This is a genomic window from Gordonia phthalatica (genome assembly GCF_001305675.1).
Classification (GTDB): Bacteria; Actinomycetota; Actinomycetes; order Mycobacteriales; family Mycobacteriaceae; genus Gordonia; species Gordonia phthalatica.
On record NZ_CP011853.1, the window covers coordinates 1,599,286 to 1,713,317 of the forward strand.

Sequence of the window (114,032 nt, forward strand, 5' to 3'; positions counted from 1 at the left end):
ACCCGCACCGCCGCGATCAGCGGCTCGTACGTCGCGCTGGCCGACGCCGTCACCTACCTCGCGGCCCGCGGCAAGCTCGCCGACCCGCAGCCGCTGTCGTGCATCATCGCCGCGATCAGCGTCGGCGTGGTCGACGGCCGCGTCCGCGTCGACCTCCCGTACGAGGAGGACTCGCGCGCCGAGGTCGACATGAACGTCGTCGCCACCGACGCGGGCACCCTCGTCGAGATCCAGGGCACCGGCGAAGGCGCCACCTTCCCGCGCGCGACCCTCGACAAGATGCTCGACGTCGCCACCGCCAGCATCGAGAAGATCGTCGAGGCGCAGCGCGAGGTCCTCGCGCAGCCGTACCCGGGCGAGCTTCCCGGCGCCGACAAGTGACCGCGAAGATTCTTCTGGCGTCCAACAACGCCAAGAAGCTCGGCGAACTGCGACGCGTCGTCGAAGCGGCCGGGATCACCGGGCTCGAGGTGCTCGGCCTCGCCGACGTGGAGCCGTACCCGGAGCCCGTCGAAGACGGCGCGACCTTCGAGGACAACGCGCTCATCAAAGCGCGGGTCGCGGCTGCGAAGTCGGGCCTGCCGTCGCTGGCCGACGACTCCGGCCTGGCGGTCGACGCGCTCAACGGCATGCCGGGCGTCCTGTCCGCGCGGTGGAGCGGCGGCAAGGGCGACGCGGCGAACAACGGACTGCTGCTCGCGCAGCTCGGCGACGTCCCCGACGAACGACGCGGAGCGGCCTTCGTCTCGGTGTGCGCCCTGGTGCTTCCGGACGGCACCGAGACCGTGGTGCGCGGCGAGTGGCGCGGCACCGTCGTCCGCGAGGAACGCGGCGCGAACGGCTTCGGCTACGACCCGCTGTTCATCCCGGACGACGAGGTGGCCGCCGGTCGCAGCTCGGCGGAACTGACCGCGGAGGAGAAGGATTCACTCAGCCATCGCGGCAAGGCGCTCGCGCAGTTGGTTCCCGCGCTGCGGGAGCTCGCTGCGGGGTAGGGGCAGCGGAGTCGGCGGGGTTTCGACTCGCTTCGCTCGCTCAACCAGCGGAAAGAGAACGTCCCCCTCGAGGAATCGAGGGGGACGTTCTCCTTTTGCAGGTGCGCCTACTTGTCCAGGGCGAACTCCGCCTTCACCTCGCGGGTGCGGATGTGCTCGAACCAGAACGAGAGGAACGGGATGGTGCCGGCGAGTGCCGTCAGCACCAGTTTGCCGAGCGGCCAGCGGACCTTGATCGAGAGGTCGACGGTGCAGATCAGGTAGACGAAGTAGATCCAGCCGTGAGCGATGCCGACCCAGCCGAAACCCTCGACGTCGAAGCCGTACTTCGCGACCATCTCCGCCACCAGGAGCAGCAGCCACACACCGGTGATCCACGCGAGCAGGCGGTAGCGGAACAGGGCGCTGCGGATCTGGGGGAGGGTCGCCGTGACGGTGCCGTCCTTCTTGGCGTCGTCGGTCGGCTTGGCGGTCTCGGTCACGTCGGAGTCCTTCATCAGTCGTGCGTGGGGTGCTTGTGGAGGTCGGCCAGATACCTGTTGTACGCGGCGGCCTCGTCGTCGGGGGCGGCGTCGACGATCGCCGACACCGACGGGTCCGCAGCGGTCGGCCGCGGCGGCAGAACGCCTTCGGGGATCTCGGTCGGCTCAGCCGATCGCTCGGCGTCGGGATCGGCCTCCATCACCACGAAGCGGCGGTAGGCGTAGATCACGGCGACGGCGAACGCCGGCCACTGCAGCGCATATCCGAGGTTCTGTCCGGTGCCGGATGAGGATTCGAAACGATCCCACTGCCACCAGGCCAGCAGCAGGCAGGTCACCGCAGCCACGACCACCAGCGCGATCAGCGCGGGGCGGTGGCGACGAGCCGAGGTCGAAGGGGTGTGGTCCACGTAATCGACGGTACCCGGTCTTTCAGCGTTCCCCGAGTCCACGACGGTGCCGGAGATGTGCGCTTGGCCACGAGTCTGCTACAAATAAGCTAAGCCTAAACTTAGATCAGGGCGCGAGACCGACGATGGGACAGAGATGGGCAAGGGATTCCAGGGAGCGATGCTCCGCGCGCTGGGCGCCAAGAACCACCCGGCAACCGTGACGAGCATCCGATGGATCACCGACCACATGGTGCGCATCGACTTCCAGTGCGACGGCATCCTGCACCAAGCGGGCGAGAAGCCGTCCGCCTGGATCCGCGCGTGGTTCCCCGATCTGACGCACCCGTCGAAGATGCATCAGCGCGGCTACACGCTGCTCGACGCGGATCCGGCCGCCGGGACGTTCGGCCTCGCCTTCCTCGTTCACGACCCGGCCGGCCCGGCCTCGACCTGGGCGCGCTCGGCGGAGGTGGGCGACGAGCTGCTGATGACGAGGCTCGGCGGCGACGGGCACGACGTCGCCACGGCCGAGGACAGCCCCCGCGGCTACCTGCTGATGGGCGACGTCGCCTCGTGGCCGGCATTCACGACGCTCATCGACGCGATCCCGGTCGGTGTCCCGGTGCGCGTGGTGATCGAGCACAGCAACGACGACGACCGCGTCCTTCCGCTGCCGACCCGTGACGGACTCGTCGTCGACTGGGTGCGGTCCACGCCGGACCGCCGTGCACTGGTCGACGCGATCGACGCAGCCGACGACTACCGCGGATGGCACACCTGGGTGACCGCGGAGAGCAAGGCGACCAGGCTCGCCAAGAAGCGGCTGGCCCAGGAGCACGCGCAGAGCAAGTCGACCATGCACACCCAGGCCTACTGGATGGCCGGCCGAGCGATGGGGCGGACCGCAGAGCCGGAGTCGCAGCGCGTCTAAGCGGTGTCGGTCGCAAACGTCGCCACGAAACGGGTGACCTCGCCGTCTCGCACGTAGACGACGTCGCCGCCGAGCAGACGAGCATTCTCCCGAGCGATCGCCAGTCCGATTCCCGCACCTCCCGTCCGAGTGCGTGCGTCCGACGCCTTGTACATGCGCTCGAAGATGTGCGGGAGATGGTCGGGCGTGACGCCGTCTCCGTGGTCGGTCACGGTCACCGAGAGCGCATCGGATGAGCGGGCGACGTCCACGCTCACCGGTTCGCCGCCGTGCCGCAGCGCGTTGCCGACGAGGTTCGTCACGACGGCGACCAGCCGTCGTCGGTCGGTAGGGAACGTCGTGACGTCGCCCATGGTGAGCGGAACTCGCTCCCAGCCGCGCTGACGGAGCGCGGCCGCCAGCACCTCCGCGACGTCGATCTCCTCGACGTGGATCTCCGCGGTCCCCGCATCGCGGCGCGCCATCTCGAGCAGATCGTCGACCAGCGCGGACAAGGACGTGACCTCCGTGCCGACCAATCTGGCGGCCCGGCCGCGGACCCCGGCGTCGTCGGCCAACTCCTCTTCGAGGACTTCGGCGGCGGGCACCAGCGCGGCCAGCGGGGAACGGAGTTCGTGAGAGACGTCGGACGCGAAGCGCTGCGCCCGCTGCTCCTGTTCGCGCAGCACTGCGAGGGAGCGGTCGTGCTTGTCCAGCATGTCGTTGAAGGTGACGGTGAGGTCGTGCAGTTCGCGGATGTCGGTGTCGGGCATGCGGACCGCGCGGTCGCCGCCGGCGACCGCGCCCGCCGTCCGCGTCACGCGGCGCAACGGCTGCAGAACCGATCGCATGACGAGCAGACCCGCGAGAAGACCGATGGCGGCGGCGATCGCCACCGCAACGACGACCAGCCGGGTGAGGTGCGCGATGCGCGCGGAGACCTCGCCGAGGGATCGGACGACGAACACCGACTCGCCGTCGCCCTGCTGCGGTTGATAACCGATGGCGACGCGACCGTCCGAGATCCGGGAGAAGCGGTACAGGGCGGTGGTGCGTTCGACGGCGTCGCGGATGTCGGTCGGGATGGCGGAGGCCGCACCGACCGGATCGCGGACCACGCGGCCGTCGACGACGATGATCGCGTCGACCGGATACTGCGCGTACCGTGTCGTGGCATCGGGCGTCGTGCCGCCGGACGGGGCTCCCATCCCGCGCGCCGCAGCCATCTCCTGCTCGAAGGTGTCGAGCGCCTGGTCCTGCGCGTCCTGGTACGCCCACGACCGCGCGGTGATCGCCAACGCTGCACCGACACCGCCCGCAGTCATCGCGACGACGAGGACGATGCCGAGCAGGACTCGCAGCTTCAGGCTGGAGCGGACGCGGGTGATCACGGCACGAACCGATAGCCGAAGCCGCGAACCGTCTCGATGTGGCTGGGACCGTCGGTCGAGTCGACTTTGGACCGCAGCCGTTGGATCGCGTTGTCGACCAGGCGGGAGTCGCCGAGGAAGTCCTGATCCCAGGCGAGGCGCAGGAGTTGATCGCGGCTCAGAACCTGACCGCGGTGATCGGCGAAGGCGAAGACCAGCCGCTTCTCGGTGGGGCTCAGCCCGAGCGAGACACCGTCGCGGAGGACGTCGGCGGCGTCGCGGTCGAGGACCAGATCGCCGAGAGTCTCCGTCGACGATGCGGCGGGTTCGACGGTCGTCTCGACCCTGCGCACGTTCGCTTTGATCCGCGCGTCCAGAACTCGGGGGCTGACGGGCTTCAACACGTAATCGTCGGCACCGGACTCCAGACCGGCGACCATGTCGATGTCGTCGCCCCGCGCGGTCAGCATCAGGATCGGCACCGCACTGAACGTCCGGATGCGGCGGCACAGTCCGAAGCCGTCCTCACCGGGCAGGCCGATGTCCAGGACCACGGCGTCCGCGGCGTGAACCAGCGTCGGCAGATCGGCCCCGGGATCGCGGTCGGCGGTCGTCACGGCGTAGCCGAGTCGGGTGAGCGACAGCTCGAGCGCGGCGACGATGCTCGGATCGTCTTCGATCAGAAGGAGGTTCACCCGCGCTGCATCCCTTCACCCTCGCAGTGGCTGCCGCCAGTCTGGCACACCGGCCGGCCCGACCCGGCGATGCGCGCGGGTCCAGACCGGCACCGCGTATTCGGCGAGCGCGGCGACGGCGACGGCCAGCAGGACTCCGCCGATGACGTCGGACGGCCGATGCCAGAGCAGGCTCACGACACCCGCCGACACCGCGGCGACGACGGTCAGGACGATCGGAGCGACGGCGGGGAGCACCCGACGCGGCACCACCGCGCAGATCGCGATGGCCACGGCGGTGAACGCGGCGACCGTCTTCGACGGGAACGAGTTGAGCTGCCCGATGCCGAGGGTCGGGCGGTCGAGGCCGGCCTGCAGGATCACAGCGGCGACGGTGGTGCCGAGCACGACCAGGCAGGCGTTGGCGAACAGTCGGACGGATCGTCGACCGAGGCAGACGGCCGCGATCACCGCCGCCGCGGCGAACAGGATCGGTATCTGCAGGCGGCCGAGGGTGCCGAACGTCGGCACGTCGTGCCCGGTCAGCGCGCCGAGGGTGAGCATCGCGTCGTGGTCCACCACCTGTCCCGAATACGAGACGACGAGCACTTGATAGACGACGGCCATCGCGGCGAGCGCGGCAGCGCCGACGATGAGGGGAGCGATTCGTGTGGTCATGCCGACCATGCTGGCGTTCGGATTCGGCGGCTCCGCGTCTGCGGCGTCGCAGCTCTGTCGCAATCGTGTCGCAAGAAATATTCTGGCGATGATGTCGAGAACTCGCCGTCCGCGCCGTCCCAGGTGTGAACGCGACCAACCGGGTCGCGCCAACGCAGGAGAATCGTCATGGCCAAGTACCTGATGCTGAAGCACTACCGCGGCGCGCCGGCCGCCCGCAACGACGTCCCGATGTCGGAGTGGACGCCGGACGAGGTGACCGCGCACATGCAGTACATGAACGACTTCGCGCATCGCCTCGTCGAGACCGGAGAGTTCGTCGCCTCGCAGGCACTCGCCCCGGAAGGTGCGTGGGTGCAATACGGCGGGGAGGGGAAGCCGCCGGTCACCGACGGTCCGTTCGCCGAGACCAAGGATCTGATCGCCGGGTGGATGATCATCGACGTCGACACCTACGACCGCGCCGTGGAGCTGGCCGGGGAACTCTCCGCGGCACCCGGTGCCGGCGGTCGTCCGCTGCACGAGTGGCTCGAGCTGCGTCGTTTCTACGACGACGTCCCCGGCTCCGACGCCTGATCCGGTCGCGTCCGTGGACTCCGACCTCATCCGCACGCTGGGACCGCAGGTCCTGACGATCCTCCTCGGTCGCGGTGCCGACTTCGCCGCGGCCGAGGACGCCGTCCAGGAGGCCCTGGTCGAGGCGTTCGTCGGCTGGCCGGATCGTCCGCCGCGCGACCCGAAGGCCTGGTTGGTCACGGTCGCGTGGCGGAAGTTTCTGGATGCGACGCGGTCGGAGGCGGCGCGCCGTCGTCGTGAGGAGACCACGGCGGCCGAGCCCGTGGCGGGCGACGTCGTCGACGCCGACGAGTCGCTGACGCTGTACTTCCTGTGCGCACATCCGTCGCTGAGCCCGTCGTCGGCCGTCGCCTTGACCCTGCGCGCCGTCGGCGGTCTCACCACCCGGCAGATCGCGGACGCCTACCTGGTGCCGGAGGCGACCATGGCGCAGCGGATCAGCCGCGCCAAGAAGACGGTGTCGGGGGAGCGGCTCACCGTTCCCGGCGATGTCGCGACCGTCCTGCGGACCCTGTACCTCGTGTTCAACGAGGGCTACTCCGGCGACGTCGACCTCGCGGCGGAGGCCATCCGGTTGACGCGCGGACTGTCGGAGGCGGTCGATCATCCGGAGGTCGCGGGCCTGCTGGCGTTGATGCTGCTGCACCACGCGCGTCGCCCGGCGCGCACCGGTCCGGACGGCGATCTGGTCCCCCTCGCCGAGCAGGACCGCGCCCGATGGGACACCGCGTTGATCGCCGAGGGTGTCCGCGTGTTGCAGAACGCGTTGGCTCGCGATCGGCTCGGCGAGTACCAGGCGCAGGCGGCGATCGCGGCGCTGCACGCGGACGCGCAGACCGTCGAGGAGACCGACTGGGTGCAGATCGTCGAGTGGTACGACGAACTCGTCGCGCTGGCCGACACCCCGGTCGTCCGGCTGAACCGGGCGGTCGCGGTCGGGGAGGCCGATGGTCCGCGGGCGGGTCTCGCGGCGCTGTCGGACCTCGATCCGTCGCTGCCGCGGTACGCCGCGGTCGAGGCGCATCTCCGAGAACGCGACGATGATCTGGCGGCGGCCGCGCGGCTGTATGTCGAGGCCGCCGACCGTGCACGCGACGTCGCCGAGCGGAACCACCTGATCAAGCAGGCGGCGCGGATTCGCGAACGGATACAGTCGCGGGCATGGCCTCCCCGCGACTGACCCGCAAACCGAAGATCGACTCCCTCGCGCTGAGCGGCCTCGACGACCTCGACGCCGAGGTGATGGCCGCCTACGAGACGGTCGAGTTCGGTCGCTTCGACGATGTGGAACTGGTGTCGCGCGACCTGTCCGGCATCACGCTGACCGACTGCGAACTGACCGGCGTCACCGTCGAGGACGTCGAATGGAACGGCAGCCGCATCTTCGACACGGTGCTCACGTCGGTCACCGCTCCGCGGATGTCATTGCCGCGCAGTTCGGTTCGGAACGTCCGCATCAACGGCAGCCGCATCGGCGCCTTCGACCTCTTCGAGGGCAAGGTGCGGTCACTGGTGATCGAGGGCTCCAAGCTCGGACTGGTGAACCTGCGCGGCAGCGATGTGCGCGACATCCTGTTCCGCGACTGCGTCATCGACGAGTTGGATCTCAGTGAGGCCACTGTCGCCCGCATGGCGTTCGAGAACTGCACCCTCACGAGCCTGGAGGTGCATCAGGCCAAGCTCAGCGACGTCGATCTCCGTGGCCTCTCCGTCGAGACCATGCGCCACCTCGACGGGCTGCGCGGCGTCACCATCGACAACGAGCAGTCGCTCCGGTTCGCCGCTCACTTCGCGGCGCATCTGGGCGTGCGGATCGAGTAGCGGTCAGCCCTTCACCGCGAACAGTTCCAGCGCGATGTTGTCGGGGTCGCGGAACTCCAGGATCCAGGCCTCGCCGATGTCCTTGACCGGCTCGTGCGCGATGCCCTGAGCGTCGAGGGCTGCGGCCGCATCGTCGATCGCGGCCTTGTCCGCGACGGACAGGGAGATGTGGTCGAGGCCGACGCGGTTCTCGTCGAACCTGTCGGTGCCGGGTGCGACCGGTCGCAGTCCGAGCAGGTTGTTCCCCACGTGGTAGAGCACTCCGCCGAAGAGGAAGGCCAGCTTCTCCCTGGTCGCCTCGTCGGCGTCGGCGGGGACCTCGGCGAAGACCGGCAGGCCGAACACGGCGTCGTAGAAGGCGCGCGACCGTTCGATGTCGGTGACGGTGAGACGAACGTGGGAGATACCAAGTGGGACAATGGACATACTTCGAGTATGCGCCTCGTCCAGCGCGACGTGTAGAGCGAATTCTCGACTGACCACAACCGACCCGGGAGGCCTCACGATGGCTGAGAAACAGACCCCGTTCTTCATTTCGAAGATCGCGAAGTATCTGCTCAAACCGATGTCGCAGTCGAACTCGTGGCTCTATCGCCGCACCGGCGGGCGGGTGATGGGCAGCCTCGGCGGTCGCGATCTCTGCCTTCTGACGACCATCGGCCGGAAGTCCGGGCAGGAGCGCACGCAGGCGCTGCTCTACGTCGCCGACGGTGACGACGTCCTGCTCGTCGCCGCGCAGGGCGGGCTCCCGAAGAACCCGATGTGGCTGCTGAATCTGCGCGCCGATCCGCACGTTCGGATCCAGCGCGGCCCCACCACGATGCCGATGATCGCGCACGAGGTCGACGATGCGGAGCGCGCCGAGCTGTGGCCGCGGCTGGTGAAGCACTACTCCGGGTGGGGGCAGTACCAGTCGTGGACCGACCGGGTGATTCCCGTGGTGCGGTGCACTCCTGCCTGACCGCGCGAGGTTCCACCGTTGATCGGAGCCCCGTCGCGGGGCCCGAACAACGATGAGAGATGGTGCGCGAGAAGGGACTTGAACCCTCACACTCTTCGAGTACTGGAACCTAAATCCAGCGCGTCTGCCAATTCCGCCACTCGCGCGCGCACGACTGTGCCGTGATGCAGTGTCACTGTACCGGTAGGCTCAGGCGGTGATTCGCTACCCTCTGGACGCTCCGGAAATCGTCGATGCGCTGGGCCGAGGTCTTCGCGCGGCGGGCTATTCGTCGGAAGGCATCGACGGACTGCTCGGCCCCGAGGCCGGACAGGCGCTGGTCGGGGGAGTGTGGTGGCCCGCGCTGCGGCAGACGCGGCGCGCGGACGACGACGAGGCCGCGCTCGCGACCCTCATCCGACTGTTCCTGCTCGGCTCCACCGAACCGGCCGCCGACGTCGACGCAGCGCTCCCGGACGTGGGCGTCGCCGCACTGCTCGACCAGCAGGTGATCGAGGAGGCCGACGGCGGTGTGCGCGCAATCCTCGACATCCGACCGCACGGCAGCGATGCGGCCGACTACCTGGTCGTCGCCGACCAGGACGCGTCGATGCGGCCGGGACCGGTCCGGCACGACCACGTGCTGGGCATCGGCGGCGCGTCGATGTCGCTGGCCCAGGCCGTGATCCGCACGCCGTTCGCGCGGGCACTGGATCTCGGAACCGGCTGCGGCGTGCAGGCGTTGCACATGTCGTCGCACTGCGACCAGATCGTCGCGACCGACACCAACGCCAGGGCGCTCGCGCTCGCCGCGGCCACCGCGCGACTCAACGGCCTCGACTGGGATCTCCGCGACGGCAGTCTCTTCGACCCGGTGGGCGACGAGACGTTCGACCTGATCGTCTCCAACCCGCCGTTCGTCGTCGGCACCGGCGCACAGGATTACATCTACCGGGACTCCGGCATGGTCGGCGACGGCATCAGCCGCGCGCTCATCGAGCAGATCGGCGACCATCTGAATCCCGGCGGCGTCGCGCAGATCCTCGCCAACTGGGTGGTCCGCGACGTGGACGCGTGGGACGAGCGGGTCCGCGAGTGGGTCGAGGCGACGGGGCTCGACGCGTGGGTGGTGCAGCGCGAGCTCGCCGACCCGATCAGCTACGTCTCGCTCTGGGTCTCGGATGCGGGGGAGTCGGTGGTCGACGCCGCCGAGCGCGGCGCCCGCTGGCTCGACTGGTTCGAAGAGGAAGACATCGTCGCCATCGGCATGGGGTCGATCACCTTCCGGAAGCCCGCCGAGCCGCGCCAGCCCGACGTCGTGATCGAGGAGATCACCGCGGCCGGCCAGGAGGTGACCGGCTTCGAGGCACAGGCGTTCTGGGCGCGACGCGACTTCCTCCGCGACAACTCCGACGCCGACCTCCTCGCCTCACGGCTCTCCACGTCCCCGGTGTTCCTGGAGACGCAGTCGCTGCCCGGTGACGACGGATGGCAGCAGGTGAGCGCGTCGGTCACCCGGCCGGGCGGCCCGGGCGCGGTGCTCGCCGTCGACGAGGTGCTGACCGCACTGTTCGCGGGCTGCCGCGGCGAGGTTCCGCTCGCCGCGCTGATCTCGCTCATCGCCGACTTCCACGGCGTCGAGGCGGATGCACTCGCGCAGGTGGCGATGCCGGCGATCCGCGAGGCGATCGGCCGCGGGATCCTGTATCGGGCTGATTAGGAGCGCGGTCTACTCCGTCGCCAAGCGGATCCCGAAGCCGACGAGCGCGAAGCCTGCGACCAGGTCGATGCCTCGGCGGATCCGCGGAGTCTGCATCCACTTCCCGATCTTCTCCGCGGCCAGCACCAGCGCGGCGAAGTACACGAAGGTCAACGCGAGGTAGATGAGGCCGAAGCCCAGCGTGGTCCAGGCCGCGGAGTAGCCGGCTGGCACGAAGCCGGGGAGCAGCGTGATGAACATGATCCCGATCTTCGGGTTCAGGATGTCGGTGAGGAACCCGGTGAAGAATCCCGCACGACGACCGCCGGGAGCGGACATCGCGACGGTCCCGCCGGTCGGCGAGGCGGAGCGCATCCGCCACATCGACCACAGCGTCTGGGCGCCGAGGATCACCAGGTAGCAGCCGCCGACGATCTTCAGGATCTCGTAGCCGATCTCGCTCATCTGCAGAATCGCCGAGAGGCCGAGCACCGCGGCGATGATCCAGACGGTCAGACCGGCCAGGACGCCGAGCGAGGTGCGGATGCCGCCGGAGCGACCGTCGCGTGCCAACCCGCGCATCACGACGAGGGAGTCGGGCCCGGGCAGCAGCACCAGGAGGAGCGACGCGAAGGTGAAGGAAGCGATGGCCGTCAGCACTGGTCAATGGTAGGGCCGGTAGCGGACGCGAATAAAATTCACGGTGAGATAATTTCTCGACTTGCGGTGACGTGACCGGGAGAGTGATTGCTCACAGGGGAAACTCAACCGTCAGGAAGCACATGACCACCGAACAGCTGGATCACCTCGTCACCACCTCGCGGTGGGATCGCTTGAACCCGGGCGTGCGCGTGGCCATGATCATCGCGTTGATCGCGCCGATCGTCACCGTCGTCGTCGCCGACACCGACTGGGTCCGCTACCTCGCTGCGGCAGCAGTCCTCGTGGTGGCACTGGCCTTCGGCTGGGTGCGCGAGACCGACGGACTCAGGGTGCCGTTGAACTGACCGCCAAGGCATCGAAACCCCCGTACCGACTCGGTGCGGGGGTTTCTGCTGCGGTAGGGCGGTGCTCAGCTCACGGAGCAGGCGGTGTCCAGGGCAGCGGCCAGATCGGCCTTCAGATCGTCGACGTCCTCGAGTCCGACCGAGAAGCGGAGATGGCCGTACTTCTTGAAGCCCTCCGGGTATGCGGCGACGCGGGGACCGGTGGTGCCGACGTGGACGATCAGTGACTCGTCGTGTCCGACGGAGACCGCCGAGGTGATGATCTTCAAGTCGTTGACGAACCGGCTCTGCGTGGCCGGATCGCCCTTGAGTGCGAACGCCATGATGGCGCCGTACCCGCCGATGCCGCGGCCGGGATCGCCGAACTGCCGCTTGGCGACCTCGTGCTGCGGGTGGCTCTCGAGGCCCGGGTAGGCCACATAGGCGACGCGGTCGTCCGCCTCCAGGAAGCGGGCCAGCTCCAGTGCGGTCTCCTGGTGCTGACGCAGACGCAGGGGCAGCGTCACCGAGCCGCGCATGATGAGCCAGGCGTTGAACGGGGAGATCACGCCGCCGACGTCGACCATGGCCTCCGAACGGATCGGGTCGACGAGATCGGCGCGACCGATCACGGCGCCGCCCATCGCGTCGCCGTGGCCGTTGATGTACTTGGTCAGCGAATGCACGACGAGGCCGGCGCCGTCGTCCAGCGGACGGTACAGCGGCGGCGGGGTGAAGGTGGAGTCGACCATGAGGACGATGCCGCGGGCGTCGGCGATCGCGGCCAGCGCGGCGATGTCGGCGACCTTGGTCGTCGGGTTCGCGACCACCTCGGTCGCGATCAGCTTGGTGTTGGGACGGATCGCGGCGACGACGGCGTCGAGGTCGGTGATGTCGACGAAGGTCGCCTCGATGCCGTACTTGCGGGGGAGCAGCGACGTCCACAGCTTGTAGGTGGCCTCGTAGGTGGTGTCCGAGACGAGCACGTGGTCGCCGACGCTCACGTGACCGAAGAAGACCGCGTGCAGCGCCGCGACGCCGGTGGCGAGGGCGACCGCGTCCTCTCCGTGCTCCAGGGCGCACAGCTTGTCCTGCAGAGCGATCTGATTGATGCCGGTGTTGCGGGTGTACGTCAGGTGCTCGGGATTCGACCAGTCCATGGTCGACGGATCCTTGGGCAGGTGATACGAGTTCGCCATGATGATCGGGACGCGAATGGCCTCGCCTTCACCGTCGGCGTGATTGCCGCCGTGGACGCTCAGCGTCCGCTCACCGATGGATCCGGGAACCTTCTTGTCCGGCCTGTTCGTCGGGTTGTCGCTGCCGCTCACTTGATCGCTCTCCGTTCCGGGCCTGCCTCGCCGCCCACGCCTTCCTGACGGACGTCGCCAGCAGCATCGGCGCGCGATGCAGTTTGTCGACGCCCCACCGGGCGCGGCACTCGGCCCACACCCAGCACGCCGCGAACACTGCCAGCGCGATGAGGACGGCCGGCGCCGGCTTCCACGGTCGGTCCACGATGAGGATCGGGATCGCGAGCAGACACACGGCCTGCAGCACGTAGGAGTCGAGACTGCGGGCACCGGTGGCCACCAGCGGACGCAGCAGATCGCGACGCATCCAGCGTAAGGCGGAGCGGAAGACGCCGTACACGCAGGTCACCACGAGGAACGACAGGACGGCTCGCACCGGCCCCAGATCCACCTTGTCGACCAACAGCACCAGGTGCGGGCGGAGGTCCTCGCTCATCACGGCGTCTTCGACGGTCAGGCCGACGATCATGGTGACGACCAGCAGGGGCACGAGCCATCGGTCGATCAGTTCGGGTAGTCGCCAGGCGTCCCACCGCCAGCCGATGACGATCGCAGGGACGAACAGGATCTGCCACGCCGCCCAGTTCTGGATCGGCGGACCGCCCGGGAACGACGTGATCGTCAGGACGCTGGTTCCGGTGGTTCCCGTCGGCCAGATCATCGTCGCCGCGTAGACCACCAGCGATCCGCCCAGGACGACGGGCCACAGGCGGTTCGCGAGCAACGGCACCACGACCAGCGCCGACGCCATCAACAGCAGATACAGCACCAGGATGTTCCCGCCGCTGGGCAGGTAGCGCATGGTCGCCGCCCACTCGAGCAGGGTGCCGAGGCTCGGGTGGGGCGGAAGCTGCGTCAGTGCACGGAACTCCCGCGGCGCCACCGCCTGTGCCGCGGCGACCGCGATCAACGAGATGGCGAGCTGGCACACGTACAGCGTCACCAAACGTTTCGCGAGCCGCCGCAACGCGTACCCCAGGCCGAACTTCACGACCCATCGCTGGTAGACGATGCCGAGTACCAGGCCCGACAGCAGGACGAAGGCGCTCATGCCGTCGACGTAGGGGTAGGCGTGGGTGGGAACCGCGGCGACCGTTCCGTCGGCGAAGTGGAGGCTGATCATGCTCCAGATCGCGAGACCGCGTGTCGCATCGATCGCCAGATCGCGGCCGGAAGGCCGACGACGGCGCACCGGACGTGATGTCGGTGCGCCGTCGTCGGTCGGTGAGACGGAGGGTGACTGCGAAGTGGTCGTCACATCCCGTCCCTCCTTCGGCTACGAGTACAGGTCGGCGATCGCCTGCTTGTAGGTGTCGTGGATCACGTTGCGCTTCAGCTTCATGGTCGGCGTCAGCTCGCCGGTCTCGATGGTGAAGTCGGTGTCGAGGATTTCATACTTCTTGATCGCCTCGGCGTGCGACACGGTCTTGTTGGCCGCGGCGACGGCGGAATCGATCTCCGCACGCAGATCCGCGTTGGCGATCAGTTCCTTCATCGGAGTCGACGCAGGCAGGCCCTTGCGCTCGAGCCAGCCGGGGACGGCCTCGGGGTCGATCGTGATCAGTGCGGCGATGAACGGCTGCTTGTCGCCGACGACCAGGCACTGGCTCACCAGCGGGTGCGCGCGGATGGTGTCCTCGAGCTGTGCCGGCGAGACGTTCTTGCCGCCTGCGGTGACGATCAGTTCCTTCTTGCGGCCGGTGATGAACAGGTAGCCGTCCTCGAGGCGGCCGATGTCGCCGGTCAGGAACCAGCCGTCGACGATCGAGTCGGCGGTCGCCTTCTCGTTCTGCCAGTAGCCGGAGAAGACCATGCCGCCCTTGAGCAGCACCTCGCCGTCGTCCGCGATCTTCACGGTGACGCTGGGGACCGGGCGGCCGACCGAACCGATGCGGCGGTGCTCGTGGTTGTTCGCGGTGACCGCGGCGGTGGTCTCGGTGAGGCCGTAGCCCTCGAAGATCGGGACGCCCGCGCCCGCGAAGAAGTGGCCGAGGCGCTCGCCCAGCGGACCGCCGCCGGAGATGGCGCCCTCGCAGTTGCCGCCCAGCGCCGCACGGAGCTTGCCGTAGACGAGCTTGTCGAACACGGTGTGCTTGACCTTCAGCAGCAGACTCGGGCCGCCGTTCTCGACGGCGCGGCTGTACTCGATGGCGGTGTCGGCCGCGAGAGCGAAGATCTTGCCCTTGCCGCCGTCGATCGCCTTCTGCTCGGCGGTGTTGTACACCTTCTCGAAGACGCGGGGGACGGACAGGACGTAGTTCGGCTTGAACACGTCGAAGTCCGCGATCAGGTTCGGGATGTCACTGGTGTGTCCCAGGATCACCCCGCTCTCCAGGGCGGCGACCGCCACGACGCGGGCGAAGACGTGCGCGAGCGGCAGGAAGAGGAGCGTCGACTTGCCCTCCTCCAGGCCGGTGCCGACGGCCTTGGCGGTGGCCGCGGTCTCCTCGAGGAAGTTCGCGTGGGTCAGGACGACGCCCTTGGGGCGGCCGGTGGTGCCCGAGGTGTAGATCAGGGTGGCCGCGTCGGAGGACTTCGCGTTCGCCTCGCGCTCGTCGAGCACGCTGTCGGGGAGGTCGGCGCCGCGCTTGCGCAGGACGTTGATGGCGTCCTCGTCGATGACGAGGGTCTCCTTGAGCGCCGAGGCGCCCGAGATGACGTCCTGGTGGATGGCCCGATGCTTCGGGGTCTCGACGATCAGGAGCGAGGCGCCCGAGTCGGTGAGGATCCAGTCCAACTGATCGGGGGAGGAGGTCTCGTAGATGGCGATGGTGGTGCCGGCCGCACGCCAGATGGCGTAGTCCAGGACGCTCCACTCGTATCGGGTGGCAGCGAGCAGACCCACGCGGTCGCCCGGGTTCACGCCGGACGCGATCAGGCCCTTGGCGACGGCGTCGACCTCGTCGGCAAAAGCGCTGGCGGTCACGGTGACCCACTGTCCGGCGCCCGAGCGCTTGCGGAACAGGGGCAGCGTGGGCCGCTCCTTGCGGTAGCGCTGAAGGGTGGTGATGGTGGTGGCGTTCTCATCAACCGTCGTGATGGAGGGAGTTGTGAACTCCTGCATGATGATGTCCCCTTATGATACGAAAATCTCGATCTGTCTCTACAGACCTGAGTGCATCGAACGGTACCGCACGTGGTCAGTGAGGGGTGTCACAGGGTGTGGACGGGGTACTATCTACAGCCGATGACTATGAATGTTCGCCAATGAGCGAATCAGAAAACAGCAGTACTTCCGCGCAACCGGTCGAGGGGCCCGGCGCATTCGCCGACCTCGGCATCACCTCTCGGGTGCTCAAGGCGCTCGACGACATCGGCTACGAGAGCCCGTCGCCGATTCAGGCCGCCACCATCCCGCCTCTGATGGAGGGCCGCGACGTCGTCGGCCTGGCGCAGACCGGTACCGGCAAGACCGCAGCTTTCGCGCTGCCGATCCTGACCCGGCTCGACACGTCGGCGCGCAAGCCCCAGGCCCTGGTGCTGGCGCCCACCCGCGAGTTGGCGCTTCAGGTCGCCGAGGCCTTCGGCAGCTACTCCACGTACCTGCCCGAGGTGAAGATCCTGCCGATCTACGGCGGGCAGAGCTACGGCATCCAGCTCTCCGGCCTCCGCCGCGGCGCGCAGGTGATCGTGGGAACGCCCGGTCGTGTGATCGACCATCTCGACAAGGGCACCCTGGACCTCTCGCACCTCAAGTACCTGGTGCTCGACGAGGCCGACGAGATGCTCACGATGGGCTTCGCCGAGGACGTCGAGCGGATTCTCGCCGACACCCCGGACGAGAAGCAGGTGGCGTTGTTCTCGGCGACCATGCCGTCCGCGATCGGACGCCTGGCGCGCAAGTACCTGAACAACCCCAAGGAAGTCACCGTCAAGAACAAGACGGCGACCGCCCAGAACATCACGCAGAAATATCTGCAGGTCTCGCACCAGCGGAAGCTCGACGCCCTCACTCGCGTCCTCGAGGTCGAGGACTTCGACGGCATGATCGTGTTCGTCCGCACCAAGTCGGCGACCGAGGAGCTCTCCGAGAAGCTGCGCGCCCGCGGCCTGTCCGCCATGGCGATCAACGGCGACATGGTGCAGGCGCAGCGCGAGCGGACCATCAACCAGCTCAAGGACGGCTCGCTCGACATCCTCGTCGCGACCGACGTCGCCGCTCGCGGCCTGGACGTGGACCGCATCTCGCACGTCGTGAACTACGACATCCCGCACGACGTCGAGTCGTACGTGCACCGCATCGGCCGCACGGGTCGTGCCGGCCGCTCGGGCACCGCGCTGCTGTTCGTCTCACCGCGTGAGCGGCACCTGCTGCGCTCCATCGAGCGTCACACCCGCCAGGATCTGGAAGAGATCGATCTGCCGAGCGCCGACGACGTCAACGCTCAGCGCGTTGCGAAGTTCGCCGACTCGATCACCGCGAACCTCGCCTCGGACAATCTCGATCTGTTCCGCGGGCTGGTGGAGAACTACGCGCGCGACCACGACGTCACGATGGCCGACATCGCGGCCGCGCTGGCGTTGGAGACCCGCGACGGCGGCTTCCTGATGTCGCCGGATCCGCCCGCGGGCCAGCGTCGTGAGCGCTCCGAGCACCGCGATCGCGCTCCGCGCGGCGGCGGTCACTTCGCCACCTACCGCATCGCGGTGGGGCGCAAGCACAAGGTGTCGCCGGGAGCGATCGTCGGCGCCATCGCCAACGAGGGTGGCCTGACGCGCGGAGACTTCGGCAACATCAGCATCCGCGACGACTTCAGCCTCGTGGAGCTGCCGAACGACCTCGACGCCGAGACCCTGGGCATGCTGAAGCACACCCGGATCGGCAAGAACCCGATCGACCTGCGTCCGGACATGGGGCCGCCGCGCGGTCGCGGTGGTTCGCGGGGCAGCTCGCGCGGCTACGAGGATCGTCGCAAGGGCGGCGGCGGTTACCGCAAGGGCGGCGACAAGTACGGCAAGCGCCCCGCGCGCGTCGCCGGTCGCGGCCGCGATCACCACTGATCTCCGCACCGTTTCGACACGGCTCCCGATGCCTCGGCATCGGGAGCCGTGTTGTTTCAGTGCACTTGGTCGTTTCAGCGTCCTTGGTCGACGATCGCCTGGATCTTGGGGCCGAACTGATCGACGAGCTCGTCGACGGTGAGCGACGTGAAGCTCTCGGCGCGGATCAGGTAGCGCATCAGGGCCAGCCCGAACACGCAGCTGCCGATGGCGCGCACGGTCTCCTGCGACAGTCCGGCCGTCTTCGCGAGGGCGGGCATCATCTCGCCCGACGCGAAGTCGCCGAAGGCCTTGGCGGCGCCGTCGTCGTTGACCGCGGATCGGAGCATCGCCTGGAGCGCGACGCCCATGTCGTCGTTCTCCCAGATGGAGGTGAACGTGGTGATGAGTCGGCGGCCGAGGTCGGAGCGCGGACCGGAGGCGGCCGCGGTGACCCGGGAGATGGGATCGCCCGGCACCTCCATCACCGCGGTGAACAGGCCCCGCTTGCTGCCGAAGTGGTAGGAGACCAGAGCGACGTCGACGCCGGCCTCGGTGGCGATCGAGCGCATCGACGTCTTGGTGAAGCCGTTCTCACCGAACAGGTGCCGGGCGGCGGTCAGGATGTCGGTGCGGGTGGTGCTCTCGCCGCCGCGGCGGCCGCTGCGTGTCCGGTTCTTCGTGCGCTCAGGGCTGTCGACGGGCTTCACGTCATAGATCGTAGGTCGTCGATGTCGGAAGTTCGATCAGCGTTCACGGTGCCGGCGGCGGAAACGCTCGCCATTCGCTGAGACCCGATGATTCGGCAGGATGAGGTTCCATCGTTGAGCGCACGTAGTCGCGGAGGTAAGGCAGAGAGAACTCGACGTACCCGTGACTGGTGCTCTCCACGTACCCGCTGTCGAGGAGGCGCTGCTTATAGACCTGGACGTATTGGTCCGACTTCTCCATGCGCGAGACGATGCTCGAGATCTTGGTTCGTCCATCGTCGGGAGCCATCGCGCGGAGGAACTCCTGATCCATCTCGGAAAGGTCGTCGTAGACCTTCTTGATCACGCGGCTTTCGATGGCCTTCTTGGCCTTACCCTGGGCAACCTTGGCGTCGACGAGCGAGATCGTGTCCGACGTCGGATTGTTGCGCCACGCATAATCTCCAGCGAGCTGCACAAGGTAGGGGTATCCCTGGGAGATCTTCACCAGATGGGTCTCGGCGTCCGGGGCGAGCGTTCTGCCTCCCACTTGAGTGGTTTCGCGTAGTACTCGTCGGGTTTCGCCGATCGACAGTCGGCGGAAATCGACCTCGCGTGACCGGCGGAGGAATGTCATGTGAGGTTGCTCCATGAGCTGGTCGAGGTCCACTTTCACACCTGCGAACGCGACCATGATGTTGGCACCGGTGGACATGGCATGGGATATCTCCAGCGCAAAACGTGACAGTTCGCGGAGACGGACCTTGCTCGAGTGGACCTCGTCGATCAGTATCAGTATCCCGCGATTGTCCGTGGCTTGCGAGATCGCAACCAGGTCGCTCCGGAGCGATGGTGCCACTGTGCGTGAGCGGTCGGCGATTTCGAGTTCGATTCCGACGTTCAAAATGCTGAGGCTCTTCAACCTTGTCTGCTCGCTGTCGCTGAGCGAGTTGACGATGGTCGGGATCGTGCTGCCGACGACGCGGTCCATCAGTCCCTTGCTTGCATCGTCGCGAATGGTCAGCCAGCCGTGAGTTTCCGCGATGTCTTGCAAGCGGCTCAGCATCGATGTCTTTCCTGCTCCACGGAGGCCGGAGATCAGCACCGACTGATTCTCGCCGAAGTCGTAGTGTTGGAAGACTTCAGTGAACTCCTCGATCTCATCCTGGTGACCGCCGAAGATGAGTGGTGGCCTGCTGTAGCCGGGACGGAACGGGCTGTTCGTGTGCTCGGTCGACTCCGGCCGCATCGTTCTATCCAATCCGTATTTATTTTATTTAAATCACCGACGACTCATCGTAGCAGTGGGATGTCGTTCGGTGCGCAGTGTCCATTCGCACCTCGGCGTGGATGCGTGGACACGCATGCTCCGGTTCCGGTGGTGTGGCCATATTTCAACGGATGTTGACATATGAGGGTCTCGCCTCGCACCGTGCCGTTCAACAGTTGCCGAATTAGTTCGGAGGTCTCCATGTCGTCGACGACGAAGAAGCTGACCGGGATGGTGGTCGGGCTCGCGCTCGTGATCCCGCTGGTCCTGCTGATGTTCATCTCACCCGCCTCGCGCGCCACGCCCCACGACGTCCCGATCGGTGTCGCCGGGCCGCAGCAGGCGGTCGCCCAGATCTCAGCGATGCTGGAGCAGAAGCAGCCGGGAGCCTTCGAAGTCACCGGCTTCGCCACGGGGGAGGAACTGCAGGACGCGGCGCGCGACCGCCAGGTGTACGGCGGATTCGTCGTCGGCCCGGCGGCGGAGACGGTGATCGCCACCGGGGCAAGCCCGGTGGTCGCAGGAATGCTCACCGAGATCGGCGAGGCGATGCCCGGTGATGCGCGCGTGGTCGACGTCGCCGCGCCCACCGCCGACGACCCGCGCGGTGCGGGCTTCGGCTCCATGATCCTGCCGGTCTTCATGACGGCGATGGCGCTCGGCATGGCCGCCGCTCTGGTCGGCCGACGGCGCCGCGTGATGGCTGCGCTGCTCCCCATCGGTGCCGCAGCAGTCGGCGCCACCGCGGTGGGTGTCGCTATGTGGGCGGGAGTCCTCACCGGAGGCTTCGCGGGTCAGTGGCTGGCGATGACGATGGGCATCTGGGCGACGAGCGCCCTCGTCGCCGGAATCGTCTCGGCGATCGGGCCGGCGGGCGCGGGCGTGGCAGCTCTCGTCGTCATGCTCGTCGGCATGCCCCTGGCCGGCGTGTCGGCGCCGCGGGAGTTCCTGCCGTCGTTCTTCGGCACGCTGGGGCAGTCGTTGCCGCTCGGCGCCACCGGCACGGCCCTGCGCGGTGCCGCGTTCTTCAATCCGTCCGGCCTGATCGGCGCCGGTGCCGGGACCGCGTTCCTGGTGCTGATCGCCTGGGTCGCGGTCGGCTACGGATTGATGCAGATCCGGAGGTCGCCCGCCGATCCGGAGGCCGCCGTGTCGGTCGAGGGTGTGTCCGAACAGCCCGAGGACCGCGTCCCCGCCTTCAGCTGATCGCCGGCAGCGCGGCGGCGGCGGTGGACTCCAGGTGCACCGTCGCGAGTGGCGTCAATGCCGACGGTTCCGGATTCACCTCGATGATCGGGGTTCCAGCCTCCGCTGCGAGCAGTGGCAGGTTCGCGGCGGGCCGGATGACGCCGCTGGTGCCGATGATGATCAGCAGGTCGCACTGACCGACGGCGGCGGAGGCGTTGAGCCATGCGAGCTTCGGGAGGATCTCGCCGAACCAGACGACGTCGGGTCGGAGGCTCGCGCCGCACCGTGGGCAGCGCGGTCGCTCCCGAGCCAACGACAGGTCCGCGTCGCCGCGGTACGGGCACGTCTCGCACCGCGGTCCGATCAGGCTGCCGTGCAGATGGGCGTCGACCGTCGAACCGGCCCGTTCGTGGAGGTCGTCGACGTTCTGGGTGACGATGCTGACGCGCCCGCCCGCGAGCTTCTTCCGGCGGCCGAGATCGGCGATCGCACGATGGCCGTCGTTCGGTTCGACGGTCCGGAGCGTCTCCGCGCGATCGCGATACCAGCCCCACACCAGATCCGGGTCGCGGCGCCAACCGGACGGCGTCGCGAGATCCGCCGGTTCGTAGTTCGCCCAGAGTCCGGTCAGGGCGTCGCGGAAGGTCGGGATCCCGCTCTCGGCGGACATGCCCGCGCCGGAGAAGACGCAGACGTTCGCGGCGTCATCGATCAACCGCCGCGCCGCCGCCAGGTCGTCGGCGGACAAGGGGCTGGTCACGGGAGGACGTCCAGCGCCTCACGGACCATCGCGGCCACCGCGTCGAGATCGCGGGCGCGGCGGGTCAGGAAGCCCTTCGCGAAGCTGAACTTGTCGCCGGAATGACGGGGCACCACGTGCAGGTGCGAGTGGAAGACGGTCTGGAACGCGGCGCGGCCGTCGTTCATCGCCAGGTTGACCCCGTCGGCGGAGATGGCGCCGGCGCGCATCGCGGCAGCGAGTCGCTGGCCCGTGGCGAAGATCTTGCCGCCGACCATCGGATCCAGGTCGGCGAGCCCCGACGAGTGCTGTCGGGGGACCACGAGGGTGTGGCCCGCCGTGATCGGGGAGATGTCGAGGAAGGCGACGACGTCGTCGTCGGAGTACACGATGTGGGCGGGTGAGGTACCCGCGACGATCTCGCAGAAGACACAGTCGGACATGGTTCTCGAGCCTAATCTCCTCGCGGTCGGTCCGCCCGACGGGCGACAGCAGAACGCCGGGGCATCCGAATCGGATGCCCCGGCGTTCTGTCGGTGAGCGGGTGGGCCTACTGGTGGCCCGAGGTGCACGCCCAGTCGTGCACGTAGCCGCCGCCCGAGTTGTACAGGGCGTTGGACTGCGCGGTGTACAGGTCGGCCGCCCAGCCGAAGCCCCAGTAGCCGGAGCTCTTGGCGATGGCGCCGCAGGCGTTTCGCATCCGGACGACCACCTGGCAGTCGGTGTACCCGCACCAGGACAGGGCGGCGTTGGACGCGCTGGACCAATCCGGGTAGTCCAGGGCACGACCGGTGGCGCCGGTGCTCGGCGACAGTGCGATCGCGCCGTAGTAGTTCGCCGCAGCGGCCGGAGCCGGGTTCACGATGGTGGGGACGGTGAGTGCTGCGCCGACCCCGGCCGCGACAAGGGCGGCGTTGGCGAGACGTTTACGAATCTTCATGATGATCTCTTCTCTGCAGTCTGTCTCGGCTCGGAGTCCGCGATCAGCCGACCGGCTGACGGGTCGGCTCGCCGGACTTGGGCGCGGTGGTGGGCTTGGCGCTCGGCGACTTCACATCGGCGGGCTTCTTGGCGTCGACGGTCTTGCCCCACTCGCTGAGGTTGATGGTCATCGACGCGCCCTCGGCGGGCTCGGCCAGAACGCGGGCGACGTTGTTCTTGCCGTCCTTCGTGACCCACACGGTCACCGGGATGTCCGACTCCAGGCCCTTGGCCTCCGGCGATGCGCCGGTCAGGCCCGACAGGTCCTTGGCGGCGACGGTGCCGGTGATCTTGGTGGTCTCCACGCCGTCGATCGTCTCGGAGCCGTCCTCCTTGGCGCCGGTGATGTTCCGCAGAATGAACGGGACACCCTTCTCGGCGTCGAGGATCTTGCTGACGTCGTAGATCGAACGGCCGTCGCCGTAGTCGATGTAGCCCTTGTCATCGATGTTGGCGTACATGTGGTCGTCGACGTAGACGAACGGTGCGGACGACGACTTGTCGCCCATCTTCAGGGTCGCGGTGCCTTCGGCGGCGACCTTCGGCTTCGTCGCGACGTCGGCTTCGACCTTCGACGCGTTGACGCCCTGGAGCGAACCCTGGATGTCGAGGACCACTTTGGCGCCGGTGAGTGCGGCGGCGGCGTCGGCGGCGGAGTTCAAGGTCGCAGTCGCATTGGCGTCGGAGGCGGGCGCGTCTTTGCTGCCGTCATCGCTGGAGCATCCCGTCAGGGCGACGGCTGCGGCGACGGCGGCGACCGCTGCGACGATCGCGAATCGCTTGGAACGTTTCATAGAACTGGGATCCTCCTGTATCTCCCCACGATGCTGTCCGGAGGATCCGGATCGCTCATCGCGTATAAACCCTGCCTGGGAACTTACCGTGAGGGCGCCTTTTGCGAGAGAGAAGGTCGATCAGAGGAATGACGGGTCGCCCGACGTCGACGTGGTGTGACCACGTTCACGTTTTTTCTCTCCACCGCTGGCCGGGGCTGTTACCCGTGGGTCTACCAGCGGGTATACCTCCGGGTCACCCCAAAACATGAGGGATGCCTCATGTTCCTGTGTCACCATTGTGTCGTTCAAGCGACGGCTATGCCCGACGTGACGCACCGACAGGAGAGCTTGTGACCCTCGACCAGCACCGCACCGGCCAGCACAACGACCGCCTCGATTCCTCGGGATTGCTCGACCGACTGTCGGCAGGGGAGAGTTACGCGATCTGCTTCGGCGGACAGGGCGGCGCGTGGCTGCCGACGCTCACCGAGCTGGTCGCCGACGCCGACCTCGGTGAGACGATCGCCTCCATCGTCGAGCACAGCCGCGATGCGCTCGCGCCGATCGCCGACGAGCTCGCCGCCGCGGGCAGCGATCGCTTCGAGCCGCTCGAGTGGATCCGCGCGCACGAGGAGGAGCTTCCCGTGCCGAGCGAGACCCAGCTCGCCGACGCGCTCGTCTCGCTGCCCGGCATCCTGCTGAGCCAGCTGGCCGCCGTCGCCAACCTCGCCAAGCAGGGTCTGGACACCACCGTCCTGCCGCCGAGCGCCGTCATCGGCCACTCGCAGGGCATCCTCGCCACCGAAGCCGTCGCCACCGACGGCCAGGCTCCGACCGTCGCCGACGGCGACCTCCTCGCCATCGCACAGCTCATCGGCGCCGCCTCGACCGTCGTCGCCCGCCGGTCCGGTCTGCTCGGGTCGCGCGACGCCGCGCCGATGATCTCCATCGCCGGCGCCGACCCCGTCGTCATCGACGAACTCATCGCCGAGTACGCCGCCGGTCAGCCCGCCGACGCCGTCGGCCTGCCGACCGTCGCCATCATCAACTCGCGCCGCACCATCGTCGTCTCCGGCTCGCCGCGCCACCTCGCCGGGTTCAGTGCGCTCGCCGAGCTGCGCGCCGCCGCCGAGGCCGACGCCCGCAAGCGCAAGGTCACCGGCGGCACCCCGTTCGCACCGGTCATCGAAGACCTCAACGTCACCGTCCCGTTCCACCACCCGGACCTGGCGCCCGCCGTCACGCTGGCGACCTCGTGGGCGCAGCGCTGCGGCCTCGACGCCGACGTCGTCGAGCGCTACGCCGTCTCGCTGCTCGTCGCCCCGGTCAACTGGGTCGAGATGGTCGGCGACGTGGTCGGCTCCGGCGCCCGCTGGGTCATCGACTTCGGCCCGTCCGACCTCGCGTCGCGGCTGTCGTCGCCGTCGCTGCGCGGCCAGGGCGTCGGCGTGGTCGCCGCTGCCACCCGCGGCGGCCAGCGGAACCTGTTCGTGCCCGGTTCCGCCCCCGAGGTCTCGCGCCCCTGGTCGGTCTTCGCGCCCCGGCTGATCAGCCTGCCCGACGGCCGCACCGTCGTCGACACCGCATTCACCCGCCTCACCGGGCGGTCGCCGATCCTGCTCGCGGGCATGACCCCGACCACCGTCGACCCGGCCATCGTCGCCGCGGCCGCCAACGCCGGCCACTGGGCCGAGCTCGCGGGCGGCGGTCAGGTGACCGAGGAGATCTTCGAGGGCAACGTCGCACGTCTCGAGGAGCTCCTCGACGCCGGACGCCAGGTCCAGTTCAACTCGCTCTTCCTGGATCCGTACCTGTGGAAGCTGCAGCTCGGCAGCAAGAAGATCGTCCAGAAGGCGCGCGCCAAGGGCGCCCCGTTCGACGGCGTCATCATCACCGCGGGCATCCCCGAGCTCGAGGAGGCCGTCGACCTGGTCCACGAGTTCACCGAGGCCGGTCTGCACTACGTCGCGTTCAAGCCCGGCACCGTCGACCAGATCCGCCAGGTGATCCGCATCGCGCTGCAGGTCCCGCACTTCCCGGTCATCGTGCAGATCGAAGGCGGCCGCGCAGGCGGTCACCACTCGTGGGAGGACCTCGACGATCTCCTGCTCGCCACTTACGCCGAGCTCCGCGACCGCCCGAACGTCGTCCTCTGCGTCGGCGGCGGCATCGGCACGCCCGAGCGCGCCAGCGACTACATCACCGGCAAGTGGGCCTCCGCCCACGGCTACCCCGTGATGCCGCTCGACGGCATCCTCGTCGGCACCGCCGCGATGGCCACCCTCGAGGCCACCACCGCCCCCGAGGTGAAGCAGCTCCTCGTCGACACCGAGGGCTGCGACACCTGGATCGGTGCCGGCCACGCCGAGGCGGGCATGGCCTCGGGCCGCAGCCAGCTGGGCGCCGACATCCACGAGATCGACAACGCCGCATCCCGTACCGGCCGTCTCCTCGACGACGTCGCCGGTGACGCCGAGGCCGTCGCCGAGCGTCGCGACGAGATCATCGCCGCCCTCGACGCCACCGCCAAGCCCTACTTCGGCGACGTCGCCACCATGACCTACGGCGCGTGGCTGAGCCGCTACGCCGAGCTCGCCACCGGCGCGGAAGGTCAGTACGGCTGGGCCGACATCACCTGGGAGCAGCGCTTCGTCGAGATGCTGCACCGCACCGAGGCCCGCATGAACAGCCTCGACTCCGGCGAGTTCGTCTCCGCGTTCGGCGACACCGTCGCCGACCCGCATGCCGCGATCGCCGAGCTGACCCGCCTGTACCCGGCTGTCGACACCGACATCCTGCACCCGGCCGACGTCTACTTCTTCCTGGAGCAGTGCCGCACCCCCGGCAAGCCGGTCAACTTCGTCCCCGTCATCGACAAGGACGTCCGCCGCTGGTACCGCAGCGACTCGCTGTGGCAGGCGCACGACGCCCGGTACACCGCCGATCAGGTCTGCATCATCCCCGGCACCGTCGCCGTCTCCGGCATCACCCGCGTTGACGAGCCCGTCGGCGATCTGCTGGACCGCTTCGAGGCCCAGGTCGCCGCCGACCTGCGCACCGCGGGCGAACAGGCGCAGGTCGTCGCCGCCCGCCGTCACCGCGACGTCGTCCCCGCCTCCGGTCCGCTGACCGTCCTCATCGAGGCCGAGGACGTCCTGTGGGCCGGTCGCCAGGTCCGCAACCCGATCGCGCTCCTCGGCGACCGTGACGCGTGGGCGATCTACGATGGCGAGTACGCCGAGCACCCCAGCGGCGCGATGATCGCCTTCGTCCCCGACGCCGAGACCGCCGACGACGAGATCCGCCTGGACCTGGTGGTCCCGGTCTCCGGCAACATCCTCCGCATCCCGTTCACCGGCGACCTCCGCGTCATCGACGGCGGCAGCCCCCGCATCACCGTCGACGGCGCCGCCGGCGCCATGCGCGACCTCCTGACCGTCGCCGCGGGCGGCGAGCTCATCGAGTCGGTCGCCGGCGTCGTCACCTCCACCGTGGCGTGGAAGGCCGACTCCGTCGCCGACCACAGCGGTGCCACCGGCTCCGCGCTTCCGAGCGCGCTGATCCCGACCACCCCGGCGTCCGCGAACGGCTTCGCCGTCCCGGACACCCTCGTCGTCGCGTGCTGGCCCAGCGTCTTCAGCGTCATCGGTGCCGCCCGCACCGCCGACGGTCTGCCCGTCGTGGAAGGCCTCCTGGACCTGGTCCACCTGGACCACGCAGTCGAGGTGACCGGTGAGATCCCGGCCGTCGACACTGAGCTGACCGTCATCGCCCGACTCATCGGCGTCACCGACACCTCCGCCGGCCGCGTCGTCGAGGTTCACGTCGACGTCCGCTCGGGCGACCAGGTGATCGCCGTGCTCCGCGAGCGCTTCGCGATCCGCGGTCGCCTCGGCGACGCCGAGCTCGTCGACCCGGTGCGTGCCGGCGGTGCCGCCGCCGACGAGCACGCGGGCACCCGCAAGTTCCTCCGCAGCGCCACCGTCACCGCGCCCACCCGCATGAACGGTTTCGCCGTCGTCTCCGGCGACCGCAACCCGATCCACGTCGACCCGCTGGCCGCGCGCCTGGCCGGTCTGGGCGATCCGATCGTTCACGGCATGTGGCTCTCGGCCGCCGCCCAGCAGGTCCTGGCCGCCGCCGACCGCGACAACCCGACGCCCGCGCCGCGCGCCATCCTCGGCTGGACCGCCCGCTACCTCGGCATGGTCCGCCTCGGCGACACCGTCGACATCCGCATCGACCGGGTCGGCATGGACGCCGGTCGCGAGACCGTCGAGCTGACCGCCAAGGTCGACGGCGAACTCGTCATGGCCGCCACCGCGCTGCTCGCTGCCCCGCGCACCGTCTACGCCTTCCCGGGCCAGGGCATCCAGCACAAGGGCATGGGCCTCGACGCCCGCACCCGCTCGGCCGCCGCCCGCGAGATCTGGGACCGCGCCGACAAGCACACCCGCGAGGCCCTCGGCTTCTCGATCCTCGCCGTGGTCCGCGACAACCCGACCACCCTCGTGGCCAACGGAACCACCTACCACCACCCGGACGGCGTCCTGTTCTTGACGCAGTTCACCCAGGTCGCCATGGCGGTCCTCGGCGTCGCCCAGGTCGCTGAGCTGCGCGAATCGGGCTCGTTCGTCGACGGCTCCATCACCTGCGGGCACTCGGTCGGCGAGTACAACGCCCTCGCCGCGTGTGCGGGCGTTCTGCCCCTGGAAGCCGTCCTCGAGGTGGTCTTCCAGCGCGGCAGCGCCATGCACCACCTGGTGCCCCGCGATGAGAAGGGCCGCTCCAACTACCGGATGGCCGCCATCCGCCCGAGCCAGTTCGGCCTCGAGGACGCCGACGTCGAGGACTTCGTCTCCGGCCTCGGCCGCGAGGCGGGGGAGTTCCTCGAGGTCGTGAACCTCAACCTCCTCGGCTCGCAGTACGCGATCGCCGGCACCGTGCGCGGCCTGGAGCTCCTCGAGAAGGAGATCGAGCGACTCGTCGCCGAGCACGGCGGTCGTCGTGCCTTCATCCTGGTGCCCGGCATCGACGTGCCGTTCCACTCCACAGTCCTGCGCGCCGGAGTGCCGGAGTTCCGCGGCAAGCTCGAGGAACTGCTGCCCGCCGACATCGACCCGGAGATCCTGGTCGGCAACTACATCCCGAACCTGGTTCCGCGCCTGTTCAACCTGAGCCGCGAGTTCGTCACCGAGATCGCAGGCCTCGTGCCGTCCGATCCGCTGGACGCGGTTCTGGCCGAGTGGGACTCGTGGGCCGCGCGCCCGTCCGAGCTGACCCGAGTCATCCTGATCGAGCTCCTGGCCTGGCAGTTCGCCAGCCCGGTCCGCTGGATCGAGACACAGGACCTGCTCTTCACTCCGGCCTCCGAGGGCGGTCTCGGCATCGACCGGTTCGTCGAGGTGGGCGTCAAGAACGCGCCGACCCTCTGCGGACTGGCGCGCAACACCCTGAAACTGCCCGACTACGGCGCCGCGAACGCCGAGGTGCTCAATGTGGAGTCCGACGCAGCGGTGCTGCGCGCGGAGGACTCCGCGCCGGAGCCGGTCGAGGACGACGTCGTCGAGGAGGCGCCCGCTGAGACTGCTGCGGCGGCCGCTCCCGCCGCCGCGGCCCCCGCACCGGTTCCGGCCGCCGCCGCGGGCCCCCGCCCCGACGACATCGCCTTCGGTCCCGCCGAGGCGGTCCGCGCCGTGATCGCGCTGTGGACCAAGATGACCCCGGCGCAGATCGGCCCCGCCGACACCATCGAGTCGCTGTGCGACGGCGTGTCCTCGCGCCGCAACCAGCTGCTGCTCGACATCGGCACCGAACTCGGCCTCGGCGCCATCGACGGTGCCGCGGAAGCCGACATGGGCGCCCTGGCGTCCACCGTCAGCACCCTGGCACGCGGCTACAAGCCGCTCGGCGACGTCCTGAGCGACGCCGTCGGCGACCAGGTCCGCAAGATCGCAGGCCCCATCGGCAAGCGCGCGTCGTACATCACCGACCGCGTCACCACCGCGTGGCAGCTCGGCGACGGCTGGGGACGCCACACCCTCGTGGCCGTGGCCCTCGGCTCCCGTGAGGGCGCCAGCGTCCGCGGCGGCGACCTCGGCGACCTGCTCGACGGCGGCGTGGCCTCGGCAGCCGACTTCGACGCCCTGATCGACCGCGCCGTCCGCAGCGTGGGTGCGGCCCGCGGCATCGCCGTGGAACTGCCCGCCGCGGCCTCCGCCGCCGGCGGCACCGTCGACGCCGCTGCCCTCGGCGAGTTCACCGAGCAGATCACCGGCCCGGACGGCGTCCTCGCGACCGCCGCCCACACCATCCTCGATCAGCTGGGGCTGGCCGACGTCGTCGACGCCTCCACCGTCGAGGAGGACCCGAACGCGGCCCTCGCCGACCTGGTCAGCGCCGAGCTCGGCTCCGACTGGCAGCGCGCCGTCGCACCCGCCTTCGACGAGCAGCGCGCCGTGCTGCTCGACGACCGCTGGGCCAGCGCCCGCGAAGACCTGGCACGCGTCTGGCTGCTCTCGGAGGACGAGGTCCACGAGCGCCACCAGGACCTCGCCGAGTCGCTGACCGGCGCGGGCGCCGAGGTCGCCGAGCACGCCACCTGGTGGCAGGGCAAGGCCCTCGCACTCGGCTACCAGGAGCACGCCACCGCGTACGCCGCCATGGCGCACGCCGCGCAGAAGCCGGAAGCCGGCGAGTTCGTCGACGACATCGCCGTCGTCACCGGAGCCTCGCAGGGTTCGATCGCCGCGGCGGTCGTGGGTCGGCTCCTCGCAGGCGGTGCCACCGTCGTCGCGACCACCTCGCGCCTGAACAGCGAGCGTCTCGGGTTCTACAAGGACCTCTACCGCACCCACGCCCGGCACGACGCCGCGCTCTGGGTGATCCCCGCCAACCTCGCGTCGTACGCCGACGTGGACGCGGTGGTCGAGTGGCTCGGCTCCGAGCAGACCGAGAACCTCGGTGCCAGCACCGCGGTCATCAAGCCCGCGATGCGGCCGACGCTGCTGTTCCCGTTCGCGGCACCGCGCGTCGCCGGTGACCTCACCGACGCCGGCGCCCGCGCCGAGATGGAGATGAAGGTCCTGCTGTGGTCGGTGGAGCGGCTCATCGCCGGTCTGTCCGCCATCGGCGCCGATCACGACATCAGCGCCCGCCTGCACGTGGTCCTGCCCGGTTCGCCGAACCGCGGCATGTTCGGCGGCGACGGCGCCTACGGCGAGGCCAAGGCCGCGCTCGACGCGCTGGTCACCCGCTGGGGTGCCGAGGACTCCTGGAGCAAGCAAACGACCCTCGCCCACGCCCTCATCGGCTGGGTCCGGGGCACCGGCCTCATGGGTCACAACGACGGTCTGGTCGACGCGGTCGAGGCCGCGGGCGTCAAGACCTGGAGCACCCCGGAGATGGCCGACGCCCTCGTCGAGCTGTGCTCGCCGGAGGCGCGGGAGAGCGCTCGCACCGAGCCGGTGATCGCCGACCTGACCGCCGGTCTGGACCCGGAGAAGATCGACCTCAAGGCGCTCGCCACCGCTGCCGCGGAGGCACCCGCCGCAGAAGCGGCCGAGAGCGCGGACGAGGTCGACGGCGTCACCGTCGCCGCACTGCCCGCTCCGGCACGCGCCGATCTGCCCGCGCAGCACGCCTGGCCGCAGCTCGACTCGCGTCCCGAGGACCTCGTGGTCATCGTCGGCGCAGGCGAGGTGGGCCCGTACGGTTCGGCCCGCACCCGCTTCGAGATGGAGGTCGACGAGCAGCTCTCGGCCGCAGGCGTTCTGGAACTGGCCTGGACCACCGGACTGGTGGTCTGGGAGGAGACCCCGAAGGCCGGCTGGTACGACGTCGAGTCCGGCTACCCGGTCGCCGAGTCCGACATCGCCGAGCGCTACCACGACGCCGTCGTCGAGCGCGTCGGCATCCGCCGGTACGCGGACGAGGGCGCCATGGTCGAGAACACCTCGCCGCTGCTGGAATCGGTGTTCCTCGACAAGGACCTGACCTTCTCGGTGCCGAATGAGGCGGCGGCCCGCGAGTTCGCGTCCGCCGACCCCGAGCGCACCCGGATCGCGCCCAACGCCGAGACCGGCGACTGGACCGTCACCCGCCTGGCGGGCACCGAGATCCGCGTCCCGCGTCGCGCCAAGCTGTCGCGCACCGTCGGCGGTCAGATCCCGACCGGCTTCGACCCGGTCCGCTGGGGCGTCTCGCCCGACATGGTCGAGTCCGTCGACCGCGTCGCGCTGTGGAACCTGGTCGCCACCGTCGACGCCTTCATCACCGCGGGCTTCTCGCCCTCGGAGCTGATGCGCTGGGTGCACCCCGGCCTGGTCGCCAACACGCAGGGCACCGGCATGGGCGGCATGACCTCCATGAGGTCGCTGTACGTCGACACGCTGCTCGGTGAGTCGAAGGCCAACGACATCCTGCAGGAGGCCCTGCCGAACGTCGTCGCCGCGCATGTGGTGCAGTCGTACATCGGCAGCTACGGCGCCATGATCCACCCGGTCGCCGCATGCGCCACCGCCGCCGTCTCGGTGGAGGAGGGCGTCGACAAGATCCGCGTCGGAAAGGCGCTGTTCGCAGTGGCGGGCGGCTTCGACGACCTCGGCATCGAAGGCATCGTCGGCTTCGGCGACATGTCGGCCACCGCCGACTCCGCCAAGATGTCGGCCCGCGGCATCGACGACAACCGCTTCTCCCGCGCCAACGACCGTCGCCGCGGAGGCTTCGTCGAGTCGGCCGGCGGCGGCACCGTCCTGCTGGCTCGCGGCGACGTCGCCGCGCAGCTGGGCCTGCCGGTCCTCGGCGTGGTGGCCTGGGCGCAGAGCTTCGGCGACGGCGTCCACACCTCGATCCCGGCACCGGGCATCGGCGCGCTGGGTGCGGCTCGCGGCCAGAAGTCGTCGCCGCTGGCGAACGCGCTGTCGAGCCTGGGCGTCAGCCCCGACGACGTCGCGGTGGTCTCCAAGCACGACACCTCCACCCGCGCCAACGACCCGAACGAGGCCGAGCTGCACGAGCGGCTCGCCGGGGCCATCGGCCGCGGCGACGGTGCCCCGCTGTTCGTCGTCTCGCAGAAGGCGCTGACCGGTCACGCCAAGGGCGGTGCCGCAGCCTTCCAGCTGATCGGCCTGTGCCAGGTGCTCCGCGACGGCGTCATCCCGCCGAACCGCAGCCTGGACTGCGTCGACGACAAGATGCGCGACTACCCGCACCTGGTGTGGCCGCGTGAGACGCTCCGCATGGGCGAGCGCTTCCCGCTGAAGGCCGGTCTGCTGACCTCGCTGGGCTTCGGTCACGTGTCGGGCCTGATCGCCGTCGTCCACCCGGAGGCGTTCATCGCGACCCTGGACGAGTCGGAGCGCGCGGCGTACCGCGAGCAGAGTGCCACGCGTCTGCGTGACGGCAAGCAGCGTCTGCTGCAGGCCATGTGCGGCGGCGAGGCCGCCTACCAGCGTCCCGCGGATCGTCGCATGGGCGAGGGTGACGAGCACACCGTCGAGGCCGGCATGCTGCTGGATCCCGAGAGCCGTCTCGACGGCGACGCCTACCCGCAGATCGGCTGCCACCGGTGAGCGTCGTGGGGGTCGGAATCGACCTGGTGTCGGTGACCGAGTTCGCCGAGCAGCTCCGCAAACCCGGCTCGACGTTCGGCGCCCGGTTCACGGTCGGCGAACGGCGGGACGTGGCGGAGAAGACCGGTGACGAAGCACGCCACCTCGCGGCCCGGTGGGCCGCGAGGGAGGCGGTCGTGAAGGCGTGGTCGTCGAGCCGCTTCGGTGCGACGCCGCTGCTGCCCGAGACCGCGGTCAACGACGTCGAGGTCCAGACCGACGCGCACGGTCGTCCGCGGATCCGGCTGCACGGAGACATCGCGCAGGCACTCGCCGGACAGAAGATCCACGTGTCGCTGACGCACGACGGCGACATGGCCGCCGCCGTCGCGATCATTGAGGACGTGGACGGCTAGCAGGCGAAACGCTTAAGGCGTCGATGTTCGCCCAGGGTTTGACCCTGGGCGAACATCGACGCCCAACGCGTTTGTGGCCTCGTGCGCGCCCAGGGGGCGTCAGGCGTGTCCCGACACCTCTTCGAGCATCAGGTAGCCGCCGAGCATCCGCTTGAGCTCGTAGACGGTCAGCTCGTGGTCGTGGCCGTCCTGCACCGAGAAACTCAGCAGCGAGTACGCGGTGTGGACCAGGACTTCGGCCATCATGGCGCGACGGTCGCGCTGGTCCGGCGTCAGGGGAGCGAGGATCCGCGCCACCTGGTCGGCCAGGATGCGTTCGTTGATCACCGCCGTCGCGCGGGTCGCCGGCGTCGACTGGACGGCCAGCCACACGGCACGACGTGACGGGTCGGTGCGCCACAGATCGGCGAGATGGTCCAGGAACTTCTCCAGCAGCTGCGGCCACTCGAGCGACGGGATCTCCGAGGCGAACTCGTTGAGTTCGTCGCGCACCGTGCTCGAGTCCTGCCGGTCCAGCTCGCACACCACCACGTACTTGTTGGCGAAGTACTGGTAGATGGTGCCGATCGGCAGTTCGGCGCGGGTCGCGATCTGCTCGCAGGTGAGCGATTCGAAACCGACGTCGATCAGGACCTCGCGGGCGGAGTTCAGAATCGATTCGAACGTGCGCCTGCTGCGTTCCTGGGTCGGCCGCTTGCGAGGGACCAGCGGGGCCGGAGAAGTCGTGTCGGACATGGGATCGGGTCGGAGCCGATCAGAGGGACAGGTCGCGTCGCAGCTTGGCGACGTGCCCGGTGGCGCGCACGTTGTACTGTGCTGCGCCGATGGTGCCGTCCTCGTTCACCAGGAAGGTGGAGCGGATGACGCCGTTGACGATCTTCCCGTACAGCTTCTTCTCGCCGAACGCGCCCCACTCGGTGAGGACCTCCTTCTCCGGGTCCGACAGGAGCGGGAAGGTCAGCTCGTCGCGCTCGACGAACTTGGCGAGCTTCGCGGGCTTGTCGGGGGAGATGCCGATGACGTCGACGCCCTGGCCGTTCAACTCGGCGAGGCTGTCGCGGAAGTCGCAGGCCTGCTTGGTGCAGCCGGGGGTCATCGCCGCGGGGTAGAAGTACACGATCACCTTGCGGCCCGCGTAGTCCGCGAGGGACACGCTTTCGCCCGTGGAATCGGGGAGCGTGAATGCAGGAGCCTTGTCACCGACCGAGAGTCGTCCATTCGCAGACATGAGGCAAGGCTATCGGATTCGACGGAGGGGTCGTCTGAAGTAGGCTCGAACCGTTGCATGTACGCGCGCGGTGTATAGGCCTCTATGCACCGCCAGATCACGGAGGACCGTAGTGGCCGACGAAACCAAACGCATCGAGGACGAGATCGCCAAGGCGAGGGAGGAACTCGCCGGCACCCTCGACCAGTTGGTCGTCCGGGCCAACCCGCAGCGACTGGCCGACGACGCCAAGGTCCGCGTGGTCGCCGTCGTCAACCAGCCCGCCGTCAAGTTCGGGCTCATCGGCGTCGGTGCACTCGTCGTCGCTGTGGTTGTTCGCAAGATCTTGCGCTGATCGTCGCCCGGCCGTTGCGAGGATGACACGTGACCACCGCTGACCAGGCGATTTTTCATCTGGGCGATCATGGTGTTAATGTTTTCCCCGCAAGGCCGCAGCGGCCCGGCCAACGCCGGTTGCCTGCAGCGATCAAGCGCCATTAGCTCAATTGGCAGAGCAGCTGACTCTTAATCAGCGGGTTCGGGGTTCGAGTCCCTGATGGCGCACAGCGAAATCCCCGTCAGACCTTCTGGTCCGGCGGGGATTTCCTCGTTCTCCACGTCGGTGGCGGATTGTGCCGTTGATTCGAGTCGGTGAGTGCCCCGTATCAACGGTGGAGGCCCGCAATGGTTCTTCCTACGTCTCCTATCAGCTTCGCTGCCCGTATCGCTCAGTTTCGGTCGGTACCGTCGGCGGCGGTCTGCTGTTCGGCGGATCGTCGACGGGGACAGACCGAAGGAGCGGAACCGATGACGCTGGTGCAGCCACCGAGGCATGCGGCTGTGGAGGACGACGAGTTCGAGGACTCCGGCATCACCGAGAACGGCATCACCGAGAACGCCGAGGCCGAGGTCGTGGACGAGCCGATCGACACCGCGGAGACCTTGTCGCGGAGAGGTGTCGGCCGCTGGATCCTCGCCGGTGTCGCGTTCCTCGCGACCCTGCTGATCGGTGTGCTCGCCGGCGGTGTGGCCTTCATGAACACTTCGCCGACCCTACGACCGCCCGCCGTGGACCTGAGCCCCGACCAGGTCGCGTCGGCCAAGGACTCCGTCTCGTCTGCGAAGATGATGATCGACCTGATGTCCACGGCGGTCGACAGCAGCACCGCGGGCATCGACAAGGTGATCTCCAGCATCGAACCGACTTTCAAGGCGATCGACACCGCGGCCGCCGCGGCTGATCAGATGGCGACCGGTCTCGCGGCCGCACCCACGCTGCAGACGGCGGCGACGCAGATCCAGCAGCTCGGCACCAGCGTCACCAAGGGACTCGACGAGGCAGGCAAGCTCGCGCAGTCGGCGAAGGACATCGACGAACTGATCACCCCGGTCATCGACAGCCTGTCGCGGAACAAGGTTCCCGGCGCCGACAAGACCATTGCCCAGCTCAAGTCCATGCAGACCGCGAGCCGCGACATCGCCGCTCAGCTCGGTGACCTCGGTCCGCTGCGCAACGAACTCAAGGCGGCGACCGACGCGACGGGACCGGCAGCCAAGGAGATCGACGGTGCGGTCGCGGGTGCGCGCACCGCGGCGAATCAACTGAAGGAAGGGCTGGCGAACCTGTCGTCGGCCAAAGCCGACACGGAGAAGGCCGCGGACGCGATGACCGGCGGCATCAAGCAGCTCAAGATCGCGCTCGGCACCGTCTCGAACAACCTCTCGTCGGCCGACGACTCACTGATGTCCGACGACGCAGCCCCCGCGTACGTCTACGACCACGCGAACCGCATCGGCAGCGGCATCGTCACCGGTGCGGCGACCGCGCTGGGACTGCTCGTCCTGGCGGCCGCCGCGTGGGGCGTCGTGCGGTGGCGTCGACGCGTGGCTGCCTAGCCCGCAGCCTTCGCCGCCTTCGACAACTGCGGGACGAAGCGGTCGAGCATCCACTGGAGATTCAGGACGTTCGGTGAACTGACCGCGAAGACCAGCGGGGGATCGACGACGGGGACATAGGCGCCTCGCTGGACGGCGCGGAGGTTGCGGAACGTCGGATTGCTCTCGGTGTCCGACTGCATCCCCTTCTCGAGGAACCACGCGGTCAGCACGTCGGCCGAGTACTTCGAGACGTTCTCCCAACTGACCTGCGCGGCGAACTTCCCCGCCGGTGCGGATTCACGAAGCGCGGTGAGTGCGAGCAGGGGAGTGAAGCCCATGGCCGCGAGCATCTGCACGCGCGGATCGGTGTCGAAGTAGTAGCCGAGGCTGCCCGGTGCGGTCGCACTGAACGAGGCGACGGTCTTGCCGGTGAACTCGGGATGCGATGCCTTCACGTCCGCGAGACGCTTCTCGCCCTGCTCGACGAGCTTCGCCGCGGCGTCGGACTTGCCGAGCGCCTTGCCGACGATGGTCGTTTGATCCTGCCAGCTGGTCTGCCAGTTCTTGCCCGGCTGCGCCACGGTCGGCGCGATCTGCGTCAGCTTCTCGTACTGGCCCGGGGTCAGGCCCGACTGCACGGACAGGATGAGGTCGGGGCGGAGTGCGGCGATGCGCTCGTAGGGGATTGCGTCGCTCTTCTCAGTGAGGAGCTCCGGCTTCTGGTCGCCGAGCGCGTCCTGCACCCAGGGGAGGATGCCATCGCCGGTTCCGGTGTTGGAACTCATGTCGCGCATGCCGACGGGGATCACGCCGAGAGCGATGGCCGCCTCGGTGCTGCCCCATCCGAGAGTCACGACGCGTTCGGGTGCGGCGGAGATCGTCGTGGTGCCGAGGGCCGAGGCGATGGAGACCGGGAAGCCGGGGCCTCCCGAGTTCACGGGTGCGTCTGTGGCCTCACCTCCGCAGGCGGTGAGGGTCACCACGAGGACGACGAGTGCAGCGGCGGCGGTCGTGAATCTCACGAGGCGTGGTCCTTTCTTCGGAATCTTGAAAGAAAGGCTAACCTATCCTAATTAACGTCGGTGTCCGCCTGACAGCTCGGTCAACAGATCGGCGACGAGGGGATTCGGTGCGGCGTCGACCCGCAGGGCCGCGGATGCGGTGAGGGTGAACGCCGGATTCCGGCGACAGATGATGCCGGGCTGCTTCAAGTCCTCGTAGAGGATGGTCCACGAATCGGGGTGATTGATCAGCTCGAAGGACACCGGGTGGCCCTCGCGGATCTCGGGGCCCAGGATCGCGGTGGCGCCGACCTTGGTGAAGACGCGATCGACGAGGTTGTGCAGCAGGCGCTGCTTCTCGACTGGCGGCAGGAGCAGCGGATACTCGGCGAGCTCCTCGGGCTTCGGCGGCCGCCCGAGCCTGGTCAGCGGGTGGCGCGGACTGAACGCCACGACCGGCTGCTCAATCCACAGGGGATCCAGGTACAGCCCGTCGAACTCGAGGCGGCCGCGGATCAGGGCGAGGTCGGCCTCACCGGAGGCGACGGCCTCGATGCGCTGAGTGAAGGGCTTGATCAGGAAGTCGATCTCGGCGTCGGGATGACGGTCGCGCAGGGTCGACACCGCGGCGAGCGCGGCGTTGGCGAACGACATGTTGGCGGCGATGCGCACCCGGTTCGGCTGCGGTCGAACCGCGGCGATCGCGTCGTCGCGCAGGCGCAGGAGTTCCCGGGCCCGGGGGAGGAGTGTCTCGCCGGCCTGGGTCAGCTCGACCCGCCGCGTGGAGCGGTCGAACAACGCCACCTCGAGCTCGCGCTCGAGCGCCGCGATCTGGTGACTGATGGCCGACTGCGAGACGAAGCAGTGCTCCGCGGCCTTCGAGAAGCCGCCGGTCTCGGCGACGGCGGTCAGGTACTCCAGCTGACGGAACTCCACATTCCCAATATATATGAATGAAACAGATCAATCTCATCACTAAACCGGTGGTCAGTTCGTTTGAAGGCGCTTCAATCATTTGGCACCGTGATTGATGAAAGCACTGCGAATCAGCATCGAAGGGGATGATCGACATGCGCAGCACCGACACCGTGGTGATCGGCTCGGGATTCGGCGGTTTGGCCGCGGCCAAGCAACTCGCGAAGTCGGACGTGGAGACCGTGCTGATCTCCGCGACGCCGGAACACCTGTTCCAGCCGCTGCTGTACCAGGTGGCGACGGGGGTCCTCGCCGCCGAGGAGATCGCACCGCCCGTCGCCGAGGTGCTGTCGGACAAGGAGACGGTCAGCGTCGTCGAGGGGCGTGTCACCGCGCTCGACGCCGACGCGAAGGTCGTGACGTATCAAGGCGCGACAGGGGTCGAACAGATCGCGTACCAGTCGTTGATCGTGGCGGCCGGGGCCAGCCAGGGATACTTCGGTCACGACGAGTGGGCCGACCGCACCTTCTCGCTGAAGACGCTCGACGACGCCGTTACGCTGCGCGCCCACCTGCTCGACTGCTTCACCGCGCCCGCGGACGACGAGACCGCCCACACCTTCGTAGTGGTCGGCGGCGGCGCCACGGGTGTCGAGGTGGCGGGCCAGATCCGCGAGCTCGGCGCGCGCTACTTCACCGACGCGCCGGCGAAGGTGTACCTCGTCGAAGGTGCGGGCGACGTGCTGCCGGTCTACGGCGGGCGCCTGTCGAAGTTCACGCGGAAGACCCTCGGGAAGGCCGGCGTCGACATCCTCACCGACACCTTCGTGACGGACATCGACGGGGACGCGGTCACCGTCCGCTCGGCGGACGGGACCGAGCGCGTGCTGAAGGCGCAGACCGTGGTGTGGTCTGCAGGAGTGAAGGCGACACCGCTCGCCGCCGTCGTCGCCGAGGCCACCGGATGCGACACCGATCGAGCCGGTCGGCTCCTCATCAATCCGGATCTGACCGTCGGCGGTCGTGCGGACGTCTTCGCCATCGGCGACATGACGAGCCTGAACAACTACCCCGGGCAGAGTCCCGTCGCGATGCAGCAGGGGCGGCACGCGGCCGACACGATCCGCGGCGCCGTCTCGCGCGGCACGCGCTTCAAGTACCTCGACAAGGGGAGCATGGCGGTGGTGAATCGGCACAACGCCGTCGTCGACGCCCCGTTCGGCTTGAAGCTCACCGGCTTCCTGGGCTGGCTCGCCTGGCTGGGAGTGCACCTGTTCTATCTGGTCGGTTTCCGCAATCGCGTCGGCGCCGTCGTGTCGTGGTTCCGGTCGTTCGCGGGCAAGGCTCGTCCCGGGTTCGCTGATGTCCTCGCGACGATCGACGACGGGTCCGGCGTCACCCGGGGACCGGCTCCTACGGAGACGGACGAACTGCAGGAGTCGGTCGCCTGACGGCGAAGGCCCCGATCGGACCGCACTGACCCTGAACTGCATGTTCAGGGTCAGTGTGCGTCTGTTCAGGTGAATTTCCTCCGTTTGACGTCCTCGGGGTCGTTCGCGTGAATGATGTGTGTCGCTCCACACGCGTCGATGTGGAGCGGCGGGGGTGGGTTCCGTACAATAAAACGGGAACTGGGTCCGCTTCGAGGCGGGCCCGATCAGTGAATTCTTGGGAGAACAATGCGTTTTCGTTGGATGCGCGATCATCGTGTGGGGGCGAAGGCCACGACGGTTTTCGTGTTCCTCGCAGCAATCGCGCTGCTTTCGTCGTGCAGCAGCTACGGCGATACGGTTCACGCGAACGGTGAGTTCGGCGACATGATCAAGCCGGCCATCGCCGTCACCGACGAGGCGGGTAAGCCGCTGGCGCAGGGTGAGGTCGGCGTGCAGCCCGGCCGGCCGATCGTCGTGACCGCCACCGAGGGGGCCATCGCCAAGGTCACCATTCCGAAGGCTGACGGCACCCCGATCAAGGGCACCATCAGCGAGGACGGCACCAAGTGGACCAGTGCCGAGCCCTTCGGCTACGGCAAGCGCTACTCGGTCACCGCTGACGCCATCGGCGTCGGCGGCAAGACCACCAGCACCACCAGCTTCCGGACGCGCGCACCCGACAACGTGACGATGGCGTACATCAGCCCGCCCGACGGCGCGACCGTCGGCGTCGCTCAGCCGGTCGGCGTCCGCTTCGACGAGAGTATTCCGGACCGCAAGGCGGCGCAGGACGCGATCACCGTGACCACCAGCCCCAACGTGAAGGGCGCGTTCTACTGGATCAGCGACCGCGAGGTCCGCTGGCGTCCCGAGCACTTCTGGAAGACCGGCACCAAGGTCAGTATCAAGGTCAACACCTTCGGCATCGACCTGGGCGACGGCCTCTTCGGTCAGGAGAACGTCTCGTCGTCGTTCACCGTCGGCCGACACATGGAGCTGGTGGCCGACGACAACACCAAGATGGTGAACGTCATCAAGGACGGCAAGGTGATCCGCTCGATGCCGACCTCGATGGGTAAGGCGAGTGCGCCGACCGACAACGGCATCTACATCATCGGCGACCGCCTGGACAACATCATCATGGACTCCTCGACGTACGGCGTCCCGACGGACTCGGCAGACGGCTACCGCACCCCGGTCGACTATGCGACGCAGATGTCCTACAGCGGCATCTACCTGCACTCCGCGCCGTGGTCGGTGTGGGCGCAGGGCAATACGAACACGAGCCACGGCTGCCTGAACCTGAGTCCGGAGAACGCGCTCTGGGTCCTGCAGAACACGCTGCGCGGCGACCCCGTCACCGTGAAGAACACGATCGGCCCGGAGCTCCCTGGCACCGACGGCCTCGGCGACTGGAACATCCCGTGGTCGACGTGGTCGAAGGGCAACGCCTGATCTGATCGACGTCCTGCGAGGAGGCCCGGAACCGCATGGTTCCGGGCCTTTCTCGTGTCGTCGACCCGGTCTACCGGTGTGCGACGGTCCCTGCGCGACGATGTCATTGAACGATGTTAAGATCACTGAGCACGCAATTCCGATACGGCTGTATAGTCGCGGGTGATGTGGGCCGCGGGCCCATCAGTCACTGACACTCGAGATAGGTAGCTCAACACATGGCACGACGTCCTTCGTGGGAGACCGAAGACCTCACCGCGCTGCGCGAGATGGCGCGCGCATTCTGTGAGAAAGAGGTCGCCCCGAACACCGAACGCTACATCGAACAGCATCACGTCGACCGTGAGCTGTGGAGCAAGGCCGGCGAGGTCGGCCTGCTGTGCATGTCGATCCCGGAGGAGTACGGCGGCGGTGGCGGCACCTTCGCCCACGAGGCCGTTCTGATCGAGGAGCAGGCGCGCGTCGTCGACTCGGCGTGGGGCCAGAGCCTGCACAACGGCATCGTCGCGCACTACATCCTGGCGTACGGCTCGGAGGAGCAGAAGAAGCACTGGCTGCCGAAGATGGCCTCCGGTGAGGTGGTCGGCGCCATCGCGATGACTGAGCCCGGCACCGGCTCGGACCTGCAGAACGTCAAGACCAAGGCGATCAAGGACGGCGACGACTACGTCATCGACGGTTCCAAGACGTTCATCACCAACGGCGGCCAGGCCGACCTGGTGGTCGTCGTCGCCAAGACCGACACGTCCGAGGGCGCCAAGGGCATCTCCCTGATCCTCGTCGAGACCGACCGCGAGGGCTTCAGCCGCGGCCGCATCCTCGACAAGGTCGGCATGCGCGGCCAGGACACCGCCGAGCTGAACTTCACCGGCGTCCGCGTCCCGCAGTCCAACCTGCTCGGCACCGAAGAGGGCCAGGGCTTCGTCCAGCTGATGATGCAGCTGCCGCAGGAGCGTCTGATCATCGGTGTCGCGTCGGTCGCCGGCATGGAGGTCGCACTCGCGAAGACGCTCGAGTACACCAAGGAACGCACCGCGTTCGGGCGTCCGATCTTCGGTTTCCAGAACACCAAGTTCAAGCTCGCCGAGGTCGCGACCGAGGCCCACGTGGCTCGCGTGTTCATCGACGACTGCATCGAGCAGCACCTGCGCGGTGAGCTCGACATCCCGACGGTCGCGATGTCGAAGTGGTGGACCACCGAGCGTGCGATGCAGGTTGCCGACACCTGCCTGCAGCTGTTCGGCGGCTACGGCTACATGAACGAGTACCCGATCGCCCGCATGTGGGCGGACAACCGCGTCCAGATGATCTACGGCGGCACCAACGAGATCATGAAGGAGATCATCTCGCGCGCTCTGTGATGCGAGCGGGCTGAGAATCCCGATCCAGACCGCCCGACCGGGTATCCCGGTCGGGCGGTCGTCTGTCTCGGGGCGCTCTCAGGGATTGGTGAAGGCGGCCAGGAACTCGGCCAGCATCTTCGCGGTCACCGGTCGGGGCAGGACGTCGATCGCAGCGATCACCGCACCGATGTCCAGGGCGTCCGACGCCGCCGACGGATCGGTGTGCGGGTCGATCCCGGCTCCGACCAGGACAGACTCGGTGGTCGCCGAGTCCAGAGCGAGAGCGTCGGCGACCGACACAGCACCGGAGCCGAAGGCATCGGCGAGGTCGCGCAAAGCGGTCGGAGCGGGGGTGGCCCGCTGGCCGCGAGCGGCGTCGGCGGCGTCGACGAGCGCGGCGACCAGCTCCGGCTGAACCCGTCGCGTCACCGGCGTCACCGTCACGTGGGTGCTGGCGGCGAGGTCGACGCCGTCGGGCTGGGTGTAGCGGGGCTGGGCCTGCAGGGTGAAGCCGCGCGCAGCCGCCTCGTCGGCCCAGCGATGCGGATCGATGGGCGTCGGCGCATCCGGATCGGCGGCGACGGCGAAGACCGGACCGCGCGGACGCCCGATGATCCGCAGGCCGTCGATCCCGTCGACCGTGTCGACCAGCGCGTCTCGCGCTGCCGCGATGTCGGCGACGAGTCCGGCGAACCCGTCGGCGCCGAGGTACCGCGCGATGGCCCAGGCGGACGCCGTACCCGCCGCCGATCGCGAGCCGAGCAGCGTCGGGTTGACGATCGGGTACCCGGGCCAGTCGGCGGTCGCGAAGAATCCGGCCCGGTGTCGGTCGCGGTCGGCGTGCAGCAGGATCGACGCGCCCTTGGGGGAGTACCCGTACTTGTGGAAGTCGGCCGACAGGCTGGTGACGCCCGGCGTCGACAGATCCCACGCCAGGAGGTCATCGGGCCACCATGCGAGGGCGAAACCGCCGAGGCAGGCGTCGACATGCAGCGGGACACCGCGTTCCAGCGCGACGGCTCCGATCTCCGCGATCGGATCCACCGCGCCGGTCGGGTAGTTGGGCGCCGACGCCACCAGCAGCACGGTCCCGTCGTCGATGCGGTCGGCCATCGCCGCGGCCGAGACCTCGGTGGTCATCGCATCGACCGGGACGCGTCGCACCTCGATGCCGAAGATGTCGCCGGCCTTGAGGAATGCGGCGTGCACCGTCGCCGGAGCCACGATGTTCGCCCGTGACCGGGCGACGCCGCTCGCCCGCCACGCAGCCAGCACCGCGAGGAGACAGCTCTCGGTGCCGCCCGACGTGACCGTGCCGACCGCGTCCGCAGACCCGAACGCCTCGCGCGCGAAACCGACCAGATCGCGTTCCATGGCGGCGACCGAGCCGAACACCGTCGGATCGAGGCCGTTCACCGGCCGCACCAGATCGGCCGCCGCGGCAGCCAGCTCGTCGAGGCGCTGCCGTCCGCTGTCGTACACGTACGAGAGGACGTGTCCGCCGTGCGTGGGTGCGTCCGCCGCGCGGAGGCGTCGAAGCTCTGCGAGGACCGTGTCGGGGTCCTGGCCGGGCCGCTGATCGGAAACGGGACTCACGAGGTCTTCTTTCGGTCGTATCGGAGGAGCAGAAGCATGCTGGCGGCGACCAGGACCGCGGGCAGGAGGGAGAAGCCCGCGGTGATCCCGACGACGGCACAGCGCGGCTGGTCGACGACGGTGTCGGCCGACGACGACACGAATCCGGTCGCGGCCAGCACCAACAGATAGAGCCCGGGGCCGACGGCCATGCCGAGGGTCTCGCCGGCGGTCCACAACCCGGACAGCGCTCCGCCCTGATCGCGGCCGGTGGCGCGGGTGTGCTCGTCGATCACATCGGGCAGCATCGCCAGCGGAAAGGTCTGCATCCCCGCATAGCCGATGCCAGTCAGGATCACCACCGCGAACACCCACGGGCCCGGCGCGCCGATCGCGATCGCCAGGAGGAGGTCGGCGGCCAGGAACACCGCGGATGCCGTGAACAGGCCGCGCAGCTTCCCGAATCGTCGGCCGACGCGGACCCACAGCGGCATCACCAGCAGGGCGGGCGCCACCAGCGCCAGGAACAGCGGCGTCAGTGCACCGGCGTCGTCGAGCACGTAGGTGGCCAGATACTGCGCGCCGGCCAGCATCACCGCGCTCGCCAGTGCTTGGATCACGAAGACGGCGAGCAGGATCCGATAGTGATGGTGGTCGCGGGCGGCCCGGAAGGCGGCACGACCGTCCGTGCGCGACACGGGGACGGAGGCCGGTGCCCGTCGCGCGGCAGAGCCCGCGATCGCGGTCGAGACCGCCATGCCTGCCGAGATCAGGGCGACGGACACCGCCGCCATCACGAGGTAGCCGGCGGCACCGCCGCCGAGGGCGTCGCGGATTGCGGGGGCGCCGGCGCCGATCACCAGGATCGCGAGCGCCAGCACGGCGATCCGGGCCGAGATCAGTCGTGTCCGCGCGTGATAGTCGGGCGTCAGATCGGTCGGCAACGCGATGTACGGCACCTGGAAGAAGGCGTAGGCGATGGCGGCCGCGGTGAAGAAGACCAGGACCCACAGCGCGCCGAGGACGGGCGGCAGGGACGTCGGCGCGGCGAAGGTGAGGACGAACAGTGGGACGATCGCCGCCGTACCGATCCACATCAGCCGGGTCCGCGTGCCGGTGGCGGCGAACGCCGCGTCGTTGCGGGCGCCGATGATCGGGTTGACCAGGACGTCGACGATCTTCGGGATCACCACGACCACCGACGCCAGCAGTGCGCTGACCGCGAGGGTGTCGGTGAGGTAGTACGCGAGCACGAGGCCGGGGAGCACGCCGAAGCCGCCGGTGCCGACGCTGCCCGCCGCGAATCCCGCCGTGACCCGGCGGGGAACCGCGACGTGCTGCGGGGCGGTCATCGGCGGTAGGCCTCGACGCGACCCCACAGTCGGGCATACGCCTCGGCACCTCGGTAGAGGTCTCCGACCACCGCGTCGCCGTCCTTTCCGGCGGCCACCCGCAGGCTCTCGATCCAGTCCGGGATCATTCCGTAGTGCGCGGTGCCGTCGACGTTGACGTCGAAGACGCGCGTTCCGGTGCGCTGTCTGCCCACGCGGGTGCCGTCGGGCATCACGAACGGGTACGTCACCGGCCGTGACGACGTCGTCGACAACGGCGGCGCCTGCTTCCCGAGCCCGTTCATGTCGGGACCGTATCCGATGCCGAGGAAGCTGCCGGGGCGTGCCGCAGCGCGGACCGTGCGCCAGTTGGCGAGAAACGAACTGCGGTGATTGTCGCCGCGTGCGGGGAGCGGTCCCTGCGCGTACAGGCCGACGGCGCCGCCCGCCGCGAGGATCCGGCGGTAGTTCTTCGCGTCGGTCCAGTCGTGCGATGACACGACACCCGGATAGTGGCGAGCCGCCAGCAGGTCGAGCACCCGCGTCGACGACTTCGCCGACAGATGGTCCACGTCGATCACCATGCGACGGTCCACCGCGGCGTTCACCGCGTACTCGCCGAGTCCCGTCAGGCCGCGGACGTTGCACTGGCCGGGAGCGCCGAGCGGAGGGGTGTTGTCGGAGAGTCCGTTGCGGCACGCCTGCGTCCGCCACAGGCCGCCTCCCGCGTAGACCTGCCCGATCTCGACGCCGATGCCGGTGAGGTCGGAGTCCATGCGGGCGCCGCCGAGGGCGTTGTCGAACTTGTGCGTCAGGATCACCTGTCGCACGCCGAGGCGACGCAGCTCATCCATCCCGCGGTCGATGTCACCGGTGGTGCATAGTGCGCGACCGTTGGCTTGTCCGCACCCGAACGGCTCGGAGATCTCGATGCCCATGGTCACCGCGAGCTTCCCCGATTCGACGATCCGCCGCAGCTGCGCCTCGTCGGTCGCGAGCCGGAGGAAGCCGCGTCCGGGCCCGCCGGCCTGCGCATCGATGTAGTCGCGCAGGTCCAGCAGCATCCGGTGCTGAATGCGGACCGACTCCATCTCGTTGCACGGCTGATCGTTGAGCGGATAGATCTCGCACAGCACGCGGTTCTGCACGAAGTAGTTGTTGAGCACGCGGAGCCCCGATCGCCAGGCGCGCTCGAGCCATCGATAGTAGGTCTGCTCGTGCGTCAGGGAGTTCCACCGCGGCCAGCCGCCGAAGGTCGGCCACCCCCGCGTGTCGTGCGGGCCGGGTTCGGACAGGATCTGCTCGCCGACCGCGGGCCACCCGTCGGGTCGGTGATCGGGACAGTCCTGCAGGGCGTCGGTGACACCGAGTGGGCTGAAGGGCTTCCCGCAGTGGATGCGGCCGCCGAGGAACTGATAGGCCATCAGGTGTGCGTGCGAGTCGGCGAAGCCCGCCAGATTCCCGTTCGCGTCGGTCCCGGAATGCGGGGCGCCGGTGACGTTGAGCTCGGCCTCGGGAAAGGTACGGCACCCCGTCGCCGGGGAGAGGCGCACGCTTCTGGTCCTCCCACCCGGCGTCGCCATGCGATACGACTGCCCGATACGCGTCACCGTCCACACCGCGGCCGGGGTCGGTCGCCGAGTCCTCGTGATCGTGCCGTCGCGCTCGGTGAGCACGGTGCCCGCGGTGTCGTAGAACAGGAACTCGCCCAGTCCTGCGGCCTTCACGCTCGACGGGCCGCGGCCGACCAGCGGTCGGCCGGCGACATCGGTCAGGTGCACGCAGGCGCCGGCGAGGTCGTAGGCGGGACTGCCCGGCACGGTGTCGGCGGAGGACGCTGCGGTCGGTGCCGTGAGGAGGGCGACGACCGTCGTCGCCGCCACGAGGAGGTTTCGCGCGGAACGGAGGACTGCGACGGTCATCACACCCCGAGTAGATCAGACGATCAACTCCATTGGCTGGGATTCCGCATAAACCAGTTCGGCCGATGTCACAGGGTTTCGCCTCGATTCGGATCCGGTGAGGGCGGGCATCGGCGACAATGGCACCGGTGACCCGGCCGTATGCTTCGGGTGAGTTCAGTCGTCAAGGGGTGCAATTTTGGGTGAGATCGTTCTGGCCGACACTCGGACCGGAGTCGAGCAGGAGATGGTCGTCGAATGGGCCACGCGTGAGCATCCCGGTGTCGAGGTCCGCACGCTCGACGAGATCGACATCGCCGGACTGGACCCCGCGACGGTCCTGATTCCGGCCCGCGTGGTGTGGCTGCCGCCTGTCCGCCGCGGTCAGCGCAAGGTGGCGCTCGCCGACGCGATCGTCCTGTCCAATCCGCGGCGACCTCCGGCCTTCCGCCAGCAGGCCATCCGGCGGATGGGACCCGATCGCGCCCGCGTGGTGCAGGGCGTCGCGGCCTCGGTCGCCGAGCTCGGCGACCGCTACGAGGAGCAGCAGGCAGAAGGGGAGTCGTTCGCGGCCTTCGTCGGCATGCGCGCCGCACTGTCGGCCGAACGCGCCGAACTGGAAGTGGTCGGCACGCGCTACAAGGTGCCGCGGCTCGTGGCCGAACAGATCAGCTCGTCGGCGCGATTCCAGGCCGCGGCCGCCGAACTCGCCACTGCGCTCGGCCGCACCGCGTCGTCGGTCACCCAGGAGGCCACCGACAAGCTGGGGACCTTCGTCGCCACGCAGAGCCGCCTGGTCCAGGACCTGTTCACCTCCACCTTCCGCGGTCTCTACGAGCGGGCCTGGTCGGTGTCCGCTGACCTGGACACCCTCAGCGAACTGCGCGCCCTCAACAAGCAGAGCTCCCTCGTCTTCCTCCCGTCGCACCGGTCGTACGTCGACTCCCTCATCCTCGCCAGCGTCCTCGACCAGCACGACTTCCCGCCCAACCTCGTCCTCGGCGGCGAGAACCTCGCGTTCTGGCCGATGGGCCCGATCGCGCGTCGTGCCGGCACCATCTTCATCCGTCGCAAGTTCGGCTCGGACCCGGTGTACAAGCTCGCCATGCGCTCGTACCTCTCGTTCATCGTCGAGAAGCGCTTCAATCTGGAGTGGTACATCGAGGGCGGCCGCAGCCGCACCGGCAAGCTCCGTCCGCCGATGCTCGGACTGCTTGCGTACGTGGCCGACGCCGTCGAGGCGCTCGACGACCACGACGCCATGATCGTCCCCACCTCGATCGTCTACGACCAGCTGCCCGAGATCGCCGCCATGGCGCGTGAGTCCGCGGGCGGCACCAAGACGCCCGAGGACCTGAAATGGCTGCTCAAGTACGCGCGCGGCCAGCGCACCTATCGCGGTGAGGCGCGCGTCCGCTTCGGTGAACCGTTCTCGCTGCGCCAGGCACTGGCCGAGGCGGGCACCGGCCGGGTCCGCCTCGAGAAGGTCTCGTTCAAGGTGATGGACGAGATCAACGCCGCGACGCCGATCTCGGCGACGTCATTGGCCGGCTTCGCCCTGCTCGGCGCCGAAGATCGTGCGTACACGGCCCACGAGATCGAAGTGATCCTGGCGCCGCTCCTCGACTACATCAGTGCACGGTCGCTGCCCGGGCCCGACCCGGCGCTCTGCCGCGGACTCGGCCTCCTCGACACCCTCCGCGAACTGACCGACGCCGAGGTCCTGCAGACCTTCGACGGCGGCAGCGAGCAGATCTGGTCCATCGCGCCCGGCAACCACGCGGTCGCCGCGTACTACCGCAACGGCGCACTGCACCACTTCGTGCTCCGCTCCATCGTCGAGCTCGGCATGCTCGCGGTCTCCGACGGTGACGTCGTCGAAGGTAGCCCGGCGCCCGACGCGCAGGCCGATCCGTCCGAAGGGCTGCTCGCACCCGCCCAGCAGGAGGCGCTCCGGATCCGCGACCTCCTCAAGTTCGAGTTCTTCTTCCCGGCCAAGCAGGAGTTCCTCCACCGGCTCGGCGCGGAGATGGACCTGGTGGCACCGGGATGGCGCGCCGGAACCCTGGACAAGGACGGCGTCCACTCCGTTCTCCTCGCCAAAGCCGGTCAGCTCTTCGCCCGCCGCACCCTGCAGACCTTCTTCGACGCGCAACTCGTCGTCGCGCAGCGGCTCGTCGCCTTGGGAGCCGAGGAGAAGGACAAGGAGACCGTCCTGGCAGACTGCTTGGGGCTGGGACGGCAGTTGTCGCTGCAGGGCGTGGTTCCGAGCAAGGACTCGGTGTCGCGCGAACTGTACGACGCCGCCTACCAGCTGGCGGACAACCGCGGCGCCGTCGGCGGACCGTCGTTCGACGATGTGATGACGGCGCGTCGGACGTGGCTGGCCGAGGTGGAGACGATGCGTGCCCGTCTGGAGCGGCTGGCGGCGATCGAAGCCCAGCAGGCGGCTGAGACCGAGGAGAAGGAGACCGAGCAGTGAGTCCATTGGCCGATCGGCTGCGCCAGATCGCGGCGGCACCCGAGGGAAAGCAGGTGTGCGCGTTCTTCGACTACGACGGCACCCTGCTCGAGGGCTTCTCGGCCACCGCCATCCTGCGGGCCAGGCTGCGGAGCATGGAGTTCACCGGCGGTGAACTGCTCGACGGCCTGATGATCGGACTGCGCGGCTGTTCATCGGAGCAGGACTACGCCGAAGTCCTCGAAGCCACCAAGCCCGCGTTCACCGGTAAGACCTACGCGGAACTGCTCGCGATGGGCGAGCAGCTGTTCAAGCAGGACACCGCGGCCAAGCTGCGACCGCAGATGTGGCAGGTGATCCGCGCGCACCGGGCCAAGGGACACCGGATCGTGATCGCGTCGTCGGCCACCCGGTTCCAGATCGAGCCGATCGCCAAGCAGATCGACGCCGACCATGCGCTGGCGACGGACGTCGAGGTGGTCGACGGGATCGTCACCGGCCGGATCCTCGGCCGACCGCTGTGGGGACCGGGCAAAGCGGCCGCGGTCCGTCGCCTGGCGAAGGAGTACGACCTCGATCTGGAGTCGTCGTTCGCCTACAGCGACGGCAACGAGGACGTCCCCTATCTGGAGTCGGTCGGCAACCCGGCGGCCGTCTCGCCGCAGCGTGAGCTGCGTGCCGTCGCCGAGAGTCGCGGCTGGCCGATCCTGGACCTGCACAATCCGACGTACAACAAGCTCGGCATGATGGCCCGGACCAGCGCCTTCTACGGGTCGTTCCTGGGCGGTGCCGCCGTCGGCTTCGCCAAGGGACTCCTCAGCGACGACGGCACTGACGCGATGCAGGGCGCCGTCTCCGCAGGCATCGACACCGGCTTCGCCCTCGCCGGCGTCCGCGTCGAGGTGCTCGACGGCCACGAGTACCTGACGTCCGCACGCCCGTGCGTCTTCCTGTTCAACCACCAGTCCAAGCTCGATCTGCCGGTGATGATCCACCTGATCCGCCAGCAGGCGACCGGCGTCGCGAAGAAGGAGATCCGCGACCTGCCGCTGTTCGGCAAGATCCTCCAGGTGGGCGGCGTGGCCTTCATCGACCGCGCCAACGCCGGCAAGGCCATCGAACAGTTGGAGCCGGTGGTCCGCAAGATCCAGGACGAGCAGTTCTCGCTGGTCGTCGCGCCGGAGGGCACCAGGTCGGCGACCCCGCGGATCGGCACGTTCAAGAAGGGGCCGTTCCACATCGCGATGACCGCCGGTGTTCCGATCGTCCCCGTCGTCCTGCGCAACGCGGGTGAACTGATGTGGCGCGGCGCGCAGTTGATCAAGCCGGGCACCGTCGAAGTGCGGGTGCTGCCGCCGATCGACACGACCGGCTGGGTTCCGGAGAAGGCGGGGGAGTACGCGGAGGACGCGCGTCAGCGGTATCTCGACGCGCTGGCCGACTGGCCGGTCACGGCCTTCGACGACGGCCGCATGACCAGAACCATGGGAATCTTCGAATGGCAGGAGCGTAAGCGTGACTGAGCCGGGTGCAGGCAACGAGGCTGATCAGCCGCTGGACTGGGGCACCGAACCGGAGATGAGCGCCGTCGACACCGTGATGTGGCGCGGCGACGCCGACCGGCGGCTGCGGTCGACGATCTCGGTGGTCGAGGTCTACGACACCGAGCCCGACTGGGATCGTTTCCTCGCGGCGCACGACTGGGGCACCCGGATGGCTCCGCGCTTCCGGCAGCGGGTGATCGATTCTCCGTTCAACACCGGCACCCCGAGCTGGGAGGTGGACCCGGACTTCGACCTCCACTATCACCTGCGGCGGGTCCGGCTGGCCGGTGACGGCTCGATGCGCGAGCTGTTCACGCTGTGCGAGCAGCTCGCGATGACGCCTCTCGACTCGGCGCGACCGCCGTGGGAGGGCTACCTCATCGACGGTCTCGCGGACGGTAAGACCGCATACCTGCTGAAGGCGCATCACGCGCTCACCGACGGACTCGGAGCGATCCGCGTCATCGCGCAATTGCATTCGACCACCCGCGATCCGATCCCGGGCAAACCGCAGCCCGCGGCGCCCATCCCGCGCGATCTGTCGCCGCTCGACGTCCTCACCAGGCAGATCGGGGAGGAGATCACCCGACTGCCGAAGGTGGCGGGGCTGGCCGTCGACGGAATCAAGTCGCTGGCCGACCCGAAGAAGGCCCTCAGCCGCGTCCTCCGATACGGCCGCTCGGTGCCGCGCGTGGCGGGCATGATCAGCCCGCAGGGCTCGCCGCTCCTCGCGGGGCGCAGCGTGTCCTGGCGCTTCCTCGCGTTCGAAGCCCCCTTCGACGCCGTCCACGCCGCCGCGAAGGCGACCGGCGCGTCGGTCAACGACGTCTACCTCGGCGGCCTGATCGGCGGCTTCCGCAGGTATCACGACGCGATGGGCGCCTCCGTCGAGTCGATCCCCGTCGCGATCCCGATCTCGGTGCGCAAGCCCGACGATCCCGCGGGCGGCAACCGGATCGCGGTCGGACGACTGGCCGGCCCCGTCGGGATCGACGATCCGTTCGAGCGAGTCCTGACCATCCGCGAGCAGGTGCGCGCCGCACGGTCCGAGCCGGCCGTCGACGTCTTCAACACCATCGGCCCGGTCCTCGCCTGGTTGCCGGGACCGCTCCTGACCCAGTTCAGCGGCACCACCTCGCAGAACGACCTGCAGGCCAGCAATGTGCCGGGGATTCCGTGGGAGACGTTCATGGCCGGTGCCAAGGTGGAGCGGATGTTCCCGTTCGGGCCGCTGCCCGGCTGCGCGGTGATGGCCACGATGATCACCCACAACGGCACCGCGTGCGTCGGCATCAACCTCGACGCCGCCGCCGTCACCGACCAGAACCTGTTCGCCGACTGTCTCGTCGACGGGTTCAACGAGGTCCTGGATCTGGTGGAGGGGGAGCCGACGGGCAGGCTGGTCCGCGTCATCGACTGACGCACCCGGTAAGTTCGTGGGCGTGGTTGACTTCGCATATGTCATCGCCGGATCCGAAGCGACCGGCGGAGCTGGGATTCAGACGGACCTGAAGACCTTCCAGGAACTGGGTGCGTTCGGACTCGGCACCATCACCTGCATCGTCTCGTTCGATCCGAAGAACGACTGGGGCCACCGGTTCGTGCCGGTGGACCCGCAGGTGATCGCCGACCAGATCGAAGCCGCGACCTCCGCCTACGACCTCGACGTCGTCAAGGTCGGCATGCTCGGCACACCCGCGACCATCGACGTGGTCGCCGAGGCGCTCGGCGGCCAGTCGTGGCGGCACGTCGTCCTCGATCCGGTCCTGATCTGCAAGGGCCAGGAGTCGGGCGCCGCCCTCGACACCGACACGGCCCTGCGCGCGAAGGTCCTCCCGCAGGCCACCGTCGTCACCCCCAACCTGTTCGAGGCGACGACGCTCTCCGGGATGGACGCGATCGAGACGGTCGACGACCTCGTCGAGGCCGCCCGCCGCATCCAGGGTCTCGGACCGCAGTACGTGCTGGCCAAGGGCGGCGTGGAGTTGCCGGGCGACGACGCCGTCGACGTCCTGTACGACGGCACCGACGTCACGGTCCTCCGGTCGCCGAAGATCGGCGAGGAGCGGGTCTCGGGCGCCGGCTGCACGCTGGCCGCAGCTCTGACCGCCGAACTCGCGAAGGGCGCGTCTGTCGCCGACGCGGCCGCCCGCGCCAAGGAGTTCACCGCCGCCGCCATCGCCGCCCGCGTCACCGGCAACCTGCCGTTCGCCGCCGTGCGCCAGGGCTGACTCAGGCATCCGCGTAAGTCGCCGTCAGAAGCTGGATTCAGAACCCAGCTTCTGACGGCGAATTACGCGGACAGACCGCCGCGCTCGAGTCTTCGACGAAAGACGAAACGGCACCGGCGAGGTGGTGCCTCGCCGGTGCCGTTCGTTGTGTCGCGTCTGACCCGGTACTGGGGGTCGCCCAGGACAAGGTGAGGTCTGGGTCAGACGTCTCCGCGGCGCAGCATGCGGCCGAGGGGGTTCTGGAAGTCGATCTTCTGGCCGCGCAGCCAGGTTCCCTTGACGACGCCGGCCAGGGCACGGCCGTCGTACGGGCTGATCGCGTTCTTATGGTACAGGTGGTGCACGTCGAGGACGTGTGCGGACTCGGGCCGGCAGATCGCGAAGTCGGTGTTGTTGAGATTGATCCAAACGAGCGATGAAACATTCGGGCGACCGTCCACTCTCCGCGGTTTCGGTCGTGGAGTGACTCCCGTCCGGGAATTCGTCAGCCGCGTCGACGCCGGTAGGCGACGACCACGGCTCCGAAGACGACGACGTCCAGGATGCCGACGCCGAGCGCGACCTTCGCCCAGGTGCTCGTCGGAGTCGACGGTGCCGCGGCGTGCGACGCGGCGCGGTCGACCGGTGTCTCCGTTGCTGACGAGGTCCGAGCCGGTGCCGTGGAACTAGGCGGTGGGGCCTGTGCCAGCAATCTCCTCAGGACATCGGCCGTCACCGGGGTCACGGCGGGTCCACTCGACGACAGGATTCCGACGAGTCGGCGGCGAGAGTCGAAGACCGGTCCGCCGAAACTGCTCGACTCGAGCTTGCTGTCGAGCGTCACTCGACCTCGGCCGACAGCGGTGACGGTGCGAGTCGGGACGGTCGAGGCGGGGGTGCTGCCGCCCGTGCGTTCGGGATCCAGGGCGGGCACGGACACTCGCGCGCCGACCTGCACCGGGACGGTCGAGACCTGCGCCGCGGGGACGTTCGGCAGAGACGATCTGCTGCGCAGGAGTGCGAGTCGGTTGTCGTTGATCGCTACCCGTGACGCCCACATCGAGACGACCGGACCGCCGCGAGTCATGCGTCGCTGAACGGTGTACCTCGCGGCCGGTGAGTGGCCGTTCGACGACGTGATCTTCCACTGTTGCTTGCTCGCAGTGGCCTTCAATTCGGCTGCCTGGCTCGTGGACAACGACCAGTCGTTGGCGATGTTGATCGCGAGGCTGCGGAGGTCGTCGACGACGAAGTCGAGCGACGGATCGACGCACCTGACCGAGGTGAGAGTTCGTCCTTCGCCGACGTCGACAGCCGTGCATGCGTATGCCGTGTCTGCGTCGACTGTGGTGACCGGAACCAGATCGCTGTCGATCTCGAGTGTGCCTGTCGCCTTCATGGTCACGACGACCACCGAATCGAGTCCCGGGGGTCCGGCGGGCGCAGCAGCCACGGTCGGCGTCGACAGGACGGCAGCGGTACCTGCCACCGCAGCGATCAACCCGGTACGCACTCGATGCGCAGACATGTTCCCCCGACTCTCTCGCACCGACTGGACTGTGAACGACTGAGCGATGCACGAGAGACGATACGGATTCAGTGGGATCGGCGAAAAGTCGGATCGGTCGGTTGATCGACCCTGCTGTCAGGCCTCTCCGACGGTCAACAGGTCCAGCGGGACCAGACCGGTGCAGCGACCCTCCCTGTCCAGAAGGGAACCGAGCCGCTTCGGAGTGCCGAGCGTGATGTTCCGGTCGACGAGCACCAAGCCGGGGACTGCGGCTTCGAGGTCGGCCTCGAACGACGACAGTTCCCCGATCCGGTGCAGCCACACCGTCATCACGACATTCGCCGGGCCGGTGACTTCGCAGCACACGCGGATCTGTGGGAAGCGGTCCAACGCCGCGCACAACGTGTCCAGACTCTGCGGGCGCGCCCGAGCCCACAGGTTCGCGGTGACCGGCCACCCTCCGAGAACATGGGCGACCTCGCAGCGGATCGACAAGACGCGTTCGGCGACCAGTGCGTCGAGTCGACGACGGACGGTCGGTGCGCTGATGCCGGTGGCGGCAGCGAGATCGACCGCGGACCGACGTCCGTCGGCGGCGAGGCCGGCGATCAGGCGCAGGTCTGCGGAGTCCGGCGGATGCGCGAGCGGTCGCGAGTGAGGCCGGTGCGGATCGAGCGTGGACTCCTCATCCGGTTCGAGGGCCGAGACGCGCCACCGTTCGCTCTCCCCGAAGACCTGCATCACGATGCGACTGCGGGTTCTCGTCACCCGGGGGTCCGCGGCGAGACGCTGCACCCAGTCGCCGAGAGCGTCCAGATCGGTCGTCATCACCGTGAGCAGCAGATCGGCGTCGCCCGCGGTGTGCTGGATCGTCGCGACCCGCCCGTCACGTGCCAGTCGCTTCACCACGCTGATGCCGCCGGATTGGAGTTGGACCTCGACGAATGCGACGCACTGCGTGTTCAGGAAAGCCGCTCCGGGGTAGGTGACGATCCAGGCGAGACCGCTTGCGACGAGTCGATCCCAACGGCGTGCGGCCGTCGGCGCGCTGACCCCGGCGACCTCGGCGACGACACCCCACGGTGCCCTCGCGGCCGCCTGCAGCGCGTGAACGATCCGAAAATCAACGTCGTCTGGCATACGACAATTCTGCATCGTCGACGTGTGTCAGATCACTTTGAAACAACAGATTCTCCCGCTGACCGGGCGTGAATACCGTCATCTCCACCTTCCGGCGCCGTACTCCGAACGAGCGACCGGGTCGATAGAGGAGAGACGAATGCGGATCACAGTCATCGGTGGCGGACACGGGTCGTACGCGGCAGCGGCGGAGATGTACGAGAAGGGCCACGACGTCGTCTGGTGGCGGCGTGACCGGCCCGCCTTCGACGCATTGCTCGCCGTCGGCGCGCTGCAGATCGACGATCATCGCGGGGCGCGCACCGTGCCGATCGGCTCGGACGGCGGCGTCGCGATCGAGGCGGACCTGGGTGCGGCGATGAAGGGGGCCGAGGTCGTCATCGCGCCGGTGCCCGCCTTCGCTCACGAGGACCTGGCTCGCGCCATGGCACCGCATCTGGAGGACGGCCAGGTGGTCTACCTCCCGCCGGGCAGCTTCGGCTCGTACGTGTTCGCCCGCGCCGCCGCGGAAGCCGGGAACTCGGCGAAGGCCGCGTTCGCCGAGACCGGAACCCTCCCGTACCTGGCGCGCAAGCACGGCGTCGACCGCGTCGTCGTCAGCGGATACGCAACCCGACTGCCCACCGGCGTGTTCCCGGCGAACGACACCGATCGCGCGCTCGACGTGCTCGGCAGGGTGTACCCGGTGGAGCGTTCCGAGGACGCGCTGTCCGGTGCGCTGATGAACGCGGGCCCGGTCATCCACCCGCCGCTGATCTTGATGAACGCCGGTCCGCTCGAACACTTCGACGCGTGGGACATCCACAACGAGGGCACCCAGGACGCCATCCGCCGGGTGACCAACGCGCTCGACGCCGAACGCGTCGCTGTGCGCGAAGCGCTGGGCTACGGCGCCCCGCACTTCCCGCTGGCAGACCATTACTCGGCCGACGGCGACGAGTGGATGTACGGCAACGCCGCCCACGAGAAGCTGACCGACAGCGGCGACTGGCGCGAGAAGATCGACCTCCACACGCACCGCTACATGCGGGAGGACGTCGAGATCGGTCTCGCGCTCCTGACCTCGGTCGGCCGTTGGGCGGGCGTTCCGACGCCCGTCGCCTCCGGATTGCTCGCCGTCGCGAACGCCATCACCGGCCGCACCCCGGACACCGGCGGACGCACCTTCGAGGCGCTCGGGCTGGCCGGTCTCGATCGCGGTCAGATGACCAACCTGATGCAGGACGGGGTCGCGCTGTGAGCATCACCTCTGTGGCGGTCGTCGGTGCCGGACGCATGGGCGAGGGCATCGCCGCGGCACTCGCCTTCGGTCGGGTCGACGTCACCATCGTCGACCTGCGCGATCGCGGCGACGCTGCACTCGACTACCACCTCCGCACCCTCGACGCCGTGCGTCGTGCGTTCGAGATGAAGGTCGCACTCCGCCTGCTCGACGAGGCGGACCTACCCGAGGTTCTCGGTCGCGTTCGCGTCCTGGATCGTCACGCGGCGGAACCCGTGATGGCCGAGGTCGGACTCGTCTTCGAGGCCGTGCCCGAGATCCTCGAGGTGAAGCGGGAGGCTTTCTCGTGGATCGAGTCAGTCGTCGCGACCGACTGCCCGATCGCATCGACAACGTCCAGCTTCCTCGTGGACCGTCTCGCCGAATGTGTCGATCGTCCCGAACGACTCCTCAACGCGCACTGGTTGAACCCTGCCGACCTGATGCCGCTCGTCGAACTCAGTGCGAGTTCGGTGACCGCCCCCGCCGTCGTCGACGCCACCCGCGATCTCCTGACCGCGGTGGGTAAGCAACCGGTCGTGTGCGCCGCGTCGCCCGGCTACATCGTCCCGCGCTTGCAGGCCCTGGTGATGAACGAGGCCGCCCGCATGGTCGAGGAGGGCGTGGCGAGCGCCGAGGACATCGATCACGCCGTCCGCATCGGCTTCGGCTCCCGCTTCGCGGTGCTCGGTCTCCTCGAGTTCATCGACTGGGGCGGCTGCGACATCCTGTTCCACGCGTCCAACTACCTGCGCACTGAGTTGGGGGAGCGTTACGCCCCCGCCGCCGTCGTCGAGGAGCACATGGCCTCGCAGCGCCGAGGGGTCACCGACGGCGCCGGCTTCTACACGTTCGACCCCGACACGGTCGATGCCTACCGCGCCCAGCGGACCGCGGACTTCGCCGCCGTTCTCGGCGCCACCGGAAATCTCCGCCACTACACCGCACAGCCCACACCCATCGAGGTTTGAGGAACCGCTCATGACACTGAAGGATCTACCCGCGACCACCGTCGCAGCCACCGAGCCCGCCGCCACCGAGCCCGCAACCCACCGCGAACCGACCGTTCGCATCGCCATCGCCTCCGGTGTCGGCACGATCCTGGAGTTCTACGACTTCGCCATCTACGGCACGGCGACGGCGCTGGTCTTCAACAAGGTCTACTTCAACGTGTCCGACCCGTGGCTGGGCACCTTCCTCGGATTCGCGACCTTCGCGATCGGCTTCCTGATGGCGCCCATCGGTGCGGCGCTGTTCGGCCAGTTCGGCGACCGATATGGTCGACGGACGGCGCTGGCCACGGCGTTCGTCATGATGGGCAGCGCGACGCTGATCATGGGTCTGGTGCCGGACTCCCGATCGATCGGGATCGCGGCGCCGATCATTCTCGTCTTCCTGCGGATGGTGCACGGTATCTCCCGTGGCGGTGAGATCGGCGGCGCGGTCACGATGGCGGCCGAGCACGCACCCGTGCATCGGCGCGGCTTGTACGGCTGCTTCGTCACGCTCGGCTCGCCCGTCGGCGCGATCCTCGCCAACATCGCGTTCGCGCTCGTCCTGCTCCTGCCGATGGATCAGGTCATCGCGTGGGGCTGGCGCATCCCGTTCCTCGTCGGCGGCGTCGTCCTCGTCATCGGGATCTGGACGCGGATGCGGATCGCCGACACGCCGGCCTTCGCGGAGGCCGACAAGAAGGCCAAGGCCCTGGAGGACGCCGACGAGGCACCGATCCCGTCCGGACTCGCCGTGCTCCGCACCGACTGGCGCAACGTCGCCAAGACCGCGGGCATCAACATCGGCCAGAACTGCTACGCCTTCCTGTTCTTCACCTTCATGCTGTCGTTCCTCACCGAGGTCGCTCCCGGTCGCGGATTCTCGCGGTCCTCGGTGGTCTGGGGAATCACCCTGGCGCTGGTCTGCCACGCGGCGACCGTCGTGCTGAGCAGTCACCTCTCGGACCGGCTCGGTCGCAAGGCCGTCGTCGGATTCGGCATGGCGACGTCGATCGTCTTCGCGCCGATCCTGTTCGCGGTCGCCGCCCACGGCTCGCTCGTCGCCTGCATCACGGTGATCTGCATCGGGTTCGCCCTCACCGGATTCATTTACGGTCCGATGTTCACCCTGTTCGCCGAGATGTTCCCCGTGCGGCAGCGGTACAGCGGCGTCGGTGTCGGATACCAGGTCGGTGCGATCGTCGGCGGCGGCATCGCGCCGCTGGTAGCCAACCGGATCGTCGCGGTCACCGGCAGCGTGGTGCCGGTCGGCTTCTACGCCGCCGCGCTGATGATCGTCAGCCTCTGCTTCCTGCTGCGGGTTCGCGAGAGCGCGCCGCTGGCGGTGGGCAAGACTCTCCGCGAACGAATCGGGAGGTAGGGCACCCCGAGCACAGAGCGGCGCGGCCACCGGATCGGTGGCCGCACCGCTGCTCTGTTCAGGACCGCGGTCTCACTCGTCGCCGGACACCACCAGCGCCCAGAGCACGCCGAACGGGTCGCGGACCTGGCCGTAGTGATCGCCCCACGGAGCGAGTGCGAAGGGCATCGCGATCTCGGACCCGCGGCCGGTCATGGTCGCGATGAGTGCTTCCGCGTCGGCCACCGATTCCAAGCCGATGAGGAACGAGTAGATCGACGACGCCAACTGCTGTTCGCCTTCGCCGCCGCAGCCCTCGCCGAACGAGTCGCCGCCGGCCAGGGTCACCAGGCCGCCGTCGAGCTGCGCGTGGGCGACCGCGTCGGGCGGAGGAGTGAACGGGAAACCCGTCGTGTCGGTGTCTCCGTATTTCTGCAGGTCCAGCGAACCGCCGAAGACCTCGTGGTAGTACGCGAACACTTCGGCTGCGTTGCCGGGGAGACTCAGGTACGGGCTGAAGTACTTCGTGGACATGCGAAGGATCTTTCCTGGGGCCGGTGGCATGGTGCGGGCGAGGATATCAACTCGACCGTCGCTGCGGTGGACGATAATTCGGTTGCGGTCCGGTACACAGCCGGTACCCTCGGACCCGTGCAGTACCTCCTCTTCCTCTGAGTCGACGACAGTCCGCGCCTCGTAGAGCCCAGCTCCGAGTGCGCGGATCGACGTATGTCATTCAGCCCGTCTCCGGGCACCGTCGTCTGTCAGCGTCGACCGATCGGTCCGCCGACGCATGGAGGAAACATGTCTGTCCGAACTCATCGAAGCGTTCTCGAACGCAGCCAACTCACCCTGACCGAGGTCGCGGTCGTGCGCGGCGGCCACCGTGTCCTGACCGACGTCTCGTTGACCGTCGTCACCGGCTCGCGAATCGCCATCGTCGGCGAGAACGGCCGCGGCAAATCGACGCTCCTGCACGTCCTCGCCGGAACGCTGACCCCCACGTCCGGACGCGTCGTCGCGCACGGCACCGTCGGCATCGCGGAACAGGAGTTGATCGCCGACGACGACCGCACGGTCGGCGACATCGCGGCCGACGCCATCGCGGATTCGCAGGCGGTCCTGTCCGAACTCGACCTCCTGGCGGCGGCGATGGCCGATGGCGAGGACGTCGCCGCCGCGTACGGCGAGGCATTGGAGAACGCCGAGTCCCTCGACGCGTGGGATGCGGAACGCCGCGTCCGGCTCGCGCTCGACGAACTGGGGGTGTCCGCCGCATGGGACCGGCCGTTGACCGAACTGTCGGTGGGTGAACGGTACCGTGTCCGGCTCGCCTGCCTGCTCGGCGGCACCGACGACTTCCTGCTGCTCGACGAGCTGACCAACCATCTCGACGCGCGCGCCCTCGACTTCCTCACCGCGAGCGTGCGGACCCGGCGCGGTGGCGTCGTGATCGTCAGCCACGATCGTGCGCTGCTGGCCGACCTCGACGGCACCGTGGTCGACCTGGATCCGACGCCGGACGGTCGCCCCGCGGTCTACGGGTCATTCGAGGACTACCGACCGGGGCGGGAGGCGATGTGGGCGCGATGGCGGCAGGAGTTCGACCGCGAACGGAACCGACGGCAGCAGTTGGTGGATGATCTCAGCGCCGCGCAGAACCGACTCGTCAGCGGCTGGCGCCCGCCGAAGGGGACCGGCAAGCACCAAAGGGCGACCCGCGCCGGCGGGCTGGTCCGCAATGTGCGACGCAGACAGGAGGACCTCGACGCACACCGGCTCACGACTCCGCCACCGCCGCAACGGTTCTCGATGCCCGAGGTCGCGACCCGACCGGGCAGCGGTCTGCTCGTGGCAGAGGATGTCACCGTCAGGGACCGACTGACCCGACCGACGTCGCTCCGGCTCTCCGGCGGCGATCGGCTTCTGGTGACCGGCCCGAACGGGGCGGGGAAGTCCACCCTGCTCGCGGTCCTGGCGGGCGATCTGGTTCCCGATACCGGGCGGGTGGTGCGCCTCGGCGGTGCGCGGATCGTCACCCTTCGTCAGGAATCCGATCTGCCTGCGGATGTCCGAGCCGCGGACTTCTTCGCGCAGGAGGTGCATCGACACGGCGGGCCGGACATCGGGCTGTCGTCGCTGGGGCTGCTCCGGTCGACGGAGGCGGGCAAGCGTGTCGGGGAATTGTCGACCGGGCAGGTGCGGCGGCTCGAACTGGCCATCGCGGTCGCGTCGATGCCCGACGTCCTGCTCCTCGACGAGCCGACGAATCACCTCTCGATCGCGCTCGTCGACGAGCTCACCGACGCACTGCAGGCGACGCGGTCCGCCGTGGTCGTGTCCACGCACGACAGGCAGATGCTGCGTGATCTGTCCGGCTGGGCGCGGATGCGGTTGCCGTGAGCAGTGCGTCGCTGTTCCCTGATCAGTGAGCTAGCTCGGCCAGTACATGCTGTCCGGCGTGGCCCGCGCGCCGAAGATCGCCTGACCGACGCGCACGCAGGTGGAGCCCTCCTCGATGGCGAGTTCGTAGTCGCCGGACATGCCCATCGACAGGCCGCCGTCGCCGATCAGGTCGGGATCCTCGTCGCGGATCCGGTCGCGCAGGCCGCGAAGCAGCTGGAAGCAGGGGCGGACGCGGTCGACGTCGTCGGAGAACAGCGCGAGGGTCATCAGCCCTCGCACGCGCAGGGACGAATAGTTCGGCAGTTGCTTGAGCAGGGCGGGCAGGTCGTCGGGTGTGAGCCCGTACTTGCTCTCCTCGTCGGACGTGTTCACCTGGACATAGACGTCGAGGCTCCGGCCGGCGGCCTGCAGGCGACGGTCCAGCGCTTCGGCGACGCGCAGGCTGTCGAGTGCCTGGAACTCTCCGGCGAAGGCGGCGACATCCTTGGCCTTGTTGGTCTGCAGGTGGCCGATCACCGACCACGAGACGTCGAGGTCGGAGAGGTTGCCGTGCTTTCGCTTGGCCTCCTGCACCTTGTTCTCGCCGAGCTGATGGCACCCCGCGGCGACGGCGTTGACGATCCGCTCCTCAGGCACGGTCTTGCTGACCGGGAGGAGGCGGACGTCTCCGGGATCTCGGCCTGCGCGTCGCGCGGCCGCGTCGATCTTGGCCTGCACCGCTGCGATGTTCCGTCGGAAGTCGTCCACCTCGACGGCGGTCGTGTACTGGGGCTGGTTCGCGGGATCGGCATCGGTCATGCCTCGATTATCCCCAACCGTGCAAATCAGTTGGGCGGAGCCTGATCCCGTGCACGGTCCCGCAGCCCGGCCCAGGCCAGGAGGGCGGAGACCGCCGTGACGCCGCCGAGCACCCCGAGGCCGACCGGCAGCGCGGCGACCGCGGCCACGCCGCCCACCAGCAGCGGTCCGCCGGCGTCGCCGAGCTCGCGGCCCATCTCGGCGTTGCCCATCGTCCGCCCCATCCGTTCCTCCGGGGTGACCGACGCGAGGTGACTGAACGCCAGCGGGGTCACGGTGCCGATCGCGATACCGAGGCCGGCTGCGGCGATGAACAGGGTGGCGGCGTGCGGTGCGACGGCGATCAGAACGACGCACGCGGCCGCGACGGCGAGTCCGACGGTGCTGCCGCGTCGGGCCGCGAGGCGACCGGCATCGTGCAGAGCACCGACGCGCGGCTGCGCGAAGATCGACCCGAGCGCCAGCACCGCGACGGCGGCGGGTCCGACGAGCGCGGGAAGGTCCAGCTGCGTCGCGAGGTAGGGGAGGAATCCGACGGCCACGCCGAGGACGCCCGTCGACGTCGCGAGAATCATGGTGGGGACCAGGAATCCGCGGTCGGTGGTCTGCCGGATCAGGTCGGCGACGGTGTACCGAGGGCGCGGGACCACCGGCAGGGCGGGCATCCCGACGACCACCCACACCGCGGCGATAGCTCCGACCGCGGCCATCGTGCCGAACACGGCGGCGATGCTCCACCAGTGCGCGATCGCGACGCCGATCAGCGGGCCGAGCACATAGCCGACACTCTTCCACGCCCCGTATCGGCCGAAGTAGCGGCCGAGCTGCTTCGGGCCCGCCAGCCGCGCGACCGATGCCGATGAGGCAGGGGAGAAGGCCGACGCGGCGATGCCCTGACCCAGCCGTGCCACCGCGAACAGCAGCGGCGTCGGATGCACCACCGCCACACACGAGGCCAGGACGAAGGCGACGAGGCCGCCGACGATCACCGGCTTGGTCCCGATCCGGTCGCTCAACGATCCGAAGACCGGTTTGAAGATCACCTCGGCGACGTCGTACAACGCCAGGATCAAACCGAGTCCGAGAATGCTGAGGCCGATGTCCGACGACTCGCTGCCGAGGACCGCAGCGACGCCGTGCGCACCGAACGCAGTGGTGAAACCGGCGAGAAACAGGGGAGGGAGCGCGCGATCCGAGGCGGGCGAGGTCACGTGAGGAAGATAGCGCACACCCGGTGGTCGGTCATCGATCGGACCGGCGGCCTGAGATGATGGAGGCATGGCGGAACAGGAGATCGTCGTCGACCCGGTGTCGGCGACTCGGTGCACTTCGGTGCTCGGCCGATGACGCAACTGCAGACCCCGTCGGCGGTGGTCGGCAGGCTGTCATTTCTCGACCGCTTCCTACCGGTGTGGATCGGCGTGGCGATGGCAGTCGGGCTCCTTTTGGGGCGGATGATCCCCGGGCTCGGCGACGCGTTGAGCGCGGTCGCCGTCGACGGCATCTCTCTGCCGATCGCGATCGGCCTGCTGATCATGATGTATCCGGTGCTGGCGAAGGTCCGGTACGACCGCCTCGACACGGTCACCGGCGACCGACGTCTACTGGTGGGCTCGCTGGTCTTGAACTGGGTGGTCGGCCCCGCCTTGATGTTCACGCTCGCGTGGACCCTCCTACCGGACCTGCCCGAGTATCGGACCGGACTGATCATCGTCGGCCTGGCTCGATGCATCGCGATGGTGATCATCTGGAACGACCTCGCATGCGGCGACCGGGAAGCCGCCGCGGTCCTGGTGGCCATCAACTCGGTGTTCCAGGTCGTGATGTTCGCAATTCTCGGCTGGTTCTATCTGTCGGTCCTGCCGGGATGGCTGGGTCTGGAGCAGACGACGATCGAGACCTCACCGTGGCAGATAGCGAAGTCGGTGCTGATCTTCCTCGGCGTCCCGCTGCTCGCCGGCTTCCTGACTCGGCGATTCGGCGAGCGTGCCAGGGGTCGCGAGTGGTACGAGACGCGATTCCTCCCCGCGATCGGGCAGTTCGCGCTCTACGGACTCCTGTTCACCATCGTCATCCTCTTCGCGCTGCAGGGCGAGCAGATCACGTCGCGGCCGATGGACGTCGTCCGGATCGCGATCCCGCTGCTTGCCTACTTCGCGATCATGTGGGGCGGCGGCTACCTCCTCGGCGCATCGCTCGGGCTCGGGTACGAGAGGACGACCACGATCGCGTTCACCGCTGCCGGCAACAACTTCGAGTTGGCGATCGCCGTCGCCATCGCCACGTACGGCGCCGCGTCGGGGCAGGCGCTGGCGGGTGTCGTCGGACCGCTGATCGAGGTGCCGGTGCTCGTCGGACTGGTCTATGTCTCGTTGGCGCTACGGAAACGATTCGGTCGGCACCGTCTCGACAAGACGTCCGCGGCACCGGAATCGACGTCGGGCGCGGAATAGGCGAGCATTCTCCGGTGCTGTACCGACCGTGAAGAACATCGGATTCCTTTCGTTCGGACACTGGTCCGACGTTCCCGGCTCGCTCGTCACGTCGGGGGCCGACGCCCTGCTGCAATCCATCGACCTGGCCGTGGCGGCCGAAGATCTCGGCGCGGACGGCGCGTACTTCCGCGTGCACCACTTCGCCCGCCAGCTCGGCACCCCGTTCCCGCTGCTCGCAGCCATCGGCGCCAAGACCAGCCGCATCGAGATCGGCACCGGTGTCATCGACATGCGTTACGAGAATCCTCTCGCGCTCGCCGAACAGGCCGGCGCTGCGGACCTGATCGCAGGCGGACGCCTGCAACTCGGGATCTCGCGGGGATCGCCCGAGCAGGTGGTCGACGGGTACAAGTACTTCGGCTACGTGCCCAAGGAAGGTCAGTCCGACGCCGACATGGCACGACAGCACGCGGGCGTCTTCCTCAAGGTGATCGACGGGGAGGGCTTCGCGCAGCCGAGCCCGAACCCGATGTTCGCCAATCCGCCCGGGCTGCTGCCGATCGAGCCGCAGTCGCCCGGACTCGGCGACCGGATCTGGTGGGGTGCGGGTTCCCGCGCGACCGCCGAGTGGACCGCCCGGCAGGGTCTCAACCTGATGAGCTCCACCCTCCTCACCGAGGACACCGGCGTCCCGTTCCACCAGTTGCAGGCCGAGCAGATCGAACGCTTCCACACCGAGTGGAAGAACCAGGGCTTCGAGCGGAAACCTCGAGTCTCGGTGAGCCGCAGCATCTTCCCGATCATGAACGAGGAGGACAACCGGTACTTCGGGTTGCGCGGCCAGGCGGCGAAGGACCAGGTCGGCGTCATCGACGGCAGCACTGCGCGCTTCGGTCGCACGTACGCAGCGGAGCCCGACAAGCTGATCGAAGAACTCCGCGAGGATGAGGCGATCGCCGCCGCGGACACCCTGCTGCTGACGGTCCCGAACCAGTTGGGTGTCGAGTACAACGCGCACGTCATCGAGTCGCTGTTGACCCACGTGGCCCCGGCACTCGGCTGGCGCTGACCGCGTCGGCGGTACCGTCGTGCCATGAGCGGGAACGTGGGGGCACTGACGGGAGCGGCCGGGATCGTGGTGATCGCCGGACTGGGGATCATCTGGTTGGGACGAGCCTGCGGTCGAGGAGCGCTCGCCCGCAATCAGTTCGTCGGAATCCGAACCCGCTGGACGATGGCCTCGGATGCCGCGTGGGACGCCGGGCACCGCGCAGGAGCGCACCGGATGGTGATGAGCGGTGTCGGGACCGCCGCGATCGGCGTGGTCGCGGTGGCCGCGGTCTTCCTGTCTGTGCTGGGAGTATCGGAGACGGGCACGGCCGTCACGGTCGTCGCACTGGTCCTCTGTTCGACGGTGTGGATGGTCGGATGGCTGCTCGCCGCGACCGTGACCGCTGATCGCGCTGCGAAAGCAGTGGTGGGATAGTCGGCCGCGGGACTGCGACCCTTATGACTGAGAATGCTGCGGGTAGTGCGGGGTCGGCGCAATCTGCGTCTGGTCGAACGCAGCGGACTGCGGTCCTCCGGGCTGCGGAGGGGTCGCGGATCCGACAGGACGCGGCGCGAACGGAGCGGCCTGATTCGGGTTCGACTGGTACGGCTGCTGATTCGGAGACTGCGGATTCGGGTACTGCTGCTGCGGCGCGCCCGGGTACATCGGCGCGCCGGGGAAGGGCTCGGCTTGGAAGGGTGCTGGGGACTTCCTGCGACTGCGACGCACGACGACGAAGGCGATGCCGCCGATGATCAGCAGGCCGAGGACGCCGAGCAGCGGACCGAGCCAGAGCCACAGTGAGCTGTCGTCGGCGGTGGTCGCGGCAGCCGGGTCGATGCCGTTGGCCTTCAGGAACTCGCGGAGTTCGGCGGGGGTGGTGGCGGCGCTGGGCTCGGTCCCGATGAGGATGCCGTGCACCACACCGTTCTCGTCGACGACGGGGCCGCCCCAACCGGAATTGGTGCCGTTGGCGTTGAACAACACTCGCGGAGACTCGGGTTGAGTCTTGTCGATGGAGGTGACCGTGGCGTCGATCAGTGTGACCCGCATGGCGGGGCCGGTGAACGACCGCTCGGAGAGCGATCCGAAGCTCACCTCTGCACCGACGTCGGGCGTCGCCTCTGCGATCGTCAGGGGTGACAGCGACCCGACATCGCCGGTCGCGCGGAGGAGGCCGAGTACCGCCTTCGTATTTGCCGGTGGGGCCGAGACGATGGTGGCCTGCTGCGTGGGGATCGGTGACGAGGCGTCGCCGACCGCGCGGATCTGATTGGTGACCTTCGGCGGAGAGTCCGGGCTGCTCGAGCTCTCGGCGATCTTCCAACCGGTCGCGTTGGCCATTCCCTTGAGGTACGCGGTGCGGTCGGCGGGGAAGGCCAGTCGCTTGGCGACGATGTCCAGCGCCCGTTCGCGGAAATACTTCAGGACGGTTTCAGCGGTCGGGTTGAGTACTCCGCTGCCGGTCACGATGGTGCCCCGGTCGTCGACGACGAGGCCGGCGTAGATGTACTCGAGGGCGATCGGTTCGCTCCAGATGTGCTCGGGCTCGAACTCCATCAGCACCTGTCCGGTGAGGACGGTCCTGATCTGCACCATAGACTCCGCCAGTGTGGCGCGCAGATCATCGCGCGACAGTTCAGCAGATGCGGGCGGCGCGATCGCGACCACCAGCCCCATCGACATCGTCAAGGCAGTAAGAACACGCCAGAAGCGCGACATGAATCCCCTCAGGAAACCGGCGTCCGACGTGGACCGGACTTCAACGACGTCAATCTAACCGATGGCCGGTTCGTCGTTCCGTGGTGGATCGTCCCACTGAACGACAGTGCGCGACGGGCGTCACACGCGCTGGATGATGGCGGCGAGACCCTGCCCGCCGCCGATGCACATGGTCGCCAGCCCGTAGAGGGCCTCGCGGCGCACGAGTTCACGGGCCAGTGCGCCGAGCATCCGAGTGCCCGTCGCGCCGACCGGATGGCCCAGTGAGATGCCGGACCCGTGCACGTTGATGCGTGCGAAATCGTCACTGTCCAAACCCCATTCGCGGGTGCAGGCCAGCACCTGCGCGGCGAACGCCTCGTTGAGTTCGATGACGTCCATGTCGGCCAGAGACAGGCCGGCGCGGTCCAACGCAGCGTTGGTGGCGGGGACGGGGCCGAGGCCCATGCGGGCCGGCTCGACGCCCGCGACCGCCCACGACACCAGACGTGCGATCGGGCGCAGACCGAGCTGCTCAGCGCGTTCGGGGTGGGTCACGAGGCAGACCGCGGCGGCGTCGTTCTGGCCGCTGGCATTGCCCGCGGTGACGGTGGCGTCGGGATCGGACGCCAGGAGGACCGGTCGCAGCGTCGACAGGGATTCGACGGTGGTTTCAGGCCTCGGATGCTCGTCGGTGTCGACCAGCACGTCGCCCTTCTTCGAACTGATCGTGACCGGCACGATCTCGGCGGCCAGCACCCCGGCCGCCTGTGCGGCCACCGCGCGTCGCTGCGACTCGGCGGCGAGCTGGTCCTGCTCCAACCGCGTGATGCCGTAGTCGCGGCGCAGGTTCTCTGTGGTCTCGAGCATGCCGCCCGGCACCGGGTAGTCGCGGCCACCGGCGGTCTCGCGGCCGCGCGCCAGTCCGTCGTGCAGCATGACGCCCGGACCACGCACGCCACGCCGCATGTCGGTGGAGTAGAAGGGCACGTTGCTCATCGACTCGACGCCGCCGGCCACCGCCACGTCGTTGACGCCGGTCGCGACCTGCATCGCGGCGATGATCACCGAATACAGGCCGGACCCGCACCGTCGATCCACCTGCGCGCCGGGCACGGTGATCGGAAGGCCTGCGTCGAGAGCGACGACGCGGCCGATCGCCGGCGCCTCGCTGCTGGGGTAGCAGTGACCGAGGATCACGTCGTCGATCACCTCGGGTGCGACGCCGGTCCGGTCGATCAGGCCGCGCAGGGCGGCTTCGCCCAGCTGTGCTGCGGACAGCGTTTTCAGGGCGCCGCCGAAACGGCCGATCGGAGTCCGGACCGGTTCGCAGATCACCACATCGCGCATGATTGCCAGCGTGTCACGATCAGTCCCCCGGGGAAGCGAAAGCGGTGAGCCAGGCTGCGAGGACCTCCTTCTCCCGGTGCGGACGATCCCGTAGGACGCCGCCGATCGCGAGGCCGCGGAAGAGACTGAGGAGGCCGTCGAGGAAGACCGCGAAACGGTCGTCATCGAGATCGCCGGCGAAGGGGGAGAGGGCGTCGCGCAGGTCGTGGAACAGCTGGTGGGCACCCGGCTGCAGCGCCTCGCGCAGGGCCGGTTCGGTGCGCGCGGCGATCCAGAGCTGCAGACCCGCGACATAGGTGGGGCGGCGGGTGATCTCGTGGATGACGTCGACGGCCGCGGTGATCGACATGTCGGCGGAGAGGGCTCCGCGGATCTCCTCGGCCTGGTTCTCCGCGATGAAATCGACGGCGGCCACGGCGATCTGGGACATCGAGGCGAAGTGGTGGGTGAGGGCGCCGCGGCTGACTCCGGCCGCGGCCTGAACCCGCTGCATCGTCATTCCCGCGTAGCCGTGCTCCACGAGAACGTCGACGGCACCGTTCAGGATCTGCTCCCGCGTGCGTATCGCGCGCTCTTGACGGGCCTCACTGCTCACGCCATGATCATCGCAGACGATCGAAACAGACCAAATGATCTGTTTTCTGTCGCTGTGAAGCTGCGCTGCGCGATCTGCAATGGTCCCAGAATTGAGACGAGAGGAACGATGGTGAACGATATCCGCATCGACCACGACGGCGACGTGACGATCGTGGCCATGGCCCGCCCCGATCGGCACAACGCGGTCGACGGAGGCATGGCGCGGGAGCTCGCGGACGCCTTCCGCGAGTTCGAGGCCTCCGACGCCAAGGTGGCGGTTCTTGCCGGAGACGGCGCGTCGTTCTGCGCGGGCGCCGACTTGAAAGCCGTCGGCACCGATCGCAGCAACGCGCTGAACCTGGAAGGGGACGGGCCGATGGGGCCCACCCGGCTCGACCTCGACAAGCCGGTGATCGCCGCCATCAACGGCTACGCGGTGGCCGGCGGTCTGGAACTCGCGCTCTGGTGCGACCTCCGCGTGGCCGACGACGACGCGACACTCGGTGTCTTCTGCCGACGGTGGGGCGTGCCGCTGATCGACGGCGGGACCATCCGGCTGCCGAGGTTGATAGGGCACAGTCGCGCCATGGATCTGATCCTCACCGGCCGGGCCGTCGACGCCGCCGAAGCGCTGAGCTTCGGGCTCGTCAACCGCGTCGTCCCGGCGGGGACAGCGCGGGCGGCGGCGGTGGCGCTGGCCCACGACATCGCCCGCATGCCCGAGACGTGCATGCGCGGCGACCGCCGATCGGCCCGCGCGCAGTGGTCGGATACGGAGGAGACCGCCCTGCGTCGGGAGTTCGCGATCGGCATGACCTCGCTCATGGCCGACGGTGTCGACGGGGCGGGGAGGTTCGCGTCGGGCAAGGGGCGCGGCGGCTCCTTCGACGACATCTGACGGTGGGGAGGGGAGCGCAGTAGTGTCGACTTCATGAGCGACGCCACGTCTGCGGAGACCTTCGCCGCGCCCCGACTTCGAGCGCTGGAACGGTCCGACCTCGCGTTCGTCCACGGACTGTTCAACGATCCCGACGTGATGCGGTATTGGTTCGAGCCCGCGCACACCACGCTCGCCGACCTGGAAGACGCCTTCGACCGCCAGCGCGGCAGTGACCACCTGCGACGGTTCATTCTCGAGACCGCCGGTCGTCGGGTGGGTCTGGTGGAGTTGATGTACATCGACCATGTGCACCGGAACTGCGAGTTCCAGATCATCATCTCGCCGTCCGAACAGGGACGCGGCTACGCGAGCGCAGCGACCCGGGGAGCGCTCGACTTCGCCTTCCGAGCGTTGAACCTGCACAAGGTGTGGCTGCTCGTCGACACCGAGAACGCCGCTGCCGTCCACGTCTACGAGAAGTCGGGGTTCGCGGTGGAAGGTGTGCTGCGGCAGGAGTTCTTCGCCGACGGCGCCTATCGCGACGCGACGCGGATGGCGATCTTCGCCGACGACTATCTGGACCCGACGCGGACGTGACGCGATGAAGGGTGGACTCAGTCGCATCGCCCTGATCATCACGTGCGCACTGACAGCGGTCGGACTGATCGCGGCGCCGGCGGCCGCTGCCCCGAAACTTCCGGTCTCCTACGACTTCCTCGACGGGATCCGTGCCGAGCTCTCGAACCCGGGCGGCTCCCTGCCCGGCACCAACGACTTCTCCTGTCGGCCGACGGCGCGGCACCCGCGGCCCGTCGTTCTGGTGCACGGCAGCGGCGGCGGCCGACAGACGAACTGGGCGACGCTCGCTCCCGTGCTGAAGAACGCCGGATACTGCGTCTTCGCTCCGACCTACGGCGCACTGTCGTCGGCGTGGCCGGCGTCGGCGCTCGGCGGACTCGGCCCCAAGCTCGACAGCGCGTGGGACGTCAAACGATTCATGGACCGGGTGATGACCGCGACCGGTGTCCGGCAGATCGACCTCGTCGGCCACTCGCTAGGCACCGAGATCCCCACGTACTGGATGAAGTACCTTGGCGGTCGCGGACACGTCGCGCACTACGTGTCGCTTGCGCCGTACTGGCGGCAGGGACCGGACGACGACGATGCGCGCGGCGAGGCGATCGCGGAGTTCCGTGCCTGGCTGGGGATCTCGGCGCCGGTCCGCCCCGACTGCCCGGAGTGCAGTACGCCGCCCAGGGATCTGAACTTCAATCGCGCGGTCCGCGTCCCGACGCCGTACCTGCCGGGCGTCGCCTACACGAACATCGTGACCCGCGACGACGAGATCGTCACGCCGTACACGGCGGGTCTCCTCGACGGCCCACCCGGCACCAGCGTGCGCAACATCGTCGTCCAGAACGGGTGCGCCCTCGACCATTCCGACCACATGTCGATCACGTCGAACCGGCGCAGCGCGGCCCTGGTGCGCAACGCCCTCGATCCGGCCCATCCGGTTCCGGTGCCGTGCGTCCCCGTCGCGCCGGTGACGGGCGGCTGACGGGCGTAGCGTCGAGTGCATGACCGACTATCGACCCGAACCACTGACCGACAGCGACGCCGACGCGCAGACGTCGGGCGCGTGGACCGTCGACGGCGGCATGCTCGTCGCCACCTACAAACCCGGCAACATGGTGCGCGGTCTCGAGATGGTGACCGCCGTCGCCGCTGCAGCGGAGGAGGCGAACCACCACCCCGACGTCGACCTGCGGTATCCGACCGTCACGTACCGTCTGATGACGCACAGTGAAGGGCAGCTCACCTCGTACGATGTCGCGCTCGCTCAGCGGATCGACGCAATCGCCGCGGAGATGGAGATCCCTGCGGGGTGAGGGATATCGAGATGTACTGATATCTGCGTCCCCCTCAGCCCTCGCCGAGGGCAAATAGCCCTCGGCGGCAGCTCAGGGGGACGCAAATATCAGTACACGGCGGTCGTCCTCGATCGACGCGTAGCGTGGCCCCATGCCGACACCCGAGTACGTACTGAAGCTGCGCGAACACATCGGACACGAGCCGCTGGTCCTGATCGGGGTGACGGCGGTGATCCTCCGCGAGACCTCGGACGGGACGAGCGTCCTGCTCGGCCGGCGCTCGGACAACGGGGCGCTGGCACCGATCACCGGCATCGTCGATCCGGGGGAGGAGCCCGCGATCGCTGCGCGTCGGGAGGCGCGCGAGGAGGCGGATGTCGAGATTGAGGTGGAGCGGCTGGCGTGGGTGCACCAGTTGCCGCGCAAGACGCACGTCAACGGCGACCAGGTGGACTACCTGGACCTGACCTTCCGCTGCCGCTGGGTGTCCGGCGATCCGCGGCCCGCGGACGGCGAGCTGACCGAGGTCGGCTGGTGGAGCGTCGACGACCTCGGGGAGGTGGCGTCGGACGATCTGCGCGAGCGGATCAGGCTGGCGGCGGAGGGCGTCGGCGAGGCAGAGTTCCGGCGGTGATACCTACCGCAGGAACGTCGACGCGGTGTCGGCCAGGTCCAGCAACCACTGGGGGAAGATGCCGAGGACCAGCGTGACGGCGGCGGAGACCGCGATGGGGATGGACGTCAGGAGGCTCGGGGTCATCACGTCGGGCGCCTCATCGGGATCGTCGACGTCGGCGAAGAACATGGCGACGATGACGCGGATGTAGAAGTAAGCGGCGATGGCGCTGCAGACGACGCCGACGATGACCAGCGTCCACGCACCGTCGTGTCCGGCGGCGTTGAAGACCGCGAACTTGGCGATGAAGCCACTGGTGAGCGGTATCCCGGCGAACGACAGCAGGAACAGTGACATCATCGCGCCGACCAGCGGGCGGCGGCGGCCGAGACCGGTCCAGGCGGTGAAGCCGGTGGCCTCTCGACCGGTCTTGTCACGCACCACGGACAGCAGAGCGAAGGCTCCGAACGCCGAGACGGCGTAGGCGGCCACATAGAACAGCGTCGTTGAGACACCGGCCTGACTGATCGTGACGGCGCCGACGAGGGCGAAGCCGACGTGGCTCACCGACGAGTACGCGAGCATCCGCTTGATGTCGGTCTGGGTGACGGCCATGAACGTGGCGATCACCATCGTCGCGATGGTCACCACCCAGAGTGCGACGCGCGAGTCGTCCTCGAGCGACGGGAACGCGACGTGCAGCACGCGGAGGAGGCCGCCGAACGCCGCGACCTTGGTGGCCGACGCCATCAGGGCGGTCACCGGGCTGGGTGCGCCCTGGTACACGTCCGGGATCCAGGAGCCGAACGGGACGGCACCGACCTTGAACAGCAGTCCGACGGCGATCAAGGCCATCGCGAGCAGCGCGATCGTGTGGTCGGCGGCGGTGCCCGCAGCGTTGCCGGTGATGGCGGCGCCGATGTCGCCGAGGTCGAGCGAACCGGTGGCACCGTAGGCGAACGACGCGCCGAACAGGAAGATGGCCGACGAGAACGCACCGAGCAGGAAGTACTTGAGGGACGCCTCCTGCGACAGGAGACGACGGCGCCTGGCCAACGCGCACAGCAGGTACAGCGGCAGCGACAGCACTTCGAGGGCGATGAACATCGTCAGCAGGTCGCCGCACGCGCCGAACAGCATCATGCCGCCGATCGCCAGCAGCGCGAGCGGATAGACCTCGGTCGTGATGATGCCGGTGCGGCCGGCGATCAGTTCGTCGGGCGATCCGGGAACGGTGGCGCCCGACGGGGTGAAGGCATCGGCAGGGAGATCGGCGTCGTCGACGACCGACCCTTCGCTGTCACGGCCGGAACTGCTCACCGAGATCCGAGCGCCCGCCGCCGTCTGGACCTCGAGGGGCGCCCACACGCGGTCGAGTCGACGTTCGCCCATGATCACGACGGAGCCGAGACCCACCAGGAGAACGGTGCCCTGCAGAAACAGCGTGGGGCCGTCGATCACGACGGCGCCCGACATCGCATCGGACGCACCGTCGACCCGATAGGAGCGGACGACGAAGCCGAGGGCGACCATCGATGCGACGAGACCGACGCCGGCGAGCGTCAACTGAATGCGGTACCGGTGCGCGGTGGATGCGAACGCCTCGACGAGCACGGCGACCACGGCGACACCGAAGACGATCAGCATCGGCGACAGGCGGAAGTAGTCGATGCTCTGCGGGTCGAGAGCGAGTGCAGTCATCGTGGCTCCTCCGCGGTCGGTACGGGATCGTGCTGCCCGGTCTGCTGCGAGCTGTGCGCCACCGCCGGATTGATGTAGTCCAACGCCAGCCTCGGGAAGAGGCCGAGGACGAGCAGTCCGATGATCAGCGGTGCGACGACCACCTTCTGCCGCAGATCCAAGTCGCGGATCGGGGGCTCGGACTGGTCGACGGTGACGCTCTTGCGGACCGGTCCGCCCATCATCCGCTGGTAGGTCCACAGGATGTACATGGCCGACAGCACCAGCGCGACCGACGCGATGACCGCCGCGACCGGGTAACGGGTGAAGGTGCCGATGATGACCAGGAACTCACTGATGAACGGCGCCAAGCCGGGCAGCGACAGGGTCGCCATGCCTGCGACGAGGAAGGTGCCCGCGAGGATCGGTGCGAGCTTCTGCACGCCTCCGTAGTCGGCGATCAACGCGCTGCCGCGCTGGGTCACCAGGAAACCGGCGATCAGGAACAGCGCTGCGGTGGAGAGTCCGTGGTTCACCATGTACAGCGCCGAGCCGGACTGCCCCTGCGCGGTGAGCGCGAAGATGCCGAGCACGATGAACCCGAAGTGCGAGATGGAGGTGTACGCGATGAGCCGCATCACGTCGTTCTGGCCGATGGCGCAGATCGCGCCGTAGACGACGCTGACGACGGCGAGCGCGGAGATCCACGGCGCGAAGGTCTGCGCCGACTCGGGGAACAGGCCGATGCAGAACCGCAGCATCGCGAAGGTCCCGACCTTGTCCATGACCGCCATCATCATCACGGCGGCCGCCGGGGTGGTGGAGACGGCGGCGTCGGGCAGCCACGTGTGCAGCGGCCACAGCGGCGCCTTCACCGCGAAGGCGAACAGGAAGCCGAGGAACAGGATGTTGAGCACAGTGGGCGAGGCGTCGAGGCCGCCGCGGGCGGCCGCGGCAGTCAGGTCGACGAGGCTGAAGGTGCCGCCGCCGTTGTCGCCCAGCCCGGACCGGGCGCCGACCACGTACAGGCCGATCACCGACGCCATCATGACGAGCCCGCCGAACAGGTTGTACAGCAGGAACTTCACGGCGGCCCGCGACCTGACCTTCTCCTCGGCGGCACCGAAGCCGCCGATGAGGAAGTACATCGGCACCAGCATCGCCTCGAAGAAGATGTAGAAGAGGAGGACGTCGGCGGCGACGAAGCTCATCAGCACCATCGCCTCGACCGCCAGCATCAGCGCCACATAGATGTGGGTGCGGCGGGCGGTGCCCGACGAGCCGTCGACGTCGCGCCAGGCGGCCAGCAGCAGGATCGGCGTCAGCACCACCGTCAGCAGGATCAGGACGAGGCCGAGTCCGTCGAGCGCGAGGGTGTAGCGGGTGCCGAAGGCGGGGATCCAACTGGCGTCCTCGACGAGCTGGAAACCGCCGGTGCTCGACGAGAACTGAGTGGCGACGACGATCGCCCACACCAGTGTCAGCAGCGACGCGCCGAAGGCGACATGCTTGGCGTTCTCCGAACGCTCGGCGGGCAGCAGCATCACGATCAGCGACGCGACGGCCGGCAGCAGCCACAGAACCGTCAACCAGGGCATGCTCATAGGACGCTCACCACCAGAGACAGGGCGGCCACCAGCACGGTGCCCGCAAGGATCGACATGGCGTACGACCGCACGTAGCCGTTCTGACTGCGCCGCGTCACCTCCGACAGTCCGACCACCGCGGTGCCGACTCCGGACGTCGCGGCACCGAGGCCGCCGTCCTCAAGGCGGACGAGGCCGGTGGTGAGCACCTGGCCGGGTGCGGCGACGGCGCGTTCGTTGAACAGGTCGCCGTACAGGTCGGCGCGCGCCGCGCGGGTGAGGCCGGAGACGTCGGTCGGCGCCGTCTCGGGGACGGGGGCACGACCGTACTGGTTCCACGCGATCCCGACGCCGATCAGAACCACGACGAGGACGAGGACCGTGACCGCCCACGACGGCATGGGTCCCTCGTGCTCGGGTGCGACGCCGACGACGGGGGAGAGGAAGTCGGTGAGGGTGCCGCCGATCGCGAGAAGACCGCCGGAGAACACCGACCCGACCGCGAGGACGATCATCGGGCCGGTCATCGACGAGCCGGACTCGTGTGGCTTCGCGTCCGGCGCCCAGCGACGCTCGCCGAAGAAGGTCAGCACCATCACGCGCGTCATGTAGAACGCGGTGATGCCTGCGCCGAGGATCGCCGCGAGGCCGAGGATCCAGCCGCGTGCGCCGCCGGAGGAGAGGGCCGCCTCGATGATGTGGTCCTTGGAGTAGAAGCCCGCGAACGGCGGAACCCCGATGATCGCGAGGTAGCCGAGACCGAACGTGACGAAGGTGATCGGCATGACTGCACGGAGCCCGCCGAGCCTGCGCATGTCGGTCTCGTCGTTCATCGCGTGCATCACCGAACCGGAGCCGAGGAACAGTCCGGCCTTGAAGAAGCCGTGCGTCAGCAGGTGCAGGATCGCGACCGCGTATCCGGCGGGGCCGAGACCCGCGGCCAGGACCATGTAGCCGATCTGGCTCATGGTGGATGCGGCGAGGGCCTTCTTGATGTCGTCCTTGGCGCAGCCGATGATCGCGCCGAACAGCAGTGTCACGGCACCGACCACGACCACGCCGGTCTGGGCGTGCGGTGCCAGGTTGAACAGCGGTGCCGACCGGGTGATCAGGTAGACGCCTGCGGTGACCATGGTGGCCGCGTGGATCAGCGCCGACACCGGGGTCGGGCCCTCCATCGCGTCGCCCAGCCACGCCTGCAGCGGGACCTGCGCCGACTTGGCGCAGGCGCCCAGGAGGAGCATGAAGCAGATGAACGTGAGAGCCGACTCGCTGCCGGTGGGCGCGGCGGCGAAGACGCGGGTGAAGTCGACGGCGTCGAACGTGGCGAACATGACGGCGATCGCGATCACCATGCCGATGTCGCCGACGCGGTTCATCACGAACGCCTTCTTGGCGGCGGTCGCGGCGATCGGCTTGTGCTGCCAGAATCCGATCAGCAGGTACGACGCCAGACCGACGCCCTCCCAGCCGAGGTAGAGGCCCAGGTAGCTGTCGGCGAGGACCAGGATCAGCATCGCGGCGACGAACAGGTTCAAGTACGCGAAGAACCGGCGGCGTCCCGGATCGTGCTCCATGTAGCCGATCGAATAGATGTGGATCAGCGTGCCGACGACGGTGATCAGCAGGACGAAGCACATCGACAACTGGTCCAGCAGGAGGGCGGCGTTCACCTGGAAGGAGCCGACCTCGATCCAGTTGTAGACGCCGCTGGTGACGCTGCGGGCGGCGTCGTCGCGCCCGATCATGCCGATCCACATGGCGATGCCGAGGACCGCCGATGCTCCGGACAGGGCGGTCGCGAGGAGATGCCCCCATCGGTCGGTGCGACGACCCGCCACGAGCAGGAAGAGTGCGCCGAACGCGGGCAGGCCGGGGACCAGCCACAACAGGGTGCTGGTGAGCTGTGAACTCATGTCACCGCCTCAACAGGTTCGCGTCGTCGACCGAAGCCGACTTCCGGGTGCGGAAGATCATCATGATGATCGCCAGACCGACGACGACCTCCGCCGCCGCGACCACCATCGTGAAGAACGCGATCACCTGACCGTCGAAGCTGCCGTGGATGCGTGCGAAGGTGACGAACGACAGGTTGGCCGCGTTGAGCATCAACTCGATGCACATGAAGACGACGATCGCGCTTCGGCGGATCAGCACCCCCGCGGCACCGATCGCGAACAGGATCGCGGCCAGGAACAGGTAGTTGGCGGGATTCATCGGTGGTCCTCCAACTCCGGGTTCGACGGGGTGTCGCTCTCCGTCAGTTCGCGGGCGGTGATCTCGCGTGCCGTGATCATCGCGTTCACGGACAGCTGCGACGGACTGCCGTCCGGTTCGCGGGCGGGGACGTCGACGGCGTTGTGCCGCGCGTACACGCCGGGCGGGGGCAGCGGGGTGGCGTGCGATCCGGTCGCGAAGCGTTCGATCGACAGTTCGCGCTGTCCGCGTCGCGGACCGAGCCGCGGGCGGTGAGCCAGGACCATCGCGCCGAGCGTCGCGGCGATCAGCAGGGCGCCGGTCAGCTCGAACGCCCACAGGTACCGGCCGAAGATCAGCTCGGCCAGGGCCCGGATGTTCTCGTTGCCGCCGGTGGTGAGCTGCGTCGGGGAGGTCGCGGCACCGCTCCGATCGGGGGCGCCGACGAACGCGGCCAGGGTGGCACTGCCGATGGCGGCGACCAGCATGATCGCGAAACCGAGCCCCAGCCCGGTGGCGGCGAGCCGCTGCCCCTTGATGGTCTCGACCAGGGACTCGGCGGAGTCGACGCCGATCAGCATCAGGACGAACAGGAACAGCATCATCACCGCGCCGGTGTAGACCACCACCTGCACCACGCCCAGAAACAGCGCGCCCTGCATCACGTAGAACACGGCGAGGATGATCATGGTCATCGCCAGGAACACCGCCGAGTAGACGGCCTTGGGACTGAGGATCACACCGAGCGCGCCGATCACCACGATGACGCCCAGCACCCAGAAGGTGGCGGCCTCGGTGCTCGAGGTGCGGGTCAGCTCCTCGGCCAGCAGCAGGCCCGTCATGCGTCGCTCGATTTCTTCAGGCCGTCCGCGCCCACCTCGCCGCGGTAGTAGTTCTCCGGGCGGGAGCCCTCGGCCATCGGATGCGGTGCGGGAGTCATCCCGGCGAGCATCGGCGCGAGGAGGTCCTGCTTCTCGTAGATCATTCCGGCGCGCGACGGGCCGGCCATCTCGTAGTCGTTGGTCATCGTCAGGGCCCGCGTCGGGCAGGCCTCGATGCACAGGCCGCAGCCGATGCAGCGGAGGTAGTTGATCTGGTAGACGCGGCCGTAGCGTTCACCCGGCGAGTACCGCTCCTCGTCGGTGTTGTCGGCGCCCTCCACGTAGATCGCGTCGGCCGGGCAGGCCCACGCGCACAGCTCGCAGCCGATGCACTTCTCGAGACCGTCGTCGTACCGGTTCAGCTGGTGCCGCCCGTGGTAGCGGCGCGATGTCGGCTCCTTCTTCTCCGGGTACTCCTCGGTGATGGTCTTGCGGAACATTCCCGTGAAGGTGACGCCGAATCCGGCGAGTGCGTCGGGGATCCGGAACAGCGACGAGTCGGGCTTCTTCGCCTCAGACATGCGGGGCCTCCTCTGCTGGGTGTGCGGTGGACGGCTTCGGGGCCGATCGGCGGATCTGCAGCAGGTCGGTCGGCATCACCTGACCGGGCAGCGGCGGGACGGGGAAACCGCCGGCCATCGGATCGAACGGCTTCTTCGGATCGGGCAGTGGCGGCTTCACCGAGGCCGGGCCGCCGGAGATCACCCGCTTGATGGCGATCAGGAGCGGGATCGTGACGACGATCCCGGCGGCCGCGAGGATCAGGCTCGAGGTCCACGCCGACGCATTGCGCGTCGCTTCGTGGATCACGGCGACGACCATCACCCAACCGAGCGCGAACGGGATGAGGACCTTCCAGCCGAGTCCCATGAACTGGTCGTACCGCAGACGCGGGAGGGTGGTCCGCAGCCAGAAGAAGACGAACAGGATCATCCACATCTTGATGGTGAACCACAGCAGCGGCCACCATCCGGAGTTGGCGCCGTCCCAGATCGACACCGGCCACGGGGCCTGCCAGCCACCGAGGAAGAGGGTGGTGGCGAGCGCGGAGACCGTCGCCATGTTGATGTACTCGGCGAGCATGAACATCGCGAACTTCAGCGACGAGTACTCGGTGTGGAAGCCGCCGACCAGTTCGCCCTCGGCTTCGGGGAGGTCGAAGGGCGCGCGGTTGGTCTCGCCGACCATCGAGATCGCGTAGATGACGAACGACGGCAACAGCAGCAGCACGTACCAGTGGTGGACCTGCCCGCCGACGATCTCCGACGTCGACATGGTGGTCGACAGCAGGAACACCGCGGCGAAGCTCAGTCCCATCGCGATCTCGTACGAGATCACCTGCGCCGTGGAGCGGAGGGCGCCGAGCAGCGGATAGGTGGAGCCCGACGACCAGCCGGCGAGGATGATGCCGTAGACGCCGATCGACGCCATCGCCAGGACGTAGAGGACGCCGATCGGGAGGTCGGTGAGCTGCAGCGGCGTGCGGTGACCGAAGACGGAGACCTCCGGGCCCATCGGGATCACCGCGAACGCCATGATCGCGGGCACCACCGAGATCACCGGGGCCAGGAAGTACAGCGCCTTGTCGACGCTGAACGGGGTCATGCCCTCCTTGAGGGCCAGCTTCACACCGTCGGCCAGCGACTGGAGCGCGCCGTGCCAGCCGACCCGGTTGGGGCCGATCCGGTACTGCATGCGCGCCATGATCTTGCGTTCGGCCAGGATCGCGACCAGGACGGTCAGGACCAGGAAGGCGAAGATCAGGATCGACTTCCCGAGGATCAGCCACCACGCGTCGTGCCCGAAACTCGCCAGATCGGGGAAGACGGTCTCCGCCAGCGTCGACTCAGTCATCGGTGACCGCCTTCGCCGCCTCGATCCGGACGACGGCTCCGGACTCGACCTCCAGCATCGGGCAGACGCGCGAACCGGGGGAGTTCATCGGCAGCCACACCACGCGATCGGGGAGTTCGGTGACGGTCAGCGGCAAGGTGATGTCGCCGTGCGCGGAGGACACCCGGACCTGGTCGCCGTCGACGGCGCCGATCTCCGCGGCGGTCGACGCCGAGAGTCGGACGGTCGCGGCCCGCGCGGTTCCCGCCAGGTGCGGTTCACCGTCCTGCATCCGACCGAAGTCCAGCAGCATCCGCCACGAGGCCAGAATCGCCTCGCCGTCGGCCGGCGTCGGTTCATCGGTCAGACCCGCGGGGCCGGGCTGATGACGTTCGCCCTGCCAGGCGCCGATGTCCCCGAACTCGGCGTGGATCGACGCGGCGTCGTCGCAGTTGAGGTCGACGCCCATGTCCCGGGCCAGCGCGTTGAGGACGCGGTGATCGGACAGGGGCAGCGTGCCGCCGTCGCCCTGAGCGACGGGAAGGGCGACGTCGAACTGGCGGGGACGGCCCTCCCAATCGACGAAGGTGCCCGCCTTCTCGGCCACCGCGGCGACCGGCAGGACGACGTCGGCGCGTGCGGTGGCCGCACTGTGTCGCATCTCCAGGCTGACGACGAAGTCGGCGGCCTCCAGCGCCGCGTCGGCCGCGGACGGGACGGGCAGGTCGTCGATCTCGACGGCGCCGACCACGACAGCCGACAGCTCGCCGCCGGTGAGGGCGGCGAGGATGCCCGCGGTGTCGCGGCCCGGTTCGGCGGGCGGTCGGACACCCCAGACGGCGGCGAGGTCGCTGCGGGCGCGGTCGGAGGAGAGCGGCCGACCCGCGGGCAGCAGATTCGGGGCGGCACCGACGTCGAGGGCTCCGCGCTCACCGGCACGACGGGGCACCCACGCCAGGCGTGCCCCGGTGGCCGCGGCGAGGTCGGCTGCCGCCGACAGCGCGCCGGGGCACCCGGCGAGGCGCTCCCCGACGAGGAGCACCGCGCCGGGTGCCGCGAGCAGTTCGTGCAGACGCGAGTCGCGCAGCACCGCGGCTTCGCGCCCGGGCACGCACTGCAGAAGAGTGCCGCCGAGTTTGGTGACACCGGGGCTCGCCCACGGCGCCACCGCGTAGACGGACTGGCCGTGGCGGCGGACCGCCTTGCGGAGCCGCAGGAACAGGATCGGGCACTCCTCCTCGGTCTCGAGTCCGGCGAGGACCACGGTCGGCGCCTTCTCGAGCTCGGCGTAGGTGAGGCCGATGCCGCTGCCCGCCACGTGTGCCGCGAGGAAGTCTGCCTCCTCCGCGGAGTGGGCGCGCACGCGGAAGTCGACGTCGTTGCTGCCGAGGGCGACGCGCGCGAACTTGCCGTACGCGTAGGCGTCCTCGACCGTGCTGCGGCCGCCGACCAGCACACCGGCCCGACCGCGGGCGCGCGTGAGGCCCTGCGCCGCGACCGACAGCGCGTACGACCACGCCGCCTCGTGCAGCTCACCGTCGTCGCCGCGGACCAGGGGCCGGGTGATGCGGTCCGGGCGGGTGGCGTACATGAACGCCCACCGACCCTTGTCGCAGTTCCACTCCTCGTTGACCTCGGGGTCGTCGCCCGCCATGCGCCGAAGGACCTTGCCGCGGCGGTGATCGGTGCGCTGCGCACAGCCCGCGGAACAGTGCTCGCAGACGCTGGCCGAGGAGATGAGGTCGAACGGGCGGGACCGGAAGCGGTAGGCGGCCCCGGTGAGCGCGCCGACCGGGCAGATCTGCACGGTGTTTCCGGAGAAGTACGACTCGAAGGGCTCTTCCGAATAGGCGCTGACCTGCTGCAGGGCGCCGCGTTCGGCGAGCTCGATCAGCGGATCGCCTGCGATCTCGTTCGAGAACCGGGTGCACCGCGCGCACAGGACGCAGCGTTCGCGGTCCAGGAGCACTTCGCTGGAGAGAGCGACGGGCTTGGTGTAGATCCGCTTCTCGCCGCCGTACCGGGACACCGGCCGTCCCGCCGTCATCGCCTGGTTCTGCAGCGGGCACTCGCCGCCCTTGTCGCAGGTGGGGCAGTCGAGCGGATGGTTGATCAGCAGCAGTTCCATCACGCCCTCCTGTGCGCGGCGCGCACTCTCGGAGGTGTGCTGGGTGCGGACCACCATGCCCTCGGTCGCGACGATGGTGCAGGAGGCCATCGGTTTGCGCTGCCCCTCGACGTCGACCAGGCACTGGCGGCAGGCGCCGACCGGTGCGAGGAGCGGGTGGTCGCAGAAGCGGGGGATCTCGACGCCGATGAGTTCGGCGGCGCGGATCACCAAAGTCCCCTTCGGGACCGACAGCTCGGTGTCGTCGATCGTCAGGGTCACCATGTCGTCGGGCACCGGCACGTTGCCGTCGGTGCGGGGTGAGTCGGCCGCGGTCATCACTCGCCTCCTTCGAACACGGTGGACTTCGACGGATCGAAGGGGCAGCCTCCGGGATGGCCGTCGTGGGGGAAGTGCGCCAGGTACTCGTCGCGGAAGTGCGCGAGGGAACTGGTGATCGGTGCGCCGGACGCGTCGCCGAGTGCGCAGAACGACTTGCCGACCACGCTGTCGGTGATCTCCAGGAGCGTGGCGAGGTCGTCCTCGGTGGCGTCACCCGCCTCCATCCGCCGCATCATCTGCACCATCCAGTAGGTGCCCTCGCGGCACGGCGTGCACTTGCCGCACGACTCGTGCTTGTAGAACTCGGTCCACCGGAGCACGGTCCGCACCACGCACACGGTCTCGTCGAAGATCTGCAGCGCTTTGGTGCCGAGCATCGATCCGGCCTCGCCGACGTGCTCGTAGTCGAGGGGGATGTCGAGGTGCTCGGGGGTGAACATCGGGGTCGACGACCCGCCGGGCGTCCAGAACTTGAGCTGATGCCCCTCCCGGATGCCGCCGGCCTTCTCCAGCAGCTGGCGCAGGGTGATGCCCATCGGCGCCTCGTACTGGCCGGGCCGGGTGACGTGCCCGGACAGCGAGTACATGGTGAAGCCGGGGGACTTCTCGGTGCCGAACTCGCGGAACCAGTCCGATCCGTTGCGGAGGATCGACGGGACGCTGGCGATGGACTCGACGTTGTTGACGACGGTCGGGCTCGCGTACAAGCCGGCGACGGCGGGGAACGGCGGTCGCAGACGAGGCTGGCCGCGTCGTCCCTCGAGGGAGTCGAGCAGCGCCGTCTCCTCACCGCAGATGTAGGCGCCCGCCCCCGCGTGGATCACGAGGTCGACGCCGAAACCGGACCCGAAGATGTCGCGGCCGAGCAGGCCCGCGTCGTAGGCCTCCTGCACGGCGGTGCGGAGCCGACGGACCACGCCCGCCACCTCACCGCGGACGTAGATGAACGCGTGGCTCGCGCGGATCGCGTACGACGCGATGATGACGCCCTCGATCAGCGTGTGCGGTGTCGCGAGCATCAGCGGCATGTCCTTGCAGGTGCCGGGCTCGGACTCGTCGGCGTTGACGACCAGGTAGTGCGGGGTGCCCTTGCCGCCCGGCTTGTCGCCCTGCGGGATGAACGACCACTTGGTGCCCACCGGGAAGCCGGCACCGCCGCGACCGCGGAGGCCGGACTCCTTGACCAGGCCGATCACCTCGTCGGGCGTCATCCGCAACGCGGCCTTGAGTCCCTGGTAGCCGTTCTGGTGCAGGTAGTTGCGGAGCGTCCACGACTCCGCCTCGTCCCAGTACTGGGACAGGACGGGGACCTCGGCGGGTTCCGGCGTCGACGACGGGAGGCTGACGGCGATCATGCCTGCGCTCCGCTCTCCGGGTCCACGCCGGCGAGCAGTCGTGCCGTCTGCCGGAAGGTGCACAGGGTCGACGGGCCTCGGCTCGGTGCGGGCGGATTCCCCTCGCGGAGATCGGCGACCAGCTGCTTCACCGAATCGGGCGTCTGGTTGTCGAAGAACTCCCAGTTCACCATGACGACCGGGGCCAGATCGCACGCCGCATTGCATTCGACGTGCTCGACGGTGACGCGACCGTCGGCGGTGGTCTCGCCGTCGGCGATGCCGAGCGAGTCGGTCAGCGACGAGAGGATCGCGTCGCCGCCCATCACCGCGCACAGGGCGTTGGTGCAGACACCGACGTAGTAGTCGCCGGTCGGTTCGCGCCGGTACATCGTGTAGAACGTGGCGACCGACGCGACCTGCGCCGGTGTCAGATTCAGCTGGTCAGCGCAGAACAGGATGCCGGCCCGCGTGAGGTAGCCGTCGTGTCCCTGCACCAGGTGCAGCAGCGGCAGCAGCGCCGACCGGGACTCCGGGTACTTCGCGATGATGGTCGCGGCGTCGGCCGCCAGGGAGGCGGTGTCGGCGTCGGAGTAGGTGTCGGGGCCGTCGAAGGTGATCGGCGGGTTCGGGGTGCCCGCCGTGAAGGTCGGGACCTCCGGCGGCGGTCCCGCCGTCATCTCCACGTAGACGCGTTTGGTGCTCATCGGTCCACACCTCCCATGACCGGGTCGATGCTCGCGACCGACGTGATGACGTCGGCCACCAGACCGCCCTCGCACATCGCGGCCACGGCCTGCAGGTTCGTGAACGACGGGTCGCGGAAATGAACGCGGTACGGGCGCGTCCCGCCGTCGGACACCACGTGCACGCCGAGCTCGCCGCGCGGCGACTCGATCGCCACGTAGCACTGGCCCGCGGGGACGCGCATGCCCTCGGTCACCAACTTGAAGTGGTGGATCAGCGATTCCATCGACATGCCCATGATCTCGGCGATGTGTTCGGGCGAGTTGCCCATGCCGTCCGGGCCGACGGCCAGGTCGGCGGGCCACGCGAGCTTGCGGTCGGTCACCATCACCGGACCCGGCTCCAGCGCCTCTAGACACTGTCGGACGATCCGGACCGACTGCTTCATCTCCTCGACGCGGATGATGTACCGGCCGTACGAGTCGCAGCCGGTGTCGGTGATGACGTCGAAGTCGTAGTTCTCGTAACCGCAGTACGGCTCGGACTTGCGGAGGTCGTAGGGCAGTCCGGTCGACCGCAGCACCGGACCGGTGACGCCGAGCGCCATGCACCCGGTCAGGTCCAGATAGCCGACACCTTGCGTGCGGGCCTTCCAGATGTAGTTCTCGGTGAGGAGGTCCTCCACCTCGCGGATCTGCCCGGGCAGAGCGTCGAGGACGTCGGAGATCTTCTGCTCCACGCCCTCGGGGAGGTCCTGGGCGACGCCGCCGGGACGGACGAACGCGTGGTTCATTCGCAGTCCGGTGATGTCCTCGAAGAGGTCGAGGATGGTCTCGCGGGCGCCGAATCCGAGGAACATCGGGGTCACCGCGCCGAGCTCCATGCCGCCGGTCGCGAGGGCGACGAGGTGCGAGGCGATCCGGTTCAGCTCCATCAGCATCACGCGGATGACGGAGGCTCGTTTCGGGATGTCGTCGGTGATGCCCAGGAGTTTCTCCACGGCGAGGCAGTAGGCCACCTCGTTGAAGAACGGGGAGAGGTAGTCCATGCGGGTCACGAAGGTGACGCCCTGCGTCCAGGTGCGGAACTCGAGGTTCTTCTCGATGCCGGTGTGCAGGTAGCCGATGCCGCACCGGGCCTCGGTGACGGTCTCGCCGTCGATCTCCAGGATCAGGCGCAGCACCCCATGCGTCGACGGATGCTGCGGCCCCATGTTGACGACGATCCGCTCGTCGTCCGGTCCCGATGCGGCGCGCTCTCGGACGGCGCGGACGACATCGTCCCAGTCGCGGCCGCTGGCGGTGTACGTGGTCTGCTCGGTCATCAGAAGTAGCGCCTCCGCTGGTCGGGCGGCGCAATGGTCGCGCCCTTGTACTCCACGGGAATGCCACCGAGCGGATAGTCCTTGCGCTGCGGGTGGCCCTCCCAGTCATCCGGCATCTCGATGCGGGTCAGCGACGGATGGCCGTCGAAGATGATGCCGAAGAAGTCGTAGGTCTCGCGCTCGTGCCAGTCGTTGGTGGGATAGACCGGCAACAGGGTGCTGATGTGCGGGTCGGAGTCCGGGACCGCGACCTCCAGCCGCATCCGGCGATTGTGGGTGATGGAGCGCAGCGGGTACACGGCGTGCAGCTCGCGGCCAGTCTCGTCGGGGTAGTGCACCCCGCTCACGCCGAGGCACAGTTCGAAGCGCAGCGACGGCTCGTCGCGCAGGGTGGCGGCCACCGGCAGCAGGTGCGTGCGGGGCACGTAGACGGTGAGGTCGCCGCGATCGACCACCACCTTGTCAACGGCGTCGTCGAAGGCGATGCCGCGGCGGGCGAGGCCCGCTTCCAGCTCGTCGACGATCTCGTCGAAGTATCCGCCGAACGGTCGGGACATGGTGCCCGGCATCGGAATCGGCGAGATCAGTCGGCCGTAGCCCGAGGTGTCGCCGGACCCCTTGTTCCCGAACAGACCGTGGCGGGTGCTGATGATCTCGCGGTCGGAGCCGGGGCGGGAGACCTCACCGCTCATCGCAGCAGTCCCTTCATCTCGATCCGTGCCGGCGCCGTGAGCGCCGCGGCCTCGGTGGCGCGGATGATCTCCTCGCGATGCACGCCGAGCGGCATCTCCTGGATCTGCTCGTGCAGTTTGAGGATCGCGTTCAGCAGCATCTCCGGGCGCGGCGGGCAGCCGGGCAGATAGATGTCGACCGGAACCACGTGGTCCACGCCCTGCACCACCGCGTAGTTGTTGAACATGCCGCCCGACGACGCGCAGACGCCCATCGCCAGGACCCACTTCGGTTCGGCCATCTGGTCGTAGATCTGCCGCAGCACCGGTGCCATCTTCTGACTGACGCGCCCGGCGACGATCATCAGATCCGCCTGCCGCGGCGACGCGCGGAAGGCCTCCATGCCGAACCGGGCGAGGTCGTAGCGGCCCGCGGTGGTCGCCATCATCTCGATGGCGCAGCAGGCCAGCCCGAACGTCGCGGGCCACAGGGAGCCCTTGCGCATGTACCCCGCGAGCTTCTCGACGGTGGTCAATAGGAAGCCCCCTGGCAGTTGCTCCTCGATTCCCATCGTCGTGCCTCCTTGCATGCAGTGCGTTCGTGTCTCGCGGGAGCCGCCCGGGCGGTGGCCGGGTGGCGCGCGTGGTGCGTATTCGGTTGAGAAGTCAGTGGTGCCCGGTCAGTCCCAGCGGAGGCCTCCGCGGCGCCATTCGTAGGCGTAGGCGACCGACACGTTGACGATGAACAGCGCGACGGCGATCAGCCCGAACCATCCGAGGCTCTCCGAGGCGACCGCCCACGGGTATAGGAAGACGATCTCGATGTCGAAGATGATGAACAGCATCGCGGTGAGGTAGTACTTCACCGGGAACCGCTGGACCAGCCCGGCGCTGGGCGGCAGCGTCTCGATGCCGCACTCGTAGGCTTCGAGCTTTGCGCGGTTGTATCGGCGGGGGCCGACGATCGACGAGATGACCACTGAGACGACGGCGAACGCCACGGCGATCGCACCGAGGACGAGGATCGGTCCGTATGCGTTCATGCCCGCATCGCCTCCGCTTCTTCCGGCGAGTCTGAGACTGCTGTCACTATGTGTGTTCACCTGTGACTCAATCCACACCCTACTCACGTAAATGCGTGCACTGTGGGACTTCTCGGTGAAATCGCGGTGTCGCCGGGTATGGCCTGCGCGGGAACGGGTTCGGGGAGGTGATCGCGTGTCGGGTGCCGTCGGAACGGTCGATCGCGTGAACGACGGACTTCGACGCCGATGCCGCAATCGCGAGGTTGCACCTTAGAGTGAGCGTGATCGTGATCAGCGGCTCGACAAGGAGAGATGCGTGACTGAGGCGGGGCAGTCGATCGGCGGCTACGAGGTGATCCGACGTCTGGGTGACGGTGGAATGGGCGAGGTCTTCCTTGTTCGCAATCCTCAGCTGAACCGGTTGGAGGCGCTCAAAGTGGTTTCGATCGACGGTCGTGCCCACCCCGAAGTCGCGGCAAGGTTCGAGCGTGAGGCGCAGGCCGCCGCGGCTCTGGCCCACCCGAACATCGTGACCATCTTCCGATACGGGATCGATCAGGATCAGCAGCGTCCCTGGTACACCATGACCTACCTCGACGGCGCGGACCTGTCCGGTGCCTCGCTGAATGTCCGCGAGACGCTGGTGGTCGTAGAGAAGGTTGCCGACGCACTCGACTACGCGCATCGGCAGGGGATGATCCACCGCGACGTGAAGCCCGCCAACGTCATGGTCTCCCGCCGAAGCGACGGTGAACTCGACCGCGTCGTGCTCGTCGACTTCGGTATCGCGAAACTCGCTGAACTCACGGATCTGACGGCGACGAATGGATTCGTGGGGACGCTGAACTACACTGCACCGGAGATCTTCGCCGGTGGGGCGGCGTCACCGGCCTCGGATCAGTACTCCCTGGCCTGCACCGTCTTCGAGTTGCTCACCGGCCGTCCGCCGTTTCCGTCGACGAGTCTCGCCGGCGCTGTAGGGGCCCATGTCAACCAGCCGGTTCCGGAGATCGCATCGCTGAGGCCCGAACTGTGGGGCGTAGACCCGGTGCTGCGGCGGGCGCTCGCGAAGAACCCGGCCGAACGCTTCGCGACCTGCCTGGAACTCTTGCGAGCACTCCGGTCGGTGTTGACGTCGGCCGACGGCTGGGGACGCGAAGACCCGACGGTGCGAACAGCTCCGGCACCCTCGGCTGTGGAGTCGGGTGCCACCTGGCCGCCGATGGCTCGGCCGACAGCTGCTCATTACGGACCGCCGGCCCCGGTGCCGCAATACACGACGGTTCCGCAGTTCGACGGGAGTCCGTTCCTGATGGCGTCCTCGCCCAAGCAGAAATCGCGGAAGAAGCTCGGAGTGATGATCGCGGTGGTCGTACTTCTGCTCGCCGGCGGCGGTGTCACTGCTTGGTCGCTGTGGCCGACCTCGGCGGAGACCGCCGACGAGTCGCCGTTGGCGGCGAAGAACATGTTGACGGTGGGGACGTTCAATGCCTGCGCGGTCGTCGATCATACGGCTTATTGCATGGGCAAGAACCAGAGTGGTGCAGGCGGTGCGGGCAGCGGTAAGTATTCGGGGGAGTCGAAAGCCACTCGTGTCGTCGACCTCGACAATGTGTCGGCGGTCAGCACCGGGAGCGGGTTGGGTAATCCTGACGGGACTATGTCCGTTGCGACTTGTGCCATCGCGGCGGGGAAACCGTATTGCTGGGGTGAAGTGTCGGATCTCCTAGAGCGAAAATATGAGGACGCACTTGTTCCGAAACTCGTGCCGGGTTTGACCGGAGCAACGTCGATCAGCACGAATACCTTGGTGGCGTGTGCCATCGCGGACGCGGCTCTGTACTGCTGGGGTCGGTCTCCGGGAATCTTCCAGAGCCCTGTGCCGACACAGATTCCTTCACTCCGAGCAGTGACGGATGTCGACGTCAGTTCGAGAACGTCGTGTGCGGTCGCAGGGGAAAAGCTCTTCTGCTGGGGAGGAAATGAGTCGGGACAGGTACTTGGACGCGAACCCGGCGACGAGTCTGCCAGTCCGATGGAGATCCGTGGCCTCGACGATGTTCGGCAGGTCACCGTTGGGGCGCGAAGCCTGATGAAGGTGGTCGACGGTAATCAGATACTGACTCCCTTCCACAACGTGTGCGCGGTTGTTCGCACGAGCGCGTTCTGCTGGGGCGACAACCTTATGGGGCAGATCGGTAACGGCACTACCGAGCCGGTCTCGGTTCCGACTGAGGTACCTGGTCTGACGGGAGTCACGCAGATTTCGAGCGACGTCGGAACAACGTGTGCAGTCGCCGACGGCGACCTGTACTGCTGGGGGAACAACAAGTACGGGCAGCTCGGTGATGGAACCCGTGAGGACAAGTCGACGCCGCAGCGGGTCGCCGGATTGCCTGGATCTGTGGTTGCAGTCGAAGTCGGGAAGTCCGCCGTGTGTGCGAGGACTGACGGTGAGTCTGCGTGGCCAGGGGCCGGTGATGGTGCGGTCTACTGCTGGGGCGTCGATCAGGTGAAGCTCTGCAACTTCAATGACGAACGAACCGAGTGCCTGACGTCGCCTGTCATCACGAAGCCCAAGCGAGTCGAGTTCGCGCACTCCTGACCGGCCTTCCCGACGCACCCGGCCAAACGCGTAACTCGCCGTCAGAAGCTGGATTCAGAATCCAGCTTCTGACGGCGAGATACGCGGATGCGAGGTGTGCGGGGGTCAGACGCGTTCGAAGACGGCGGCGAGGCCCTGGCCGCCGCCGATGCACATGGTCTCCAGGCCGTAGCGGGCGTCGCGGCGGACCAGTTCGCGCGACAGGGTGGCGAGCATACGACCGCCGGTGGCGCCCACCGGGTGGCCCAGGGAGATGCCGGAGCCGTGGATGTTGGTGCGCTCGAAGTCGGCGGCGGTGAACTTCCACTCGCGGGTGACGGCGAGGGCCTCCGCGCGGCGAAGGCCTCGTTCAGCTCGATGACGTCGATGTCGGCGAGGGAGAGGTCGGCTTTGGCGAGGGCGGCTGCCGATGCGGGGACCGGCCCGATGCCCATCACCTTCGGCTGCACGCCCGCGACCGCCCACGACACGAGTCGGACCAGCGGGGTCAGCCCCAGCTCGGCGGCCTTCTCGGGGGTGGTGACCAGGCACATCGACGCGGCGTCGTTCTGCCCGCTGGCGTTGCCGCGGTCACCGTCGATTCCGGATCCTCCCTACCGAGGATCGGGCGCAGCTTCGACAGCGACTCTCACCAACGGAGGGACGTCGACGCTCGTCGCCGCGCTGGTGAAGACCGATGAGGGGGCTGAGAAGCCGCACAAGAACCTCACCACCTTCCTCATCGAGAAGCCCGCGGGCTTCGGCGAGGTGGTTCCCGGTATCACCATCCCCGGGAAGATCGAGAAGATGGGCTACAAGGGCATCGACACCACCGAGCTGGTGTTCGACGGCTACCGCGCACCTGCCACCGACATCCTCGGCGGCGAACCCGGAAAGGGCTTCGGGCACATGATGGACGGCGTCGAGGTGGGCCGCGTCAACGTGTCGGCCCGCGCCTGCGGTGTCGCGCTCCGCAGTTTCGAGCTCGCCGCGAAGTACGCGCAGCAGCGTCGGACGTTCGGCAAGGCGATCGTCGATCACCAGGCGATCGCGTTCAAGCTCGCCGAGATGGCGACGAAGGTCGAGGCCGCGCACCTGATGATGGTGAACGCGGCGCGGCTGAAGGACTCGGGCGATCGCAACGACGTCGCCGCGGGCATGGCCAAGTACCTCGCCAGCGAGTACTGCGCCGAAGTGACCCAGGAGAGCTTCCGCATCCACGGCGGCTACGGCTACTCCAAGGAGTACGAGATCGAACGACTGATGCGCGAGGCGCCCTTCCTGCTCATCGGCGAGGGCACCAGCGAGATCCAGAAGACCATCATCAGCAAGGGTGTGCTGCGCAGCTACGGGCTCTGACCCGGCGGCCTCGCGGACTGGCGTCGTGCGCGCAGGTCCGACGGCAGTCCTGGGCGGGTACTTCCCGGTCCGCCTACTTCCGCGCAGGCTGCTTCAGAAGCCGGATGACGATCCGGGGAAGTTTTAGCGGATCGATCGGGAGGTTCGCGGTGGCGTCGGCGCGCGACCAGTCGGCGAGCCACCGGTCGGCCTGCCTGGCGATCAGCACCAGGAGCGGGGGACACGGCTCGTACTCGTCGCGGATCTGCTTGGCCAGCCCCATGCCGCCGGTGGGCGCCGCCTCCCCGTCCAGGATCGCCAGGTCGACGCCGCCGCGATCCAAGTGCGACAGCACCGTCGAAGCCGTCGCGACCTCGATGAACTGCAGGTCGGGAAGATCTGGATGAAGCTGCTCACCGAGCGCTCCAAGCACCTGCCGCCGCGTATTCGGATTATCCGAATAGACGAGCACGCGGAGTGTCACACGGTTGTCTGCGGAGGGGGAAGCCGGGCCGGTCACGCCCTCGACCCTAGTGCGGTGCGGACGAACCCACGGTCGTTTCGGTCTGCCCCGAACGACCGGGGCGCTTCAGCTGCCGCCGCTGATCGCCCTCCGCACCCGGGCGCCGGCCCCGTCCACGGCCTCCAGGAGCGGGGATCCGCTCAGCAGTGCGACGACGAGTGCCGCGGTGAAGGCGTCGCCGAGCCCCTTGGCCGACGTCGGGATCTCCTCTCCCGCCATGAGCTCCAACGCGCCGGCGCGGACGATGACGTTCGCGATCTGATCGTCGGCCGGGTGCACGCCGGTGACCACGATGTCGGCGTCCACGGCGGTCGGCAGATCGCGTGCGCGGCGGGCAATGGCATCGACGTCGTTCGTGTCGACTGGCCGGACCTCGCTGCCGTCCGCGGTCAGGTGCGCCAACTCGAACAGATTCGGCGTGAGGACCGAGGCGAGTGGAACTAGTGACTCCCGCAGTGCCGGTGCCACAGCGGGATCGGTGTAGAAGCCCACGTCGGCGTCGCCGAAGGTCGGGTCCAGGATCAGCGGAGGTCGGGCCTCCTCGTCCAGTCCGCGGTACCACGCGGCGATCGCGCGCGCCTGGTCGGGCGAGGCGAGGTATCCCACGGCGACGGCCTCGATGCCGGCAAGCAGCCCGGCGGCTGCGAGGTCGCGCAGCGACGCGGTGATCCACACAGCCGAGACATCGACGGTCTGGACCGATGGGTAGTGCGGCAGGTTGCTCAGCACGATCGTCGGGATCGCAGCACAGCGGATGCGGGCCTCATCGTAGACCGGGAGTCCGGCGTTGAGCCCCACCGAACCGAACGCGAGGTGCGAGCCGAAGACCAGGACCCGGGCCGGCCGCGGATCGAGTTCGAATCCGGAGGCGTCGTCGGTGGTGAAGATGTCGGTGGTCACCGCACGATTCTGTCAGGACACCGTGAGTCGGCGGCACTCCGCTCATCGAGGTACTCGGAGATCCGGTCCGACGACCATCCGTGCGATTCGATCAGGCCTGCGGTGATCATCGCCCGATAGGGAGCGGTCGGCGGGACGTGCGGGACGTCGTCGATGCCGTGCGGGGCGGTGAACGTGAGGACCGGTGCGCCGTCGAGCGCTCCGACGCGCAACAGCTTCGAATACAGACCGCCGCCGCACAGATGCGAAGCGTCGTCGTGATTGAGCGCCAGCGGATCGAGGAGCGCTCGCTCGACGACGCTGTCGGCGTGCGGGTCGCGGTCCATCTCCTGCACGGCGACATCGGCGAACTGCTCCGCGGTCACCAGATAGGCGCGGGCAGGCGTGGGGCCCGGTCGATCGTGATCGTAGAACGCCATGCCGCCGCCCCACGTGGTGGAGCGGCCGGCGAAGTAGATGCTGCCGGGGAGCGTCAACGCCACCGAAGCCGCAGGCGGGGTGGCGTCGCGAGCACCGGGATAGGTTCGACGACCACCCTCCGGACGACCGCCCGCCAGGTAGCAGGCAAGTCGTGCGGCGCACAGGTTGGAGCCGTAGCTCGCGTACCAGACCTTCGGGGAACCCATGGGATCGAGAGTAGAGCGTCGATCTCACGTTTCCTGCCGCCCGTGCGTCTGCTCTATGAATGTGTAGAGAGGTGATTGACATGACGCGACGGCACGCAGTGGTCCCGACCGACCTGGGCGATCTGACGATGGTCGCCGACGGCCCGAACCTGGCCGCCATCTACTTCCCGGGCCACTGGCATCTGCCCGCGGAGTCCGCCTACGGCGACGAGACGACCGCCGACGACCCGGTCTTCGCCCGGACTGCGACAGAACTTGCCGAATACCTGGCGGGGGAGCGACGTGACTTCGACATCCCGCTCGCCACCGATGGCGACGACTTCTCGGAGCGGGTCTGGGCGATGCTGAAAGAGATCCCGTACGGCGAGACCACCACCTACGGCGCCCTCGCCACCAGGCTCGGCAATCCGCGACTGGCGCAACGCGTCGGCCAATGCGTCGGGCACAACCCGATCAGCATCATCATCCCGTGCCACCGTGTGGTCGGGGCCGACGGCTCGTTGACCGGTTACGCGGGCGGACTCGACCGCAAGCGTCGGCTCCTCGACCTGGAAGAGCCGCGCGAAGTTCGAGAATCGCGATTGTTCTGACCGTCGACCTCACAGTGGCGGCCCACCGCGCGTCTACCGTGTGATGACCATGAGAGAACCGTTCGAGCACGCCGTCGACCGGCACGGAGCTACCGTCCTGCGGGTCTGTCGCGCGGTGTTGGGACCCGGCCCGGATGCGGACGACGCATGGCAGGAGACCTTCCTCGCCGCACTGAAGGCCTGGGCGACCCTCGACGACGACACGAACATCGAGGCGTGGCTGGTGCGGGTGGCGCAACGGAAGGCGATCGACGTGGTGCGCGGCCGCGCGCGGCGTGCCGTTCCGACCGACGAACTGCCCGACACCGTGGTGTCACAACGACTGCCGGCAGAGGACGCCGACGTGTGGGATGCCGTCGCGCGGCTTCCGGAACGACAGCGACTGGCCGTCGCCTACCACTACCTGGGGCATCTGACGCATGTGGAGACCGCGGAACTGATCGGCGGCACACCGGCCGCGGTGCGTCGCGCGGCCGCCGACGGCCTCAAACGATTGCGAACCGTGTACGCAGCAGAAGGGATGGACCGATGACGGAGCAGACCGACGTGTTTCCCGTGGCCGACACCGACCTGAGTAGGCTCCGCGACCGCCTCGGTGCCGCTGCCGAGCGCGGCGGCCTCCTCGACGTCGCCTACCGGACCGTCGACACCCCGGTCGGGCGGCTGCTCCTGGCCGCGACCGAGCGCGGCCTGGTGCGCGTCGCGTTCGAATCGGAGGGCTTCGACGGGGTTCTCCAGGCGCTCGCGGACAGGGTGAGCCCGAACATCCTGCGGGCCCCGGCCCGACTCGACGCGGTCGCAGCCCAGCTCGACGACTACTTCGCCGGGCGGCGCCGGGCCTTCGACGTGCCGCTGGATTTCCGACTCTCGACCGGGTTCCGGCAGACCGTTCAGCAGTACCTGCCCCACATCGGCTACGGGCACACGCAGTCGTACAAGCAGGTCGCCGAATCGGTCGGCAACCCGGGCGCGGTCCGCGCGGTCGGCACCGCGTGTGCCACCAACCCGCTGCCCGTGGTGGTGCCCTGCCATCGGGTGCTGCGGTCCGACGGCTCGCTCGGCGGCTACCTCGGCGGCGCCGCCGCCAAGACCACGCTCCTCAGGTTGGAGAGCGCGGCGTGAACTCGCTCTTCGACGACTCCGAGCTCGGGGTGCCGACTCCGGACCTGCCCGACGGGACCGCGCACGTTCCAGGATGGCTCACCGCCCGACAGCAGCGGTGGCTGGTCGATCAGTTCCGGCACTGGGCGGCAGGTCCGGTGCCGCCGCATTCGCCGATGATCGGACAGCATCCGATGAGCGTGCGCGCAGTCTGCCTCGGCTGGCACTGGCGGCCCTACGCCTACTCAAGGGAGGCGGTCGACGTGAACGGCCGCCGCGTTCTCGACTTCCCCGACTGGATGGTGCGCCTCGGCAGACAGGCGCTGGCCGCCGTCGACCACCCCGACGCCGCCGAGTACACGCCGGACACCGCGATCGTGAACTTCTACGACGACACCGCGAAGATGGGCATGCATCAAGACCGGGACGAGCGGTCGACGGCACCCGTCGTGTCCCTGTCGATCGGCGACACCGCGCGGTTCCGTTTCGGCAACACGGAGAACCGCGGCCGCCCCTACCTCGACCTGGATCTGCACTCCGGCGACCTGTTCGTCTTCGGCGGGCCGGCCCGCCTCGCTTTCCACGGCGTCCCGAAGATCCACCCCGGCACCGCGCCGCACGACTGCGGGCTCGCCGCCGGGCGCCTCAACATCACCATGCGGGTGACCGGCCTCGACGGTTGAGCGGTAGGAAGAGACCATGGCTTCAGAACCCCCGCAGACACCCGACGACGGAGGCGCCGCCGTCGGCCTGGTGATCGGCGACGACGGCCTCGCGCGACCGGCGTGGGCGAGCGTCGACCCGATGCTCCGCGAGTACTACGACACCGAGTGGGGCATGCCGGTCCGCGACGAGCACGGCATGTTCGAGCGGCTGACGCTGGAGGCGTTCCAGTCCGGGCTGTCGTGGGCCACCATCCTGCGCAAGCGTCCTGCGTTCCGCGCCGCGTTCGACGACTTCGATCCGGAGAAGGTGGCGCGCTACGACGAAACCGACTTCGAGCGCCTCATGGGCGACTCTGGAATCGTGCGCAACAGGGCCAAGATCCGGGCCGCCATCACCAACGCGAACGCCACCGTCGCCTTGCGGGCGAAGGGCGGTCTCGCGGACTTCGTGTGGTCGTTCCAGCCCGCGCAGACGCCGCGACCGCACACGATCGCCGAGATCCCGACGCAGTCGGAGGAGTCGAAGGCCCTCGCGAAAGCCCTTCGGAAGGAAGGTTTCTCGTTTGTCGGGCCCACCACCATGTACGCACTGATGGAGGCCGTCGGCATCGTCGACACCAATCTGGTGGGCTCCTACCGGCGCGGTGCGTCCGGAGTCTGGCCGGAATGAGCCGGATACGGCTCGACGCGAACGGTCCCTTCGATCACCGTGCCGCCCTCGCAGTCCTTGCAGCGCACCGCACCGAGGGCGTCGAACGGGTCGACGACCGCGGCATCACCCGGCTGCTGACGGTGGGCGACGACGACCATCTCGTCACGGTGGCATTGGATCCCGCAGGTGCGCTCGCGACCGTCGACACCGCGGACACCCGGGTGCACGCGGCGGTGGCCGACCGGATCCGCCGCTGGTTCGACCTCGACGCGGACCTCGACGCCGTCAACGACGTCCTGGCGGCCGACCCGATGTTCGCCGACCACGTCGCACAGCGTCCCGGGCTGCGCATCACCCGCTGCGCCGACGCCTTTGAGACCGTCGTGGAGACCGTTCTAGGACAGCAGGTCACCCTTGCCGCCGCGCGGCTGTTCGACGCCCGGCTGGTGGCCGCGTACGGGGCCGACGGTCCCTCGGGTCTGCGGCGGTTCCCGACTCCCGCGAGCCTGCTCGCGGTCCCGGTCGACGAACTCCGGGCGACCCTGCGCGTGACCGGGGCACGAGCGAAGACGGTCCACGAGGTGGCAGGCTTCTTCGTCGACCGAGAGCCGGGTGGACCGCTCCCGGAGCGATCCGATCTCGCCGCCCTGTACGGCATCGGACCGTGGACGCTCGACTACCTCGCGGTCCGCGCCGGAGACGATACCGACGCCTTCCCGGCGACCGACGCGGTGCTGCGTCGCATGCTGTCGGCGCACGGGATCGGCGCTGACGCCGTCGAGCGCTGGTGCCCCGTCCGCAGCTACGCGGCGGTCCGCCTGTGGGCGATGTCGGGGGCGCTGGACTGAGATGTTCGGCTCGCCTGAAAGCGCGGTGCGATCGCCAGTAGGCTGAAGCGGCATTCGCCGGATTCGACAATGCTCCTGGAAGGACACCGTGACAGACGACGCCGCGCCCGCAGATCGTCGGACCGCCGCCGTCCTGCATCGGCTCGGAGCTGCGAGCTGGTCCCTGATCGGGATCGTCGTCCTGGCGCTCGCCGCGGCGGCCGCGGTCGGCGCGGTCAGCGGCATCCTGGTCCCGCTGGTCGTCGCGGTGATCATCGGGATAGTCCTGGAACCGCTCTCGGAGATGCTGCAGCGGCGCGGCGTGCCCGCCGTGCTCGCGACCGTCGTCTGTCTCGGGGTGCTGCTGGCCGCGGCCGCGGGGACCATCACGATCGTCGTCCTCGGCTTCATCGATCAGTGGCCCGAGATCCTCCGCCAGATCAACGCCGGCTGGAGCGTCCTCCTGGACTGGCTGAACGACCACGACTCCGACACCGCCTGGCTGGAGCACGTCCGCACCGCGGTGGAGCAGTACGCACCGGAAGTGGGGCAGGGCGTCCTCGGTGCCGTGACGAGCACCGTCTACGGAGTCTTCGCCCTCGTGATGGGCCTGTTCTTCTCGGTATTCTTCCTGTTCTTCGTCTTGCGCGACGGCCCCCGTTTCCCGGACTGGATCGCGAGGACCACGCCGCTGCGCGCCGATGAGGTGCACGAAGTAGTCGACCAGTGCCGGCGCTCGCTGCGCGGCTACTTCCGCGGCACCGCCGTCACCGCGATCGTCACCGCGCCGATCTTCGTGATCCCGTTGTTGATCCTTCAAGTGCCGCTGGTGATCCCGATCTTCGTGCTGTACTTCTTCCTCTCGTTCATCCCGTTCCTCGGGGCCTGGATCACCGGTGTCTTCGCCGTGCTGATCGCCTTCGGATCGGGCGGGACGACGGCGGCGATCATCATCGGCGTGACCTTCATGATCTCGAACGGCACCATCCAGAGCGCCGTGAGTTCGTGGGCGCTCGGTTCGTCGTTGAAGATCCATCCCGTCGCGGTGCTGCTCGCGACGATGGTCGGCGGTGCCGTCGCGGGCCTTCTCGGAATGGTTCTGGGAGCTCCCGTGACCGCCGCGGTGACCAAGTCGATCGTCGCGATCAGGCGACTTCGAGCCGCTCGAGACCCGGTGTCCGACACCGAATGAGTGCTTGTTTCTGCAAGCAGTGCAGGTCGCACAGAAAACTTGTGTGTGCCAGGTCTCGCATTCGCGAGTCGGGTCGATTCATCTCACGAAAGGCGGGACAATATGGGGCGACTGAATATCAGATAGTTCCACAAGAACAACGATCAGAATGAGGTTGACCACACATGGCCTCCCAAGACCAGAAGATCATCTACACCCTCACCGATGAGGCGCCGCGTCTCGCCACCGAGGCCTTCCTGCCGATCATCCGCACCTTCGCCGGTCCCGCAGGCATCGACGTGACCACCAGTGACATCTCCGTCGCCGCGCGCGTCCTCGCAGCCTTCCCCGAGGTGCTCACCGAAGAGCAGCGCGTCCCCGACAACCTCGCCGAGCTGGGGCGCCTGACCCAGGTCCCCGAGACCAACATCATCAAGCTCCCGAACATCAGCGCCTCGGTGCCGCAGCTGAACGCCGCGATCCACGAGCTGCAGGAGAAGGGCTACGCGGTCCCGGACTACCCGCAGGATCCGAAGACTCCCGAAGAGGAAGAGATCCGCGACCGCTACTCGGCCTGCCTCGGCAGCGCCGTGAACCCGGTTCTGCGCGAGGGCAACTCGGACCGTCGCGCCCCGAAGGCGGTCAAGGAGTACGCGCGCAAGAACCCGCACAGCATGGGCAAGTGGTCCATGGCGTCGCAGTCGCATGTCGCACACATGACCCACGGTGACTTCTACGCCGGTGAGAAGTCGATGATCCTCGACCACGCCTGCGAGACGCGCATGGAGGTCGTGACCCCCGACGGCGAGGTCCACCTGATGAAGACCGTCCCCCTCGACAAGGGCGATGTCATCGACAGCATGTTCATGAGCAAGAAGGCTCTCCTCGAGTTCTACGAAGAGCAGCTGAACGATGCGCGTGACACCGGCGTCATGTTCTCGCTGCACGTCAAGGCGACCATGATGAAGGTCTCCCACCCGATCGTCTTCGGCCACTGCGTCAAGGTGTTCTACAAGGACGCGTTCGCCAAGCACGGCGACCTGTTCGACGAGCTCGGCGTCAACGTCAACAACGGACTCTCGGATCTCTACGAGAAGATCGCGAAGCTCCCCGCGTCGAAGCGCGAAGAGATCGTCGAAGACATGCACCGCTGCCACGAGACCCGCCCCGAGCTGGCGATGGTCGATTCGGCCAACGGCATCACCAACTTCCACTCGCCGAGCGACGTCATCGTCGACGCGTCGATGCCCGCCATGATCCGTATCGGCGGCAAGATGTATGGCGCCGACGGCCGCAAGAAGGACACCAAGGCAGTGATGCCGGAGTCCACCTTCGCCCGCATCTACCAGGAGATCATCAACTTCTGCAAGACCAACGGCGCCTTCGATCCCACCACCATGGGGACCGTGCCGAACGTCGGCCTGATGGCGCAGAAGGCTGAGGAGTACGGCTCGCACGACAAGACCTTCGAGATCCCCGAGGGCGGCGTCGCCAACATCGTCGACGCCTCCACCGGCGAGGTCCTGCTGTCGCAGGACGTCGAGCAGGGCGACATCTGGCGCATGTGCATCGTCAAGGACGCGCCCATCCAGGATTGGGTGAAGCTCGCCGTCACGCGCGCCCGCGCCTCCGGCATGCCGGCCGTCTTCTGGCTCGACCCGTACCGTCCGCACGAGAACAACCTCATCACCCTGGTGAAGAAGTACCTCAAGGATCACGACACCGAGGGCCTGGACATCCAGATCATGTCGCAGGTGCGCGCCATGCGCTACACGCTGGAGCGCGCGATGCGCGGCCTCGACACCATCTCGGTGACCGGCAACATCCTCCGCGACTACCTGACCGACCTGTTCCCGATCCTGGAACTGGGCACCAGCGCCAAGATGCTGTCGGTGGTTCCGCTGATGGCGGGTGGCGGCCTCTACGAGACCGGTGCCGGCGGCTCGGCTCCCAAGCACGTCAAGCAGCTCGTCGAGGAGAACCACCTGCGGTGGGACTCGCTGGGTGAGTTCCTGGCCCTGGCCGCGAGCCTCGAGGACCTCGGTCGCAAGTACGACAACCCGAAGGCGACCGTCCTCGCGACGACGCTCGACGCGGCCACCAGCAAGCTGCTCGACAACCGCAAGTCGCCGTCTCGCAACACCGGCGAGCTCGACAACCGTGGAAGCCAGTTCTACCTGGCTCTCTACTGGGCGCAGGAGTTGGCGGCGCAGACCGACGACGCCGACCTGGCAGCTAAGTTCGCGCCGCTGGCTGAGAAGCTGGCTGCGGACGAGGAGACCATCGTCGAGGAGATCGCGGCCGTGCAGGGTCACGCCGTCGATCTCGGCGGGTACTACATGGCCGACGGCGAGAAGCTGCGCGCCGCCATGCGCCCCAGCAAGACGCTGAACGCCGACCTGGAGTCCGTGAACTCCTAGTTCCGTGCTGACCAGAACACCCGGTCCGTCTCGTGCGGGCCGGGTGTTCTGTTCTCGGTGGGCATAGACTGCCGAGGTGACGAGTCCGAGTGAAGGAGCCGCTGCGCCCCTCGCAGTCCGATCCCCGCTGGCAGAGCAGTTGATCGCCGCGCACGACGATTTCCTGAGACAGCGTCCGCCCTCCGCCGACGAAGACGTGCACATGCTCGGCGGGATCGTCGACCACGTCATCGACCGCTGCACCGAACCCGGAGACGCGGTCTTCGATCCGTTCGCGGGTTTCGGCACCACGCTGCTGCGGGCGGGGGCGCTCGGTCGCCGGGCCTACGGCGTCGAGCTCCTCCCGGAGCGGGTCGCCGCGCTCCGCGCACAGATGCCGAACGCCCGGATTCATGAAGGCGACGCTCGTGCGATGGTGCGTGTGCTCCGGGCGGCGGGGGAGCCTGCGGACTCGTGCGCGAGTCTGGTCCTCACCTCACCGCCGTACATGACGTCCGACGACCATGACGCAGACCCCCTGACCGCGTACGAGGAGACCGGTGCCGACTATCCCCGCTACCTCCGCGAGCTCGGCCTCGTGGCGGCGCAGTGCGCGCACGTCGTCGTGCCCGGCGGCTACGTCGTGTGGAATGTCGCCGACATCCACCACCTCGGCCGGACGACGCACCTGATCGCCGACTGCCGTCGCGTCCTCGGTGAACACCTGGCCGAGGTCGGCACCACGGACATAGTGTGGGACCGGTACCCGCACGACCTGGTCGCCGACGCGCTCCTGGTCTTCCGAAAGGCCTGATGCCGTGAGCGACGAGCCGTTGCACCTTCCCGATCTCGGGGTCCCGTCGGCGATGTACGGGGAACCGATGAAGGTCTCCGACCGGGTCACCGTGGTGCCGGTCAGTGCACCCGCGGGACGATTCCGCGGAGCGCGTCCGCTCGGGGTGTTCGCGATCATCGACGGCGACGTCGTCTGGCGTCCCGCCACAGACGACACCGCGATCGCGCTGCTCGGCATCAGTGTGGGCATGGTGGCGACCGTGCTGTCGCTCACGGCGGTGATCCGGAACCCTCCGTGGCTGCCGTCGAGCCGATGGCCGTTCAGCCGGACGTCGACGGCGGAGTAGCGATCTCGAGGAGCGACTCGGCGAGGAAGTCGTCCTCGACCGCGTTGCCGGGCAGCGCCAACGCATCGCGATAGGCGGCCGCTGCCGCCGGGCCGTCACCGAGTTCGACGAGCGTGATGGCGCGCGCGACGTGGTACGGCCGATATCGGATCAACGCGCGGTCGTCGGCCAGTCGGTCGAGCATCCGCATCCCGTACTCGGACCCGTACGCTCTGCCGACCGCGACGGCCCGACCCAACGCCACCACCGGGCCGGGATCGTGCGCCTCCAGGAGTCGGTACAGGACCGCGATCTGCTCCCAGTCGGTGGCGTCGGAATCGGATGCCTCGGCGTGCACGGCGGCGATCGCGGCCTGGATCGCGTAGGGACCGGCGTCCGGCGAGCCTGCCGCGTATTCGGCGAGGCGAAGGCCCTCGGCGATCATGTCCCGATCCCACAGTGCGCGGTCCTGTTTGGCGAGAGGCACCGGGCGATCGCCGTCGAGCCGGGCGGGTCGTCGAGCCTGCGTCAGCAGGAGCAGTGCGAGCAGGCCGATCGTCTCGGCGCGCGGGAGCAGTCGTGCGAGCAGTCGTGCGAGGGATATCGCCTCCGCTGCGAGGTGGTCGCTGATGTGCTCGGCGCCGGACGAGCGCGCGAAGCCCTCGGCGTACAGCAGGTACACCACGCGCAGCACACCCGGAGTTCGGTCGGGGAGGTCGTCGGGGGTCGGGGGAGTGAACGGCACGCCCAGCGTCGAGAGTCGCTTCTTGGCGCGCACGATCCGCTGCTGCATCGTCGGGACCGGGACCAGCAGTGCGTGCGCGACTTCCGACGTCGTCAGGCCCGCCACGAAACGCAGGGTCAACGCGATTCGATCTTCCGGGGCGAGCGTCGGGTGAGCGCAGGCGAAGAACATGCCGAGACGGTCGTCCGGGAGGGCGGCCTCGTCGAGGTCGGCGGGATCGACGTAGCCGAGCGGCCGCGGGTCGCGCTCGGATTGGATGTGCAGTCTCGCGAGCTTGTCGGCGAGGACCTTCTCTCGGCGCACGACGTCGAGCGCCTTCCGTTTGGCGGTGGTCGTCAGCCAGGCCTCGGGAGACGCCGGGACTCCGGTTTCCGGCCACGTGATCAGCGCCTGCGCAAGGGCCTCCTGGAGAGCGTCCTCCGCCAGGTCCAGGTCGCCGAAGCGGCCGGTCAGGCGTGCCAGCAGTCGGGATCGAGTCTCTCGATCGAGAGTCGCCGCGCGACGGACCTCCTCGTCGGAGGTCCGCCTGCGGCCTGCGGACTCATTCACGGCTCAGTACGGGGCCAGCGGTCGGATCTCGACGTGCCCGCCCGGTGCGGAGCCCGGGCTGCGGCGCGCCCACGCGATCGCCTCGTCGACGTCCGCCACATCGATGATGTAGCCGCCGCCGACGAACTCCTGCACCTCCGCGAACGGACCGGACGAGGCGACGACGCGTTCGCCTGCGTCGTCGGTGTGCACGACCACCTTCTCGTCCTCCAGCGCGAAGGAGGAGACGACGACGCCGGCGTCGGTGATCTCCTTGTCGAAGGCGAAGAACTCGTCGGGGCTCGCGCCGCCGTCCTCGCCGCAGGCCGGATCGTTCACGTGGCCCATCAGCAACAGTGCGTACTTCATGGCATCTCCCAGTGATGTCGTTCGAGCGGTGTCATGTCGAGCCGAACTGCCCGACACCATGGTGACGTACGGGGAGCGCGGAGATCGACAGCTCGATGGAAATCGAGGAGATGCCGGACAGTTCTTCTACGCCTTCGCCAGCAGGTTCCTCAGCACGTACTGCAGGATGCCGTCGTTGAGGTAGTACGCGGCCTCGGCGGGGGTGTCGATCCTGACCTTCGCCTGGAACTTCCGCGTTTCGCCGCCGGATTCGACGGTCACCGTCACCTCGTCGGCCACGCCGTCGCCGTCCGCGATACCGGAGATGGAGTACACCTCGTCGCCGGTCAGGTTCAGCGACTCGGCCGAGTCGCCGTCATGGAACTGCAGCGGCAGCACGCCCATGCCGATGAGGTTGGACCGGTGGATGCGCTCGTACGACTGCGCGATGACCGCGCGGACGCCGAGGAGCCGGGTGCCCTTGGCGGCCCAGTCGCGCGACGACCCCGAGCCGTAATCCTTACCGGCGATGACGACCAGCGGGACGCCCTCCTTCTCGTAAGCGACGGACGCGTCGTAGATCGTGGTCTGCTCGCCGTCGGGCCAGTGCTTGGTGAAACCGCCCTCGACGCCGGGCACCAACTGGTTGCGCAGCCGCACATTGGCGAAGGTGCCGCGGATCATCACGTGATGGTTGCCGCGACGCGACCCGTAGGAGTTGAAGTCCTTGCGTTCCACGCCGTGATCGGTGAGGTAGCGGCCGGCGGGACTGTCGAGCTTGATGGCGCCGGCGGGGGAGATGTGGTCGGTGGTGACCGAGTCGCCCAGCTTCGCGAGGACCCGTGCCCCGCTGATGTCGGCGATCGGTTGGGGTTCGCGGGTCATGCCGTCGAAGAACGGCGGCCGCTGAATGTACGTCGACGTCCCGTCCCAGTCGTAGACGTCACCGTCTGCGATGGTCATGCTCCGCCAGTTGTCGTCGCCCGCGTAGACGTCGGAGTAGCCCTTGGTGAACATCGAGGCCTCGACGTTCTCGTCGACGGCCTGCTGGATCTCCTCCTCCGACGGCCAGATGTCGCGGAGGTAGACGGGCTCGCCCGCGTCGTTGGTGTTCAACGGTTCGGTGAGCAGGTCGGTGTGCAGGCTGCCCGCGAGGGCGTAGGCGATCACCAGCGGCGGCGAGGCGAGGAAGTTCATCCGCACCTCCGGATGGATGCGGCCCTCGAAGTTACGGTTGCCGGACAGGACCGCCGACACGTTGAGGTCGTTCTCGCCGACCGCCCTGCTCACTTCCGGGATCAGCGGTCCCGAGTTGCCGATGCAGGTGGTGCAGCCGTAGCCGACCAGGTTGAATCCGAGCTGATCCAGGTAGGGCGTCAGACCGGACCGGTCGAAATAGTCGGTCACCACGCGGGACCCGGGGGCGAGCGTCGTCTTGACCCATGGTCGGGTCTTCAAGCCCTTCTCGACGGCGTGCTTCGCCAGCAGCGCGGCCGCGAGCATGACCGAGGGGTTCGACGTGTTGGTGCAGGAGGTGATCGCGGCGATGACGACGTCGCCGTGGTCGACGATCGCGTCTCGGCCGTTCACGATCACATCGGCCGGATTGCTCGGCCATCCGAGCTTCTCGTTCGCGGTCAGCTGCGCGGCGCTGGTGTGGCGCGGGGGAGCGTCGTCGCCGGAGTGGGATCCGGGAGCGATCGGATCGCTCGCGGGGAACGACGCCGCCGACGCGCTGTCGATGCCGCCGGCCACCCGCTGCTGGGTCTGGTCGCCGAAGAGTCCGAGGACGGTGCGCGGCGCGTCGCCGAGCGGGATCCGGTCCTGCGGGCGGGTGGGGCCGGCGATCGACGGCTCGACGGTCGAGAGGTCGAGGTCGACGATGCGCGAGAAATCGGGCACGTGGTCGGGGTCGTGCCAGAGGCCCTGTTCCTTGGCGTACGCCTCGACGAGGGCGATCTGCTCGTCGGACCGGCCGGTCAACCGAAGGTAGTCGAGCGTGACGTCGTCGATCGGGAACATGGTTGCGGTGGAACCGTATTCGGGGCTCATGTTGCCGATGGTGGCGCGGGTCGCGAGCGGCACGTGCTGGACGCTGGGGCCGAAGAACTCGACGAACTTGCCGACCACGCCGATGCTGCGCAGCAGTTCCGCGACCGTCAGGACCAGGTCGGTGGCGGTGGTTCCGTCGCTCAGTTCGCCGCTCAGACGGACGCCGATCACCTGGGGGATCAGCATGCTGATCGGCTGGCCGAGCATGGCCGCCTCGGCCTCGATTCCGCCGACGCCCCAGCCGAGCACTCCCAGCCCGTTGACCATCGGGGTGTGCGAATCGGTGCCGACGAGGGTGTCCGGATAGGCCTGCGTGACGCCGCCGCGGTCGCGGGTGAACGTGACGCGGGAGAGGTACTCGAGGTTCACCTGATGGCAGATGCCGGTGTCGGGCGGCACCACGAGGAAGTCGTCGAAGGCCTGCTGACCCCAGCGGAGGAGTTGGTAGCGCTCCTTGTTCCGCTCGAACTCCAACTGTGAGTTGAGACCGAACGCCGCGGCGCTGGCGAAGGCCTCCGCGATCACCGAGTGGTCGATGACGAGCTCGGCCGGGATCTGCGGGTTGATCTTCGACGGCGGGCCGCCGAGGTCGGTCATCGCATCGCGCATCGCCACCAGGTCGACGACGCACGGGACGCCGGTGAAGTCCTGCATCAGGACGCGCGCCGGGGTGTACTGGATCTCCGGGTTCTGCTCCGAGGCTGGATCCCAGTCGCGCAGCGCTTCGATCTGGGCGCCGGTCACGACGGTGCCGTCCTCATTTCGGAGGAGGTTCTCCAGGAGGACTTTCAGACTGTAGGGGAGTCGGGCGGACCCTTCGATGCGATCCAGTCGATGGATCTCGTACGTCTTCGCCCCGACTGCGAGCTGGTCCCTGCTGTCGAAACTGTTGGTAGTCACGTGACTTCTCCACCTTCCGCGTTGGGCGCGGCCCGAGGCCGGGTCGTGCGAGGCATCTGACTACCTTCGACGCTACGCGGGATCGCCCAAAACGGATACCGGTCGCGGGGATGTCGAGCAGGCTTTCGGCTCGCTGTCAGCGGAGTTCGATCAACTTCTGGCCACCCTCGATCAGGGAAACGATCTGTGGGACCAGGGGGCTGAACCAGTCGAGCAGAGTGGACTTACGGGTGTTCCCGATGCGGATCCAGACGATTGCTGGGGTTTCGCCGGGGGTTGCGAACATCAAAGTGAAGTCTTCGTCCTTCGTGACGATGACCGCATCGTGCTTGAGCGCGTACTGCCGCAGCGAATCGTCCGTCGCGTCGCCTGGCCCGATGTCCGTGACATGTTCTGCGTGGTGACCCAACTCCGTCAGCCTCCGCGCTAGCGCGGAGGTAGTTGAGCATCGATCAAAAACCGCATCTATCAGGAGGCAGTGAGCACCGTGTGATCGATCTGTGCAGCGGCGTAGGCGAGACAGGCGCGGATATCGTCCACTGTGAGGAACGGGTAGTCCTCGAGAATTTCGTCTTGTGTCGCACCGGATGCAAGAAGCGACAGAACGTCGCTGACGCGCATGCGTGTTCCACGGACTGCAGGTCGACCGTGCACGACCTCAGGATCGATGGATATGCGATCAAGCAGGGGCATGGCACCACCGTAGTCGACATCGCGGTTTGGAGTGGTCGAGTGGAGCTCAGCCCTTCACCAGGCCGCCGTCGACGATGAGGTTCTGGCCGGTGACACCGCGCGCCCACGGGGACGCGAGGAACAGAACTGTGTCCGCGAGTTCCGCAGGGGTGGTGACACGTCGCAGGGGAGTACCCGCAGCGATCGCGTCGAACACGGCGTCGGGCGTCGCGGCCGAGGCGTCGGTGGTGCGCAGCAGCCCGCCGGAGACCATGTTGACGTTGATGCCGTCGGGGCCGAGGTCGTCGGCGAACGTTCGGGTGATCGAGAGCAGGGCGGCCTTGGCCGCGGTGTAGTCGTGGTACGGCACCACCGGGTACTGGAACAGGTTGGTGCCGATGTTGACCACGCGGCCTCCTCTGGCCTCGCGCATGCTCGGCAAGACGGCCTGGATCAGATCGACGGGCGCCTGAACCGAGCCGACGAACTGTGCGGCGAGCTGCTCGGCGGTCAGTTCGTCGGCCTTGGGACGCGCGTCGCCGTTGAAGGAGAAGTCCATCAGCGCATTGTTGACCAGCGTCGTGATCGGGGTGCCGAAGTGGGATTCGGCCTGGGCGACCAGGTCTCGCACCTGCTCGGGATCGCGGACGTCGGCGCAGACGGGGAGCGCTCGGTCCTCGAAACGTGCCGCGAGCTGCTCTGCGGCCTCCCGCGAACGGTGGTAGTTGACGACGACCTTCGCGCCCGCTCCGAGGAACGCTTCGCTGATCGCCGCGCCCAGGCCACGGGCTCCACCGGTGACGAGCACCAACTGATCGTCGAGGGACGGGGTCGTGCGCGGTCGGGCTGCGGGCGTCGGGCTGGTCATGGGCGGGCTCCTTCGAGAAGACGACAGCGACGAAGGAGGCGGACATCCCTTCGCCGGTGCTAACCGGATCAGGTTCGACGGGTGTGGTCTCAGCTGCCGCGGCAGCACCCCGTGTCACTCACAGCAGTTCTATCACGCGTGCTGGTTCCCGAGGTGAGCGCTGCCGGCGGTCGCGGGTGATCGGCTCACTCCTTGCCGGTCGCGTCCAATGACATCCAAGTGTCGATGCGGAGGCGCGCCAGAAACGCGTCGTCGTGGCTGACCACGATCAGCGCTCCGCGATACGAGTCGAGTGCCGACACCAGCTCGTCGACGGTGTCCAGATCCAGACTGTTGGTCGGCTCATCCAAGACGAGGAGACGGTTGGCCGGGTCGGCGAGCAACAATGTCGCCAGTGCGACGCGGAAGCGCTCGCCTCCGGAGAGGTCACCGACGGCACGATGGACGTCGTCACCACGGAGCAGGAACCGGGCCAGGCCGGCCAGTATCCGTTCGTGCGGCATGCGTGGCGCGGCGGTCCGGACGGTGTCGACGATGCTCAGGTCGTCGTCCAGGTGATCGAGCCGCTGAGGAAGGTACCCGATCCGGTCGGTGAACGCGACAGCTGATGGCTCGTCGCGCGTGCTGTGGGATCCGCGTATCAGCCGTTCGAGGAGGCGCGTCTTTCCGACTCCGTTTCGGCCGGTGAGTGCGACGCGCTCCCGCCCGGCGACGACTGTCGTGCGGTCGTGGCCGTCGCGCAGTTCGGCGAGCCGCCGCCCCGCAGGTGTCTCCGGGTCGGGCAGGTCGATGCGGATGCGTGGATCGTGCCGCAGTCGTGCGGTCTCCTCCCGAACGAGGCGGCGTGCGGCGTCGACCTTCCGGTCCGCCTCGGTGCGAAGCCTGCCCGCCGAGACCTGAGCTTCGCGCTGCGCTGCTGCATGATCGTCTTCGGACGACGCTTGTTCTCGAAATCGGTACGGGCGTAGCGTCGCCGACGCGCGAGTTTGGTCTGTGCCTCGACCCGCTGTCGTTCCTCCTTCTTCGCGTTCTGTTCCGCGGTGCGTACGGCTTGATCGGCCGCTGCTTGTTCGCGGTCGAGGTGTCGACGGTAGGCGGTGAGATTGCCACCGAACACGGCGAGCGACCCGGACCGGAGTTCGGCGGTGTGATCCATGAGATCGAGGAGGGTCGCATCGTGGCTGACCACGATCAGCGCGCCGCGCCACGCGTCGATCGCGTCGTAGAGCAGATGCCGCGCGGGTCGGTCGAGGTTGTTGGTCGGTTCGTCCAGGAGGACGACGTCGTCGCCGTGCACGAGGATTCCGGCCAGCGCGGTGAGGACGGTCTCGCCGCCGGAGAGGGCGCCGACCGTCCGGTCGAGACCGAGGTGGCTCAGCCCGATGCGGTCCAGCGCGGAACGTGCCCGTGCTTCGACGTCCCAGGCGTCGCCGAGCACGTCGAAGTGGTCGGGATCGGTGTCGCCCGACTCGATCGCCCGAAGTGCGTCGAGGCGCTCGCGGATCCCGACGAGGTCGGAGACGGTCGCGCCGGTCTCCAGTGTGAGGTGCTGTGGCAGACGACCGACCGTGCCGCGGATGGCGACCGCGCCCGAAGTCGGCGCGAGCTCGCCGGCGATGAGTCGGAGCAGCGTGGTCTTACCGGCGCCGTTCGCGCCGGTGAGACCGGTGCGACCGCTTCCGAATGCGGCGGTGACACGGTCGACGGCGGTTGTGCCGTCGGGCCACGCGAAACTCAGATCGGTGAGGACGACGGAGGGATTCTGTTCGGTGGTGGGCATCGGGCTCCTCGGGTGTCGGCGATGACGCTGACGAAGGAGCGCAGGGTGGAAGCTACGACGTCAACGCACGGATGGGGTGTGCGGTGGGGGCGCAGATCAGCACGGTAGAGGTCCTCGATTCTCGGAGTGTGATCGTCGACCGTACCGGTGGGCGGGTGGTCGGTCCACCGATCTAATTCCGACGCCGGTCCGGAACCGCAGCCCGTGAGTGAGACGATGGCGGCATGGGTGACTCGGCGAGAAGGCAGCGCGATCGCGACGAGGACGGTCGGGCGCGGAATGCGCGCCCGCGGGATGCGCTCGGACGCCCGCTGCCTCCCGGGAGCGTCGGCGTCGAGCGGATTCACGAGGACCTTCATCTCGCGCCCGCCGAGAGCCTGGTGCGGGCGCAGGATCTGTTGAATCGTGGGCTCGCGTTCAACGCTCACGAGGTCCTCGAAGGGGCGTGGAAGAGCTGCCCGGACGAGGAACGGTTCCTGTGGCAGGGACTGGCTCAGTTGGCGGTTGGCATCACCCATGTGCAGCGGGGCAACGTCAAAGGCGGGGTGACAGTGCTTCGGCGGGCCGTCGAGCGGATCGGCTTCGACGACGGCGACGCGCCCTACGGGATCGACCGGGCCGGGTTGATCGCCTACGCCGAGGCACTCATCGAGGACCTCGAGGCGGGCGGCGAGCAGACACCGGCAGACTTGGTGCCGCGACTGCAGACGGTTGACCACGGATAGTCCGCAGAGGAGGGCAGAACCAAAAATAGCCTCTGATCGGGAATCGGATTCCAGATCAGAGGCTATTGATTTGGGTGACTGACGGGACTCGAACCCGCGACAGCCAGGATCACAACCTGGTGCTCTACCAACTGAACTACAGTCACCATCGGCGTCGGTCGCACTGTTCACACAATGTTTTCCGAACCGGACTCATACTCTAGCCGGTAACCGACCGATAATTCCAATCGGTTTCTGACCAGCGTGTTTACGCGGGGCCGAGCTTCTCGACGATCTCTTCGAGTGCCTTGGCGTCGGGGCCGGGCGCAGGGACGAACGCGGCTTCGCGGTAGTAGCGCAGCTCGCGGATCGACTCGCGGATGTCGGCGAGGGCACGGTGCGCGAGACCCTTCTCCGGCTGTCCGAAGTAGATCGGCGGGAACCAGCGGCGGCACAGCTCCTTGATCGAGCTGACGTCCACCATCCGATAGTGCAGGTACGCGTTGAGCTCCGGCATGTCGCGCGCGATGAACCCGCGGTCCGTGCCGATCGAGTTGCCTGCGAGGGGAGCGGCACCCGCGGTGGTGATGTGTTCGCGGAGATAGTCGAGGACCATCCTCTCCGCTTCGGCGAGCGTCACGGTGGACGCGCGGACCTCGTCGGTGAGGCCGGAGTGCGCGTGCATCTTGACGACCACGTCGGGCATGTTGGCGAGCGCTTCGTCGTCGGCGTGGATGACCACGTCGACGCCCTCGCCCAGAATGTTCAGGTCGCTGTCGGTGACGAGAGCGGCGATTTCGATGAGCTTGTCGGACCCCACGTCGAGTCCGGTCATCTCACAGTCGATCCACACGAGTTTGTCTTGCACTCGTTCCACACTAGTGGTGTCAGCGGCTCCCCGCCCGGGCGGCCGGAGGCCGGTTGCTACTCGGCGTCGCCGAGCTTGCCGTAGAACTTCCCGACGATCGGCGCGACGATCGCGCGCGGGGAGTAACCGCCGGCGACCGACATCGCCTTGCTCAGCGTTCCGGGGACGACGCGCATCTTGTTGCGCGCCAATGCGTCCAGGCTCATCGCCGCGACCTTGTCCGACGAGTGCCACAGGAAGTCGGGGACCATCTTGTCGACGATCGACTGGTCCTCGACGGCCGGCGTCTGGGTGCGGACCGGACCGGGCGCCAGGAGGGTGATGTGGACGCCGGTGCCCTTCAACTCGCCGCGCAGAGACTCGCTGAAGGTGTTGACAAAGGCCTTCGTCGCCGCGTACGTCGCATTGTTGGGGATCGGCATGTTGCCCGCCGCGGACCCGACCATCAGGATCCCTCCGGACCCGCGCTTCACCATCTGAGGCAGGACCGCGAGGGTGAGATCGTGGACGGCGTTCGCGTTGAGACGGACCTGGGCGCGCTCGTAGTCGGGGTCGAGCTCCGCGATCGGGCCGAACGTCGCGATGCCCGCGTTGTTGCAGAGAACTGAGATCTCGCGGCCGGAGAGCTCGTCGCACAGGGTTTGGACCGCGGCGAGGTCCGACAGATCGACGGCGCGGACCTCGGCCTCGACGCTGTGACGCGAGCGCAGCTCGATCGCGAGTTCTTCGAGGATCTCGCCGCGTCGGGCCACCAGGATCACCGAGTGGCCGCGACGT

102 protein-coding genes, 3 tRNA genes, 4 pseudogenes and 1 riboswitch (2 of these 110 only partly in view) are annotated in these 114,032 nt (G+C 68.4%); of the genes and pseudogenes, 48 read left to right on the plus strand and 61 right to left on the minus strand.

Annotated elements, in window-relative coordinates; genetic code table 11:
- Together rph and rdgB are read left to right on the plus strand one after the other, a co-directional pair.
- Positions 1 to 381, plus strand: the 3' portion of a protein-coding gene (gene rph, locus ACH46_RS07435) for a ribonuclease PH (protein ID WP_062392348.1). Its footprint begins 378 nt before the window's first position; only the last 381 of its 759 coding nucleotides appear in the window; the start codon falls outside the window, past its left edge; it ends in the stop codon at positions 379 to 381.
- Positions 378 to 995 (plus strand): RdgB/HAM1 family non-canonical purine NTP pyrophosphatase, encoded by a 618-nt coding sequence (rdgB, locus tag ACH46_RS07440; RefSeq protein WP_062392349.1) that lies wholly within the window; start codon positions 378 to 380, stop codon positions 993 to 995. The genes rph and rdgB overlap by 4 nt, the downstream gene beginning before the upstream one ends.
- A 107-nt stretch (positions 996 to 1,102) precedes the next feature.
- Here the strand turns inward: rdgB and ACH46_RS07445 are convergent, their stop codons facing one another.
- Together ACH46_RS07445 and ACH46_RS07450 are read right to left on the minus strand one after the other, a co-directional pair.
- Positions 1,103 to 1,477, minus strand: a complete 375-nt coding sequence (locus tag ACH46_RS07445; RefSeq protein WP_062395115.1) for a DUF3817 domain-containing protein — start codon at positions 1,475 to 1,477, stop codon at positions 1,103 to 1,105.
- Positions 1,478 to 1,491: 14 nt separating this feature from the next.
- A complete protein-coding gene (locus ACH46_RS07450) occupies positions 1,492 to 1,887 on the minus strand; it encodes a hypothetical protein (protein ID WP_062392350.1) in 396 nt (131 codons plus the stop codon).
- Positions 1,888 to 2,023: 136 nt separating this feature from the next.
- On the opposite strand from ACH46_RS07450, the gene ACH46_RS07455 reads away from it, so the two are divergent.
- Positions 2,024 to 2,800, plus strand: a complete 777-nt coding sequence (locus tag ACH46_RS07455) for a siderophore-interacting protein (RefSeq protein ID WP_082399481.1) — start codon at positions 2,024 to 2,026, stop codon at positions 2,798 to 2,800.
- On the opposite strand, the gene ACH46_RS07460 is transcribed toward ACH46_RS07455, so the two are convergent.
- Genes ACH46_RS07460 through ACH46_RS07470 form a run of 3 tightly spaced genes read right to left on the minus strand, consistent with a single transcriptional unit; the run spans position 2,797 to position 5,501 of the window.
- Positions 2,797 to 4,170 carry a sensor histidine kinase gene (locus ACH46_RS07460; protein ID WP_062392351.1) on the minus strand — a complete coding sequence of 458 codons (1,374 nt, stop codon included), beginning with the start codon at positions 4,168 to 4,170 and terminating at the stop codon, positions 2,797 to 2,799. The two genes, ACH46_RS07455 and ACH46_RS07460, sit on opposite strands and share 4 nt — an antisense overlap.
- The gene (locus ACH46_RS07465; protein ID WP_062392352.1) at positions 4,167 to 4,844 is read right to left on the minus strand and encodes a response regulator transcription factor; all 678 of its coding nucleotides are present in this window, start codon (positions 4,842 to 4,844) and stop codon (positions 4,167 to 4,169) included. The genes ACH46_RS07460 and ACH46_RS07465 overlap by 4 nt, the downstream gene beginning before the upstream one ends.
- Before the next feature lie 15 nt (positions 4,845 to 4,859).
- A complete protein-coding gene (locus ACH46_RS07470) occupies positions 4,860 to 5,501 on the minus strand; it encodes a phosphatase PAP2 family protein (protein WP_157851021.1) in 642 nt (213 codons plus the stop codon).
- Positions 5,502 to 5,669: 168 nt separating this feature from the next.
- Here ACH46_RS07470 and ACH46_RS07475 point away from each other — a divergent pair, with 168 nt between their 5' ends.
- Genes ACH46_RS07475 through ACH46_RS07485 form a run of 3 tightly spaced genes read left to right on the plus strand, consistent with a single transcriptional unit; the run spans position 5,670 to position 7,898 of the window.
- Complete coding sequence (locus ACH46_RS07475; protein ID WP_062392354.1) at positions 5,670 to 6,077, plus strand: YciI family protein; 408 nt, start codon at positions 5,670 to 5,672, stop codon at positions 6,075 to 6,077.
- Positions 6,078 to 6,090: 13 nt separating this feature from the next.
- Positions 6,091 to 7,257, plus strand: a complete 1,167-nt coding sequence (locus ACH46_RS07480; protein ID WP_062392355.1) for an RNA polymerase sigma factor — start codon at positions 6,091 to 6,093, stop codon at positions 7,255 to 7,257.
- Positions 7,239 to 7,898 (plus strand): pentapeptide repeat-containing protein, encoded by a 660-nt coding sequence (locus tag ACH46_RS07485; protein WP_062392356.1) that lies wholly within the window; start codon positions 7,239 to 7,241, stop codon positions 7,896 to 7,898. The genes ACH46_RS07480 and ACH46_RS07485 overlap by 19 nt, the downstream gene beginning before the upstream one ends.
- Before the next feature lie 3 nt (positions 7,899 to 7,901).
- Here the strand turns inward: ACH46_RS07485 and ACH46_RS07490 are convergent, their stop codons facing one another.
- Positions 7,902 to 8,324, minus strand: coding sequence for a VOC family protein (locus ACH46_RS07490; protein ID WP_062392357.1), 423 nt, complete (start codon positions 8,322 to 8,324; stop codon positions 7,902 to 7,904).
- A 79-nt stretch (positions 8,325 to 8,403) separates the two neighbouring features.
- On the opposite strand from ACH46_RS07490, the gene ACH46_RS07495 reads away from it, so the two are divergent.
- Positions 8,404 to 8,859 (plus strand): nitroreductase family deazaflavin-dependent oxidoreductase, encoded by a 456-nt coding sequence (locus ACH46_RS07495; protein WP_062392358.1) that lies wholly within the window; start codon positions 8,404 to 8,406, stop codon positions 8,857 to 8,859.
- Between the two features lie 60 nt (positions 8,860 to 8,919).
- Here the strand turns inward: ACH46_RS07495 and ACH46_RS07500 are convergent.
- Positions 8,920 to 9,005, minus strand: a tRNA-Leu gene (locus ACH46_RS07500).
- A 50-nt stretch (positions 9,006 to 9,055) separates the two neighbouring features.
- On the opposite strand from ACH46_RS07500, the gene ACH46_RS07505 reads away from it, so the two are divergent.
- On the plus strand, positions 9,056 to 10,558 hold the full coding sequence (locus tag ACH46_RS07505; RefSeq protein WP_062392359.1) for a DUF7782 domain-containing protein: 1,503 nt from the start codon (positions 9,056 to 9,058) through the stop codon (positions 10,556 to 10,558).
- A 9-nt stretch (positions 10,559 to 10,567) separates the two neighbouring features.
- Here ACH46_RS07505 and ACH46_RS07510 read toward each other — a convergent pair whose 3' ends face one another.
- Entirely contained in the window at positions 10,568 to 11,197 is a 630-nt protein-coding gene (locus tag ACH46_RS07510; RefSeq protein ID WP_062392360.1) for a LysE family translocator, read from the minus strand.
- A 122-nt stretch (positions 11,198 to 11,319) separates the two neighbouring features.
- Between ACH46_RS07510 and ACH46_RS07515 the strand changes: the two genes are divergently transcribed.
- A complete protein-coding gene (locus tag ACH46_RS07515; RefSeq protein WP_062392361.1) occupies positions 11,320 to 11,544 on the plus strand; it encodes a hypothetical protein in 225 nt (74 codons plus the stop codon).
- Between the two features lie 65 nt (positions 11,545 to 11,609).
- Here ACH46_RS07515 and ACH46_RS07520 read toward each other — a convergent pair whose 3' ends face one another.
- From ACH46_RS07520 to ACH46_RS07530, 3 genes are read right to left on the minus strand one after another with little or no spacing between them, the layout of a single operon-like run.
- Positions 11,610 to 12,854, minus strand: a complete 1,245-nt coding sequence (locus ACH46_RS07520) for a trans-sulfuration enzyme family protein (protein WP_062392362.1) — start codon at positions 12,852 to 12,854, stop codon at positions 11,610 to 11,612.
- A complete protein-coding gene (gene opgC / locus ACH46_RS07525) occupies positions 12,793 to 14,094 on the minus strand; it encodes an OpgC domain-containing protein (RefSeq protein ID WP_226995798.1) in 1,302 nt (433 codons plus the stop codon). Before opgC ends, ACH46_RS07520 begins: the two co-directional genes overlap by 62 nt.
- Before the next feature lie 18 nt (positions 14,095 to 14,112).
- A complete protein-coding gene (locus ACH46_RS07530) occupies positions 14,113 to 15,900 on the minus strand; it encodes an AMP-dependent synthetase/ligase (protein WP_193392955.1) in 1,788 nt (595 codons plus the stop codon).
- A gap of 143 nt (positions 15,901 to 16,043) precedes the next feature.
- Between ACH46_RS07530 and ACH46_RS07535 the strand changes: the two genes are divergently transcribed.
- Positions 16,044 to 17,837: a DEAD/DEAH box helicase gene (locus ACH46_RS07535; RefSeq protein ID WP_062392364.1), complete on the plus strand. Its 1,794-nt coding sequence runs from the start codon at positions 16,044 to 16,046 to the stop codon at positions 17,835 to 17,837.
- Positions 17,838 to 17,911: 74 nt separating this feature from the next.
- On the opposite strand, the gene ACH46_RS07540 is transcribed toward ACH46_RS07535, so the two are convergent.
- Positions 17,912 to 18,526 carry a TetR/AcrR family transcriptional regulator gene (locus tag ACH46_RS07540; RefSeq protein WP_062392365.1) on the minus strand — a complete coding sequence of 205 codons (615 nt, stop codon included), beginning with the start codon at positions 18,524 to 18,526 and terminating at the stop codon, positions 17,912 to 17,914.
- 43 nt (positions 18,527 to 18,569) lie between these two features.
- The gene (locus tag ACH46_RS07545) at positions 18,570 to 19,754 is read right to left on the minus strand and encodes an AAA family ATPase (RefSeq protein ID WP_062392366.1); all 1,185 of its coding nucleotides are present in this window, start codon (positions 19,752 to 19,754) and stop codon (positions 18,570 to 18,572) included.
- A 222-nt stretch (positions 19,755 to 19,976) separates the two neighbouring features.
- Between ACH46_RS07545 and ACH46_RS07550 the strand changes: the two genes are divergently transcribed.
- Positions 19,977 to 20,981 carry a hypothetical protein gene (locus ACH46_RS07550; RefSeq protein WP_062392367.1) on the plus strand — a complete coding sequence of 335 codons (1,005 nt, stop codon included), beginning with the start codon at positions 19,977 to 19,979 and terminating at the stop codon, positions 20,979 to 20,981.
- Here ACH46_RS07550 and ACH46_RS07555 read toward each other — a convergent pair.
- The 4 genes from ACH46_RS07555 to ACH46_RS07570 all read right to left on the minus strand — a co-directional run bounded on the left by ACH46_RS07555 (position 20,974) and on the right by ACH46_RS07570 (position 23,477).
- Positions 20,974 to 21,723 carry an SIR2 family NAD-dependent protein deacylase gene (locus ACH46_RS07555; protein WP_062392368.1) on the minus strand — a complete coding sequence of 250 codons (750 nt, stop codon included), beginning with the start codon at positions 21,721 to 21,723 and terminating at the stop codon, positions 20,974 to 20,976. The genes ACH46_RS07550 and ACH46_RS07555 overlap by 8 nt on opposite strands.
- Entirely contained in the window at positions 21,720 to 22,145 is a 426-nt protein-coding gene (locus tag ACH46_RS07560; RefSeq protein WP_062392369.1) for an HIT family protein, read from the minus strand. Before ACH46_RS07560 ends, ACH46_RS07555 begins: the two co-directional genes overlap by 4 nt.
- A gap of 107 nt (positions 22,146 to 22,252) precedes the next feature.
- Positions 22,253 to 22,642, minus strand: a complete 390-nt coding sequence (locus ACH46_RS07565) for a DUF4189 domain-containing protein (protein WP_062392370.1) — start codon at positions 22,640 to 22,642, stop codon at positions 22,253 to 22,255.
- 43 nt (positions 22,643 to 22,685) lie between these two features.
- Positions 22,686 to 23,477: an LppX_LprAFG lipoprotein gene (locus tag ACH46_RS07570; RefSeq protein WP_062392371.1), complete on the minus strand. Its 792-nt coding sequence runs from the start codon at positions 23,475 to 23,477 to the stop codon at positions 22,686 to 22,688.
- Positions 23,478 to 23,809: 332 nt separating this feature from the next.
- Between ACH46_RS07570 and ACH46_RS07575 the strand changes: the two genes are divergently transcribed.
- Positions 23,810 to 33,031 (plus strand): type I polyketide synthase, encoded by a 9,222-nt coding sequence (locus ACH46_RS07575; RefSeq protein WP_062392372.1) that lies wholly within the window; start codon positions 23,810 to 23,812, stop codon positions 33,029 to 33,031.
- Complete coding sequence (acpS, locus tag ACH46_RS07580; RefSeq protein WP_062392373.1) at positions 33,028 to 33,426, plus strand: holo-ACP synthase AcpS; 399 nt, start codon at positions 33,028 to 33,030, stop codon at positions 33,424 to 33,426. Before ACH46_RS07575 ends, acpS begins: the two co-directional genes overlap by 4 nt.
- Positions 33,427 to 33,525: 99 nt before the next feature.
- Here the strand turns inward: acpS and ACH46_RS07585 are convergent, their stop codons facing one another.
- Together ACH46_RS07585 and bcp are read right to left on the minus strand one after the other, a co-directional pair.
- Positions 33,526 to 34,161 (minus strand): TetR/AcrR family transcriptional regulator, encoded by a 636-nt coding sequence (locus ACH46_RS07585; RefSeq protein WP_062392374.1) that lies wholly within the window; start codon positions 34,159 to 34,161, stop codon positions 33,526 to 33,528.
- A gap of 19 nt (positions 34,162 to 34,180) precedes the next feature.
- On the minus strand, positions 34,181 to 34,654 hold the full coding sequence (bcp, locus tag ACH46_RS07590) for a thioredoxin-dependent thiol peroxidase (protein WP_062392375.1): 474 nt from the start codon (positions 34,652 to 34,654) through the stop codon (positions 34,181 to 34,183).
- A gap of 112 nt (positions 34,655 to 34,766) precedes the next feature.
- On the opposite strand from bcp, the gene ACH46_RS07595 reads away from it, so the two are divergent.
- The 3 genes from ACH46_RS07595 to ACH46_RS07605 all read left to right on the plus strand — a co-directional run bounded on the left by ACH46_RS07595 (position 34,767) and on the right by ACH46_RS07605 (position 36,529).
- Positions 34,767 to 34,988 carry a DUF3618 domain-containing protein gene (locus ACH46_RS07595; protein ID WP_062392376.1) on the plus strand — a complete coding sequence of 74 codons (222 nt, stop codon included), beginning with the start codon at positions 34,767 to 34,769 and terminating at the stop codon, positions 34,986 to 34,988.
- A gap of 136 nt (positions 34,989 to 35,124) precedes the next feature.
- A tRNA-Lys gene (locus ACH46_RS07600) sits at positions 35,125 to 35,197 on the plus strand.
- 243 nt (positions 35,198 to 35,440) lie between these two features.
- On the plus strand, positions 35,441 to 36,529 hold the full coding sequence (locus ACH46_RS07605; protein WP_157851022.1) for a hypothetical protein: 1,089 nt from the start codon (positions 35,441 to 35,443) through the stop codon (positions 36,527 to 36,529).
- On the opposite strand, the gene ACH46_RS07610 is transcribed toward ACH46_RS07605, so the two are convergent.
- Entirely contained in the window at positions 36,526 to 37,533 is a 1,008-nt protein-coding gene (locus tag ACH46_RS07610) for an iron-siderophore ABC transporter substrate-binding protein (protein WP_120298705.1), read from the minus strand. The two genes, ACH46_RS07605 and ACH46_RS07610, sit on opposite strands and share 4 nt — an antisense overlap.
- Before the next feature lie 51 nt (positions 37,534 to 37,584).
- Positions 37,585 to 38,448 (minus strand): LysR family transcriptional regulator, encoded by an 864-nt coding sequence (locus ACH46_RS07615; protein WP_062392378.1) that lies wholly within the window; start codon positions 38,446 to 38,448, stop codon positions 37,585 to 37,587.
- Positions 38,449 to 38,582: 134 nt separating this feature from the next.
- On the opposite strand from ACH46_RS07615, the gene ACH46_RS07620 reads away from it, so the two are divergent.
- The 3 genes from ACH46_RS07620 to ACH46_RS07630 all read left to right on the plus strand — a co-directional run bounded on the left by ACH46_RS07620 (position 38,583) and on the right by ACH46_RS07630 (position 42,676).
- The gene (locus ACH46_RS07620; RefSeq protein ID WP_082399888.1) at positions 38,583 to 39,878 is read left to right on the plus strand and encodes an NAD(P)/FAD-dependent oxidoreductase; all 1,296 of its coding nucleotides are present in this window, start codon (positions 38,583 to 38,585) and stop codon (positions 39,876 to 39,878) included.
- 228 nt (positions 39,879 to 40,106) lie between these two features.
- The gene (locus tag ACH46_RS07625; RefSeq protein ID WP_120298706.1) at positions 40,107 to 41,315 is read left to right on the plus strand and encodes a L,D-transpeptidase; all 1,209 of its coding nucleotides are present in this window, start codon (positions 40,107 to 40,109) and stop codon (positions 41,313 to 41,315) included.
- Positions 41,316 to 41,533: 218 nt separating this feature from the next.
- Positions 41,534 to 42,676, plus strand: a complete 1,143-nt coding sequence (locus ACH46_RS07630; protein WP_062392380.1) for an acyl-CoA dehydrogenase family protein — start codon at positions 41,534 to 41,536, stop codon at positions 42,674 to 42,676.
- Positions 42,677 to 42,754: 78 nt separating this feature from the next.
- Here ACH46_RS07630 and ACH46_RS07635 read toward each other — a convergent pair whose 3' ends face one another.
- The 3 genes from ACH46_RS07635 to ACH46_RS07645 are packed head-to-tail and all read right to left on the minus strand — an operon-like array spanning position 42,755 to position 47,486.
- Entirely contained in the window at positions 42,755 to 44,254 is a 1,500-nt protein-coding gene (locus ACH46_RS07635) for a pyridoxal phosphate-dependent decarboxylase family protein (protein ID WP_062392381.1), read from the minus strand.
- Positions 44,251 to 45,585, minus strand: coding sequence for an MFS transporter (locus tag ACH46_RS07640; protein WP_062392382.1), 1,335 nt, complete (start codon positions 45,583 to 45,585; stop codon positions 44,251 to 44,253). The genes ACH46_RS07635 and ACH46_RS07640 overlap by 4 nt, the downstream gene beginning before the upstream one ends.
- Positions 45,582 to 47,486, minus strand: a complete 1,905-nt coding sequence (locus ACH46_RS07645) for a membrane dipeptidase (RefSeq protein WP_082399483.1) — start codon at positions 47,484 to 47,486, stop codon at positions 45,582 to 45,584. The genes ACH46_RS07640 and ACH46_RS07645 overlap by 4 nt, the downstream gene beginning before the upstream one ends.
- 178 nt (positions 47,487 to 47,664) lie before the next feature.
- Here ACH46_RS07645 and ACH46_RS07650 point away from each other — a divergent pair, with 178 nt between their 5' ends.
- From ACH46_RS07650 to thiD, 4 genes are read left to right on the plus strand one after another with little or no spacing between them, the layout of a single operon-like run.
- A complete protein-coding gene (locus tag ACH46_RS07650; protein WP_082399486.1) occupies positions 47,665 to 49,947 on the plus strand; it encodes a glycerol-3-phosphate 1-O-acyltransferase in 2,283 nt (760 codons plus the stop codon).
- Entirely contained in the window at positions 49,944 to 51,449 is a 1,506-nt protein-coding gene (locus tag ACH46_RS07655; RefSeq protein WP_062392383.1) for an HAD-IB family hydrolase, read from the plus strand. Before ACH46_RS07650 ends, ACH46_RS07655 begins: the two co-directional genes overlap by 4 nt.
- Positions 51,450 to 51,504: 55 nt before the next feature.
- Positions 51,505 to 52,890, plus strand: a complete 1,386-nt coding sequence (locus ACH46_RS07660) for a wax ester/triacylglycerol synthase domain-containing protein (RefSeq protein WP_062395121.1) — start codon at positions 51,505 to 51,507, stop codon at positions 52,888 to 52,890.
- A 22-nt stretch (positions 52,891 to 52,912) separates the two neighbouring features.
- Entirely contained in the window at positions 52,913 to 53,701 is a 789-nt protein-coding gene (gene thiD / locus ACH46_RS07665) for a bifunctional hydroxymethylpyrimidine kinase/phosphomethylpyrimidine kinase (RefSeq protein WP_062392384.1), read from the plus strand.
- A gap of 200 nt (positions 53,702 to 53,901) precedes the next feature.
- Here the strand turns inward: thiD and ACH46_RS07670 are convergent.
- The 3 genes and pseudogenes from ACH46_RS07670 to ACH46_RS07680 all read right to left on the minus strand — a co-directional run.
- A pseudogene (locus tag ACH46_RS07670) lies at positions 53,902 to 54,093 on the minus strand (allantoinase AllB); the annotation flags it as partial.
- 92 nt (positions 54,094 to 54,185) lie between these two features.
- Positions 54,186 to 55,208 (minus strand): serine protease family protein, encoded by a 1,023-nt coding sequence (locus ACH46_RS07675; protein ID WP_157851023.1) that lies wholly within the window; start codon positions 55,206 to 55,208, stop codon positions 54,186 to 54,188.
- Between the two features lie 117 nt (positions 55,209 to 55,325).
- Positions 55,326 to 56,330 (minus strand): Lrp/AsnC family transcriptional regulator, encoded by a 1,005-nt coding sequence (locus tag ACH46_RS07680; protein WP_062392387.1) that lies wholly within the window; start codon positions 56,328 to 56,330, stop codon positions 55,326 to 55,328.
- 139 nt (positions 56,331 to 56,469) lie between these two features.
- Here ACH46_RS07680 and ACH46_RS07685 point away from each other — a divergent pair, with 139 nt between their 5' ends.
- From ACH46_RS07685 to ACH46_RS07695, 3 genes are read left to right on the plus strand one after another with little or no spacing between them, the layout of a single operon-like run.
- The gene (locus ACH46_RS07685; RefSeq protein ID WP_062392388.1) at positions 56,470 to 57,570 is read left to right on the plus strand and encodes an NAD/NADP-dependent octopine/nopaline dehydrogenase family protein; all 1,101 of its coding nucleotides are present in this window, start codon (positions 56,470 to 56,472) and stop codon (positions 57,568 to 57,570) included.
- The gene (locus tag ACH46_RS07690) at positions 57,567 to 58,562 is read left to right on the plus strand and encodes a 3-hydroxybutyryl-CoA dehydrogenase (RefSeq protein ID WP_062392389.1); all 996 of its coding nucleotides are present in this window, start codon (positions 57,567 to 57,569) and stop codon (positions 58,560 to 58,562) included. Before ACH46_RS07685 ends, ACH46_RS07690 begins: the two co-directional genes overlap by 4 nt.
- Before the next feature lie 10 nt (positions 58,563 to 58,572).
- Positions 58,573 to 59,964: an MFS transporter gene (locus tag ACH46_RS07695; protein WP_062392390.1), complete on the plus strand. Its 1,392-nt coding sequence runs from the start codon at positions 58,573 to 58,575 to the stop codon at positions 59,962 to 59,964.
- 72 nt (positions 59,965 to 60,036) lie between these two features.
- Here ACH46_RS07695 and ACH46_RS07700 read toward each other — a convergent pair whose 3' ends face one another.
- Complete coding sequence (locus ACH46_RS07700; RefSeq protein WP_062392391.1) at positions 60,037 to 60,477, minus strand: VOC family protein; 441 nt, start codon at positions 60,475 to 60,477, stop codon at positions 60,037 to 60,039.
- Positions 60,478 to 60,747: 270 nt separating this feature from the next.
- On the opposite strand from ACH46_RS07700, the gene ACH46_RS07705 reads away from it, so the two are divergent.
- A complete protein-coding gene (locus tag ACH46_RS07705; protein WP_062392392.1) occupies positions 60,748 to 62,346 on the plus strand; it encodes an ABC-F family ATP-binding cassette domain-containing protein in 1,599 nt (532 codons plus the stop codon).
- 30 nt (positions 62,347 to 62,376) lie between these two features.
- On the opposite strand, the gene ACH46_RS07710 is transcribed toward ACH46_RS07705, so the two are convergent.
- Together ACH46_RS07710 and ACH46_RS07715 are read right to left on the minus strand one after the other, a co-directional pair.
- Positions 62,377 to 63,147 (minus strand): YggS family pyridoxal phosphate-dependent enzyme, encoded by a 771-nt coding sequence (locus ACH46_RS07710; protein ID WP_062392393.1) that lies wholly within the window; start codon positions 63,145 to 63,147, stop codon positions 62,377 to 62,379.
- Positions 63,148 to 63,173: 26 nt separating this feature from the next.
- Positions 63,174 to 64,358 (minus strand): MFS transporter, encoded by a 1,185-nt coding sequence (locus ACH46_RS07715; RefSeq protein WP_062392394.1) that lies wholly within the window; start codon positions 64,356 to 64,358, stop codon positions 63,174 to 63,176.
- A gap of 132 nt (positions 64,359 to 64,490) precedes the next feature.
- Between ACH46_RS07715 and arsB the strand changes: the two genes are divergently transcribed.
- The 3 genes from arsB to ACH46_RS07730 are packed head-to-tail and all read left to right on the plus strand — an operon-like array spanning position 64,491 to position 67,068.
- Complete coding sequence (gene arsB, locus ACH46_RS07720; protein WP_062395123.1) at positions 64,491 to 65,600, plus strand: ACR3 family arsenite efflux transporter; 1,110 nt, start codon at positions 64,491 to 64,493, stop codon at positions 65,598 to 65,600.
- Positions 65,601 to 65,628: 28 nt separating this feature from the next.
- Positions 65,629 to 66,651: an LLM class flavin-dependent oxidoreductase gene (locus ACH46_RS07725; RefSeq protein WP_062392395.1), complete on the plus strand. Its 1,023-nt coding sequence runs from the start codon at positions 65,629 to 65,631 to the stop codon at positions 66,649 to 66,651.
- A gap of 24 nt (positions 66,652 to 66,675) precedes the next feature.
- Positions 66,676 to 67,068 (plus strand): SdpI family protein, encoded by a 393-nt coding sequence (locus tag ACH46_RS07730; protein WP_062392396.1) that lies wholly within the window; start codon positions 66,676 to 66,678, stop codon positions 67,066 to 67,068.
- Between the two features lie 21 nt (positions 67,069 to 67,089).
- Here the strand turns inward: ACH46_RS07730 and ACH46_RS07735 are convergent, their stop codons facing one another.
- From ACH46_RS07735 to ACH46_RS07745, 3 genes are all read right to left on the minus strand, one after another.
- The gene (locus ACH46_RS07735; RefSeq protein ID WP_157851024.1) at positions 67,090 to 68,355 is read right to left on the minus strand and encodes a hypothetical protein; all 1,266 of its coding nucleotides are present in this window, start codon (positions 68,353 to 68,355) and stop codon (positions 67,090 to 67,092) included.
- A 120-nt stretch (positions 68,356 to 68,475) separates the two neighbouring features.
- Positions 68,476 to 69,684, minus strand: coding sequence for an acetyl-CoA C-acetyltransferase (locus ACH46_RS07740; RefSeq protein WP_062392398.1), 1,209 nt, complete (start codon positions 69,682 to 69,684; stop codon positions 68,476 to 68,478).
- A 19-nt stretch (positions 69,685 to 69,703) separates the two neighbouring features.
- Positions 69,704 to 70,279 (minus strand): TetR/AcrR family transcriptional regulator, encoded by a 576-nt coding sequence (locus tag ACH46_RS07745; RefSeq protein WP_226995799.1) that lies wholly within the window; start codon positions 70,277 to 70,279, stop codon positions 69,704 to 69,706.
- A gap of 108 nt (positions 70,280 to 70,387) precedes the next feature.
- On the opposite strand from ACH46_RS07745, the gene ACH46_RS07750 reads away from it, so the two are divergent.
- The 5 genes from ACH46_RS07750 to ACH46_RS07770 all read left to right on the plus strand — a co-directional run bounded on the left by ACH46_RS07750 (position 70,388) and on the right by ACH46_RS07770 (position 73,645).
- Positions 70,388 to 71,158, plus strand: coding sequence for a crotonase/enoyl-CoA hydratase family protein (locus tag ACH46_RS07750; protein ID WP_082399488.1), 771 nt, complete (start codon positions 70,388 to 70,390; stop codon positions 71,156 to 71,158).
- Positions 71,159 to 71,191: 33 nt separating this feature from the next.
- A complete protein-coding gene (locus tag ACH46_RS07755; protein WP_062392399.1) occupies positions 71,192 to 71,737 on the plus strand; it encodes a GNAT family N-acetyltransferase in 546 nt (181 codons plus the stop codon).
- Between the two features lie 4 nt (positions 71,738 to 71,741).
- Positions 71,742 to 72,698 carry an esterase/lipase family protein gene (locus ACH46_RS07760; protein ID WP_062392400.1) on the plus strand — a complete coding sequence of 319 codons (957 nt, stop codon included), beginning with the start codon at positions 71,742 to 71,744 and terminating at the stop codon, positions 72,696 to 72,698.
- Positions 72,699 to 72,717: 19 nt separating this feature from the next.
- Positions 72,718 to 73,029 (plus strand): 4a-hydroxytetrahydrobiopterin dehydratase, encoded by a 312-nt coding sequence (locus ACH46_RS07765; protein ID WP_062392401.1) that lies wholly within the window; start codon positions 72,718 to 72,720, stop codon positions 73,027 to 73,029.
- Positions 73,030 to 73,162: 133 nt separating this feature from the next.
- Positions 73,163 to 73,645 carry an NUDIX hydrolase gene (locus ACH46_RS07770; protein WP_062392402.1) on the plus strand — a complete coding sequence of 161 codons (483 nt, stop codon included), beginning with the start codon at positions 73,163 to 73,165 and terminating at the stop codon, positions 73,643 to 73,645.
- A 3-nt stretch (positions 73,646 to 73,648) separates the two neighbouring features.
- On the opposite strand, the gene nuoN is transcribed toward ACH46_RS07770, so the two are convergent.
- From nuoN to ACH46_RS07840, 14 genes are all read right to left on the minus strand, one after another.
- Positions 73,649 to 75,328 carry an NADH-quinone oxidoreductase subunit NuoN gene (gene nuoN / locus ACH46_RS07775; protein WP_062392403.1) on the minus strand — a complete coding sequence of 560 codons (1,680 nt, stop codon included), beginning with the start codon at positions 75,326 to 75,328 and terminating at the stop codon, positions 73,649 to 73,651.
- Positions 75,325 to 76,911 (minus strand): NADH-quinone oxidoreductase subunit M, encoded by a 1,587-nt coding sequence (locus ACH46_RS07780; RefSeq protein WP_062392404.1) that lies wholly within the window; start codon positions 76,909 to 76,911, stop codon positions 75,325 to 75,327. The genes nuoN and ACH46_RS07780 overlap by 4 nt, the downstream gene beginning before the upstream one ends.
- Entirely contained in the window at positions 76,908 to 78,809 is a 1,902-nt protein-coding gene (gene nuoL / locus ACH46_RS07785; RefSeq protein WP_062392405.1) for an NADH-quinone oxidoreductase subunit L, read from the minus strand. Before nuoL ends, ACH46_RS07780 begins: the two co-directional genes overlap by 4 nt.
- Before the next feature lies 1 nt (position 78,810).
- On the minus strand, positions 78,811 to 79,110 hold the full coding sequence (nuoK, locus tag ACH46_RS07790; RefSeq protein ID WP_062392406.1) for an NADH-quinone oxidoreductase subunit NuoK: 300 nt from the start codon (positions 79,108 to 79,110) through the stop codon (positions 78,811 to 78,813).
- The gene (locus ACH46_RS07795; RefSeq protein WP_062392407.1) at positions 79,107 to 79,931 is read right to left on the minus strand and encodes an NADH-quinone oxidoreductase subunit J; all 825 of its coding nucleotides are present in this window, start codon (positions 79,929 to 79,931) and stop codon (positions 79,107 to 79,109) included. Before ACH46_RS07795 ends, nuoK begins: the two co-directional genes overlap by 4 nt.
- Complete coding sequence (nuoI, locus tag ACH46_RS07800; protein WP_062392408.1) at positions 79,928 to 80,491, minus strand: NADH-quinone oxidoreductase subunit NuoI; 564 nt, start codon at positions 80,489 to 80,491, stop codon at positions 79,928 to 79,930. Before nuoI ends, ACH46_RS07795 begins: the two co-directional genes overlap by 4 nt.
- A complete protein-coding gene (gene nuoH / locus ACH46_RS07805; RefSeq protein ID WP_062392409.1) occupies positions 80,484 to 81,824 on the minus strand; it encodes an NADH-quinone oxidoreductase subunit NuoH in 1,341 nt (446 codons plus the stop codon). The genes nuoI and nuoH overlap by 8 nt, the downstream gene beginning before the upstream one ends.
- Positions 81,817 to 84,249, minus strand: coding sequence for an NADH-quinone oxidoreductase subunit G (locus tag ACH46_RS07810; RefSeq protein ID WP_062392410.1), 2,433 nt, complete (start codon positions 84,247 to 84,249; stop codon positions 81,817 to 81,819). Before ACH46_RS07810 ends, nuoH begins: the two co-directional genes overlap by 8 nt.
- A complete protein-coding gene (gene nuoF, locus ACH46_RS07815) occupies positions 84,249 to 85,607 on the minus strand; it encodes an NADH-quinone oxidoreductase subunit NuoF (protein WP_062392411.1) in 1,359 nt (452 codons plus the stop codon). Before nuoF ends, ACH46_RS07810 begins: the two co-directional genes overlap by 1 nt.
- Positions 85,604 to 86,293: an NADH-quinone oxidoreductase subunit NuoE gene (nuoE, locus tag ACH46_RS07820; RefSeq protein WP_082399490.1), complete on the minus strand. Its 690-nt coding sequence runs from the start codon at positions 86,291 to 86,293 to the stop codon at positions 85,604 to 85,606. The genes nuoF and nuoE overlap by 4 nt, the downstream gene beginning before the upstream one ends.
- Positions 86,290 to 87,597 (minus strand): NADH dehydrogenase (quinone) subunit D, encoded by a 1,308-nt coding sequence (gene nuoD / locus ACH46_RS07825; protein ID WP_062392412.1) that lies wholly within the window; start codon positions 87,595 to 87,597, stop codon positions 86,290 to 86,292. Before nuoD ends, nuoE begins: the two co-directional genes overlap by 4 nt.
- Entirely contained in the window at positions 87,597 to 88,289 is a 693-nt protein-coding gene (locus tag ACH46_RS07830; RefSeq protein ID WP_062392413.1) for an NADH-quinone oxidoreductase subunit C, read from the minus strand. Before ACH46_RS07830 ends, nuoD begins: the two co-directional genes overlap by 1 nt.
- The gene (locus ACH46_RS07835) at positions 88,286 to 88,840 is read right to left on the minus strand and encodes a NuoB/complex I 20 kDa subunit family protein (RefSeq protein ID WP_062392414.1); all 555 of its coding nucleotides are present in this window, start codon (positions 88,838 to 88,840) and stop codon (positions 88,286 to 88,288) included. Before ACH46_RS07835 ends, ACH46_RS07830 begins: the two co-directional genes overlap by 4 nt.
- 108 nt (positions 88,841 to 88,948) lie before the next feature.
- Complete coding sequence (locus ACH46_RS07840) at positions 88,949 to 89,311, minus strand: NADH-quinone oxidoreductase subunit A (protein WP_062392415.1); 363 nt, start codon at positions 89,309 to 89,311, stop codon at positions 88,949 to 88,951.
- 298 nt (positions 89,312 to 89,609) lie between these two features.
- Between ACH46_RS07840 and ACH46_RS07845 the strand changes: the two genes are divergently transcribed.
- Positions 89,610 to 91,898, plus strand: coding sequence for a protein kinase domain-containing protein (locus ACH46_RS07845; protein WP_062392416.1), 2,289 nt, complete (start codon positions 89,610 to 89,612; stop codon positions 91,896 to 91,898).
- A 105-nt stretch (positions 91,899 to 92,003) separates the two neighbouring features.
- Here ACH46_RS07845 and ACH46_RS21070 read toward each other — a convergent pair.
- Positions 92,004 to 92,526, minus strand: a pseudogene (locus ACH46_RS21070) (acetyl-CoA C-acetyltransferase); the annotation flags it as partial.
- Here ACH46_RS21070 and ACH46_RS21920 point away from each other — a divergent pair.
- Positions 92,526 to 93,236: pseudogene (locus ACH46_RS21920) on the plus strand (acyl-CoA dehydrogenase family protein); the annotation flags it as partial. The pseudogenes ACH46_RS21070 and ACH46_RS21920 sit on opposite strands and share 1 nt — an antisense overlap.
- A gap of 73 nt (positions 93,237 to 93,309) precedes the next feature.
- On the opposite strand, the gene ACH46_RS07860 reads toward ACH46_RS21920, so the two are convergent.
- The 3 genes from ACH46_RS07860 to ACH46_RS07870 all read right to left on the minus strand — a co-directional run bounded on the left by ACH46_RS07860 (position 93,310) and on the right by ACH46_RS07870 (position 95,264).
- On the minus strand, positions 93,310 to 93,735 hold the full coding sequence (locus tag ACH46_RS07860) for a DNA-binding transcriptional response regulator (RefSeq protein ID WP_062392418.1): 426 nt from the start codon (positions 93,733 to 93,735) through the stop codon (positions 93,310 to 93,312).
- A gap of 69 nt (positions 93,736 to 93,804) precedes the next feature.
- Positions 93,805 to 94,638 (minus strand): bifunctional hydroxymethylpyrimidine kinase/phosphomethylpyrimidine kinase, encoded by an 834-nt coding sequence (locus ACH46_RS07865; RefSeq protein WP_062392419.1) that lies wholly within the window; start codon positions 94,636 to 94,638, stop codon positions 93,805 to 93,807.
- The gene (locus ACH46_RS07870; RefSeq protein ID WP_062392420.1) at positions 94,635 to 95,264 is read right to left on the minus strand and encodes a hypothetical protein; all 630 of its coding nucleotides are present in this window, start codon (positions 95,262 to 95,264) and stop codon (positions 94,635 to 94,637) included. The genes ACH46_RS07865 and ACH46_RS07870 overlap by 4 nt, the downstream gene beginning before the upstream one ends.
- 80 nt (positions 95,265 to 95,344) lie before the next feature.
- Between ACH46_RS07870 and ACH46_RS07875 the strand changes: the two genes are divergently transcribed.
- The 10 genes from ACH46_RS07875 to ACH46_RS07920 all read left to right on the plus strand — a co-directional run bounded on the left by ACH46_RS07875 (position 95,345) and on the right by ACH46_RS07920 (position 103,811).
- Complete coding sequence (locus ACH46_RS07875; RefSeq protein WP_062392421.1) at positions 95,345 to 95,854, plus strand: methylated-DNA--[protein]-cysteine S-methyltransferase; 510 nt, start codon at positions 95,345 to 95,347, stop codon at positions 95,852 to 95,854.
- Positions 95,855 to 95,903: 49 nt separating this feature from the next.
- On the plus strand, positions 95,904 to 96,386 hold the full coding sequence (locus ACH46_RS07880; protein WP_062395130.1) for an RNA polymerase sigma factor: 483 nt from the start codon (positions 95,904 to 95,906) through the stop codon (positions 96,384 to 96,386).
- Complete coding sequence (locus ACH46_RS07885; RefSeq protein WP_062392422.1) at positions 96,383 to 96,976, plus strand: methylated-DNA--[protein]-cysteine S-methyltransferase; 594 nt, start codon at positions 96,383 to 96,385, stop codon at positions 96,974 to 96,976. The genes ACH46_RS07880 and ACH46_RS07885 overlap by 4 nt, the downstream gene beginning before the upstream one ends.
- On the plus strand, positions 96,973 to 97,638 hold the full coding sequence (locus tag ACH46_RS07890) for an alpha-ketoglutarate-dependent dioxygenase AlkB family protein (protein WP_062392423.1): 666 nt from the start codon (positions 96,973 to 96,975) through the stop codon (positions 97,636 to 97,638). Before ACH46_RS07885 ends, ACH46_RS07890 begins: the two co-directional genes overlap by 4 nt.
- A 16-nt stretch (positions 97,639 to 97,654) precedes the next feature.
- Positions 97,655 to 98,290, plus strand: a complete 636-nt coding sequence (locus ACH46_RS07895; protein WP_062392424.1) for a DNA-3-methyladenine glycosylase I — start codon at positions 97,655 to 97,657, stop codon at positions 98,288 to 98,290.
- Positions 98,287 to 99,120, plus strand: coding sequence for a DNA-3-methyladenine glycosylase family protein (locus tag ACH46_RS07900; protein WP_226995800.1), 834 nt, complete (start codon positions 98,287 to 98,289; stop codon positions 99,118 to 99,120). Before ACH46_RS07895 ends, ACH46_RS07900 begins: the two co-directional genes overlap by 4 nt.
- A gap of 88 nt (positions 99,121 to 99,208) precedes the next feature.
- Positions 99,209 to 100,291 carry an AI-2E family transporter gene (locus ACH46_RS07905; protein ID WP_062392425.1) on the plus strand — a complete coding sequence of 361 codons (1,083 nt, stop codon included), beginning with the start codon at positions 99,209 to 99,211 and terminating at the stop codon, positions 100,289 to 100,291.
- A 164-nt stretch (positions 100,292 to 100,455) separates the two neighbouring features.
- Positions 100,456 to 102,690 (plus strand): NADP-dependent isocitrate dehydrogenase, encoded by a 2,235-nt coding sequence (locus ACH46_RS07910; protein WP_062392426.1) that lies wholly within the window; start codon positions 100,456 to 100,458, stop codon positions 102,688 to 102,690.
- A gap of 76 nt (positions 102,691 to 102,766) precedes the next feature.
- Positions 102,767 to 103,483 (plus strand): DNA methyltransferase, encoded by a 717-nt coding sequence (locus tag ACH46_RS07915; RefSeq protein WP_062392427.1) that lies wholly within the window; start codon positions 102,767 to 102,769, stop codon positions 103,481 to 103,483.
- A gap of 4 nt (positions 103,484 to 103,487) precedes the next feature.
- Positions 103,488 to 103,811, plus strand: coding sequence for a hypothetical protein (locus tag ACH46_RS07920; RefSeq protein ID WP_226995801.1), 324 nt, complete (start codon positions 103,488 to 103,490; stop codon positions 103,809 to 103,811).
- On the opposite strand, the gene ACH46_RS07925 is transcribed toward ACH46_RS07920, so the two are convergent.
- The 7 genes and pseudogenes from ACH46_RS07925 to ACH46_RS07955 form a co-directional block, all read right to left on the minus strand.
- Positions 103,786 to 105,084 (minus strand): RNA polymerase sigma factor, encoded by a 1,299-nt coding sequence (locus ACH46_RS07925; protein ID WP_062392428.1) that lies wholly within the window; start codon positions 105,082 to 105,084, stop codon positions 103,786 to 103,788. The two genes, ACH46_RS07920 and ACH46_RS07925, sit on opposite strands and share 26 nt — an antisense overlap.
- Before the next feature lie 3 nt (positions 105,085 to 105,087).
- Positions 105,088 to 105,432, minus strand: a complete 345-nt coding sequence (locus ACH46_RS07930; RefSeq protein ID WP_062392429.1) for a YciI family protein — start codon at positions 105,430 to 105,432, stop codon at positions 105,088 to 105,090.
- 126 nt (positions 105,433 to 105,558) lie between these two features.
- Complete coding sequence (acnA, locus tag ACH46_RS07935; protein ID WP_062392430.1) at positions 105,559 to 108,363, minus strand: aconitate hydratase; 2,805 nt, start codon at positions 108,361 to 108,363, stop codon at positions 105,559 to 105,561.
- Between the two features lie 136 nt (positions 108,364 to 108,499).
- A complete protein-coding gene (locus tag ACH46_RS07940; RefSeq protein WP_236995116.1) occupies positions 108,500 to 108,772 on the minus strand; it encodes a DUF5615 family PIN-like protein in 273 nt (90 codons plus the stop codon).
- Positions 108,773 to 108,831: 59 nt separating this feature from the next.
- Entirely contained in the window at positions 108,832 to 109,056 is a 225-nt protein-coding gene (locus ACH46_RS07945) for a DUF433 domain-containing protein (protein WP_062392431.1), read from the minus strand.
- Positions 109,057 to 109,102: 46 nt separating this feature from the next.
- Positions 109,103 to 109,903: a 3-oxoacyl-ACP reductase gene (locus tag ACH46_RS07950; protein ID WP_062392432.1), complete on the minus strand. Its 801-nt coding sequence runs from the start codon at positions 109,901 to 109,903 to the stop codon at positions 109,103 to 109,105.
- A gap of 28 nt (positions 109,904 to 109,931) precedes the next feature.
- Positions 109,932 to 110,025, minus strand: a riboswitch (TPP riboswitch).
- A 63-nt stretch (positions 110,026 to 110,088) separates the two neighbouring features.
- Positions 110,089 to 111,683: pseudogene (locus ACH46_RS07955) on the minus strand (ABC-F family ATP-binding cassette domain-containing protein).
- A gap of 224 nt (positions 111,684 to 111,907) precedes the next feature.
- Between ACH46_RS07955 and ACH46_RS07960 the strand changes: the two are divergent.
- Positions 111,908 to 112,408, plus strand: a complete 501-nt coding sequence (locus ACH46_RS07960; RefSeq protein ID WP_062392433.1) for a DUF309 domain-containing protein — start codon at positions 111,908 to 111,910, stop codon at positions 112,406 to 112,408.
- A 73-nt stretch (positions 112,409 to 112,481) separates the two neighbouring features.
- Here ACH46_RS07960 and ACH46_RS07965 read toward each other — a convergent pair.
- The 3 genes from ACH46_RS07965 to cmrA form a co-directional block, all read right to left on the minus strand.
- Positions 112,482 to 112,554, minus strand: a tRNA-His gene (locus ACH46_RS07965).
- Positions 112,555 to 112,655: 101 nt separating this feature from the next.
- On the minus strand, positions 112,656 to 113,255 hold the full coding sequence (gene orn / locus ACH46_RS07970; protein WP_062392434.1) for an oligoribonuclease: 600 nt from the start codon (positions 113,253 to 113,255) through the stop codon (positions 112,656 to 112,658).
- Positions 113,256 to 113,311: 56 nt separating this feature from the next.
- Positions 113,312 to 114,032, minus strand: the 3' portion of a protein-coding gene (cmrA, locus tag ACH46_RS07975; protein WP_062392435.1) for a mycolate reductase. 86 nt of this gene lie beyond the right edge of the window; only the last 721 of its 807 coding nucleotides appear in the window; its start codon lies beyond the right edge, outside the window; its stop codon occupies positions 113,312 to 113,314.

What these genes read in the sequence shown, in the direction of transcription:
- ACH46_RS07455 (WP_082399481.1), top strand. Translation starts at nt 2,024, where the DNA reads ATGGGCAAGGGATTCCAGGGAGCGATGCTCCGCGCGCTGGGCGCCAAG.
- ACH46_RS07470 (WP_157851021.1), bottom strand. Translation starts at nt 5,501, where the DNA reads ATGACCACACGAATCGCTCCCCTCATCGTCGGCGCTGCCGCGCTCGCC.
- ACH46_RS07475 (WP_062392354.1), top strand. Translation starts at nt 5,670, where the DNA reads ATGGCCAAGTACCTGATGCTGAAGCACTACCGCGGCGCGCCGGCCGCC.
- ACH46_RS07485 (WP_062392356.1), top strand. Translation starts at nt 7,239, where the DNA reads ATGGCCTCCCCGCGACTGACCCGCAAACCGAAGATCGACTCCCTCGCG.
- ACH46_RS07490 (WP_062392357.1), bottom strand. Translation starts at nt 8,324, where the DNA reads ATGTCCATTGTCCCACTTGGTATCTCCCACGTTCGTCTCACCGTCACC.
- ACH46_RS07495 (WP_062392358.1), top strand. Translation starts at nt 8,404, where the DNA reads ATGGCTGAGAAACAGACCCCGTTCTTCATTTCGAAGATCGCGAAGTAT.
- ACH46_RS07515 (WP_062392361.1), top strand. Translation starts at nt 11,320, where the DNA reads ATGACCACCGAACAGCTGGATCACCTCGTCACCACCTCGCGGTGGGAT.
- ACH46_RS07530 (WP_193392955.1), bottom strand. Translation starts at nt 15,900, where the DNA reads ATGCAGGAGTTCACAACTCCCTCCATCACGACGGTTGATGAGAACGCC.
- ACH46_RS07535 (WP_062392364.1), top strand. Translation starts at nt 16,044, where the DNA reads ATGAGCGAATCAGAAAACAGCAGTACTTCCGCGCAACCGGTCGAGGGG.
- ACH46_RS07545 (WP_062392366.1), bottom strand. Translation starts at nt 19,754, where the DNA reads ATGCGGCCGGAGTCGACCGAGCACACGAACAGCCCGTTCCGTCCCGGC.
- ACH46_RS07550 (WP_062392367.1), top strand. Translation starts at nt 19,977, where the DNA reads ATGTCGTCGACGACGAAGAAGCTGACCGGGATGGTGGTCGGGCTCGCG.
- ACH46_RS07560 (WP_062392369.1), bottom strand. Translation starts at nt 22,145, where the DNA reads ATGTCCGACTGTGTCTTCTGCGAGATCGTCGCGGGTACCTCACCCGCC.
- ACH46_RS07565 (WP_062392370.1), bottom strand. Translation starts at nt 22,642, where the DNA reads ATGAAGATTCGTAAACGTCTCGCCAACGCCGCCCTTGTCGCGGCCGGG.
- ACH46_RS07570 (WP_062392371.1), bottom strand. Translation starts at nt 23,477, where the DNA reads ATGAAACGTTCCAAGCGATTCGCGATCGTCGCAGCGGTCGCCGCCGTC.
- ACH46_RS07585 (WP_062392374.1), bottom strand. Translation starts at nt 34,161, where the DNA reads ATGTCCGACACGACTTCTCCGGCCCCGCTGGTCCCTCGCAAGCGGCCG.
- bcp (WP_062392375.1), bottom strand. Translation starts at nt 34,654, where the DNA reads ATGTCTGCGAATGGACGACTCTCGGTCGGTGACAAGGCTCCTGCATTC.
- ACH46_RS07605 (WP_157851022.1), top strand. Translation starts at nt 35,441, where the DNA reads ATGACGCTGGTGCAGCCACCGAGGCATGCGGCTGTGGAGGACGACGAG.
- ACH46_RS07620 (WP_082399888.1), top strand. Translation starts at nt 38,583, where the DNA reads ATGCGCAGCACCGACACCGTGGTGATCGGCTCGGGATTCGGCGGTTTG.
- ACH46_RS07625 (WP_120298706.1), top strand. Translation starts at nt 40,107, where the DNA reads ATGCGTTTTCGTTGGATGCGCGATCATCGTGTGGGGGCGAAGGCCACG.
- ACH46_RS07630 (WP_062392380.1), top strand. Translation starts at nt 41,534, where the DNA reads ATGGCACGACGTCCTTCGTGGGAGACCGAAGACCTCACCGCGCTGCGC.
- ACH46_RS07640 (WP_062392382.1), bottom strand. Translation starts at nt 45,585, where the DNA reads ATGACCGCCCCGCAGCACGTCGCGGTTCCCCGCCGGGTCACGGCGGGA.
- ACH46_RS07645 (WP_082399483.1), bottom strand. Translation starts at nt 47,486, where the DNA reads ATGACCGTCGCAGTCCTCCGTTCCGCGCGAAACCTCCTCGTGGCGGCG.
- ACH46_RS07660 (WP_062395121.1), top strand. Translation starts at nt 51,505, where the DNA reads ATGAGCGCCGTCGACACCGTGATGTGGCGCGGCGACGCCGACCGGCGG.
- ACH46_RS07675 (WP_157851023.1), bottom strand. Translation starts at nt 55,208, where the DNA reads ATGTCTGCGCATCGAGTGCGTACCGGGTTGATCGCTGCGGTGGCAGGT.
- ACH46_RS07680 (WP_062392387.1), bottom strand. Translation starts at nt 56,330, where the DNA reads ATGCCAGACGACGTTGATTTTCGGATCGTTCACGCGCTGCAGGCGGCC.
- ACH46_RS07685 (WP_062392388.1), top strand. Translation starts at nt 56,470, where the DNA reads ATGCGGATCACAGTCATCGGTGGCGGACACGGGTCGTACGCGGCAGCG.
- ACH46_RS07695 (WP_062392390.1), top strand. Translation starts at nt 58,573, where the DNA reads ATGACACTGAAGGATCTACCCGCGACCACCGTCGCAGCCACCGAGCCC.
- ACH46_RS07700 (WP_062392391.1), bottom strand. Translation starts at nt 60,477, where the DNA reads ATGTCCACGAAGTACTTCAGCCCGTACCTGAGTCTCCCCGGCAACGCA.
- ACH46_RS07705 (WP_062392392.1), top strand. Translation starts at nt 60,748, where the DNA reads ATGTCTGTCCGAACTCATCGAAGCGTTCTCGAACGCAGCCAACTCACC.
- ACH46_RS07710 (WP_062392393.1), bottom strand. Translation starts at nt 63,147, where the DNA reads ATGACCGATGCCGATCCCGCGAACCAGCCCCAGTACACGACCGCCGTC.
- arsB (WP_062395123.1), top strand. Translation starts at nt 64,491, where the DNA reads ATGACGCAACTGCAGACCCCGTCGGCGGTGGTCGGCAGGCTGTCATTT.
- ACH46_RS07730 (WP_062392396.1), top strand. Translation starts at nt 66,676, where the DNA reads ATGAGCGGGAACGTGGGGGCACTGACGGGAGCGGCCGGGATCGTGGTG.
- ACH46_RS07735 (WP_157851024.1), bottom strand. Translation starts at nt 68,355, where the DNA reads ATGTCGCGCTTCTGGCGTGTTCTTACTGCCTTGACGATGTCGATGGGG.
- ACH46_RS07740 (WP_062392398.1), bottom strand. Translation starts at nt 69,684, where the DNA reads ATGCGCGATGTGGTGATCTGCGAACCGGTCCGGACTCCGATCGGCCGT.
- ACH46_RS07750 (WP_082399488.1), top strand. Translation starts at nt 70,388, where the DNA reads ATGGTGAACGATATCCGCATCGACCACGACGGCGACGTGACGATCGTG.
- ACH46_RS07755 (WP_062392399.1), top strand. Translation starts at nt 71,192, where the DNA reads ATGAGCGACGCCACGTCTGCGGAGACCTTCGCCGCGCCCCGACTTCGA.
- ACH46_RS07760 (WP_062392400.1), top strand. Translation starts at nt 71,742, where the DNA reads ATGAAGGGTGGACTCAGTCGCATCGCCCTGATCATCACGTGCGCACTG.
- ACH46_RS07765 (WP_062392401.1), top strand. Translation starts at nt 72,718, where the DNA reads ATGACCGACTATCGACCCGAACCACTGACCGACAGCGACGCCGACGCG.
- ACH46_RS07770 (WP_062392402.1), top strand. Translation starts at nt 73,163, where the DNA reads ATGCCGACACCCGAGTACGTACTGAAGCTGCGCGAACACATCGGACAC.
- nuoN (WP_062392403.1), bottom strand. Translation starts at nt 75,328, where the DNA reads ATGACTGCACTCGCTCTCGACCCGCAGAGCATCGACTACTTCCGCCTG.
- ACH46_RS07780 (WP_062392404.1), bottom strand. Translation starts at nt 76,911, where the DNA reads ATGAGCATGCCCTGGTTGACGGTTCTGTGGCTGCTGCCGGCCGTCGCG.
- nuoL (WP_062392405.1), bottom strand. Translation starts at nt 78,809, where the DNA reads ATGAGTTCACAGCTCACCAGCACCCTGTTGTGGCTGGTCCCCGGCCTG.
- nuoK (WP_062392406.1), bottom strand. Translation starts at nt 79,110, where the DNA reads ATGAATCCCGCCAACTACCTGTTCCTGGCCGCGATCCTGTTCGCGATC.
- ACH46_RS07795 (WP_062392407.1), bottom strand. Translation starts at nt 79,931, where the DNA reads ATGACGGGCCTGCTGCTGGCCGAGGAGCTGACCCGCACCTCGAGCACC.
- nuoI (WP_062392408.1), bottom strand. Translation starts at nt 80,491, where the DNA reads ATGTCTGAGGCGAAGAAGCCCGACTCGTCGCTGTTCCGGATCCCCGAC.
- nuoH (WP_062392409.1), bottom strand. Translation starts at nt 81,824, where the DNA reads ATGACTGAGTCGACGCTGGCGGAGACCGTCTTCCCCGATCTGGCGAGT.
- ACH46_RS07810 (WP_062392410.1), bottom strand. Translation starts at nt 84,249, where the DNA reads ATGACCGCGGCCGACTCACCCCGCACCGACGGCAACGTGCCGGTGCCC.
- nuoF (WP_062392411.1), bottom strand. Translation starts at nt 85,607, where the DNA reads ATGATCGCCGTCAGCCTCCCGTCGTCGACGCCGGAACCCGCCGAGGTC.
- nuoE (WP_082399490.1), bottom strand. Translation starts at nt 86,293, where the DNA reads ATGAGCACCAAACGCGTCTACGTGGAGATGACGGCGGGACCGCCGCCG.
- nuoD (WP_062392412.1), bottom strand. Translation starts at nt 87,597, where the DNA reads ATGACCGAGCAGACCACGTACACCGCCAGCGGCCGCGACTGGGACGAT.
- ACH46_RS07830 (WP_062392413.1), bottom strand. Translation starts at nt 88,289, where the DNA reads ATGAGCGGTGAGGTCTCCCGCCCCGGCTCCGACCGCGAGATCATCAGC.
- ACH46_RS07835 (WP_062392414.1), bottom strand. Translation starts at nt 88,840, where the DNA reads ATGGGAATCGAGGAGCAACTGCCAGGGGGCTTCCTATTGACCACCGTC.
- ACH46_RS07840 (WP_062392415.1), bottom strand. Translation starts at nt 89,311, where the DNA reads ATGAACGCATACGGACCGATCCTCGTCCTCGGTGCGATCGCCGTGGCG.
- ACH46_RS07870 (WP_062392420.1), bottom strand. Translation starts at nt 95,264, where the DNA reads ATGGGTTCCCCGAAGGTCTGGTACGCGAGCTACGGCTCCAACCTGTGC.
- ACH46_RS07875 (WP_062392421.1), top strand. Translation starts at nt 95,345, where the DNA reads ATGACGCGACGGCACGCAGTGGTCCCGACCGACCTGGGCGATCTGACG.
- ACH46_RS07880 (WP_062395130.1), top strand. Translation starts at nt 95,904, where the DNA reads ATGAGAGAACCGTTCGAGCACGCCGTCGACCGGCACGGAGCTACCGTC.
- ACH46_RS07885 (WP_062392422.1), top strand. Translation starts at nt 96,383, where the DNA reads ATGACGGAGCAGACCGACGTGTTTCCCGTGGCCGACACCGACCTGAGT.
- ACH46_RS07895 (WP_062392424.1), top strand. Translation starts at nt 97,655, where the DNA reads ATGGCTTCAGAACCCCCGCAGACACCCGACGACGGAGGCGCCGCCGTC.
- ACH46_RS07900 (WP_226995800.1), top strand. Translation starts at nt 98,287, where the DNA reads ATGAGCCGGATACGGCTCGACGCGAACGGTCCCTTCGATCACCGTGCC.
- ACH46_RS07910 (WP_062392426.1), top strand. Translation starts at nt 100,456, where the DNA reads ATGGCCTCCCAAGACCAGAAGATCATCTACACCCTCACCGATGAGGCG.
- ACH46_RS07930 (WP_062392429.1), bottom strand. Translation starts at nt 105,432, where the DNA reads ATGAAGTACGCACTGTTGCTGATGGGCCACGTGAACGATCCGGCCTGC.
- ACH46_RS07945 (WP_062392431.1), bottom strand. Translation starts at nt 109,056, where the DNA reads ATGCCCCTGCTTGATCGCATATCCATCGATCCTGAGGTCGTGCACGGT.
- ACH46_RS07950 (WP_062392432.1), bottom strand. Translation starts at nt 109,903, where the DNA reads ATGACCAGCCCGACGCCCGCAGCCCGACCGCGCACGACCCCGTCCCTC.
- ACH46_RS07960 (WP_062392433.1), top strand. Translation starts at nt 111,908, where the DNA reads ATGGGTGACTCGGCGAGAAGGCAGCGCGATCGCGACGAGGACGGTCGG.